The organism is Streptomyces sp. NPDC088554 (genome assembly GCF_044752945.1).
Taxonomy (GTDB): domain Bacteria; phylum Actinomycetota; class Actinomycetes; order Streptomycetales; family Streptomycetaceae; genus Streptomyces.
Window position 1 is genome coordinate 280,130 of the sequence record NZ_JBIVMF010000004.1, and the last position, 85,734, is coordinate 365,863.

73 protein-coding genes and 5 pseudogenes (1 of these 78 running past the window's edge) are annotated in these 85,734 nt (G+C 69.4%); 34 read left to right on the forward strand and 44 right to left on the reverse strand.

The window, feature by feature from the left end; all coding sequences use genetic code 11:
• A protein-coding gene (locus ACIP8W_RS06930) for a hypothetical protein (RefSeq protein ID WP_401947210.1) crosses the window boundary here: on the forward strand, nucleotides 1–585 show its 3' portion. The gene continues 585 nt to the left of window position 1, outside the view; 585 of the gene's 1,170 nt are visible here — the last part of the coding sequence; the start codon falls outside the window, past its left edge; it ends in the stop codon at nucleotides 583–585.
• Between the two features lie 146 nt (nucleotides 586–731).
• Here the strand turns inward: ACIP8W_RS06930 and ychF are convergent, their stop codons facing one another.
• Nucleotides 732–1,820, reverse strand: a complete 1,089-nt coding sequence (gene ychF, locus ACIP8W_RS06935) for a redox-regulated ATPase YchF (protein WP_401947212.1) — start codon at nucleotides 1,818–1,820, stop codon at nucleotides 732–734.
• A gap of 332 nt (nucleotides 1,821–2,152) precedes the next feature.
• On the opposite strand from ychF, the gene ACIP8W_RS06940 reads away from it, so the two are divergent.
• Nucleotides 2,153–2,665: a DUF6542 domain-containing protein gene (locus ACIP8W_RS06940; protein ID WP_401947215.1), complete on the forward strand. Its 513-nt coding sequence runs from the start codon at nucleotides 2,153–2,155 to the stop codon at nucleotides 2,663–2,665.
• A gap of 101 nt (nucleotides 2,666–2,766) precedes the next feature.
• Here the strand turns inward: ACIP8W_RS06940 and ppgK are convergent, their stop codons facing one another.
• Together ppgK and ACIP8W_RS06950 are read right to left on the reverse strand one after the other, a co-directional pair.
• Complete coding sequence (gene ppgK / locus ACIP8W_RS06945; protein ID WP_401947217.1) at nucleotides 2,767–3,504, reverse strand: polyphosphate--glucose phosphotransferase; 738 nt, start codon at nucleotides 3,502–3,504, stop codon at nucleotides 2,767–2,769.
• A gap of 54 nt (nucleotides 3,505–3,558) precedes the next feature.
• The gene (locus tag ACIP8W_RS06950; RefSeq protein WP_402202210.1) at nucleotides 3,559–4,587 is read right to left on the reverse strand and encodes a 4-hydroxy-3-methylbut-2-enyl diphosphate reductase; all 1,029 of its coding nucleotides are present in this window, start codon (nucleotides 4,585–4,587) and stop codon (nucleotides 3,559–3,561) included.
• Nucleotides 4,588–4,690: 103 nt separating this feature from the next.
• Here ACIP8W_RS06950 and xseA point away from each other — a divergent pair, with 103 nt between their 5' ends.
• The 3 genes from xseA (at nucleotide 4,691) to ACIP8W_RS06965 (ending at nucleotide 7,041) form a co-directional block, all read left to right on the forward strand.
• On the forward strand, nucleotides 4,691–5,911 hold the full coding sequence (gene xseA, locus ACIP8W_RS06955) for an exodeoxyribonuclease VII large subunit (protein WP_401947222.1): 1,221 nt from the start codon (nucleotides 4,691–4,693) through the stop codon (nucleotides 5,909–5,911).
• 67 nt (nucleotides 5,912–5,978) lie between these two features.
• Nucleotides 5,979–6,245 (forward strand): exodeoxyribonuclease VII small subunit, encoded by a 267-nt coding sequence (locus ACIP8W_RS06960; protein WP_401947224.1) that lies wholly within the window; start codon nucleotides 5,979–5,981, stop codon nucleotides 6,243–6,245.
• Nucleotides 6,246–6,450: 205 nt separating this feature from the next.
• The gene (locus ACIP8W_RS06965; RefSeq protein ID WP_401947226.1) at nucleotides 6,451–7,041 is read left to right on the forward strand and encodes a malonic semialdehyde reductase; all 591 of its coding nucleotides are present in this window, start codon (nucleotides 6,451–6,453) and stop codon (nucleotides 7,039–7,041) included.
• Between the two features lie 116 nt (nucleotides 7,042–7,157).
• On the opposite strand, the gene ACIP8W_RS06970 is transcribed toward ACIP8W_RS06965, so the two are convergent.
• Entirely contained in the window at nucleotides 7,158–7,706 is a 549-nt protein-coding gene (locus tag ACIP8W_RS06970; RefSeq protein ID WP_401947228.1) for a DUF4245 domain-containing protein, read from the reverse strand.
• Nucleotides 7,707–7,829: 123 nt separating this feature from the next.
• On the opposite strand from ACIP8W_RS06970, the gene glpX reads away from it, so the two are divergent.
• On the forward strand, nucleotides 7,830–8,861 hold the full coding sequence (gene glpX, locus ACIP8W_RS06975) for a class II fructose-bisphosphatase (RefSeq protein WP_401947230.1): 1,032 nt from the start codon (nucleotides 7,830–7,832) through the stop codon (nucleotides 8,859–8,861).
• Nucleotides 8,862–8,977: 116 nt separating this feature from the next.
• Here the strand turns inward: glpX and ACIP8W_RS06980 are convergent, their stop codons facing one another.
• The gene (locus tag ACIP8W_RS06980; protein WP_401947232.1) at nucleotides 8,978–9,352 is read right to left on the reverse strand and encodes a WhiB family transcriptional regulator; all 375 of its coding nucleotides are present in this window, start codon (nucleotides 9,350–9,352) and stop codon (nucleotides 8,978–8,980) included.
• A 264-nt stretch (nucleotides 9,353–9,616) separates the two neighbouring features.
• Nucleotides 9,617–10,300, reverse strand: a complete 684-nt coding sequence (locus ACIP8W_RS06985) for a DUF1707 domain-containing protein (RefSeq protein ID WP_401947235.1) — start codon at nucleotides 10,298–10,300, stop codon at nucleotides 9,617–9,619.
• Between the two features lie 195 nt (nucleotides 10,301–10,495).
• Between ACIP8W_RS06985 and ACIP8W_RS06990 the strand changes: the two genes are divergently transcribed.
• From ACIP8W_RS06990 to ACIP8W_RS07010, 5 genes are all read left to right on the forward strand, one after another.
• The gene (locus tag ACIP8W_RS06990) at nucleotides 10,496–12,169 is read left to right on the forward strand and encodes a fumarate hydratase (RefSeq protein WP_401947236.1); all 1,674 of its coding nucleotides are present in this window, start codon (nucleotides 10,496–10,498) and stop codon (nucleotides 12,167–12,169) included.
• A 289-nt stretch (nucleotides 12,170–12,458) separates the two neighbouring features.
• Nucleotides 12,459–13,856, forward strand: a complete 1,398-nt coding sequence (locus ACIP8W_RS06995) for a class II fumarate hydratase (RefSeq protein WP_401947239.1) — start codon at nucleotides 12,459–12,461, stop codon at nucleotides 13,854–13,856.
• 83 nt (nucleotides 13,857–13,939) lie between these two features.
• Nucleotides 13,940–14,632: a DUF402 domain-containing protein gene (locus tag ACIP8W_RS07000; protein WP_402202214.1), complete on the forward strand. Its 693-nt coding sequence runs from the start codon at nucleotides 13,940–13,942 to the stop codon at nucleotides 14,630–14,632.
• Nucleotides 14,633–15,009: 377 nt separating this feature from the next.
• On the forward strand, nucleotides 15,010–16,920 hold the full coding sequence (locus tag ACIP8W_RS07005; RefSeq protein WP_401947245.1) for a SpoIIE family protein phosphatase: 1,911 nt from the start codon (nucleotides 15,010–15,012) through the stop codon (nucleotides 16,918–16,920).
• A gap of 133 nt (nucleotides 16,921–17,053) precedes the next feature.
• The gene (locus ACIP8W_RS07010) at nucleotides 17,054–18,526 is read left to right on the forward strand and encodes a catalase (RefSeq protein WP_401947247.1); all 1,473 of its coding nucleotides are present in this window, start codon (nucleotides 17,054–17,056) and stop codon (nucleotides 18,524–18,526) included.
• Nucleotides 18,527–18,636: 110 nt separating this feature from the next.
• On the opposite strand, the gene ACIP8W_RS07015 is transcribed toward ACIP8W_RS07010, so the two are convergent.
• Nucleotides 18,637–20,883, reverse strand: a complete 2,247-nt coding sequence (locus tag ACIP8W_RS07015; protein ID WP_402202217.1) for a transglycosylase domain-containing protein — start codon at nucleotides 20,881–20,883, stop codon at nucleotides 18,637–18,639.
• 268 nt (nucleotides 20,884–21,151) lie between these two features.
• On the opposite strand from ACIP8W_RS07015, the gene ACIP8W_RS07020 reads away from it, so the two are divergent.
• The 3 genes from ACIP8W_RS07020 (at nucleotide 21,152) to ACIP8W_RS07030 (ending at nucleotide 22,926) form a co-directional block, all read left to right on the forward strand.
• Nucleotides 21,152–22,102, forward strand: coding sequence for an SPFH domain-containing protein (locus tag ACIP8W_RS07020; protein ID WP_401947252.1), 951 nt, complete (start codon nucleotides 21,152–21,154; stop codon nucleotides 22,100–22,102).
• Complete coding sequence (locus ACIP8W_RS07025; protein ID WP_401947444.1) at nucleotides 22,048–22,311, forward strand: hypothetical protein; 264 nt, start codon at nucleotides 22,048–22,050, stop codon at nucleotides 22,309–22,311. Before ACIP8W_RS07020 ends, ACIP8W_RS07025 begins: the two co-directional genes overlap by 55 nt.
• Before the next feature lie 90 nt (nucleotides 22,312–22,401).
• On the forward strand, nucleotides 22,402–22,926 hold the full coding sequence (locus ACIP8W_RS07030; protein WP_402154540.1) for a PadR family transcriptional regulator: 525 nt from the start codon (nucleotides 22,402–22,404) through the stop codon (nucleotides 22,924–22,926).
• A gap of 181 nt (nucleotides 22,927–23,107) precedes the next feature.
• Here ACIP8W_RS07030 and ACIP8W_RS07035 read toward each other — a convergent pair whose 3' ends face one another.
• The 5 genes from ACIP8W_RS07035 to ACIP8W_RS07055 all read right to left on the reverse strand — a co-directional run bounded on the left by ACIP8W_RS07035 (nucleotide 23,108) and on the right by ACIP8W_RS07055 (nucleotide 29,026).
• Nucleotides 23,108–23,908: a hypothetical protein gene (locus tag ACIP8W_RS07035; protein WP_401947257.1), complete on the reverse strand. Its 801-nt coding sequence runs from the start codon at nucleotides 23,906–23,908 to the stop codon at nucleotides 23,108–23,110.
• Entirely contained in the window at nucleotides 23,905–25,281 is a 1,377-nt protein-coding gene (locus ACIP8W_RS07040) for an AI-2E family transporter (protein ID WP_401947260.1), read from the reverse strand. Before ACIP8W_RS07040 ends, ACIP8W_RS07035 begins: the two co-directional genes overlap by 4 nt.
• Before the next feature lie 160 nt (nucleotides 25,282–25,441).
• Nucleotides 25,442–26,173 carry a transglycosylase SLT domain-containing protein gene (locus ACIP8W_RS07045; protein ID WP_401947263.1) on the reverse strand — a complete coding sequence of 244 codons (732 nt, stop codon included), beginning with the start codon at nucleotides 26,171–26,173 and terminating at the stop codon, nucleotides 25,442–25,444.
• Nucleotides 26,174–26,573: 400 nt separating this feature from the next.
• Nucleotides 26,574–27,908, reverse strand: coding sequence for a PhoH family protein (locus ACIP8W_RS07050; protein ID WP_402202219.1), 1,335 nt, complete (start codon nucleotides 27,906–27,908; stop codon nucleotides 26,574–26,576).
• Nucleotides 27,909–28,264: 356 nt separating this feature from the next.
• On the reverse strand, nucleotides 28,265–29,026 hold the full coding sequence (locus ACIP8W_RS07055) for an isoprenyl transferase (protein ID WP_401947447.1): 762 nt from the start codon (nucleotides 29,024–29,026) through the stop codon (nucleotides 28,265–28,267).
• Nucleotides 29,027–29,174: 148 nt separating this feature from the next.
• On the opposite strand from ACIP8W_RS07055, the gene mgrA reads away from it, so the two are divergent.
• Nucleotides 29,175–30,212 (forward strand): L-glyceraldehyde 3-phosphate reductase, encoded by a 1,038-nt coding sequence (gene mgrA, locus ACIP8W_RS07060; RefSeq protein WP_401947268.1) that lies wholly within the window; start codon nucleotides 29,175–29,177, stop codon nucleotides 30,210–30,212.
• 541 nt (nucleotides 30,213–30,753) lie between these two features.
• Here mgrA and ACIP8W_RS07065 read toward each other — a convergent pair.
• Nucleotides 30,754–31,623, reverse strand: a complete 870-nt coding sequence (locus ACIP8W_RS07065) for a prepilin peptidase (protein ID WP_402202221.1) — start codon at nucleotides 31,621–31,623, stop codon at nucleotides 30,754–30,756.
• A 68-nt stretch (nucleotides 31,624–31,691) separates the two neighbouring features.
• Here ACIP8W_RS07065 and ACIP8W_RS07070 point away from each other — a divergent pair, with 68 nt between their 5' ends.
• Entirely contained in the window at nucleotides 31,692–32,084 is a 393-nt protein-coding gene (locus ACIP8W_RS07070; protein ID WP_401947273.1) for a DUF192 domain-containing protein, read from the forward strand.
• Nucleotides 32,085–32,181: 97 nt separating this feature from the next.
• Here the strand turns inward: ACIP8W_RS07070 and ACIP8W_RS07075 are convergent, their stop codons facing one another.
• The 15 genes from ACIP8W_RS07075 to ACIP8W_RS07145 all read right to left on the reverse strand — a co-directional run bounded on the left by ACIP8W_RS07075 (nucleotide 32,182) and on the right by ACIP8W_RS07145 (nucleotide 44,976).
• Nucleotides 32,182–32,466: a hypothetical protein gene (locus tag ACIP8W_RS07075; protein WP_401947275.1), complete on the reverse strand. Its 285-nt coding sequence runs from the start codon at nucleotides 32,464–32,466 to the stop codon at nucleotides 32,182–32,184.
• A 34-nt stretch (nucleotides 32,467–32,500) separates the two neighbouring features.
• Nucleotides 32,501–33,073 carry an OmpA family protein gene (locus ACIP8W_RS07080; RefSeq protein WP_401947450.1) on the reverse strand — a complete coding sequence of 191 codons (573 nt, stop codon included), beginning with the start codon at nucleotides 33,071–33,073 and terminating at the stop codon, nucleotides 32,501–32,503.
• 101 nt (nucleotides 33,074–33,174) lie between these two features.
• Nucleotides 33,175–33,780 carry a hypothetical protein gene (locus ACIP8W_RS07085; protein WP_402202224.1) on the reverse strand — a complete coding sequence of 202 codons (606 nt, stop codon included), beginning with the start codon at nucleotides 33,778–33,780 and terminating at the stop codon, nucleotides 33,175–33,177.
• A 29-nt stretch (nucleotides 33,781–33,809) separates the two neighbouring features.
• Entirely contained in the window at nucleotides 33,810–34,454 is a 645-nt protein-coding gene (locus tag ACIP8W_RS07090; protein ID WP_402202226.1) for a pilus assembly protein TadG-related protein, read from the reverse strand.
• The gene (locus ACIP8W_RS07095) at nucleotides 34,451–34,684 is read right to left on the reverse strand and encodes a hypothetical protein (protein WP_402202228.1); all 234 of its coding nucleotides are present in this window, start codon (nucleotides 34,682–34,684) and stop codon (nucleotides 34,451–34,453) included. The genes ACIP8W_RS07090 and ACIP8W_RS07095 overlap by 4 nt, the downstream gene beginning before the upstream one ends.
• 251 nt (nucleotides 34,685–34,935) lie before the next feature.
• Nucleotides 34,936–36,036: a response regulator gene (locus tag ACIP8W_RS07100; RefSeq protein WP_402202229.1), complete on the reverse strand. Its 1,101-nt coding sequence runs from the start codon at nucleotides 36,034–36,036 to the stop codon at nucleotides 34,936–34,938.
• Nucleotides 36,037–36,115: 79 nt separating this feature from the next.
• On the reverse strand, nucleotides 36,116–37,480 hold the full coding sequence (locus ACIP8W_RS07105) for a sensor histidine kinase (RefSeq protein ID WP_402147332.1): 1,365 nt from the start codon (nucleotides 37,478–37,480) through the stop codon (nucleotides 36,116–36,118).
• 80 nt (nucleotides 37,481–37,560) lie between these two features.
• Entirely contained in the window at nucleotides 37,561–38,451 is an 891-nt protein-coding gene (locus ACIP8W_RS07110) for a DUF5936 domain-containing protein (protein ID WP_401947287.1), read from the reverse strand.
• A gap of 56 nt (nucleotides 38,452–38,507) precedes the next feature.
• Entirely contained in the window at nucleotides 38,508–39,449 is a 942-nt protein-coding gene (locus ACIP8W_RS07115) for a type II secretion system F family protein (protein WP_401947290.1), read from the reverse strand.
• A gap of 79 nt (nucleotides 39,450–39,528) precedes the next feature.
• Nucleotides 39,529–40,869: a CpaF family protein gene (locus ACIP8W_RS07120; protein WP_401947292.1), complete on the reverse strand. Its 1,341-nt coding sequence runs from the start codon at nucleotides 40,867–40,869 to the stop codon at nucleotides 39,529–39,531.
• Nucleotides 40,870–41,057: 188 nt separating this feature from the next.
• Nucleotides 41,058–41,411: a TadE family protein gene (locus ACIP8W_RS07125; RefSeq protein WP_401947295.1), complete on the reverse strand. Its 354-nt coding sequence runs from the start codon at nucleotides 41,409–41,411 to the stop codon at nucleotides 41,058–41,060.
• A 3-nt stretch (nucleotides 41,412–41,414) separates the two neighbouring features.
• Nucleotides 41,415–41,831: a TadE/TadG family type IV pilus assembly protein gene (locus ACIP8W_RS07130; RefSeq protein ID WP_402202232.1), complete on the reverse strand. Its 417-nt coding sequence runs from the start codon at nucleotides 41,829–41,831 to the stop codon at nucleotides 41,415–41,417.
• 59 nt (nucleotides 41,832–41,890) lie between these two features.
• Nucleotides 41,891–43,138: a CpaE family protein gene (locus ACIP8W_RS07135; RefSeq protein ID WP_402202234.1), complete on the reverse strand. Its 1,248-nt coding sequence runs from the start codon at nucleotides 43,136–43,138 to the stop codon at nucleotides 41,891–41,893.
• A gap of 7 nt (nucleotides 43,139–43,145) precedes the next feature.
• A complete protein-coding gene (cpaB, locus tag ACIP8W_RS07140; RefSeq protein WP_401947302.1) occupies nucleotides 43,146–43,853 on the reverse strand; it encodes a Flp pilus assembly protein CpaB in 708 nt (235 codons plus the stop codon).
• Between the two features lie 217 nt (nucleotides 43,854–44,070).
• Nucleotides 44,071–44,976 carry a hypothetical protein gene (locus tag ACIP8W_RS07145; RefSeq protein WP_401947305.1) on the reverse strand — a complete coding sequence of 302 codons (906 nt, stop codon included), beginning with the start codon at nucleotides 44,974–44,976 and terminating at the stop codon, nucleotides 44,071–44,073.
• A 528-nt stretch (nucleotides 44,977–45,504) separates the two neighbouring features.
• Between ACIP8W_RS07145 and ACIP8W_RS07150 the strand changes: the two genes are divergently transcribed.
• Entirely contained in the window at nucleotides 45,505–45,951 is a 447-nt protein-coding gene (locus tag ACIP8W_RS07150; RefSeq protein ID WP_401947308.1) for a hypothetical protein, read from the forward strand.
• 69 nt (nucleotides 45,952–46,020) lie between these two features.
• On the opposite strand, the pseudogene ACIP8W_RS07155 reads toward ACIP8W_RS07150, so the two are convergent.
• Nucleotides 46,021–46,314 (reverse strand): annotated as a pseudogene (locus ACIP8W_RS07155) (sugar kinase); the annotation flags it as partial.
• 200 nt (nucleotides 46,315–46,514) lie between these two features.
• Here ACIP8W_RS07155 and ACIP8W_RS07160 point away from each other — a divergent pair.
• The 4 genes from ACIP8W_RS07160 to ACIP8W_RS07175 all read left to right on the forward strand — a co-directional run bounded on the left by ACIP8W_RS07160 (nucleotide 46,515) and on the right by ACIP8W_RS07175 (nucleotide 50,893).
• Nucleotides 46,515–47,879 carry an alanine racemase gene (locus ACIP8W_RS07160; RefSeq protein WP_402202237.1) on the forward strand — a complete coding sequence of 455 codons (1,365 nt, stop codon included), beginning with the start codon at nucleotides 46,515–46,517 and terminating at the stop codon, nucleotides 47,877–47,879.
• A 280-nt stretch (nucleotides 47,880–48,159) separates the two neighbouring features.
• Nucleotides 48,160–49,032, forward strand: a complete 873-nt coding sequence (locus tag ACIP8W_RS07165; RefSeq protein ID WP_402202239.1) for a polysaccharide deacetylase family protein — start codon at nucleotides 48,160–48,162, stop codon at nucleotides 49,030–49,032.
• 134 nt (nucleotides 49,033–49,166) lie between these two features.
• On the forward strand, nucleotides 49,167–50,378 hold the full coding sequence (locus ACIP8W_RS07170) for a pyridoxal phosphate-dependent aminotransferase (RefSeq protein WP_401947316.1): 1,212 nt from the start codon (nucleotides 49,167–49,169) through the stop codon (nucleotides 50,376–50,378).
• 104 nt (nucleotides 50,379–50,482) lie between these two features.
• Nucleotides 50,483–50,893, forward strand: a complete 411-nt coding sequence (locus ACIP8W_RS07175; protein WP_401947318.1) for a hypothetical protein — start codon at nucleotides 50,483–50,485, stop codon at nucleotides 50,891–50,893.
• A gap of 49 nt (nucleotides 50,894–50,942) precedes the next feature.
• Here ACIP8W_RS07175 and ACIP8W_RS07180 read toward each other — a convergent pair whose 3' ends face one another.
• On the reverse strand, nucleotides 50,943–51,290 hold the full coding sequence (locus ACIP8W_RS07180; protein WP_402202241.1) for a hypothetical protein: 348 nt from the start codon (nucleotides 51,288–51,290) through the stop codon (nucleotides 50,943–50,945).
• The gene (locus ACIP8W_RS07185; RefSeq protein ID WP_402202242.1) at nucleotides 51,287–51,679 is read right to left on the reverse strand and encodes an ATP-binding protein; all 393 of its coding nucleotides are present in this window, start codon (nucleotides 51,677–51,679) and stop codon (nucleotides 51,287–51,289) included. Before ACIP8W_RS07185 ends, ACIP8W_RS07180 begins: the two co-directional genes overlap by 4 nt.
• 198 nt (nucleotides 51,680–51,877) lie before the next feature.
• Here ACIP8W_RS07185 and ACIP8W_RS07190 point away from each other — a divergent pair, with 198 nt between their 5' ends.
• The 4 genes and pseudogenes from ACIP8W_RS07190 to ACIP8W_RS07205 all read left to right on the forward strand — a co-directional run.
• Nucleotides 51,878–52,753, forward strand: a complete 876-nt coding sequence (locus ACIP8W_RS07190; RefSeq protein ID WP_402147348.1) for a helix-turn-helix domain-containing protein — start codon at nucleotides 51,878–51,880, stop codon at nucleotides 52,751–52,753.
• A complete protein-coding gene (locus ACIP8W_RS07195) occupies nucleotides 52,750–53,001 on the forward strand; it encodes a DUF397 domain-containing protein (protein WP_401947327.1) in 252 nt (83 codons plus the stop codon). Before ACIP8W_RS07190 ends, ACIP8W_RS07195 begins: the two co-directional genes overlap by 4 nt.
• A gap of 153 nt (nucleotides 53,002–53,154) precedes the next feature.
• Nucleotides 53,155–53,684: pseudogene (locus ACIP8W_RS07200) on the forward strand (IS5 family transposase); the annotation flags it as partial.
• Nucleotides 53,680–53,828 (forward strand): annotated as a pseudogene (locus ACIP8W_RS07205) (PepSY domain-containing protein); the annotation flags it as partial. The pseudogenes ACIP8W_RS07200 and ACIP8W_RS07205, both read left to right, overlap by 5 nt.
• A 407-nt stretch (nucleotides 53,829–54,235) precedes the next feature.
• Here ACIP8W_RS07205 and ACIP8W_RS07210 read toward each other — a convergent pair.
• Nucleotides 54,236–55,156, reverse strand: a complete 921-nt coding sequence (locus ACIP8W_RS07210; RefSeq protein ID WP_401947329.1) for a hypothetical protein — start codon at nucleotides 55,154–55,156, stop codon at nucleotides 54,236–54,238.
• Between the two features lie 38 nt (nucleotides 55,157–55,194).
• Nucleotides 55,195–55,767 (reverse strand): annotated as a pseudogene (locus tag ACIP8W_RS07215) (alpha/beta hydrolase); the annotation flags it as partial.
• Between the two features lie 276 nt (nucleotides 55,768–56,043).
• On the opposite strand from ACIP8W_RS07215, the gene ACIP8W_RS07220 reads away from it, so the two are divergent.
• The 4 genes and pseudogenes from ACIP8W_RS07220 (at nucleotide 56,044) to ACIP8W_RS07235 (ending at nucleotide 58,759) form a co-directional block, all read left to right on the forward strand.
• Entirely contained in the window at nucleotides 56,044–56,187 is a 144-nt protein-coding gene (locus ACIP8W_RS07220; protein ID WP_401947334.1) for a hypothetical protein, read from the forward strand.
• Nucleotides 56,188–56,299: 112 nt separating this feature from the next.
• A pseudogene (locus ACIP8W_RS07225) lies at nucleotides 56,300–56,467 on the forward strand (SAM-dependent methyltransferase); the annotation flags it as partial.
• A 91-nt stretch (nucleotides 56,468–56,558) separates the two neighbouring features.
• Nucleotides 56,559–57,047, forward strand: a complete 489-nt coding sequence (locus tag ACIP8W_RS07230) for a GNAT family N-acetyltransferase (protein WP_401947337.1) — start codon at nucleotides 56,559–56,561, stop codon at nucleotides 57,045–57,047.
• A gap of 221 nt (nucleotides 57,048–57,268) precedes the next feature.
• Nucleotides 57,269–58,759 (forward strand): cytochrome, encoded by a 1,491-nt coding sequence (locus ACIP8W_RS07235; RefSeq protein WP_402202272.1) that lies wholly within the window; start codon nucleotides 57,269–57,271, stop codon nucleotides 58,757–58,759.
• 162 nt (nucleotides 58,760–58,921) lie between these two features.
• Here ACIP8W_RS07235 and ACIP8W_RS07240 read toward each other — a convergent pair whose 3' ends face one another.
• Nucleotides 58,922–60,805 (reverse strand): phosphoenolpyruvate carboxykinase (GTP), encoded by a 1,884-nt coding sequence (locus tag ACIP8W_RS07240; RefSeq protein ID WP_402202274.1) that lies wholly within the window; start codon nucleotides 60,803–60,805, stop codon nucleotides 58,922–58,924.
• A 459-nt stretch (nucleotides 60,806–61,264) separates the two neighbouring features.
• Between ACIP8W_RS07240 and ACIP8W_RS07245 the strand changes: the two genes are divergently transcribed.
• A complete protein-coding gene (locus ACIP8W_RS07245; protein WP_401947342.1) occupies nucleotides 61,265–61,999 on the forward strand; it encodes a hemolysin III family protein in 735 nt (244 codons plus the stop codon).
• A gap of 14 nt (nucleotides 62,000–62,013) precedes the next feature.
• On the opposite strand, the gene ACIP8W_RS07250 is transcribed toward ACIP8W_RS07245, so the two are convergent.
• The 8 genes from ACIP8W_RS07250 to ACIP8W_RS07285 form a co-directional block, all read right to left on the reverse strand.
• Nucleotides 62,014–62,349, reverse strand: a complete 336-nt coding sequence (locus tag ACIP8W_RS07250) for a hypothetical protein (RefSeq protein ID WP_402202245.1) — start codon at nucleotides 62,347–62,349, stop codon at nucleotides 62,014–62,016.
• A 208-nt stretch (nucleotides 62,350–62,557) separates the two neighbouring features.
• On the reverse strand, nucleotides 62,558–64,333 hold the full coding sequence (locus tag ACIP8W_RS07255; protein ID WP_401947348.1) for an asparagine synthetase B family protein: 1,776 nt from the start codon (nucleotides 64,331–64,333) through the stop codon (nucleotides 62,558–62,560).
• A 46-nt stretch (nucleotides 64,334–64,379) separates the two neighbouring features.
• Nucleotides 64,380–64,895, reverse strand: a complete 516-nt coding sequence (locus tag ACIP8W_RS07260; protein ID WP_402202247.1) for a hypothetical protein — start codon at nucleotides 64,893–64,895, stop codon at nucleotides 64,380–64,382.
• 2 nt (nucleotides 64,896–64,897) lie between these two features.
• Nucleotides 64,898–65,929 carry a hypothetical protein gene (locus ACIP8W_RS07265; protein ID WP_402202249.1) on the reverse strand — a complete coding sequence of 344 codons (1,032 nt, stop codon included), beginning with the start codon at nucleotides 65,927–65,929 and terminating at the stop codon, nucleotides 64,898–64,900.
• Complete coding sequence (locus ACIP8W_RS07270; protein ID WP_402147370.1) at nucleotides 65,926–66,954, reverse strand: hypothetical protein; 1,029 nt, start codon at nucleotides 66,952–66,954, stop codon at nucleotides 65,926–65,928. Before ACIP8W_RS07270 ends, ACIP8W_RS07265 begins: the two co-directional genes overlap by 4 nt.
• On the reverse strand, nucleotides 66,951–68,048 hold the full coding sequence (locus tag ACIP8W_RS07275; RefSeq protein ID WP_402202251.1) for a hypothetical protein: 1,098 nt from the start codon (nucleotides 68,046–68,048) through the stop codon (nucleotides 66,951–66,953). The genes ACIP8W_RS07270 and ACIP8W_RS07275 overlap by 4 nt, the downstream gene beginning before the upstream one ends.
• Nucleotides 68,045–68,644 carry a cupin domain-containing protein gene (locus ACIP8W_RS07280; RefSeq protein WP_402202253.1) on the reverse strand — a complete coding sequence of 200 codons (600 nt, stop codon included), beginning with the start codon at nucleotides 68,642–68,644 and terminating at the stop codon, nucleotides 68,045–68,047. Before ACIP8W_RS07280 ends, ACIP8W_RS07275 begins: the two co-directional genes overlap by 4 nt.
• A gap of 316 nt (nucleotides 68,645–68,960) precedes the next feature.
• The gene (locus ACIP8W_RS07285) at nucleotides 68,961–69,377 is read right to left on the reverse strand and encodes a MarR family winged helix-turn-helix transcriptional regulator (RefSeq protein ID WP_401947360.1); all 417 of its coding nucleotides are present in this window, start codon (nucleotides 69,375–69,377) and stop codon (nucleotides 68,961–68,963) included.
• A gap of 366 nt (nucleotides 69,378–69,743) precedes the next feature.
• Between ACIP8W_RS07285 and ACIP8W_RS07290 the strand changes: the two genes are divergently transcribed.
• From ACIP8W_RS07290 to ACIP8W_RS07300, 3 genes are all read left to right on the forward strand, one after another.
• On the forward strand, nucleotides 69,744–71,201 hold the full coding sequence (locus ACIP8W_RS07290; RefSeq protein ID WP_402202255.1) for an aldehyde dehydrogenase family protein: 1,458 nt from the start codon (nucleotides 69,744–69,746) through the stop codon (nucleotides 71,199–71,201).
• Between the two features lie 127 nt (nucleotides 71,202–71,328).
• Nucleotides 71,329–72,444: an NAD(P)-dependent alcohol dehydrogenase gene (locus tag ACIP8W_RS07295; RefSeq protein WP_401947365.1), complete on the forward strand. Its 1,116-nt coding sequence runs from the start codon at nucleotides 71,329–71,331 to the stop codon at nucleotides 72,442–72,444.
• A 362-nt stretch (nucleotides 72,445–72,806) separates the two neighbouring features.
• The gene (locus ACIP8W_RS07300) at nucleotides 72,807–73,310 is read left to right on the forward strand and encodes an RICIN domain-containing protein (RefSeq protein WP_401947368.1); all 504 of its coding nucleotides are present in this window, start codon (nucleotides 72,807–72,809) and stop codon (nucleotides 73,308–73,310) included.
• A gap of 177 nt (nucleotides 73,311–73,487) precedes the next feature.
• Here the strand turns inward: ACIP8W_RS07300 and ACIP8W_RS07305 are convergent, their stop codons facing one another.
• Nucleotides 73,488–76,985 carry an FG-GAP-like repeat-containing protein gene (locus ACIP8W_RS07305; RefSeq protein ID WP_402202256.1) on the reverse strand — a complete coding sequence of 1,166 codons (3,498 nt, stop codon included), beginning with the start codon at nucleotides 76,983–76,985 and terminating at the stop codon, nucleotides 73,488–73,490.
• A 587-nt stretch (nucleotides 76,986–77,572) separates the two neighbouring features.
• On the opposite strand from ACIP8W_RS07305, the gene ACIP8W_RS07310 reads away from it, so the two are divergent.
• The gene (locus ACIP8W_RS07310; protein WP_402202258.1) at nucleotides 77,573–84,829 is read left to right on the forward strand and encodes a polymorphic toxin-type HINT domain-containing protein; all 7,257 of its coding nucleotides are present in this window, start codon (nucleotides 77,573–77,575) and stop codon (nucleotides 84,827–84,829) included.
• Nucleotides 84,830–85,407: 578 nt separating this feature from the next.
• On the opposite strand, the gene ACIP8W_RS07315 is transcribed toward ACIP8W_RS07310, so the two are convergent.
• Nucleotides 85,408–85,734: tyrosine-type recombinase/integrase (locus tag ACIP8W_RS07315; RefSeq protein ID WP_402202259.1), on the reverse strand; the 327-nt coding region annotated here is incomplete at its 5' end.

Genomic DNA, 85,734 nt, shown 5'->3' on the forward strand with positions numbered 1-85,734 from the left:
CTCACCCCTGCGGTCGCCGCAGCTCTCAACCCGGCCGCCCTCTCGGACAACGCCCTGCTCAACAGAATCGCCGCGCATCCCGAGGTCGCGGCCTACCTGGCCTGCGACGGCGAGTTCGACCTCGCCCGCACCGACCCGATCGAGCCGATCGTCCTGCCCAACGGCCTCCCGGTGGAGCCTGTCGCCGGCTGCAACGCAGGCGGCACCCACTACCTCTGCGGCCCAGCCGTCCCTGGCGGCCCCTGCCCCGTCCTCTACACCGACTCCGAAGGGCATGCCTCCCTGATCGCCGATTCGCTCGCCGAGGCCCTGACCCTCGCCGTCACCCTCCCGTCCTGGCACGACGCACTGGCTGGTTTCCGACCTCCGACCCTCAGCCCCGACTACCTCGACGACCACCCGGACCACCCCGCCGTCCGCGACCGTCTCCTCGCCGCCCTTCGGCTCCCCCCGGCCACCGAGCAGGAAGTCCTTGACCGTCTCCTCGCCACCGCCGCCCGCACCGTCCCCGACGGCTTCCTCCCGCACGTTCCCGACGAGGAGAACTCCGCCTTCCAGCCGATGCTCGAACCGCTTGCCGACTAAGGCACTCAAGGACGCGTAGGTGACGAAGCGTCAGAAAATCCAGCACTCATCCAGCACGGGAACCAGCAAGGGGCCGACTCCCGAAAGAGCCAACCCCTTGCCACCTGCAGACTTGACGAACCAACTAGCCCGCAGTAACGAAGCGATTACACATTGAAGCGGAACTCCACCACGTCGCCGTCCTGCATGACGTACTCCTTGCCCTCCATGCGGGCCTTGCCCGCCGCGCGGGCGTCGGCCACCGAGCCGGTTTCGACCAGGTCGGCGAAGGAGATGACCTCGGCCTTGATGAAGCCCTTCTGGAAGTCGGTGTGGATCACACCGGCCGCCTCGGGGGCCGTGGCGCCCTGTTTGATGGTCCAGGCGCGGGATTCCTTGGGGCCTGCCGTGAGGTAGGTCTGGAGGCCGAGGGTGCGGAAGCCCACGTGGGCGAGGGTGGCGAGGCCGGGCTGTTCCTGGCCCACCGACTGGAGGAGTTCGAGGGCTTCCTCGTCGTCCAGTTCGGCGAGGTCGGACTCCAGCTTGGCGTTGAGGAAGATCGCTTCGGCGGGGGCGACCAGGGCGCGCTGTTCGTCCTGGAAGGTGTCGTCCGTCAGTTCGTCCTCGTCGACGTTGAAGACGTAGAGGAACGGCTTCGTCGTGAGCAGGTGCATCTCGCGCAGGGGCTCGGCCTTCTCCGTGCCCTGGACGATGCCCGCGGAGAAGAGGGTCTCGCCCGTCTCCAGGATGGCCTGGGCCTCCTCGATCGCCTTGACCTGGCCCAGCACCTCCTTCTTGATGCGGGACTCGCGCTGGAGGCGCGGGAGGACCTTCTCGATCGTCTGGAGGTCGGCGAGGATCAGCTCGGTGTTGATCGTCTCGATGTCGTCCTTGGGCGAGACCTTGCCGTCGACGTGGACGACGTTCTCGTCCTTGAAGGCGCGGATGACCTGGCAGATCGCGTCCGACTCGCGGATGTTCGCCAGGAACTTGTTGCCCAGGCCCTCGCCCTCGGAGGCGCCGCGCACGATGCCCGCGATGTCGACGAAGTCGACGGTCGCCGGGAGGATCTTCTGGGAGCCGAAGATCTCCGCGAGCTGGGTGAGCCGGGGGTCGGGGACGCCGACCACTCCGACGTTGGGCTCGATGGTGGCGAACGGGTAGTTGGCCGCCAGCACGTCGTTCTTGGTCAGGGCGTTGAACAGGGTCGACTTGCCGACATTCGGCAGACCGACGATTCCGATCGTGAGCGACACGTTGGCGACTTCCTGAAGTGAGGACTGGAGGCCCGGGGACCGAGCCGATCCCTCAGTTTACGGGCGGGCCGCCACCGCCCACGCCGGGTGCCCGGATGCCCGGCGGCACGCCCCGGGCGCGCGTCGGGGGCGTCGAACTCAATTCCGGGGTCGGTCGAAGGGCGTGTCCCGTACCCGGTTCGTCACCCTCCGCCGCCTACGTTGGTCCGGTGGAGCAGCACAGGACACACCAGCCCCAGCGGCGCCGACGGCCTCGCGCCCCTCTCCCCGGGCGGAGCGCCCTCCCGGGAGCCCCCCGGGGCCGGCGGGCGACGGCGGGGCGCCGCCGGCCGGTGCCGCCGGTGGTGCGCCATCTGCGGAGGCTGCCCAATCCCCGGTTCACCGGGCTCGGCGCCGGGCTGTTCGCCACCGCGACGATGCTGTTCATCGCCTTTCTGGACCAGCTGCTCTTCGACGGCGCGCCCCTCGTCTACGGGCTGCTGTTTCTGCCGGTCTGCGCGGTGACCGCGCTCTGGGTGCGCACCGCCGATCTGGTAACGGCGCCGATCTCCGCGCCGATCGCCTTCGCGGTCGGTACGGTCCCCATCTCGGGCGGCACCGGTGGCGTCGGCGGTCATGTGATGGCGCTGGTCACCGCGCTGGCCGTGCACGCCGGGTGGCTGTACGGGGGCACGCTGACCGCCGGGCTCATCGCCTCCGTACGGAAAGTACGGCAGATGGGGCGGCGGCAGGCGCTCAGGGACGCCGCCGCCCGGGACGCCGCGGTACGGGCCGGGGCTGTCCGGGGCCCGGCGATGGCGGCCAGGACCGGGGCGACCGCGTCACGGGCCGCCCGGCGCGGGTAGCGGGAGGGGCACCGCCGCGCCCGTACAGCAGCGCCCGCAGCCGGCGCCCGCCCGGACAACAGCTCCCGTGGCCAGCGCCCGCCCGTATCAACAGCTCCTCGTCAGCGGCCCGCGGCGGCCATCGCCGCGCCCACGATCCCCGCGTTGTTCTGAAGCTCGGCGGGAAGGACCTCCGCCCTGATCCCCTCGATCAGCGGGAGGAACTTGTCGGCTTTACGGCTCACCCCGCCGCCGATGATGAACAGCTCCGGCGAGAACAGCATCTCCAGATGCGCCAGATACTTCTGCACCCGGTGCGCCCAGTGCTGCCAGCTCAGCTCCTCGTCGTCCTTGGCCTTCGTCGAGGCGCGCTTCTCCGCCTCGTGGCCGTGCAGCTCCAGATGGCCCAGCTCCGTGTTGGGGATCAGCTTGCCGTCCATGAAGAGGGCGCTGCCGATGCCCGTACCGAACGTCAGCAGGAAGACCGTGCCCTTGCGGCCGCGTCCGGCGCCGAAGGCCATCTCCGCCACGCCCGCCGCGTCCGCGTCGTTGAGAACCGTCGCCCGCAGGCCCAGCCGCTCGCCGAGGACCTGTCCGGCGTCGGTGCCGATCCATGCCTTGTCGACATTGGCGGCGGTACGGATCACGGAACCCGTGACCACCCCCGGGAAGGTGATCCCGACCGGCCCCGACCAGCCGAAGTGCCGGACGACCTCGACCACTCCGTCGGCCACGGCCTCGGGCGTCGCCGGGTGCGGCGTGAGTACTTTGTACCGCGGCTCGACCAGATCGCCGCGCTCCAGGTCCACGGGCGCACCCTTGATGCCCGAGCCACCGATGTCCACTCCGAAGACGTTCATGGACACAACGTTACGGCCAGACGCTGACAGCGACGCCCAAAACGGCCTACGGGGTTACTTCCGCGCCAGTTCCGCCGCCTCCGCGCGCAGGTCGCGGCGGAGCTCCTTGGGCAGCGAGAAGGTGATCGACTCCTCGGCCGCCTTGACGATCTCGACGTCCTCGTAGCCGCGCTGCGAGAGCCACTCCAGCACGCCCTCGACCAGGATCTCCGGGACGGAGGCACCGGAGGTGACCCCGACCGTGGAGACGCCGTCGAGCCATGCCTCGTCGATCTCGTCCGCGCCGTCCACCAGGTAGGAGGCGCCCGCTCCGGCGCCGAGGGCGACCTCGACCAGACGTACCGAGTTGGAGGAGTTCTTGGAGCCGACGACGATCACGAGGTCCGCGTCGGCGCCCATCTGCTTGACCGCGATCTGGCGGTTCTGCGTGGCGTAACAGATGTCGTCGCTCGGCGGCGCGATCAGCTGCGGGAACTTCTCCTTGAGGGCGTCGACCGTCTCCATCGTCTCGTCGACGGAGAGCGTGGTCTGCGAGAGCCAGACGACCTTGGACTCGTCGCGGACCTCGACGTTGGCCACATCGGCGGGGCCGTCGACCAGCGTGATGTGGTCGGGGGCCTCGCCCGAGGTGCCGATGACCTCCTCGTGGCCGTCGTGGCCGATCAGCAGGATGTCGTAGTCCTCATTGGCGAAGCGCACCGCTTCCTTGTGGACCTTGGTGACCAGGGGGCAGGTCGCGTCGATGGTGGCGAGCCTGCGCTCGGCCGCCTCCTGGTGGACGACGGGGGCGACGCCGTGCGCCGAGAACATGACGATGGAGCCCTCGGGGACCTCGGCCGTCCTCTCCACGAAGATGGCGCCCTTGTTCTCCAGGGTCCGGACGACGTACTTGTTGTGGACGATCTCGTGCCGGACGTAGATCGGTGCACCGTACTGCTCCAGGGCCTTCTCCACGGCGATCACGGCACGGTCCACACCCGCGCAGTAACCACGGGGGGCGGCGAGGAGGACGCGTTTGCCGGCGCGGCGCACGGCGTCTCCACTGGGGGTGGCGGCGGGCGACGGGCGGGACGTGTCAGTCATACGCCCCATCGTAAGGCCGCCGGGGAGGGACGGGAGTTCGGGCCGTACGGGAGTTCGGGGCGGAGAAGGAGCTTTGTCAGAGGTGGCCGATACGCTCCCTTCCATGGCTCTTCATACGTCCGCGGACGCCCCGCTGCCCGTCGGTGAGGTGTCGCGCGCCATCGGCGGATGGATCGACCGGCTCGGCGTGATCTGGGTCGAGGGGCAGATCACGCAGCTCTCGCGCAGACCGGGCGCGGGGGTGGTCTTCCTGACGCTGCGCGACCCGTCGCACGACATCTCGGTGAGCGTCACGTGTTATCGGCAGGTCTTCGACGCCATCGCGGACGTGGTCTCGGAGGGCGCGCGGGTCGTGGTGCAGGCGAAGCCGGAGTGGTACGCGCCGCGCGGACAGCTGTCGCTGCGGGCGACGGAGATACGGCCAGTGGGAATCGGCGAGCTGCTGGTGCGGCTGGAGCGGCTGAAGCGGGCGCTGGGCGAGGAGGGTCTGTTCGCCGCCGACCGCAAGCGGCCGCTGCCCTTCCTGCCACAGCTGATCGGGCTGGTGTGCGGGCGCGCGTCGGCCGCCGAGCGCGATGTGCTGGAGAACGCGCGGCGGCGGTGGCCCGCCGTGCGCTTCGAGGTGCGGAACACCGCGGTGCAGGGGGTCAACGCGGTGGCGCAGGTGGTCCAGGCGGTCGAGGAGCTGGACGCGCTGCCGGAGGTCGATGTGATCATCGTGGCGCGCGGCGGCGGCAGCGTGGAGGATCTGCTGCCGTTCTCGGACGAGCAGTTGGTACGGGCGGTCGCCGCGTGCCGTACGCCCGTGGTCTCCGCCATCGGGCACGAGCCGGACTCGCCGCTGCTGGACCTGGTGGCGGATGTCCGGGCCTCGACGCCGACCGACGCGGCCAAGCGGACCGTGCCGGACGTCGGCGAGGAGCTGGACCGCGTCCAGGCCCTGCGGGACCGCGCGCTGCGGACGGTGCGGGGGCTGCTGGACCGGGAGGAGCGCGGGCTGGCGCACGCGCTGGGCAGGCCCGTGATGGAGCGGCCGCACCGGATAGTGGACGAGCGGGCGGCCGAGGTGTCCGCGCTGGCCGACCGGGGCCGCCTGGTACTGCGCCATCGGCTGGACCGCGCCGACTCGGAGCTGTCGCACACCCGGGCCCGGGTGCTGGCGCTGTCGCCCGCCGCGACGCTGGAGCGGGGGTACGCGGTGCTCCAGCGCCCGGACGGCACGGTGGTGCGCGCCCCGGAGGATGTCGTGGCCGCCGAGGAGCTGCGGGCCCGGGTGGCCGGGGGCGAGTTCGTGGTGCGGGTCGCCGGGCCGGACACCCCGTGAGCGGCGCCCCGGGAGCGCCATCAGTCGTCGGACCGCGCGGGTACGCGCTGACCATAGGGTGGATCACATGACAGGGACGGACACCACGGCGCTCGGTTACGAGCAGGCGCGGGACGAGTTGATCGAGGTCGTACGCCGGCTGGAGGCGGGCGGTACGTCGCTGGAGGACTCCCTCGCGCTCTGGGAGCGCGGCGAGGAGCTGGCGAAGGTGTGCCGCCGCTGGCTGGAGGGCGCCCGCGCCCGGCTGGACGCGTCGCTGGCGGGCCCCGCCGCCGAGGAGGACACCGGTGGCACCGGGGTCGGCGCCGAGCGCGACGGCGCGACGGGCCGCTGAGCCCGGCCGGGGCGGCTCGGCGCCTCTCCGACCTCGGACGGAGCGGTCCGGGCCGCTTCCCCGCAAGGCTTGTGAGTCGAGTCACGGGTCCCCACGACGGTTTTTGTTGAAAGTTAATATATCGAGTTGTACGGTGAAACGGATCCTCCGATTCATTTATCGCACCACAGACATACCGCACATATCGCACACCCGGAAGGCCCCCATGTCTCTCGCGCTCGACACCGCCGCCCAGGACCTCCTCTTCCGCGAGGCCCACACCGCGAACACCTTCTCCGACGAGCCGGTGACCGAGGAGCAGGTCCAGGCCATCTACGACCTGGTCAAGTTCGGCCCGACCGCGTTCAACCAGTCGCCGCTCCGCGTCGTCCTGGTGCGCTCCGCCGAGGCCCGCGAGCGTCTCGCCCCGCACCTGGCCGAGGGCAACCGGGCCAAGACCGCCGCCGCGCCGCTCGTCGCGATCCTGGCCGCGGACAACGAGTTCCACGAGGAGCTCCCCCGCCTCTTCCCGGCCTTCCCGCAGGCCAAGGACATGTTCTTCAGCGAGCGCCCGGCCCGCGAGCAGGCCGCCCGACTGAACGCCACGCTCCAGGCCGGCTACTTCATCATCGGCGTCCGCGCCGCCGGGCTCGCCGCGGGCCCGATGACCGGCTTCGACGCCGCCGGTGTCCAGAAGGAGTTCCTGGACGACGACCACACCCCGCTGGCGATCGTCAACATCGGCAAGCCCGGCGCCGACGCCTTCTACCCGCGCGCTCCGCGCCTCGCCTTCGAAGAGGCCGTCACCACCGTCTGACCGGCCCGCCCGGCACCGTACGCGAAGAGAGGCCGCCGCCCTTCCCGGACCCGGGAGGAGCGGCGGCCTCTTCTCATACGTACACGTACACAACAGGGCGGGGACCCGCCCGCCCGTCAGGGCTTCGCCGTCTCCGGCTCCGAGGGCTTCGCGGTCTCCAGCGCGGCCGCCATCTCCGCCAGCCGCTCGTACGAGGCCGTCCCCGTCACCACCGTCGTCGCGTCCCCGTCCACGCGGACCAGGGCGTCGTACTTCGGCCCCTTCCAGCGCTGCCACGCCTCGCCCGCCACCCGCTGCGTCCTGCCGGTGTCCGCGGCCTGCTGGGTGACCTCCGCCACATACTTCTTCGCGGGCGCCGTCGACTGCTCGACCGCGACGTACTGGCCGTCCGGGTCAAGATAGCCGAGGTGCCACGCGTCGGAGCTCTCCCTCTTGTACGAGACGGAAGTGGGCTTCCAGGTCTCCGCCAGCCCGGCCGGTGCCGCCACCGGATACGGCGCCGCACGCCGGGCGGTCACCAGCTCGACCCGGTAGTCGACCACCTTCACCGGGGCCGCCGTGTCGTCATGCGGAATGAACATGTAGATCGCGGCGACGACGAGCCCGATGACCGCCATCGACAGGAACATGTCCCGCACCGTCTGTGTACCTCGCTTGCCTGCCACCGCACCATCGTCGCATCACCCCCTTGCGCTCAAACGTGGGGCCCTCTGCTCAATCTGGCATTGTGCGGATAGAGTCGTGTCCACCCTTGTTTCCGGCCGTCGCCGTACAGAAAGGTGCGCTCGATGACCGAGCATCAACTGCCCGCCCCGCTTGAGGTGTCCCCCGAAGCCCCTGACCGCAACCTCGCCCTGGAGTTGGTACGGGTCACCGAGGCCGCCGCGATAGCGGCCGGCCGGTGGGTCGGCCGGGGCGACAAGAACGGCGCGGACGGCGCCGCCGTGAACGCCATGCGCACCCTCGTCTCCACCGTGTCGATGAATGGTGTCGTCGTCATCGGCGAGGGCGAGAAGGACGAAGCCCCGATGCTCTACAACGGCGAGCGTGTCGGCGACGGCACGGGCGCCGAGGTCGACATCGCCGTCGACCCCATCGACGGCACCACGCTGAACGCGAAGGGCATGCCCAACGCCATCGCCGTTCTGGCCGCCGCCGACCGGCACGCCATGTTCGACCCGTCCGCGGTCTTCTACATGGACAAGCTGGTCACCGGCCCCGAGGCCGCCGACTACGTCGACATCAACGCGTCCGTCGCGGTCAACATCCGCCGGGTCGCCAAGGCGAAGAGCTGCTCCCCCGAGGACGTCACGGTCGTCGTCCTGGACCGCCCCCGCCACGACGGCATCGTCCGGGAGATCCGGGAGACCGGCGCCCGGATCAAGTTCATCTCGGACGGCGATGTCGCCGGTTCGATCATGGCCGCGCGCGAGGGCACCGGTGTCGACCTGCTGCTGGGCATCGGCGGCACCCCCGAGGGCATCATCTCGGCGTGCGCCATAAAGTGCCTCGGCGGAGTCATCCAGGGCAAGTTGTGGCCCAAGGACGACACGGAGCGGCAGCGCGCGATCGACGCCGGACACGATCTGGACCGCGTCCTGTCGACCGACGATCTGGTCAGCGGCGACAACGTGTTCTTCGTCGCCACCGGCATCACCGACGGCGAACTGCTGCGCGGGGTGCGCTACCGCTCGGAGACCGCCACCACCCAGTCCCTGGTGATGCGCTCCAAGTCGGGCACGATCCGGCAGATCGACTCCACGCACCGGCTCTCCAAGCTCCGGGCGTACAGCACGATCGACTTCGACCGGGCCAAGTAGCGACCGACGCGGTACGGGCCGGACGGCGGCCCCGCGCGTACAGGGAGGGGCGCCCCCGATCGTGCGGCGGGGCGCCCCTCCGTATACGCGGACAGGCCGGACGCGGACGGACCGGGTCAGCCGGCGGCGGCGATGCGCTCGTCGGCGGCCGCGGCCTTGCGCAGCTCCACCTCGCGCCGCCTGCGCCGGGCGAGCACGACGCGGCGCTCGGCGGCGGTCAGGCCGCCCCACACCCCGTACGGCTCCGGCTGGATCAGCGCGTGCTCCCGGCACTCGACCATGACCGGACATCGGGCGCAGACCCGCTTCGCGGCCTCCTCCCGCGCCAGCCTCGCGGCTGTCGGCTCCTTCGAGGGGGCGAAGAACAATCCGGCTTCGTCACGACGGCACACCGCCTCCGAATGCCAGGGGCCGGCCTGATCCTCCCGAGCGGGACTCCGCTGGGGCGGCACGGCGGCGACCTGCAGGGGCTGATGCGGCAGTTGCAGCACGGTCTACTCCTGACGACGGCTTCGCGAGCGAGAGACGATGAAGCCTTCCCTACCCGCTGTACGCACTCCTATGCACTGAGTGGTACCCACTTCGGCAGCCCGGAACGCCGCACAGGAATACAGACCCTCGGCCCATCCCGTACTCCCGGCCGGAAATGGCTGGAAACAACCGGCGGAACAGGCCCGGCGAACAAGCCGGGACAAGCCGGGGAACACGAGCCGGGGAACAAAGGGAGCAGCCGGACAGCGGCCGGGCGCGAACCGTCAGGAACCGAGGTGTTTGCGGAGCTTCTCCTGAAGGAGGTCCGAGATGCGCTTGCCGCGCTTCGGTTTGGCCTCCACATTGCCGAACACCGAGTATCCGTTGACCACCACGACCGGCGCGTCCGGCTGCTCGGCCTCCAGGTTGTGAACCTCGAAATTACCCAGGATGCCGCTGCCGTTGCCGCGCAGCGAGATGTTCTCGGGGACCTCGATCTCGACATTGCCGAAAATGGCCGTCGCGTTGATCACCGTGACCCGCTGGCCGAAGAGGGCCTCGGCCAGGTCGATCTCGATATTGCCGAAGAGCGAGAACGCGTTGGTCCTGCTCCCGATGCGCCAACGCCCCTTGCGGGTCGAGCTGCTGAAGATCGCCACCAGGTTCTCCGCCGGGGCGTGCGCGTCCTCCGGGGTGTATCCGTACGCGCCGTGCGGGTCCGCGGCGGCGAACGGCCGCCCGTTCGCACCGGCGGCGGGCAGGTCCCGCACCAGGGGCTCCAGCTCGGCGACGGTCTTCGCGCGGTAGACCGCGTCGATCCGCTCTCCATGCTCCTCGGCGTCCAGGCGGCCCTCCGCCAGGGCCTCCCGGAGGATGTCCGCGGTCCGGTCCCGGTCGGCGTCGGAGGCCCGGATCGCCGGGGGCTCCGCCGGGGCGACCGGCTTCTGGGGTTGCTTTTCGAGGTCCACGACCTCAGGGTAGCGAAACGCGATAGATCGCGACTAGTGGCTGAGCCCGGCGCGCCCGCGCGGATATGTCGTATCGATACGACGATCCGACTGAGCCTTACCTCACAGGGGCCCTGTCAGTGGGGCGCCCTAGTCTGGAGGACGCCGCTGCCAATGGGGGCCGCGTCGCCGTCTGTCGAGTGAGGAATGGCCGAAATGCCAGAGTTTACGTACTCCGATCTGCTCCCCCTGGGAGAGGACACCACGCCGTACCGCCTGGTGACCGCCGAAGGTGTCACGACCTTCGAGGCCGATGGGCGTACGTTCCTCAAGGTCGCCCCGGAGGCGCTGCGCACGCTGGCCGCCGAGGCGATGCACGACATCTCGCACTACCTGCGTCCGGCGCACCTCGCCCAGCTGCGCCGGATCGTGGACGACCCGGAGGCGTCGTCGAACGACAAGTTCGTGGCGCTCGACCTCCTGAAGAACGCGAATATCGCGGCGGCGGGCGTTCTCCCCATGTGCCAGGACACGGGTACGGCCATCGTGATGGGCAAGCGCGGACAGAACGTGCTGTCGGAAGGCGGCGACGAGGAAGCCCTTTCGCACGGAATCTACGACGCGTACACCAAGCTGAATCTGCGCTATTCCCAGATGGCCCCGCTCACCATGTGGGAGGAGAAGAACACCGGCTCGAACCTGCCCGCGCAGATCGAGCTGTACGCGACGGACGGCGGCGCGTACAAGTTCCTTTTCATGGCCAAGGGCGGCGGCTCCGCGAACAAGTCGTTCCTCTACCAGGAGACGAAGGCGGTCCTCAACGAGACCTCCATGATGAAGTTCCTGGAGGAGAAGATCCGCTCGCTGGGCACGGCCGCGTGCCCGCCGTACCACCTGGCGATCGTCGTGGGCGGTACGTCGGCGGAGTTCGCGCTCAAGACCGCGAAGTACGCCTCGGCGCACTACCTGGACGAGCTGCCCGCCGAGGGCTCCCCCACGGGCCACGGCTTCCGTGACAAGGAGCTGGAGCAGAAGGTCTTCGAGCTGACGCAGCGGATCGGGATCGGCGCGCAGTTCGGCGGCAAGTACTTCTGCCACGACGTACGAGTGGTCCGGCTGCCGCGCCACGGCGCCTCGCTGCCGGTCGCCATCGCCGTCTCCTGCTCGGCGGACCGCCAGGCCGTCGCGAAGATCACCGCCGAGGGCGTGTTCCTGGAGCAGCTGGAGAAGGACCCGGCGCGCTTCCTCCCCGACACCACCGACGAGCACCTCGGTACGGAGGCCGCCGCCGACGACGGAGTCGTACGGATCGACCTCAACCGTCCGATGGACGAGGTGCTCGCCGAGCTGACGCGCTTCCCGGTCAAGACCAGGCTCTCGCTCACCGGGCCGCTGGTCGTGGCCCGCGACATCGCGCACGCCAAGATCAAGGAGCGGCTCGACGCGGGCGAGGAGATGCCGCAGTACCTGAAGGACCACCCGGTCTACTACGCGGGCCCGGCGAAGACCCCCGAGGGGTACGCGTCCGGCTCCTTCGGCCCGACGACGGCCGGCCGGATGGACAGCTACGTCGAGCAGTTCCAGGCGGCGGGCGGCTCGAAGGTCATGCTCGCCAAGGGCAACCGCTCGAAGCAGGTCACCGACGCGTGCGGCACCCACGGTGGCTTCTACCTCGGCTCGATCGGCGGCCCGGCGGCCCGGCTCGCCCAGGACTGCATCAAGAAGGTCGAGATCCTGGAGTACGAGGAGCTGGGCATGGAGGCGGTCTGGAAGATCGAGGTGGAGGACTTCCCCGCGTTCATCGTCGTGGACGACAAGGGCAACGACTTCTTCACGGAACCGGCCCCGGCGCCGACGTTCACGACGATTCAGGTACGCGCCGGGGCATAGGCACGAGCGGCGGCCACACCCGACGGACGGAGTCCGGCGCGGCTGCCCGAAGCCTGCGAGGCCCCCAGGGCCGAGCAATGCGAGGGCGGCCATCAGCACCGGTGCCAAGGGCAACGACTTCTTCACGGAACCGGTCCCGGCGCCGACGTTCACCTCGATCCCGGTCCGGGGCCCGGCTGAGTCGCCGACCGGGCAAGGCCTCCGGAACTCGGCTGAGCCTTGGGGGAAAGCGTTCCGGGTGGGAACACAATGGATCACCCGGGCGCTTTCCCTCGCAGGAGGTACGACGATGACGACGGACGACAGCCAGTACCGGATCGAGCACGACTCCATGGGTGAGGTCCGGGTCCCCGCGGACGCGAAATGGCGGGCCCAGACACAGCGTGCCGTGGAGAACTTCCCCATCTCCGGACAGCGGCTGGAGCGCGCGCACATCGAGGCGCTGGCCCGGATCAAGTCCGCCGCCGCCAAGGTCAACGCCGAGCTGGGCGTGATCGACAAGGACATCGCGGGCGCCATCCAGGACGCGGCGGCCGAGGTCGCGGCGGGCCGGTGGGACGAGCACTTCCCGGTGGACGTCTTCCAGACCGGCTCGGGCACCTCCTCCAATATGAACACCAACGAGGTGCTGGCCACGCTGGCCACCGAGCGGCTCGGCCGGGACGTACATCCGAACGACCACGTCAACGCCTCGCAGAGCTCCAACGACGTCTTCCCCTCGTCCATCCACATCGCGGCGACCGCCTCCGTGACCGGCGGGCTGGTCCCCGCGCTGGAGCATCTCGCCGCCGCGCTGGAGCGCAAGGCCGAGGAGTTCGCAGAGGTCGTCAAGTCGGGCCGGACGCATCTGATGGACGCCACGCCCGTCACCCTGGGCCAGGAGTTCGGCGGTTACGCCGCGCAGATCCGGTACGCGGTGGAGCGGCTGGCCGCCTCGCTGCCCCGGCTGGCGGAGCTGCCCCTCGGGGGTACGGCGGTGGGCACCGGGATCAACACCCCGCCCGGCTTCTCGGCCGCCGTCATCGCCGAGGTGGCGCGGGCGACCGGGCTGCCGCTGACGGAGGCGCGCAACCACTTCGAGGCGCAGGGGGCGCGCGACGGGCTCGTGGAGACCTCGGGCCAGCTGCGTACCCTCGCCGTCTCGCTCACCAAGATCGCCAACGATCTGCGCTGGATGGCGTCCGGGCCGCGTACCGGACTGGCCGAGATCAGTCTCCCGGATCTCCAGCCCGGCTCCTCGATCATGCCCGGCAAGGTCAACCCGGTGATCCCGGAGGCCGTGCTGATGGTCGCCGCGCAGGTCACGGGGAACGACACCACGGTCGCGGTGGCCGGCGCCGCCGGGAACTTCGAGCTGAACGTGATGCTCCCGGTGATCGCCAAGAACCTCCTGGAGTCGATCAGGCTGCTCACCACCGCGTCCCGGCTCCTCGCGGACCGTACGGTCGACGGCATCGTCGCCCATGCCGAGCGGGCCCGGCAGTACGCCGAGTCGTCGCCGTCCGTCGTCACCCCGCTGAACAAGTACATCGGGTACGAGGCGGCGGCCAAGGTCGCCAAGAAGTCCCTCGCCGACGGCGCGACGATCCGTGAGACGGTCCTCGCCCTCGGTCATGTGGCGCGCGGGGAGCTGACGTTGGAGCAGCTCGACGAGGCGCTGGATGTGCTGCGTATGACGCGCCCGTAAACACCTGTGGACCCGGCCCCGGAATCCCGGTGCACACTCCGGGCGCCGGTCCTCGCCGTCTCCGTACCACCTAGTATCTCCGCATGACAGCGACGGTGAGGGCGGCGGACGGTACGGCGGCGGCGGGCGGGCACTGGCCGCCCGGGACGCACATCCTGTGGCGGTACCGGGAGAACGCCGGCGACGGGGTGCACATCTGCCGTCCCGTCACGGTCGTGCGGGACACCGACGAGCTGCTCGCCGTCTGGCTGGCGCCGGGGACGATCTGCGTGAAGCCGGTGCTGGCGGACGGCACCCCCGTCAACCACGAGCCGCTGGCGACCCGTTACACCAAGCCGCGCGCCGTGGTGCGCGACCGGTGGCACGGCATGGGGGTGCTCAAGCTGGTACGGCCGGGCGAGCCCTGGTCGGTGTGGCTGTGGTGGGACGAGGACTGGCGCTTCCAGAGCTGGTACGTGAACCTGGAGGAGCCCTACACCCGTTGGTCCGGGGGGATCGACTCGGAGGACCACTTCCTCGACATCGACGTCTACCCGGACCGCAGTTGGCGCTGGCGCGACGAGGACGAGTTCGCGCAGGCCCAGCAGGACGGGCTGATGGACCCGGCGGGGGCACGGCGGGTCGAGGCGGCCGGACGGGCCGCCGTCGAGATGATCAGGGCGTGGGGCACCCCCTTCCGCGACGGCTGGGAGCACTGGCGCCCCGAGTCGCACTGGGAGGTGCCGGAGCTTCCGGACGGCTGGGACCGGGCACCGGTACGGACGTCCACATCATGATCGCGAAGTACGCCCACCGGGGCCATGAGACCCTTGATTGGCCCCCAGGGTGCAAACGTAGGATCGTCCTCCGGAAGACTGCACCGGGACAACGGGTGGGCGTGGCAACGGGACTGACCATTGGTCACACGCCGCGCCACACCGCACGTCACACTGTTGACCGGTACGACCACACATCACATCGACCGTGAGTCACTACGAGGGGGTGGAGCCGTGGGTCATGGCTGCCACCCTGTCGACGCCGCCTGCCGAGCGGTAGTTTCGCCTGGTGAACGGGGAAGAGCGGGACAGGCCGCTCGCGGCACACACCCCGGTGCCGTACACCCGGCCGAAGCGACCGCACCGCAATCCCGGCCCGGACGGACGGAATCCCACGCGTGACGGAGCACCCCCCTTCCCACGAGGGCCGGCAACCCCTGGTTGCCCGGCCGCAGGAACGCACTCGGCCCCGGCAGGAGACGGCCGCCGCCGTGCCACAGCCCGCTGTGCCGGCACCGGCACCGGCACCGGCCGACCTCGCCGGGACGGCACGGCGCGAGGGCGACCGGCTGCGCTTCGTGGGAGCCGCCACCCGCCGTATCGCACGCGGCATAGACCTGGACGAGATCGTGCTCGGGCTGTGCCGGGCGACCGTGCCGACGTTCTCCGACGCCATACTCGTCTACCTCCGCGATCCGCTGCCGGTCGGCGACGAGCGCCCGGTCTCGCCGTTCGTCCTGCGGCTGCGCCGCACGGACCGGCTGCGGCTGACCGACGACGACCCCGAGAACGCGCTGGGCGGCGCCGCCCTGACCCTGCACGCCGCCGAGGGCCTGCAACTGCCGCTCCTCGACCCGCACTCGGACGTGATGCCCGCCGCCGAGCTGTGCGAGGTACACGCGGGCGGGGCGCTCTCCGAGGTCCTGCGCGGCGTACGGCCGGTCTTCGGCGACTCGGCCGCGGCCCGTGCCGCGCTGCCGGAGCTGCTGGGCGCCGACCGCGCCGTACCGACCGGGCACCGCGCGATCCTCGCGCCGCTGCGCGGACGACGGCGGGTGATCGGCGCTGCGGTCTTCCTGCGCCGGCCCGACCGCACGGCCTTCGAGGCGAACGACCTGCTGGTCGCCGCGCAGCTCGCGACGCACACGGCGCTCGGGATCGACAAGGCGGTGCTGTACGGCCGCGAGGCGTACATCGCCGACGAGTTGCAGCGCACGATGCTGCCGGAGAACCTTCCGCAGCCCACCGGCGTCCGGCTCGCCTCGCGCTATCTGCCCGCCGCCGAGACCGCACGCGTCGGCGGCGACTGGTACGACGCGATCCCGCTGCCCGGCAGCCGGGTCGCCCTGGTCGTCGGCGATGTCATGGGCCATTCGATGACCTCCGCGGCGATCATGGGCCAGCTGCGGACGACCGCGCAGACCCTCGCCGGGCTCGATCTGCCGCCGCAGGAGGTGCTGCACCATCTGGACGAGCAGGCGCAGCGGCTCGGTACGGACCGGATGGCGACCTGCCTCTACGCGGTGTACGACCCGGTCGCGCACCGGATCACCATCGCCAACGCCGGTCATCCGCCGCCCATAATGCTGCATCTGGGCGGCCGGGCCGAGGTGCTCCGGGTGCCGCCCGGGGCACCGATCGGGGTCGGCGGGGTGGACTTCGAGGCCGTCGAGCTGGACGCGCCCGCCGGGGCGACCCTGCTGCTCTACACGGACGGGCTCGTCGAGTCGCGGCTGCGGGACGTGTGGACCGGCATCGAGCAGCTGCGGGAGCGCCTCGCGGCGACCGCGCAGCTCACCGGGCCCGACCACCCGCCGCCGCTGGAGGCACTCTGCGACGATGTGCTCGACGTGCTGGGCCCCGGTGACCGGGACGACGACATCGCGCTGCTCGCGGCCCGCTTCGACGGGATCGCGCCGAGCGACGTGGCGTACTGGTTCCTCGAACCGGAGGACGCCGCTCCGGGGCGGGCCAGGCGGCTGGCCAGGCGCGCGCTGGCCCGCTGGGACCTGGAGGAGCTGAGCGACTCGGTCGAGCTGCTGATCAGCGAGGTGGTCACCAACGCCGTACGGTACGCGGAGCGCCCGGTGACGCTGCGGCTGCTCCGTACGGACGTACTGCGCTGCGAGGTCGGGGACGACTCGCCGCAGCTGCCCAGACAGCGGCGGGCCCGGGACACCGACGAGGGCGGCCGCGGGCTGTTCCTGGTCAACCGGCTGGCGCGGCGGTGGGGGGCGACGCGGCTGTCCACCGGCAAGGTGGTCTGGTTCGAGATCACGACCCCGGCCCGGCCCTCGGCGACAGCGTAGGAACGCCGCAGAGCCGGACAAATGTTGCAGGCGGGGTGGTGCGGAGGTTAGCTGGGGCAGGCGGTGCGGCAACGGCCGCCCGCCCCGGCCCGGGTTCCGCGCCCGGGCTCTCTCGCGATGGGAGGACACCCCCGTGGCCGCGTCATCCCCGAAGGCTCCGGACACTCCGTACACGACGAACAACGCAGGCATCCCGGTGGAGAGCGATGAACACTCGCTCACCGTAAGCCCCGACGGCCCCATCCTGCTCCAGGACCACTACCTCATCGAGAAGATGGCCCAGTTCAACCGCGAACGGGTCCCCGAACGGGTGGTCCACGCCAAGGGCTCCGGCGCGTACGGCGTCTTCGAAGTGACGAACGACGTCAGCCAGTTCACCAAGGCGGACCTCTTCCAGCCGGGCCGGCGCACCGACATGCTGGCCCGCTTCTCGACGGTCGCGGGCGAGCTGGGCTCACCCGACACCTGGCGCGACCCGCGCGGCTTCGCGCTCAAGTTCTATACGGAACACGGCAATTACGACATGGTCGGCAATAACACTCCGGTCTTCTTCGTACGTGATCCGATCAAGTTCCAGGACTTCATCCGCTCGCAGAAGCGCCATCCGGCGACCGGGCTGCGCGACAACGACATGCAGTGGGACTTCTGGACGCTCTCCCCGGAGTCCGCGCACCAGGTGACCTGGCTGATGGGCGACCGGGGCATCCCGAAGTCCTTCCGCCATATGAACGGCTACAGCTCGCACACCTACATGTGGGTGAACGGCGGCGGCGAGCGGTTCTGGGTGAAGTACCACTTCAAGACCGATCAGGGCATCGAGTGCCTCACCCAGGCCGAGGCCGACGAGCTGGCCGGGACGGACGGCGACCATCACCGCCGCGATCTGTACGAGTCGATCGCGGCCGGGAACGCGCCGAGCTGGAGCCTGAAGGTCCAGGTGATGCCGTTCGAGGACGCGGCCGGCTACCGGTTCAACCCGTTCGACCTGACCAAGGTGTGGCCGCACGCCGACTACCCGCTGATCGATGTCGGCCGGATGACGCTCGACAAGAACCCGGACGACTACTTCATCCACATCGAGCAGGCCGCCTTCGAGCCCTCGAACCTGGTGCCGGGCATCGGCCCGTCCCCGGACAAGATGCTGCTCGGCCGGCTCTTCTCCTACCCGGACACCCATCGCTACCGGATCGGCCCGAACTACACCCAGCTGCCGCCCAACCGGGCCCGGTCGCAGGTGAATTCGTACGCCAAGGACGGGCCGATGCGGTACGAGGCGTCGAACGCGGCCCGGCCGTACGCGCCGAACTCGTACGGCGGTCCGGCGGCCGACACCGCGCGGTTCGGCGACCCGGCGGGCTGGGCCTCGGCGGGCGAGATGGTGCGCGAGGCGTACCGGCTCCACGCCGAGGACGACGACTGGGGCCAGGCGGGCACCCAGGTCCGGCAGGTGCTGGACGACGCCCAGCGCGACCGGCTGGTGGCGAACGTCAGCGGGCATCTGCAGCAGGGCGTGTCCCGTCCGGTGCTGGACCGGGCGCTCCAGTACTGGCGCAATATCGACAAGAAGACCGGCGACCGGATCGCCACGAAGGTCAACGGCGGTTGACCCAAGGCCGGTGCGACCGGTCGGCGCGTACGGAAACGGCGGGGCCCCGCGGATTCGCGGGCCCCGCCGTTTCCGTACAGAAACCGCGTGGGTCAGGGGAGGCGCATGGGTCAGGGGAGGTTCGGGAAATCGCCGGGGTTGGTGCCGGCACCCCCACCCGGGTCGTCGGTGGGGGTCGTGGTGGGCTCGATGGTGGGCGGGGTGGTCTCGACGCCGGGGTCCTGGGTGACCGGCGGGGACGGGGTCGCGGGCAGGGTCACCGGGGGCGCCTCCGGCGTCCGCGACGGGGTCGGCTCCTGGCTGGGCGACTCGCTCGGCGAGGGCTCCGGGGAGAGCGACGGGGTCGGCGCCTCACTGGTCGGGGCCTGGGTCGGCTCCGTCGGCACCGACGGGGCGACGTCGAGGTCGAACTTCGCGTCGGAGAAGCCGTTCAGCGCGCCGAGCGTGTAGTCCGCCCAGATCCTGGCGGGGAAGCCGCCACCGTTGGCGCGTCCGGCGTTCGCGGTGCCGGTCAGCGAGACCTGGCCGCCGCCGTCCTTGGTCGACTCGCCGAACAGCGCGACGACGGTGGTGAGTTCGGGGGTGTACCCGGCGAACCACGCGGACCGGTTGTTCTCCGAGGTGCCGGTCTTGCCCGCCGCCTGGTAGTCGGGGGTGTTCGCCGCGGAGCCCGAGCCCTCCTCGACGACGCCCCGGAGGACCTGGGTCACGGTGTCGGCGGTCTCGCGGCTGATCACCTGCTTGCCGATCGGGTCGGGGAGCTCGGCCGTACGGTCCTTGTGCTCGGCGGACCTGACGATGGTCGGCGTGATCTTCTTGCCGTGGTTGTCGAGCGTCGCGTAGACGCCCGCCATCTCCCAGGTGGAGGCGTTCATCGTGCCGAGCGTGATCGCGGGCCGCTCGGGGAAGTTCTTGTCCCGCATGCCGAGGGTGAGCGCGGTCCGCTTCACCTCGGCGGGGGTGACGTCCACGACCATCTGTGCGAAGACGGAGTTGATGGACGCGTTCATCGCCTTCTGCACGGTGACGGGACCGTAGTCCTGGTCGTCCTCGTTCTCCGGGGCGAAGGGGGTGTCGCTGCCCTCGACCGGGCGCTTGCTGGTGCCGTCGTACTGCGTGTCGACGCCTATCGGCCGGCCGTCCTGGGTCTCGGAGCCGTTCTCCAGGGCCGAGGCGAACACGAGGGGCTTGAAGGTCGACGCGGGCTGGTAGTCGGAGCGGGTCGCGTTCGATATCCAGTGCTGGGTGGCGCTGACACCGCCGTAGAGGGCGACCACGTGTCCCGTCTTCGGGTCGACGGAGGTGGCGCCCGCCTGGACCGTGGAGTCCGTCTTGTTGCCCTTGCGGTCGAGCTTCTCCTCCAGCTGCTTGTCGACCGCCTCGACGAGCGACTTCTGCTTCTTCTTGTCGATGTTGAGGGTGATCGTCCAGCCGCCCTTGGCGATGTCCGCCCGGTCGACGCCCTCGGCCGCCAGTTCGTCGTTGGCCGCCTCGACGAGATAGCCGGTCTGGCCCTCCATACCGGGGGCCGCCCGGGGTTCGCGCGGCGTCGGGAACGTCATGCCCTCGCGCGCGGAGGCGTCCAGCCACTTCTGGCCGACCATGTTGTCAAGGACGTAGTTCCAGCGCTCGGTGACCAGCTTCTTGCCGGTGGGGGTGGCCGCCGCCCAGTCGTACTGGCTGGGGGCCTGGAGCAGCGCCGCGAGGTACGCGCCCTGCCGTACGTTGAGCTTGACGGCGTCGATGCCGTAGTACGCCTGGGCCGCGGCCTGGATGCCGTACGCGCTGCGGCCGTAGTAGCTGGTGTTGATGTAGCCGGCGAGGATCGCGCTCTTGCTCATCTGCCGGTCCACCTTCAGCGAGATCACCAGCTCCTTGAGCTTGCGGGTGATCGTCTGGTCCTGCGTCAGGTAGTAGTTCTTGACGTACTGCTGGGTGATGGTCGAGCCGCCCTGCTTGCCCCGGCCGGAGAGGGTGTTGAGCACGCCGCGCGCGGTGCCCTTGAGGTCGACGCCGTTGTCCGTGTAGAAGGACTTGTTCTCGGCGGCGACAAAGGCCCGCTGGACGTCCTTGGGTATCTTGTCCAGGCCGACGATCTCGCGGTTGATCTTGCCCGTGCGGGTGAGGATCGTGCCGTCGCTGTATTTGTAGACGTTGCTCTGCATCTGGGCCTGCGCGTTGGCGGTGGGCACCGGGACCATCAGATAGATCACGAAGAGCCCGCCCATGGCGAGCAGACAGAGCGTGAAGAAGGCGCCGAGCAGTTTCTTCAGCGTGAAGAAGCGGCGTATACCGCCTTTTTTCACCGTGCGGCGCGCTTCGCGCTGCCCCGCGTGTCTGGCTTCCGCTCGGCCCATCGCCGTGTCGCTCCACTCTCAGGTCTGGTCTTCAGGACTTGTTCACAGTTCTCACCCACCGGAATCAGCTCAGAAAGCTAACACCGCCCGCTGTGACAAAGGGCAACTGATCCGTTCTTTTGGGACGTGACAATCAGCACGCGCCTCACTGGAACCGACTCACCAGAGCCTCGAAGGGTTGCGGAAGGAGTTAATGTGTAATCACAATGCTAGCGCGAGGCCGGCTCTCACCACCGGGCGGGAGCACACAGCGAAACGGGGTACGGACATGGATTCCAGCAACACCAGCACCAGCGCCCACAGCGCGGACGGCGTTCCGCCGAGGCCCGCGCCCGAGGTCCGGGAGACCGCCGCCCACAGCATCGGCGGCGGGCTCGCCCTGACGCTCGGACTGGCCGGGCTCGCGGGCGGCGTCGGACTGGTCGTCCTCGGCGCCATGGCCCTGGACGGCGACGGGATGAAAGCGGTGCTGATCGTGCTCGGCGTCCTGGTCGGGGCCGCCGCGCTCTTCGCCATGGGCGGGCTGAACATGGTGGCGCCCGGCGAGGCCAAGGTCGTCCAGCTCTTCGGCCGCTACCGGGGCACGATCCGCACCGACGGACTGCGCTGGGTCAACCCGCTCACCTCGCGCCGGGACATCTCGACCCGGATCAGGAACCACGAGACGGCGGTCCTCAAGGTCAACGACGCCTACGGCAACCCGATCGAGCTGGCGGCGGTCGTCGTCTGGAAGGTCGAGGACACCGCGCGCGCCCTGTTCGAGGTGGACGACTTCCTGGAGTTCGTCTCCACCCAGACCGAGGCGGCCGTCCGTCATATCGCCATCGAGTACCCGTACGACGCTCATGACGAGGCCGGGCTCTCGCTGCGCGGCAACGCCGAGGAGATCACCGAGAAGCTCGCCGTCGAGCTGCACGCCCGGGTCGAGGCGGCCGGGGTCCAGATCATCGAGTCGCGCTTCACGCACCTCGCGTACGCCCCCGAGATCGCCTCGGCGATGCTCCAGCGTCAGCAGGCGGGCGCGGTCGTCGCGGCCCGCAGGCAGATCGTGGACGGCGCGGTCGGCATGGTGGAGGCGGCGCTCACCCGGCTCACCGAGGAGGACATCGTCGAGCTGGACGCGGAGCGCAAGGCCGCGATGGTGAGCAATCTGCTGGTCGTGCTCTGCGGGGACCGCGCGGCACAGCCGGTCGTGAACACGGGCACCCTTTACCAGTGAGCGAACGCAAGCAGGTTCTCCTGCGACTGGATCCGGCGGTGTACGACGCCCTGGCCCGCTGGGCGTCCGACGAACTGCGCAGCGCCAACGCGCAGATCGAGTTCCTCCTCCGCCGGGCCCTGGCCGAGGCGGGCCGGCTCCCGGGCAACGCGGCCCCGATCCCCCGCCGGGGCCGCCCTCCGAAGGCGCCACCGCCGGAGGCGGAGTAGCGGGACGGGGCGGCCGGCCGATCCCCCGCGGCCGACCACCCCGGCAAACGACTATACACACAATGAATAGTCGCGGTGTAAAGTCCCCCTATGTCAATCGGGCACACCCTCCTCGGACTCCTGGAGTCCGGACCACGCCACGGCTACGACCTCAAGCGGGCCTTCGACGACCGGTTCGGCCACGACCGGCCCCTCCACTACGGGCAGGTCTACTCGACCATGTCCCGGCTGCTGAAGAACGGACACGTCGTCGTCGACGGCGTCGAGACCGACGGCGGCCCCGAGCGCAAGCGGTACGCGATCACCGAGGCCGGCGTCACCGATGTCGAGCGGTGGCTCGCCCAGCCGGAGAGCCCGCAGCAGTTCCTCCAGTCGGCCCTGTACACCAAGGTCGTCATCGCGCTGCTCACCGGCCGCAGCGCCACCGATCCGCTCGACACCCAGCGCTCCGAACATCTGCGGACCATGCGCGAACTGACCCTCCGCAAGCGCTCGGGCGACCTCGCCGACCAACTGATCTGCGACCACGCGCTGTTCCATCTGGAAGCCGACCTGCGCTGGCTCGAACTGGCCGCCGCCCGGCTGGACCGGCTCGCGGCGGAGGTACGGCGATGACACCGGCCGGATCCCTGCTCGTCGCCGACGACCCGCGCAAGGCGTACGGCCCGACCACCGCGCTCGACGGCGCCGGGTTCTCCAGTACGAGAAGTACGAGAAGTACGAGAAGTACGAGGGGGTGCGCCGGGGCCCCTTCGGCGAGCCGACCGGGTGCGATCCGCCATGTCACTCGAAACGCTCAGGTCTTCAGCGCGGCCATCAGCTCTCTCATGTCGTCGATCAGCTCGGGCCGCAGCTCGCCGGGGTCGACCGGCGCCGTCTCCTCCTGCTCGCCGGTGACCGGATCCAGCGCGTAGCCCGTGGCCGTGGTGACGTCCAGGGTGAGCACCGCCCGGCCGTCGAGGACCCTGAGGCGGATCATGTCGCCGGAGGGCATCTCCACCAGATAGGCCCGGTCGCCCAGGCCGGAGAGCCGTTCGGCGGAGGGCCGCCCGTACGCGTCGGGGGCGAGGTCGGTCACGGTCTCGTCGAACTCCGCGGCCGGGTCGGTCCTCTTGTGCAGGGTGTAGCCGACCTGCACGACGGCGAACGGGGTCGGAGCGGTGTCCTTCTCGGGGTCCCGGGGCCCGTCCGGCATCAGGGTGACGCTGCATACGGCCCGGGCGAGGGACGCTTTCTCGTCGCCGCCCGCCTGTTCCTCCGTCTTCCGGCCGAGTCCGGTGCTGAGCGCGGACAGTTCGGCGTCGAGACAGAGGTTGCGGCTGACCCGGTAGCCGTGCAGATCGGGCCCCGTCATGTCGTACCCGTACAGCCCGCCCGTCCATACGGCGGAGGCGGCCACCGCGCCGCCGAGGGCCCACAGCCACGGCCGGCGGCCCGGCGCCACGGTGGGCAGGCCCTCGCCGATGAGCGTCTCGGATCCGTCGGGAGCGTCCGATACGGGGCCGGCGGGGCCCGCGCCCGGCCGGGGCGCCGGGATGGACGGTGCGGCCGGGCGGCCGGGGCTCTCCTCGCCCGCCAGCTCGGGTTCGGAGATCATCGCGGCCCGTCCCCCGGCTCGCCGGAGGTGGTGGGCGGCTCGTCCGGCTCGGCGGCCGGGGCCTCCGGAGCGACGGGCCGGGGCGGTACGGGAGCGGTGGCGTACGCGGTCGCGCCGTGCGGCGGGGGCGAGTTCCGCAGCTCCTGCTCCTGGCTGTACGCGCGCAGATAACCGACGACCGTATTGGTGACGGCCACCAGCGGCACCGCCACCACCGCGCCCGCGATCCCCGCGACCAGACCGCCCGCCGCGACGGCGAGGACGACGCCGAGCGGATGCACCCGCACGGCGCGGCCCAGGATGAACGGCTGGAGCACATGCCCCTCGATCTGCTGGACGCCGAGGACGACGGCCAGGACCATCAGCGCGGTGAACACATCCTGCGTCACCAGCGCCACGACCACCGCCAGCGCGCCCGAGATGACCGCGCCGACCAGCGGGATGAAGGCCCCGAGGAAGATGAAGACGGCGAGCGGCACGGCGAGCGGCACGCTCAGGAAGTAGAGCCCGAGGCCGATGAACACCGCGTCGATCAGCGCCACCAGCACCGTGCCGCGCACATACGCGGTCAGAGTGGTCCAGGCACGCGGCCCGGCTCCGGCGACGCCCTCACGGGCGGGCGCGGGCACGAACTTGAGCAGCCAGTGCCAGATCTTCGGACCGTCGTACAGAAGGAAGAGCGTGGAGAACATCGCCAGGAGCGTGCCGGTGAGCAGTTCGAGGATCACGGTGAGGCCCTGGAGCCCCGCGGAGGTGATCTTCTCGGTGTTGGAACCGACCGCGTCGCTCAACGTCTTGGCGATGTCGTTGATCTGCGCCTCGGTCACATGGAACGGGCTGTCGAGCAGCCAGCGCTTCAGCTCGTTGATGCCGTCCATGACCCGGTCGGAGACGTCGTCGATGTTCTCCATGACCTGCCACACCACGAACCAGCCGACCAGCCCCATCAGCACGAACCCGGCGACCGCCGTGAGCGCCGTCGCCGGCCCGCGCGGCACCCCCGACCGCCTGAGCCAGGCGACCGTCGGCTGGAGCAGCGCGGTGATCAGCAGCGAGACGACAAAGGCCACGACCACCAGCTGCACGGTGCTGATGACCCGCATCAGCACCCAGAGCAGCGCCCCGAGGACAAGCAGCCGCCAGGCCGCCTCACCCGCGACCCGCATCCCCCAGGGGATCGCGGTGGCCGGATCGGGCTCCCGCTTCGCCGTGGCGGAGGGCGCGTAGGCGGGCAGCGGCGGGACGCTGTCCCGTACCGCGACGGTAATCGGGTCGTCGTCGCTCTCCGCCTCGGCCCTGCGCTGCTCCAGGCGTTCTCCGAGACGGGTCAGTTCCGCTCCCACGGAACTGAGCCAGTCCGGCATTTTCGACATGACATTCCCTCTTTCCCCCGCCTGGCCTCCCACCCGCACTTCCCCGGAGGAGCTCGAATCGACCGTACACGTGGGAAACCCCCCACCGTGGAACGGAGGGGGGCTTGCCAGGGTCGAGCGGGCGGCGGCGCCGGTACGTTCCCGTACCCGCCGCCGGCTGCTAGTACCAGTTGTTGGCTTGCCAGAACGACCACGCGCCACAGGGGCTGTCGTAGCGCTCGTTCATGTAGTTCAGGCCCCACTTGATCTGCGTGGCCGGGTTGGTCTGCCAGTCGGCGCCGACCGAGGACATCTTCGACCCGGGGAGCGCCTGGACCAGGCCGTACGCGCCCGAAGACGGGTTCTGCGCCTGGTAGTTCCAGGTGGACTCGTGGTTCACGATGTTGCTGAAGCACTGGAACTGGTCGGCGGGGATGATCTGCTGGGCCAGCGCCTGGACCTCGGCGACGGTGTACGAAGCCTGCGGAGGGAAGTAGCCGTCTCCGGGAGCGGTCGAGGAACGGATCTCGTCGCGGCTCGCGCGCTCCTCCTCTTCCTTCTTCTTCTGAGCGGCTGCCTCGCGCTCCTCCTCGGCCTTGTCCTCGGCGGCCTGCTTCTTCGCCGTGGCGTCCTTGGCCGCCTGGACACGGGCCGATTCCTCGGCGGACTTCTTCGCGCTCGCGTCGGCGGCGGCGGCCTGCACGTCCGCCTGCTGCGTCAGCGACGCGGTCTGCACCTGGGCCTGCTGGCCCGCGGGGATGTCTGCGAGAAGCGTCATGTCGGCTGCGGTCGCCTCGAAATTGTCGTTCGAGGTCGTCTGGGGGTCGCCGGAGGCAACTCCCACGACAGCGCCGACGGTGGTGACCGCAGTGGCAGATGCCACGGCAAATCCCCGGACCGAGATCCGGCTCACACGGTGTCCTTCCAGCATCGCCCGCCTACGTGACCTCACAGGCGCGATCGTGCCCCTGGCACTGGTCTCCGTACCACTTGGTCACGGGGAGACACGGGCCCGGTGGACCATCCCCTTCCGGGGACGGTCGCGTGGTGCGCGGGCGGCATACGGCGGCAGTTGTTGAGTTGTGTGGTGCCACATCTGTGGAGATGCGTATGTGCCGCATGCGGGGCCTGACGGAAGCAAGACTCTGCCGGAAGGCCACGCCGAGGGCAATTCTTCCTTGCGTGGGAAAGCTCACACCTTGTTTGCCCCGGGAGTTTTGTGGAAATAGCCGCGCGCCACAGCGCCACCCGGCTAGGCTGCTGAACTTTTGCCGGGCGGCGCCCACTGTGGAGTCCCTCCTGATGACGGAAGGTCAGATCTGGCCGTCCTCCAGCATCTCGGTCACGAGCGCGGCGATCTGCGAACGCTCGGAGCGGGTGAGCGTGACATGCGCGAAGAGCGGATGCCCCTTCAGTTTCTCGACGACGGCGACGATCCCGTCGTACCGCCCCACCCGCAAGTTGTCCCGCTGCGCCACGTCATGCGTGAGCACCACCCGGGAGTTCGCCCCGATACGGGACAGAACGGTCAGCAGGACGTTCCGCTCCAGGGACTGGGCCTCGTCCACGATGACGAACGCGTCGTGCAGCGAACGGCCGCGGATATGCGTGAGCGGCAGCACTTCGAGCATGCCGCGCCCGAGCACCTCCTCGATCACATCGCGGCCCGCGACCGCGGAGAGCGTGTCGAAGACCGCCTGCGCCCAGGGGCTCATCTTCTCGGCCTCGGTGCCGGGCAGATAGCCCAGCTCCTGCCCGCCGACCGCGTACAACGGCCGGAAGACCATCACCTTCTGATGCTGCCTGCGCTCCAGGACCGCTTCCAGCCCCGCGCACAGCGCCAGCGCCGACTTGCCGGTGCCCGCCCTGCCGCCCATCGACACGATGCCGATGTCCGGGTCGAGGAGCAGATCGAGGGCGATGCGCTGCTCGGCGCTGCGGCCGTGGATCCCGAAGGCCTCCCGGTCGCCCCGCACGAGCCGGACATTGCCCTCGGGCGTGACCCGGCCGAGCGCCTTGCCGCGCTCGGACTGGAGCACCAGACCGGTGTGTACGGGCAGTTCGCCCGCCTCGGGAACATAGAGGCTCTCCTCCGTATAGAGAAGATCCACCTGATCCGCGGCGAGCGACAGCTCGCTCATCCCCGTCCACCCCGAGGAGCTGGAGGAGTCGGTGATGGCGAGTTCGGCGCGGTACTCCTCGGCGAGCAGACCGACCGATGACGCCTTGATACGCAGCGGCAGGTCCTTGGAGACGACCGTGACGTCGTACCCCTCGGCCTGGAGATTGCGCGCCACCGCGAGGATCCGTGAGTCGTTGTCCCCCAATCGGAAGCCGGCGGGCAGGATGCCGGGATCAGAGTGGTTGAGCTCGACGCGCAGCGTGCCTCCCAGGTCGCCCAGGGGGATGGGGGCGTCGAGACGGCCGAACCGGATACGGAAATCGTCGAGCAGGCGCAGCGCCTGCCTGGCGAAGTAGCCGAGCTCCGGATGGTGCCTCTTGGCCTCCAACTCCGTGATCACCACGATCGGGAGCACTACTTCGTGCTCCTCGAAGCGGGACATGGCGTTCGGATCGGCCAGCAGGACGCTGGTGTCGAGAACATAGGTGCGCCTGTCGGGCATGCGGCGCTTTGTGCTGGTCACCACGGAAGGACGTACCCCCTCGGACGAGGTTCGGGTGCGACGGCGTCGCGGGCGGGTGGGCCGGGCTGCGGCCCCATGCGCGGGCCGAGCTCGGCCCTCCATGTCGCCCGTACGACTGCGCGCACGGTCGTCCTGGTGCAAAGGGCCTCCCGGGCGGACGGCCCCATGCCGTCCGCTGAGATGCAGTGTCCACTGACCTTGCTTTTCGGACACCGACTTGAAGGAGGTATTCCCTCGAACACGTGCCGCCATGCCAGGGCATGCGGCGGACGATGCGTGAACCGGAGGTGACGAAGACACGACGGGGCCGCTCCGGAACCTGCCGGAAGCGGCCCCGCCGTGCGGGACAAGAGGAGTCGTCAGGTTCCGTAACGGCGGTGACGCGCGGCGTAATCGCGCAGCGCCCGCAGAAAGTCGACTTTGCGGAACGCGGGCCAGAAGACCTCGCAGAAGTAGTACTCCGAATGCGCGCTCTGCCAGAGCATGAACCCGGACAGCCGCTGCTCCCCGCTGGTACGGATGACCAGATCCGGATCGGGCTGACCGCGCGTGTAGAGGTGGGAGGAGATCATGTCGACGTCGACGATCGAGGCGAGGTCCTCGAAGGAGGTCCCCTTGCTCGCGTGGTCCATCAGCAGGGAGCTGACCGCGTCCGCGATCTCCTGCCGGCCGCCGTAGCCCACGGCGACGTTGACGAGTATTCCCTTGTTCCCGGCCGTGCCCTGCTCGGCCTCTTTCAGTACGGTCTGGGTACGGGCGGGCAGCAGATCCATCGTGCCGACGTGGTGCACCCGCCAGCGGCCGTCCGCCGCCAGGTCGCGTACCGCGTCCTCGATGATCGCGACGAGCGGGGCGAGCTGCTCCTCCGGACGGTTCAGATTGTCCGTGGAGAGCATCCAGAGTGTGACGACCTCGACATCGGTCTCCGAACACCAGCCGAGCATTTCCTGGATCTTGCTGGCACCGGCCTTGTGCCCCTGTTCGGCGGTGCCGCCGGATGCCCGCGCCCAGCGGCGGTTGCCATCGAGGATGACACCGATGTGCTTGGGCACCTGATCGTGATCGAGACGGCCTCCCACCCGGCGCGCGTAGAGCCGATACACCAGGTCGCGCACGTTCACTGAGTCCACCCTCTCAATTCCGTGGGGACCGGCGCGTCCGCTGACGGGATCCTGGGGCCGGCCCGGGACCCCGAAGGCGTCACATTACTGCGCACTCGGCGCGGTCACCCAACCCGGTCTGTCACAAGTACGTGATAAGGAGGGAAGTGTGACTGATTCCCCCTCTTACCTCGCAGCCGACGACCGCTACGCCTCCATGGAGTACCGGCGCAGCGGGCGCAGCGGCCTGAAACTGCCCGCGATCTCGCTCGGCCTCTGGCACAACTTCGGTGACGACCGCACCCTCGGCTCACAGCGCGCGATCCTGCGCCGCGCCTTCGATCTCGGCGTCACACACTTCGACCTGGCCAACAACTACGGGCCCCCGGCCGGATCCGCCGAGCTGAACTTCGGCAAGATCTTCGCCCAGGATTTCTCGGCATACCGGGACGAACTCATCATTTCGACCAAGGCGGGGTATTTCATGCACCCCGGCCCGTACGGTGAGTGGGGCTCCCGCAAGTACCTGCTGTCCTCCCTGGACGCGTCCCTGAGCCGGATGGGCCTCGACCACGTCGACATCTTCTACTCCCATCGCTTCGACCCGCACACTCCGCTGGAGGAGACGATGGGGGCGCTGGCCTCCGCCGTACAGCGGGGCAAGGCGCTCTACGCCGGCGTGTCCTCGTACAACGCGGAGCAGACCGCGGAGGCGTCGAGGCTGCTGCGGGAGATGGGCGTACCGGCGCTCATCCACCAGCCGTCGTACTCGATGATCAACCGCTGGACGGAGGACGACGGGCTGCTCGACACGCTGGAGACGGCCGGTATGGGCTGCATCTCCTTCGTGCCGCTCGCCCAGGGCCTGCTCACCGACAAGTACCTCAAGGGCATTCCGGAGGGGTCCCGGGCCACCCAGGGCAAGTCCCTCAACCCGGATCTGCTGTCGGACGAGGTCGTACGCCGGCTGACCGGCCTCAACGGGATCGCGGAGCGCCGGGGCCAGTCGCTGGCCCAGCTCGCCCTGACCTGGGTGCTGCGCGACCCCCGGATGACCTCGGCGCTGATCGGCGCGTCCAGTGTGAAACAGCTGGAGGAGAACGTCGCGGCGCTGGCGGGCCCGGAGCTCACCGCCGAGGAACTGACGGAGATCGACAGCTTCGCGGTGGACACCAAGGGCACGAACATCTGGGCCGACCGGACGTAACACCGGGACAGCCCGAGGCGCCCGCACACGGTCCGCCACGCACACGGTCTTCTGCGCACACGGTCTTCTGCGCACACGTCCGCTGCGCGGGAACAAGCGCGGACATGAGCCGGGACATAAAACGGGCCGGTCCGTGGGGGGGATACGGACCGGCCCGAGGGGGGGAGTTCCACCATAACCGTTCGTGAGCGGCGATGGGCGGGACGACGGGCCACAAGGTGTGTCGCGAGGCGCTTCTCCGGGCCCGGAGAGCCTCGCAATGCCCTCGCCACCTGGCTTTTCCCGCTCTCGGACCGTGCTGTGGCGAGTAGTTGCCATTTCATGCCGTAACTGCCTAACCCTCAGGAGCGTCACCCCCGGATGGCGGCGCCTTGACTCCGGCGGTGACGCAGTGTGTACGACCAGGCGCCGAGCCCGTACCCTCAGCGGGCGGGCCTGACCGCCTCGATCAGGAAGCGGGTCGTCGTCGCTGTGAAAGACCCCGCCGCCTCGATACGGCGGTGCAGCGCCACCAGCCGCTCCCGGTACCCGTAGTGGTGTGTCAGGTCGCGGCGAGGGCCCCGAGGAGGAGGCCGAGGAAGGCGCCGATGATCATGAAGGGGCCGAACGGGATCGCCGACTTGCGGTCCGCCCGGCGCAGCAGCATCAGCCCGACCCCGTACACCGCCCCCAACAGGAACCCGGCGAAGGCGCCGAGGAACAGCACCAGCCAGCCGTACCAGCCGAGGACGGCACCGAGCGAGAGGGCGAGTTTGACATCGCCGAAGCCCATGCCGTTCGGGTTGATCAGGAACAGTACGAAGTAGCAGAGGCCCAGTACCACCCCGCCCAGCAGCGCCCCGGGGTACGAACCGGCGCTGCCCGGGAGCAGCGCGGCGGGCCCGAGGAGTACGGCCGCGGCGGTGGCGAGCGGCAGTGTCAGCCGGTCCGGGAGGCGGTGGACCCGGCGGTCGACGAGGGCGAGCAGCACCGCGACCGGTGTGAGCAGCAGCCAGACGACGAGCTCGGGCCGGACTCCGTTGGCGGCGGCGAGCGCCGCGCAGACGAGCGCGGTGAGCGCGGGGACGGCGACGGTGCCCCGGAGGGATGGTGCGGCGGGTTGCGGGAGCGCGGCGGGTGCTGTGTTTTGCGGGGGCGCGGCGGGTGCTGTGGCTTTCGGGGGCGCCGGGGCTCTGCCCGTACCGGCGCAGTCCCGGCAGCCCGGGGTGGACAGCCAGCCCCCGGCGGGTCCGGTGAACGGGTGCCCGGTGGGGCAGTGCCCGCGCCACGGCTCCTCCGGCTCGACGGACAGCCGGTACGCGGCGCGCGGCAGCAGCAGCCCGGTGGCCGCGCCCCAGAGCGCGGCGGCGGCGACAACGATCAGCGTGGCGTACACCTCGCCGAGCCTAGGGCCGACCACGGGCCCGGTCATGGGTCCACGGACCCAACTCGGGCCGCACCGGGCCCAGAACCGGTCGGTGGGCGCTACGGTCTACGGCCATGGGCGCGTGGCGGAACGGCAGCGGACGGTTGACGGTCGGGAGCGGTGGACCGGAGGGCGGGGCGGCGGACGGAGTGGACGGGCCGGGGTCCGTACCGCTGGAGATCGCCGCCTCGTACGGGGCGCGCCGGCGCGGCCTGCTCGGGCGCACCGGGATCGAGGGAGCGCTGCTGATCACGCCGTGCAACAGCGTGCACACCTTCCGGATGCTCTTCCCGATCGATGTCGCCTATCTGGACAAGGAGTTGACGGTCATCGACGTCCACACCCTCAAGCCCGGCCGGCTCCCCCTCCCCCGCCTGCGGGCCCGCCATGTGCTGGAGGCGGAGGCAGGGGCGATGGCCCGATGGGGGCTGCGGCCGGGCGCGCGCGTCGATGTCACCACGGCGTAGCGGCCCCGGGAGCGAGCAGCCCCCGGAGTGAGCGGGCCCGGCGGGGTGCGCGTCACCGGGGTGCGCGTCACCGGCGGGTGCGTCACCGGCGGGTGCGTCACCGCTGCGCGAGCTTCGCCGCCTGCGCGGCGAGCAGCTCCGGGGGCATCGTCGGTGTCGTGGCGCTCTCCAGGTTCACGGTGGAGAAGGTGGCCACGGTGCCGCTCACCCGTACGACGTGGAAGAGCAGCGGGACCGGCGCGCCCTCGTAATCCCCGGTGACCAGATAGGCGAGCGCGTCGTCCCCGGCCTCGACCGCGCTCAGCCGTTTCACCGCCGTACAGGTCGAGGGCCCGTCGCCCCCGATCAGCCCTCTCGCCTTCTCGGGCGCGGCGGAAGGCACAGGTGCCACCACCGCGCCGTCATGAAACAGGTCGTCAGTTCCGAGAACTGCCGCTCTCGCCGCGTGGGAAGGAGACTTCCACCCGGCGGTTCTTCTTGCGGCCTTCCTCCGTGCTGTTGTCCGCGATCGGATAGTCCTCGCCGTACCCACGGATCTCGTACGTGATCCCCGCCGACACCAGCTCCTTGTCCAGCACCCCGTGAACGGCTTCGGCGCGCTGCTTGGAGAGGACATCTCCGTGCACGGCGGAGCCGAGGTTGTCGGTGAAACCGAAGACACGGATCTTTGTGGCGTTCTGCTTCTTGATCTCGTCGGCGATGGCGGCGATACGGGAGTTCGCGGCGGGGGACAGTCTGGCGCTGTCCTTACCGAAGAGGACCTCGGCCTGGAGCGCGAACTTCACGTTCTCGTTGGTGTCCTCGCGACGTTCCTCCCCGCCCTCCGACTCGACCACCGAGATGATGTCCAGCACCTTCGCCGGAGCGAGCGTGGCACCGTCGCGCAGCTTGAGCGCGGGCGAAGCACCGTCCACCAGGGGCGGCGGCGAGGTCGATTCCGTACCGGGCGGTGTACTGGGGCTCTCGTCGGCACGTACCCCCGACGCCATCGTGAACTGCACCCCGGCGAAGAACACGACCGCGACGAGCGCCGTGGTCGCGGGGCGCCTGGATGCCCTGCGCACGGCACGGGGTGTGGTGGCGGCACGCATCAGGAGATCGCAATCGTCGCGGTGGGCATCAGGGGAAGCTGGATGTCGACCTGGGACGTGGATGCCGGAGGAGCGGGGAACTGCGCGAAGACCACGATCTTCTCGCCTGCCTTGACCGCCGTGACCCCTGTGGTGGTCAACGGAAACCCGTCGGTGTCCCGGAGTACGTAATAGCGCTTCTTCTCCGCCTTGTCGACAAGAGTGAAGCCCGCGAATGACCGTCCGGTACGGCGGACTTGCTGCTCTTGGCCGTTCCATTCGACAGGGGCGTACTGCTGCTTTGAACTGCTGTTCGTAAGAGTGCCGGTCACCGTGAGAAATCCGCCCTCGTCACGCTTGGCTGAGTGGACGGCGATCTCAAGTCCGTTTCCATTGGCCATCGTCGCCAAGGTCTGGCTGGTGTCCGGCCCCTTGTCTCCGTCGTTGTCGCCGTCGTCCTTCGGCTTCTCCGTACTGGCAGGAGCCGACGCGGAGCTTCCGCCGTCCTTTTTGGCGTCGTCATTCTCGCTGCCGCTGCCACAGGCTGTCAGGGAGACAGCCAGCGCCGCGGCCGCGAGGGCCGCTGCGGCGGCCCTGCGCGCCTGCGCTCCGTGCCACATGCTCATGTGTGTCATTCCTTTGCGTTCGCTCGCGGTCAGCCCTGTGCCAGCCGGACGGAGAATAGATCGGCCATGTCCGGGAGGAGATCCAGACGCTCCGGATCGATCTGCCAGTTCACACCACCGCATACCAACCCACCCGGCGAGACAGGCTCGGCATCCCCCGGAACGTCTTCGTCCGCCGGTGTCGGTGTCGTCTCAGCCGGGGCAGCATCGAACTTGCACCTGGATTCGACGATCGCCGTGGCATGAGCCTTGGCCCGCTCGTTCTCGGTCCCCGGCAGGATGCTGTCCCCCATCGGTTCCTGAGTGATGACGTGCACCGTAAAGCCCCAGCGGCCGCCCCCGGCCCAGCCGCATCCATCCACATCGGCCTTGTTCTCGTTGGCGAAACGAGCTGCGGCCGCACAGCCATTGGCCGTGCCCATCGGATTGCCGTTGAAGATGTCGTCCAGGTAGTCGGGATCCAGCAGGTGTGTCAGAAGCCCCGCACGGAACAAGTCCCGGGATTCCTGGGCCGCCGCCAGAGCCGCGGCGTCCGCCGCCGACTGAGCGCCATTGCGTGTCGCACCGGCCTGGCCGACCGCGAAGAACGCGAGCGCGAGAAAGAGCAGGCCCGCCACCATCGTGATGTAGATGGGAACGGCCTGCCCTGTCTCACGTGTGCTGGGCGCCGTCAACCGCCGAGGATGTTCCCCACCTGAGTGGTCAGCCCGTTGGCGATGGTCTCCGCCACGCCCGACCCCACCAGTGCCGCGATGATCAGTGCCACCAGCACGATCACTCCCACGTACTCGACGGCGCCCTGCCCCTTGTCGCGGCGGGTCTTCATGGCTGTGACGGCCGTGTTCGCCCAGGTGCCGACGTAGGTCTTGGTGGCGGTGGCGGTCTTCAGCGCGATGTTCGACATGGTGCTCTCCTCCGGTTTCGGCCGGCCGCTGTCCGACCGACTCGTACGAGTCCTTGGTGTCGTCCGCGGTTCCGGCTTCCTCCTGGCCGGTCTCGCTGGCGACATGAGAAACGTACGCCCGGGAGGCGTCCCTCGCCATGGGCCTCAGGACCCAACTCGGGGCCCAAACGGGGGATTGGGCCCCGGGTGGCGGGCCTGCCGGTGAGTCTGCCGGAGACGTTTCCCAGGGGGTGCCGGGGCGGCGTGTGCGGTCAGCCACGGCTGCTCGACCTCCCTCGGGCGGTGCCGGTCCATCGGGCCATGGCCTCGCCGCGGCTGGCCGAGTCGAGTTTGGCGAAGATGCGGTTGATGTGGTTCTTGACGGTCTTCTGGCTGATGAAACAGGCGGCGGCGATCTGCTGATTGGTCATGCCCGACGCGATCAGGTCCATGATCTCCACCTCCCGCCGGCTCAGTTCGGAGTGCGGCCCCTCGGCGTGTCCCGGGGGCCCGGGCGACCCGGTACGTGACCGCCCCTCAGACGAATGTGCCACATCGGATTGCAGAAGCGAAGGGTTCGGGAAGAATTGCTGAGCGTTCAACTCCTCACCAACTCCCCCTACCTGCAGGTTCGTTGATGGAAAGAATGACGGCTGTCCGAATGCTGGAATGTGTGCGGTTGCAGACGGTTGCTCCGAGGTAACAGGGACGTACCCCGGACCCGTGAACGCCGTCCCCAGCCCCTCCGGCAGCGGCCCCCCGCCCCCTGTGGCCCGTACCGTCGCGAGAAGCGCGCTGGACGCGGAGTGGGTGAAGTGGGCGCGGCCCTGTCTGATGTCCCTTACGGCGTGCACCAGTTGGTCCGCGGTGAACTCGCCGTGGACCAGATAGCCGCCCGCTCCCAGCCGCAGCGCCTCGTGGACGATATGGCTCTCGCGGCTGTACGTCATCATCAGCACCGGCGCCAGCCGGGCCAGGTGCGGCAGCGCGGAGATCCCGTCGACACCCGGCATCCTGACGTCCAGCAGGATGACGTCCGGGTGGGTCAGCACGGCCTGTTCGTACGCCTGACGGCCGTCCGCGGCCTCCGCGACGACCTCGATGTCGTCGCGTCCGGAGAGCAGCACGGTCAGCCCCGCCCGTACCACCGGGTTGTCGTCGGCGACCACCACCCGCATCGACGGCGCGGCGGGCATCGCCTGCGGGACGTCGGGTAGGGCGGGGAAGGGCGAAGGGGTTGGTAGAGAGGTTGGCGGGGGCATCGGCGGCCGGCTGTCTTCGGGTGGCGCGGACACCACGGATGGGGAAGGGCGGGGATACGGTTCTTGCGCGCCCCGCTGTCCGGAGCTGCTGGGGATGTCGTTGTCCGGCATGGCGGCGGCCTCCTCTCGCAGAGGTATGGAGGTGTGGCGGTATGGAGGTGTGGCGGTCCGAGGAGCGGCGGGGGCGGAGTCAGTTGAGCATCGGTGTCGATGGGTGGAGCTGTGGCCCGGTAGCGGACCGGCGCTCCGGGGACGAAGGGCGCGGGATCCGCAGCGCCACGGCCGGGAGGTCGAGCCGTACCTCCGTGCCCTTCGCCGCCTTGCCCTTCCCGATACGGATGCGCGCCCCGATGGAAGCGGCCCGCTCGACCATGCCGATCAGGCCGAAGTGTCCGGCCCGGCGCAGGTCGTTCAGGGTCGTGCCCGGCGGCAGGCCGGGGCCGTCGTCGTACACGCTGATACGCAGTACGTCGCCCACGACCCCGGCCGAGACGATCACATAGCCGGGGTGGGCGTGGCGCTGCGCGTTCTCCATGGCCTCGGCGGCGATCGTCAGCACGTGACGGGCCACGGCGTGCGGGATCACGGGGACGGGGGCGGTGCCGAGCTGCCGGAAGGAGGCTCGCACGGCGTGACGGCGGGCGAAGTCGTCGGTACGGGAGCGGAGTTCGGCCAGTACGTCGATCCCGCCGTCCAACCCCGATTCCCTGCGCAGGTCCGAGAGCAGCTCCCGGGACTCGGCGGCGGCGCGCCGGGCCGAACGGGCGACCAGCTCCGCCTGGCTCTTCAGCGTTTCGGGGTCCAGCCGGTCCGCGGAGTGGGCGAGGCCGTCCGCCGCCAGGGCGAGGCCGTGCAGGGTCTTGGCCAGCGAGTCGTGCATCTCGCGGGCGAGCCTGGCGCGTTCCTCCTCGACCGCGCCGCTCACCGCGAGCCGGGCACGGGCCTCGGTCAGCGCCTGGCCGGCGGCGCCGAAGCCCAGCATCAGATTGCGCAGTGTGCTGCCGATCGCGCCCGCGATGACGCACAGCCCCGGCAGGAGCAACGCGCTGAAATCGGCCTCCACCTCGCTGTTCACCACGTAGGCGACGCCGACGATCAGCGACTGGAGTACGGCGAAGACCGAGGCCCCGCGCCGGCCGTAGACCAGTCCGGCCAGCAGGGGGGTGCAGATCGTGACGTACGCGAGGGTCGAGTCCGGGGACGCCGTCACCAGCAGCAGCGAGCCGAAGGCCATGTCACCCGCGAGCACCATGGGGTGCCGGAGCAGCACGGGGCCGAAGCGCTCCCAGTCGCGCAGCAGGACGTACGAGACCATGAAGGTGACCAGTACGGCCGAGCCGACCAGCCAGGTCCCCAGCCCCGGGGCTGTCGCGGCGAGCGCGAAGGGGGCGGCGAGCACGATCATCGCGAGCCGGAAGCCGAAGGTCTGTCTGCACAGGGCCTGGAGGGCGTTGACCTGGATCGGCAGCGAGGGCACGTGGTCCGGCGCGGCCGTGGCCGAACGTGGCACTTCGCTGGTGTTTCCGCCCGTGAGGGTGAAGGTCTTCTGGGCCATCGGGGTCACCTCCCGTTCGGATGCGTGGGTGGAGGGAGCCGGGGAGAGTGGTGGGGCATCTGCGGATGCCCCGGGCGGAGCTACCCCGAGAGGATGCTTCCGAAGTCGACCCCCGAGCCGTAGTAGAAGCTGAGCACGATCAGGATCATGGTCGCCGGGAGCATCACCATGGTGACCACGAGCGTGCTCTTGGGCACCGCCTGGGATGCGCTCCTGCGCGCGTTCTGCGCGTCCGCCCTGCGCATGTCGTTGGCTATCTGGATCAGCGTCTCGACGATCGGCGCGCCCAGCTCCTCGCCTTGCTGGAGCGCCGTGACGAACATCGACACCTGCTCGGACGCGTTGCGTTTGCGCAGCTGCTCGAAGGCTTCTCTGCGGCTGACGCCCATGTCCATCTGGCGCAGGGTGATGCGCAGTTCGTCCGACCAGGGGCCGGTGTACTTGTCCGAGACGCGTTCCAGCGCCTGGCGGAACCCCAGACCGGCGGAGACCACGACCGCCAGGACGTCCAGGAAGTCGGGAAGCGTGCGCTCGATGTCTGTTTTACGGTGGCGGATGGCCGACCTGATGATGACATCGGGCCAGACCAGGCCGTAGGCGAGCGCGACCAGCGCGATGACCGGCTGTCCCCTGGCCAGCATCGAGAGCGCCGCGAGGGCGCCCAGCGCGCCGTACACGGCCCGGCGGGCGGCGAACCGGTCGACGGTCATACCGCCGGGGTTGCCCGCCATGTCGAGCCGACGGCGCAGGGCCTCGACCCGCTTGGGGCCCATCATGCCGAGCACGGTGGGCGCCCAGCGCATGCCGAGCCGGTCGATACCGGACCCGACGGCGGTCGTACGGGTGGCCCCGACCTCCAGCGCGAGGGCCAGGTCTCCGGGGAGCCGGGCGTCCGCGCGGTACATCCGGACGCCGTGGAAGATCCCGTACACACCGAGCCCGACGAGAACCGCGTACAGAAGTCCCCTCATGTGTCTGTCTTCTCCTCCCTCAATGCTTGATTCGTGTCTGATTCGTGTCTGATTCGTCAGACCTGGACCCGGGACAGCCGCCGGATCAGGAGATAGCCGACCGCGTACATGGCGAAGGCGACGACGGTCCCTGTCTGGCCGACCGCCGAGCCCGTCATCCTGTCCAGCGCTCCCGGCGCGGTGGCGTTGATCATCAGCAGGAAGCCGAGGCCGAGCAGCGGGACCGCCAGGGCGGTGACCTTGACCTGGGAGAGCATCGTCGTGACCTCCCGGCGGGTCTCCTTGCGCTCCTCCAGCGTCTCCGTGAGATTGCGCAGCGAGCTGACGACCTGGCCGCCCGCCCGGCTGGAGAGCACCAGGGTGGTGACGAGCACGACCAGTTCGCGCGAGGGGAGCCGGTCCGCGAGTTCCCCGAGGGCGTCGTCCAGGGAGTGCCCGACGGCGAGCTGGTCGGCGACACGGCGCAGCTCCTCACCCGCCGGGTTCTCCAGCTCCTCGGCGGCCATCGCGAGCGCCGTGCGCATGGCGAGACCCGCGTGGATCGCGTTGGCCAGTACGCGGGTCAGCTCGGGCAACTGGCCGATGAACGCCTCGGTACGTTTCACCCGCTGCCAGTTGAGGAACGCGTTGCCGCCCCATATCCCGATCAGCGCCGCCAGGACGCCGAAGAAGGGCGCGAAGATCGCGCCGACGACGAAGTAGAGCGCGAGCAGCCCGAACACCACGTACACGACATATTCGCCCGGCGTCAGGTCCAGCCCCGTCGCCGCGATCTTGCGCTCGACGCGTTTGCCCAGGGACGTTCTGCGCAGCCGCCGGTCGAGCGCCGCGAACCGGCGGCGCCTGCCGGTCGATGCCTCGATCTGGCCCGTCTGGGACATTCGGTCGACGAGCAGCTGCCGCTGGGCCTTCCCCGACGAGTACACATGTACGCCGACGACGGCGAGCACACAGGTGAGCAGTGTGACGCCGACCGTCAGGAGCGGGAGATTATCCATGTCGTACGGGCCTTCTCGGTGGGGACGGGGACTGGGGGTGAGCGCTGGGGGGCGGGGGTCCTCGAAAGTGCGGGTTCGCTCAGGCCGCTGCGCGCCGTACGGCCAACTCCTCCTCCGACAACGCGACCCCGAACGCCGGCGGCACGGGTTCGCTCCTCAAATAGAGCCGTTCGGCGATCCGGCGCGGCAGCGGGTAGTACTCGAACCTTCCGTAGATCCGGCCGTCCGCCGCCATCGGCTGGGCGACATAGCGGCAGACGGAGACGATCCGATACTCCTCGCGGCCACGGGAGTCGACGACGGCGATCTCGGTGACCCGCCGGGAGCCGTCCGCGTGCCGGGTGAGCTGGACGATGACATCGACCGCGCTGTTGATCTGGTCCTTGATCGCCACGAACGGGATCTCGACCTCCGACATCGAGGCCAGGGTCTGGAGCCTCATCAGCGCGTCCTCCGCGCTGTTGGCATGCACGGTGGCGAGCGAGCCGTCGTGACCGGTCGACATCGCCTGGAGCATGTCGAGCGTCTCGCCGCCACGGACCTCGCCGACGATGATGCGGTCGGGGCGCATACGCAGGGAGTTGCGCACGAGATCGCGGATCGTGACCTGGCCCTTGCCCTCGACGTTCGACGGGCGGCTCTCCAGAGTGATCACATGGGACTGCTGGAGTTGAAGCTCGGCGGAGTCCTCGATGGTGACGATCCGCTCGCCGTCCGGGATCAGCCCGGAGAGCGAGTTGAGCAGGGTCGTCTTCCCCGTGCCGGTGGCCCCCGAGACGATCACATTGAACTTGGCGCGCACCAGACCGGCCAGCAGGACCATCATCTGCTCGTCCAACGAACCGAGGCCGATCATCTCCTGGAGGGTGAAGGCCCGGGGGAAACGGCGGATGGTGAGGATCGGCCCGGTGAGGGAGAGCGGCGGAATGATCACGTTCACCCGCTCGCCCGAGGGCAGCCGGGCGTCCACCATCGGATTGGCCTCGTCCACCCGGCGATTGACCGTGGAGACGATGCGCTCGATGGTCTGCATCAGCTGCTCGTTGGAGGTGAAGCGCATCGGCAGCAGCTCCAGCCGCCCGCCGCGCTCGACGAAGACCTGGTCGGCGCCGTTCACCATGATCTCGCTGATGGACGCGTCCTCCAGCAGCGGTTCCAGAATGCCCAGGCCGAGGGCCTCGTCCACGACCCGGCGGATCAGCTGGGTGCGCTCGCCGCTGGAGAGAACCGGGCCTTCGCGGCTGATGATGTGGCTGAGGACCCGTTCGAGGCGGGCCCTTCGCTCGGCCGCCGCGAGGGCGGACATCTCGGCGAGGTCGATCTCCTCCAGGAGCTTGGCGCGGTAGACCCCGACGAGAAGACTCTCCTCGCTGTGCCCGTTCGTCGGCTCGGGGCTGTTGATACGCGCCCGGAGGCTCATGTCCCCTCAACTCCCTGGTCTGTCGGTCCTGCTCGGTGTGCCGGCATCTCGGCGTTCGCTGGCTCGCTGGTTCGCTGGCTCGCTTTGTATCTCTGGCTCGCTTGTTATCTCTCTGCGACTCTCCCGCCTGGCAGTGGAGTTTTGTTACAGGTACACCTCGATGAACCTCAATGAAGCGGTACGCCCGATCAGTCGCGAGGCATCGTGGCGCTCCGCTGCGCGCTGGGCAGCTGGAAGACGGGCAGGATGGACGGGATCGGGATCGTCGCCGTCATCGTGACCGCCTCCCCGCCGCCGCCCGCGATGCTGACGTCCAGCCAGTCGCTCACCGCGGCCCGGCCCGCGGCCCGGCCACTGGTGTCCGACTCGCGGTACGACTCGGCCCTCGCCGCCGCCCTCGCCGCCGTACCGGCCTGTTGTACGGCGTACCCGGCGATCCCGAGCTGGATCACCGCCAGGGCGACGAAGATCAGCAGGGCGACCACCCCGACGAACTCGACGGCCGCCTGGCCACGGTCCTCCCGCCGCGCGCGCCTCGTCATGGGTCAGCCCTCCTTCACGGCGGAGGCGTGGCCGGGGACGTTGATCGGGAGGTTGACGCCGGGGAAGAACAGCGGGAGCTCGACCTCGACGCTCGCCGTCACCAGATCCCCGCTCTCCCCGCAGCTGGCGGTGGCGTTCCAGGCGCCGGGGAGGTTCCGTTCCGCACCCTGCTGGCACGCCCCGCCCCCGCCCTCCGCCACGGCATACGCCCGTACCGCCTCGTCCGCCGCGTTTCCCGCGAGCGAGAACGTGTAGCCGAGCAGCGCGGCCTGCCAGAGCAGGGCCGCCACGGCCAGGGCGATCGGGGCCATGCCGACGAACTCGACGGCGGCCTGGCCACGGTCGCTACGGAAGCGCTCCGTACAGAACCGATCCGTACGAAGCCAGTTCCCCGTTGCTCTTCTTCCTTGGATGTCCATGGCTCAACGTGCCCCCTCAACTCATTCGCCCGCGCCCGCGCCGGTCCCGCCCGATCCCGCTACTTCGATCGTCCCCGCCGGATCCCGATCGATCCGCGGTCCCCCTTGAACTTGCCTTGTTTCTCGCCGGCTTCGGGAGCCTTCACCAGCCCGAGCTCCGCCGCCAGCCCCCACATCGCCTGCTTCACCGTCGACTTGGCGTCCAGGTCCTGCATCCGGCCCGTGTCCACCGCCGCCTGGAGTTCCTTGAAGTTGGCCGGGATGGTCACCCGGGAGACCCGGGTGCTGGTGATCCGTTCGATCAGCGGCGGCTGGATCTCCGTATTGCGCGTATGGCGGTTGACCACGGTCACGGTCTCCTCCGCCTTGCGGATCTGGAGCCGGTCCCAGAGCCGCACCATGCGTTTGGCCGCGCGGACCGACACCACATCCGGCGTCGTCAGGAGCAGGGTGGTGTCGGCCATCTCGATCGCGGCCGCGTTCGCGCTGTTCATCTGGGTGCCGCAGTCGACGACGACGACCTCGCAGCGGTTGCGGAGCGCGCTGACGATCTGTCGTACGGACCGTTCGTTGATCTCCTCGCCCCGCTCGCCCTCCCCCGGCGCCAGCAGCAGCCCGATCCCGCTCGGGTGGACGAAGACCACGTCCTGGAGCACACGCGGCGATATGTCCTGGATGGAGGCGAGATCCACGATCGACCGGCGGAACTGCACATCGAGGTACGAGGCGACGTCCCCGGACTGGAGGTCCAGGTCGACCAGCGCGGTGCTCATGCCCGACGCCTTCGCGGCCAGCGCGAGCTGGACCGCCGTCAGGGTCGTACCGACACCGCCCTTCGCCCCACTGACCGTGACGACCGTGCCACCGGGGCCGGTGAACACGTCGGCGCCGTGGCCGAGGTGGCGGCGCACCCCCACGGACCAGGCGGCGGCCGCCTGGACGCGCTGGGCGAGTTCCTCGTACGAGAGCGGCAGGCCGACCAGGCCGCGGGCGCCGGAGTCCATCGCGGCCGAGAAGAGGCCCGTGCCCGCGTCCGTGGTGACGAGGATGACGCCGACCGCAGGGAACCGCAGGGCCACCTCCCGGATCAGTTCGAGCGCCGGTACCGGGCCGATCCGCTCATGGACGAGGACGACTTCCGGCAGCTCGTCGATCGACTCGGCGGCCAGCCGGGCCAGGGTGTCGATCAGTGAGGTCGAGTCGCCGACCGGCCCGGCCGGCTCCGCGTCGGGGAGCTGGCTGAGCAGGGTGGTGATGGACCGGGCGGCGTCGGCGTCGCCGACGACCGGGAGGATTCGGGTCGTCATTCGTCCCTCACTTGTCCCCTTCGAGGGTATAAGTGCTCTCGCCGGGACGCAGCGTCGTCGGGCTGCCGTCGGCGAGAAGCGCGAGTCGTACATGCTCCGCGAAGGACTCGGCGTAGGCGACGCGCTGGGCGTCCTTCGTCTTCAGTGCGAAGGTGATCGGCACGGCCTGCTTGACTCCGCTGCCGCGGTCGTTGTCGTTGGGCTCCAGGGCGGTGAGCCGGCCGACGTCGATGACCTTGGCGTTGGGGACGATGATCCGGGACTCGGCCCTGGTGCCCTCGTCGTCACCCGCGAAGGTGGCGAAGATATTGACCAGGTCACCGGGGGTGATCTTGCCCGCGACGCCGGTCGCGGCATCGATCATGATGGCGATCTCCTGCTCGTCGGCGGCGAGCGCGGGCCTTTTGACGATCATGTCGTCCTGAAGCAGCGAGCCCTGTTTGAGCTGGGTGACGGCGATCTTTCCGTTGACGACGGACAGATCGGTCACGGCGTTCTTGGAGAGCCAGCGCTTGGGCATCGTGATCTTCTCGAACTGCCCCGGCGAGAGCTGTGTGTACGGCGCCACATCCGTCCTCAGCCGGTACGCGTCGACCTCGGGCCCCACCTTCGAATTCACGTCGCTGATCACCGAGAGAACACCGGCGAAGGCACCGAAGGCGCAGAGAACCGAGAGAAGAAGCAGTATGACGCCGCGGCGTTGCCGTGAATTCATGAGCGGGACAACCTCGTTCGGTGACGGGGGACGCGAGAGCGGGACGGGGGAGGCGGAGCATCGGGACGGGACAGGTGGAGCGTCGGGACGGGGACGAAGAACTAGGGACGGAGGACACGGACAGGTGGAACGTGCGGACGGGGGACGAGGACGCGGGAGCCGAGAGGGACGTGGGAGCCGAGAGCGGGGATTCGGAAGGGGCCCCGCGCTGGGCACATTACGACCCGCGCTGCAAGGGCGTTCCCTGTTCCGGAACACCGCCCGCGCGATGTTGGTTCTCGGACGGCAGCGCCGGGAGTTGTGGTGCGAGTGGTGCCGAACAGAATCCACAGCGGTCACCTATGAGTTCGATTCCGCACCAGGAACAGCTCTCCCTCCTTACAGAAGAGACCAGTTGGTAAAGAACAGAGATATCCGGAAGGAAGGCGGCGAACTCGATCATCTTCGAAGTCCCCCACCACCGGGGCGATTCCGCCGGAAGCACGGTCTCCTCGATCCCCTGCGCCTTCCATTCGGGAGCGAGCGTCGCGGTGACCCAGTCCGACGACGGGGACGACTGCCCCTTGGCGATGAGCAGTTGCGTACCGAAGTCGGGTCCGGCGAGTTCGCCGTCCGTCCCGATCCTGACCAACTGCGGCGAGGGATTGGCCAGTACGCCGAACTGTGAGCCCGGCACCCATGATTTCGCGTGGGACTTGAGACTCACCGGCACCCGGTCGAGCTTGGTCACCGAGTTGAGCAGCGCTCCCGCGTGAATGTAGTGCGAGAGCAGCCGGGCGGCGGAGGCGACGATTCCCGCGCTGAAGTCGCAGACCGACAATTGCCTCAGCTGCCGTACGAGTACGGCGACACCCAGCGGTGGAAGGTCCAGCTTCAGCAGGGCGATCCGGTCGCTCTCCAGCACCGAACGGACCGTGTACAGACGCCGTTCGTGTACGGGCGCGATGGTCGCCGGGTAGAGCGCGACGACATAACCGTGCTGCTCCACGAGGATCTGCATATCGGCGAGCGCCGCGTCCAGCGACTGGGCGTCCGGCGACTGGAGCAGCGCGGCGGTGGGCGTCTGATGGTCCGTTGGTGGCAGCACCAGATCACGGCTGGTGACGGCGATCGCGGTCGGCACGCTGGTTCCCCGTTCGGCTCCGGCGCCGGAGGGCCCGGCGACCGCAGTTCTCTCCTGCTAGGTTTCTCCGCTGCCGCGTTGCTGGCCGGCGTTGGCGCGTTGCTTGTTGACGTTGTTGCGTTGCTTGTTTGCGTTGCTTGTTGCGTTGCCCTGTACTCAGGCCCCGCGCTCCACACTTCGTACTCTCGTGGCTCAGCACTTTATCCACGTCCTCCGACCGAGAGAACACCTATCGGATGCCCGTGATCGGGCATCCCGGCAACAAGCACCGGCAAAATCGGACGAAGCAGTCAGGTGTTGACTGGCGTTCGATGAACATTTCATTCGTTCGGAATTACGAACTCGCCCACCCGCTCTCGTGTGCTCTTGCGCGCTCCCCCCATGCCCCCTCCACTTTGGGCCCCGGTTGGGCCCAGGGGCCCACGCCACTGCTGTGCCCACGTCTGTACGCTCCCATTCCGATTCCACGTGCGAAAAGACGTGGCGGGCCCCGAGGGGGCGCAGCGATCGGTTCGGAGGTGCCGGGCGATGACGCGGTACGACTACCCCGGAGCACCCGCGCGACGGGACGACGGGCGCGGTGCGCCGGTGTTCGCGCTCGTACGCGCCTGGGTGGCGGGCACCGTCGTCCTGCTCTTCACGGAGTACCTCCGGCTCTCGCTGATCCACGGCCATCTGACAGCCGGGGCCGATGGACCGGAGACCTTCCCCGGCCGCCTGATGCTGATCCATCTGCCCAACGCCGCCTGTATCGCCGCCGCGGCCTGGGCCGCGGGCCGCGTCCACCGCGACCCGTTCCGCGACCACGCGCTCCAGCACATGCCGGCGGCCTTCACGGTCCCGGCGGTGGCCCAGGCGCTGACCATGGCGCTCCAGTGGGGTGAACTCACGGCCGAGGGCGTGCTGATGTCGAACGCGGTGCTGGTGGTCGGCTGCGTGGCGGGGTACGCGGCGGACCGGCTCCAGGAGGGCTGAGGGCCGCGTCCGCCGAGGCCGGTGGCCACCGCTGTTCCCGTACGGCCGCCGTCCGTCAACGTCCGTCCGTCAACGTCCGTCCGTCCGGTCCGCCTCCTGGGTCCGGCCGGGGCCGAGTCGCAGCGCGCCCCACTCCGCCGCGTCCAGTGCCGCGAGCCGGTCGGCGTGGGCGCGGTCCGGGGGCGCCCCCAGGTCACCGGGGACGGTCAGCGCGGCGGCGGCCGTGGCGCAGCCGGGCGGCGGCGGACAGGCCGCGCAGGGCGCGGAGAGGACCAGCGGCGAAGGCGTCCCCGCGCCCACCGGGGCGACGACGTCGACGCGCGGCGCGGGCACGGTGGTGACCGTGTCGCCGCCCGCGCCCTGCGCACTCCCATCCGCGTGCGGGGCCGCGCCCGCGTTCATGGTCCTGTTTCCGGTTCCGGTTTCGGTCACTTCGGGCTCTTCGCGTCACCGTTGACCGCTGTCGCCCCGGATGCTAGTGCTGAGCGACATACGCACGACCATTCACCGTGCGCAACGCGCGTACCGCGACGCACTGTTATCCGCTATCCGTGGAGGCCCGCATGGCTGCCGAAAACCGGTTCGCGCCCGCCGACGACCGGTTCGCGCTCTCCGAAGAACGCGTCGACCACCGTTTCAAGGGCCTCCCCCCGGACGCCGAGGGCTTGACGGTCGGCGCGCTCGCCGCCGAGCGCCGTTCCCTGTTCGGCGGCGGTTTCACCACGCCCGTACTCGCGCTCTCCGCCGAGTCGGTCGAGCACAACCTCGCCCTGTTGGAGACCTACTCCGAGCGCCACGGCCTCGCCTTCGCCCCGCACGGCAAGACCTCCATGTCCCCGCAGCTCTTCGCACGCCAGTTGGAGTACGGTGCCTGGGGCATCACCGCCGCCGTCCCCCACCAGGCCCGGGTCTACCGCGCGTTCGGCGTCGGGTCGATCTTCCTGGCCAACGAACTGGTCGACGCGGCAGCCCTGCGCTGGCTCGCCGCCGAACTGGACCGGGACCCCGGCTTCCGCTTCGTCTGTTACGTCGACTCCGTACGCGGCGTCGCACTGATGGACCAGGCGCTACGGGACGCCAACGCCTCCCGCCCCGTGGACGTCGTCGTCGAACTGGGCGCGGGCGAGGGTGCTCGTACCGGCGCCCGTACGGAAGCGGACTGTGCCGCTGTCGCGGACGCGGTGGCCGCCGTACCAACCCTGCGGCTGATCGGCGTGGCGGGGTACGAGGGCGAGGTGCCCGGCGCCGACAGCGACCGCGTCCGCGCCTGGCTGCGGCGCCTGGTCGCGCTCGCGGCCGACTTCGACCGGGCGGGCCGGTTCGCCGGGGAAGCCGGGAGTGGTGGGAGTGGTGGGAGTGCCGGGGACTCCGGGGCCACCGGGACCGACACCGGCCCCCACGAGATCGTGATCAGCGCGGGCGGCAGCGCCTGGTTCGACACGGTGGCGGAGGTCTTCGCGGACATCCCGGCCCTCTCCCGCCCCGTACTGAAACTGCTGCGCTCCGGCGCGTACGTCACCCACGACGACGGCCACTACCGCCGCATCACCCCCTTCAACCGCGTCCCCGAAGAGGGCGCCCTCCAGCCCGCCTTCCGTCTCTGGGCCCAGGTCGTCTCCCGCCCCTCCCCCGACCAGGCGTTCGTCAACGCGGGCAAGCGCGACGCCGCGTACGACCTCCACCTCCCCGAGGCCCAGGTCGTACGGGACGCCCGCACCGGCGAGATCCGCCCGGCGACCGGAATCTCCGTGACCGACCTGTCCGACCAGCACGGCTGGTTGGCCACCGAACCGGGCGCCGCGCTGGAGGTCGGCGACTGGGTCGGCATGGGGCTGTCCCACCCGTGCACCTCGTTCGACAAGTGGCAGCTGATCCCCCTGGTGGAGGCGGACGGCACGGTCACGGACTTCATCCGCACGTTCTTCTGACTTCTGACTTCTGACCTCCGGCTTCCGGCTTCCGGCTTCCGGCTTCCGGCTTCCGATCTTTCCGGCCAGGGTCCGGATGAGAACTTACGACCGACCGCGTCACACAAATTCATGATCAAGCCGCGAGAAGTGGATCCTTCCCCCTCCTTCCTTCGTCTTTCTTCCCGTACGCAGCGGAACGGAGTCGGAAGCGGTGGGGGACATGGCACTCAAAGCGGCAGGCAGGACAGCTGATCATGCGACCTTACGACTACGAGGTGGAGGCGCACGGGGTACGGCGGTGCGCCGCCCCGGCCTCCGGCTGCTGACCGTCGCGCTCGCGCTCGCCGGGGCCGCGCTGCTCACCGGGTGCGGCGAGCAGAAGACGGACGAGACGGCGACGGACGACAAGGGCTCGGGCCCCCGCCCGCACTCCACCCCGCACATCCCCTCCCCGCGCGGCTCCTCCCCCGCCCCCGGCCGGGATCCGGAGCGGGGACAGGACCAACTCCCCGTCCCCTCACTGGTGGGCCAGACCTCGACGCCGGACCCGAAGCTGCCCGCGCCCGTGGTCAACATGGATATCGCGCACGACTCGGAGACCAAGGGCAGGACCGTCAACCTCACCATCGACGACGGCCCCGACCCCGTCTGGACCCCGAAGATCCTCAAGATCCTCCGGGACAACGACGCCAAAGCGGTCTTCTGCATGGTCGGCCCGCAGGCCGAGGCCCACCCCGATCTCGTCCAGCGCGTCGTGGCGGAGGGCCACCGGCTCTGCGACCACAGCGTCGCGCACGACACCGGAATGGACCATCGGTCGCGGGATTACCAGAAGGATCAGATCCTCAGGGCCGCCGCGCAGATCGAGAAGGCGTCCGGCGGCGTCAAGCCCCTCTACTACCGCGCCCCCGGCGGCGCGTTCACCCCGTACAGCCGCCAGATCGCGGCGGCGGCGGGGATGCGGCCGGTCGGCTGGAACGTGGACTCCAAGGACTTCGAGCTCCCGGGTGCCGAGGCCATCCTGCGCACGGTGAAGGGCGAGCTGGCGAACGGGCCCACCGTCCTCTTCCACGACGGCGGCGGCGACCGTTCGCAGACGGCGGCGGCGATGAAGAAGCTGCTGCCGTGGCTGAGCGGGAAGGGGTACGCGTTCAGCTTCCCGGTCCGCTGAACCGCCGGGGATCCACAGACGCGGCCCGCGTGGACATGGGCTCCCGTCGCTCCGTACGAAATCCGCCCTTCGTACGGAGCAACGTGGGGAAAAACACCAGGCGGCCTCCGTTACGCGGCCGTAAGGTGGCCGACATGCAGGTCATCCAGTCAACGAAGCTCGCCAACGTCTGCTACGAGATCCGGGGCCCGGTTCTCGACGAGGCGATGCGGCTGGAAGCGGCGGGCCACCGCATCCTCAAGCTCAACACCGGCAACCCGGCGGCCTTCGGCTTCGAGTGCCCGCCCGAGATCCTTGAGGACATGCTCCGCAACCTCTCCGGGGCGCATGGTTACGGCGATGCCAAGGGCCTGCTGTCCGCCCGCCGCGCGGTCATGCAGCACTACCAGACCAAGGGCATCGACCTGGACGTCGAGGACATCTACCTCGGCAACGGTGTCTCCGAGCTGATCCAGATGTCCATGCAGGCGCTGCTGGACGACGGCGACGAGGTGCTCGTCCCCGCCCCGGACTATCCGCTGTGGACCGCGTCGGTCTCCCTCGCGGGCGGCACCGCCGTGCACTACCGCTGCGACGAGCAGTCCGACTGGATGCCCGACCTCGGTGACATCGAGCGGAAGATCACCGATCGCACCAAGGCGATCGTGATCATCAACCCGAACAACCCCACGGGCGCGGTGTACGACGACGAGATGCTCGCCGCCCTCGCCGAGATCGCCCGCCGCCACCATCTCGTCGTCTGCTCCGACGAGATCTACGACCGGATCCTGTACGACGGCACCACCCACACCCCCACCGCCGCCATCGCGCCCGATCTGCTCACCCTCACCTTCAACGGGCTCTCGAAGAACTACCGGGTAGCCGGATTCCGCTCGGGCTGGCTCGCGGTCTGCGGCCCCAAGGCCCACGCGTCCTCGTACATCGAGGGCCTGACCATCCTGGCCAATATGCGGCTGTGCGCGAACATGCCCTCCCAGCACGCGGTCGCCACCGCGCTGGGCGGCCGCCAGTCGATCGAGGACCTGGTGCTCCCGGGGGGCAGGATCCTGGAGCAGCGTGACATCGCGTACGACCTGCTCACCCAGATCCCCGGCGTGAGCTGCGTGAAGCCCAAGGGAGCGCTGTATCTCTTCCCCCGGCTCGATCCGAAGGTCTTCAAGATCAAGGACGACCGGCAGATGGTGCTGGATCTGCTGCGCGCCGAGAAGATCATGGTTGTCCACGGTACGGGGTTCAACTGGCCGGAGCCCGACCATTTCCGCATCGTGACGCTGCCCTCGGCCCAGGACCTGGACGACGCGGTGACCAGGATCGGGACGTTCCTGGACGGCTACTCCCAGCACTGAGCGCGCCCGGCGCCCGCCCACCGCCGGACCGCTGCCGGACCCCACTCAAGTTTAGACTGATTCCAATGTAGGATGGTCTCCTGACAACGCCAGGAGGCCATCCCATGTACGAGCCGATCCGTACGAAGTCGATCCACTCCATGGCCGAGCCCACCACCGTCCCCGGCACCGACTTCACCCGTCGCAGCCGAGGCGAGGAGCTGAACATCCAGCTCGCGGGCCACCTCTCGGCGCTGCTCGCGGTCACGGACGAGCTGGGCCTGGAGGCCCCCGCCGAGGCGCTCGCCGCCCAGATCACCCGCCTGCGCGGCACGGCGCCGGCCCGGCACGCCGACCCGAGCGGCGGCGACCCCCTCACCCTCCACCGCCGCGCCCTCGCCCTCGCGGGCCGCGCCCTGGTCGTCGCCGCCGCCCGCGCCGACACGGCCGCCGCGATCCTCTCGGCGGAGCGCATGGACGCGCACACCGAGGCGCTGGCCGCCCCCGCCGCACCGCACCTGGTCGGCGCCCACTGACGGCCCCGGTCCGCGTACCCCCCGAGGCCGCGGACCGGGCGCCACTTCCTTACGGCCGCCGGCCCTCCCTGGAGAGCAGCCATTCCAGGTTGGGCAGTACGTCGTCCAGCCCGGCGGCAAGGTCGGACGCGTGCGCGGGACACCCGTACACGTCGACGCCGACACCACTGCCGGAGGGCTGGGCGCCGAGCTTGCGCACGCCCCGGGTGACACCGCAGGTGGCACAGGGATACGTGATCATCGAACCCTCTCCCTCGACCACCAGGGCCTCTTCCGCTTCCAGCGGTACGGTCCCGCCCAGCCCCACGAGCAGCACCTTGAGCCAGCGCGCGTGGACGGGGTCGTCGCGGGTCATGGGCGGCGCGAGCGGATCGAGCCGACCGGACGGGTCGATCACGGACCCACCGCCAGCCTGAAGACCAGACTCTTCCCGCGCATGGTCCGCACCACGGCCCACCCGGGCGCCAGCAGATCGAGCAGCTCCAGCCCCCTGCCGTACTGGTCCCAGACCCCGTGCCGCCGCCGCTCGGGCACCACCTCGCTCCGGTCGCGCACCTCGACCTGGACGGCCCCGTCGTACGGCGCGTGGCAGATCAGATCGAACCAGCCACCCCCGGCACGCAGCACGGCGTTGGTGACGGTCTCGCCCACCAGCAGCTTCACGGTCTCGTGATCCACCCACGGAAACGGCGCGTACGCCCGAGCCGCTATGGCGCGCGCCTCGGACACGGCGACAGCCGTACAGGGGTAGCGCTCGACCGCCAGGACACAACCGCACTGATCCATGACCCACACCTTTCGGGGCGCGCAGGAGTGACTACACACCGCACCCATAAGCGTGCTCGGTGTGCTCGTCCCAGTTTTATTCGCGCGACCATTCGCGCGCAAGCCGATTGCCGAAAGCCACCCCCACGGAGTCATTGGGCCCTCCCGCGAGCGCTACGCTGCTGGCATCGACGTAGCGTCAACCGTGAGGAACTACCGTTGCCTGTAAGCGTCAACACCAATGCGATCTTCGCCATGCGGAAGGTAGGCGGGGAGCTTGCCCGGCTGCGCGAACAGGCCCGCTTGCGGCAGGACGACATAGCGACGCTTCTTGGCTGCTCACGGCACATGGTCAGCAAAATCGAGCGGGGAAAGGTGTTCCCCAACTCGAACCAGCTCGCAAAGATGCTCACGGCGTACAGCGCGAGCATCGAAGAGCGCGCCACCATCGTGGCAGCGATCGACCAGGGCAAGTCGTTCGGTCGCGCATGGTACGAACAGCCCGAGATCCAAGCGGCGTTCACCGGTGACTCGTACCGGTACTTCTACCTTGAGGATGCCGCAGAGAAGATCTCCACCCACACCGGAACCTACGTTCCCGGGCTCTTGCAGACCCGGGGCTACGTCACAGCTCTCGTGGAATTCGCCCAGCAACATGAGGGCGTTGAACGTCGCGAAACTTTCATTGAGGCAAGGCTGAGGCGTCAACAGGTGCTCACCCGGGATCACCCGGCCACTCTTGACGCCCTGTGCCTGGAATCAGCCTTGCGGGCTGCCGTGGGTGGTCCCGAGGTGATGCGCGAGCAACTGGCCTACCTCCTCCAGTGCGTGAAGCAGCACAACATCACCCTACGGATCATCCCGTTCGAGGCTGGCGCCGCGAGTGTCGCGAGCACCCCGTTCACCGTGCTCGACTTCCCCAGTACCGAGCACCGCAGCGTGGCCTTCAATGAGCTTATCCGTGGCGACATGATCACAGATGACACCACCCAAGTCCGCCGGAGCCGACGCAAGTTCAGCGATCTGGCTCGCCACGCCTTGAGTTCAGCGGACTCCATCCGCCGCATTGAAGAGATCGAGAAGGAACTATCGTGAGCGCCGAAAAGGACGAACTGTACGCCGCACCACTCGAAGGCGTTTGGGAGAAGTCCCAGTTCAGCGCCCAGAACGGGGGCGATTGCGTCGCCCTCATGCCCATCAACGGGGGCGTCGCCTTCGGTGACACCAAACGTCGCGACCTGGACGGCGCCCTCCGCTTCACCGACAAGGAAATGCTGGCCCACATACTCGCCGTCAAGGCAGGCCAGTACGACCACCTCATCCCCGAAGGGACCGAACTCTGAGCCGGCAAACAGGCCACCGGAAGCCCTGACGGCAGGGGCGGGACCCGGTCTGCAGAGGGTCCGCCCTGAGAGGCGCGCGGCAGGGCACTGAATCGGTGGTCACCTTGTGGCGGGCGGGATCCGGCAGCTGGGGCCTGTCTGATAATTGATCTTGTGGTGGGTCGTGGTGAGCTGACAGATGCGGCGCGAGGGCGGATAGCGCCCTTGTTGCCCGGTGTGGATGGCCGTGGGCGGCTGTGGCGGGGTCACCCGCAGGTGATCAACGGAGCGCTGTGGCGGTTGCGGACCGGTGCTCCATGGCGTGACCTGCCCGAGCGCTTCGGGCCGTGGTAGACGGTCTATGAGCGGTTCGCCGCTGGGAAGCGGACGGACCTGGGCCCGTCTGCTGGAGCAGGTCCAGGTAGGCGACGACTCCGTCGGGGCTGTGGAGTGGACAGTGTCGGTGGACTCCACGGTCAACCAGGCCCACCAGCACGCGACCGGCGCCCGTGAAAGGGTGCGGCGGCGGGGGACGAACTGGAAGGTCCGGCACCCGCGTCGGCTGGCCAGACGCCGGGGCGGTCCCGGGGCGGGTTGACCACGAAGGTCTACCTCGCCCTGCGGCGGCCGGGGGCCTGACCCTGGCCGTGGTTGTCGCGCCCGGCAACGTCAACGACTCGACCGTCTTCGATACCGTCGAAGACGGGGACGGTCACCTCCGTCAGCCTTGAGGACAACGACGGCAACGGCGTCATGTGGCAGGTCGATGTGGTCGGTTCGACTGGAAGAAGACGACCTTCGACGTGGACGCCAAGAACAACACCATCCTCCGCGAGGAGAGCGACTAGTAGTGCTTGGTCAGGAAATTCTGTTCAGATATGAGGCGAGGCGTTCGAGGATCTCGTCCGGTCTTGGTCCAGATGTAGGCCTGGAGTCGGTGTTCCAGGCTGCGATCCTGGTCCGCACCCTAACGGTCGGCCGGTCATGGCTCAGACCCCGACGCGCATAGGGACGCCCGGGACCGGAGAGGAGTTCAGGATCAGACGTGTCATCAGCGGGAGCGGTGACGTCCCATCCGTACTTCCCCTGGAACGCAGCCGCCGGACTTCCTGACCCGGGCGCCTTGTCAAGAAACAGTGGCTGAGGCCACGCGAGCCGACTGCCGAAGCCGAGCGCCCTCCAGACGTGCTGCTCACACGCGGTCCGAGCCAGGATCTCGCCCGGACCTCACGTCAGCGGCGTGTGGGGCCGGCTGTCATACGTCGGCGGACACCGGACCGTTGACGGGCATCGTCACCGCGATACGCACCGCGCCGGTGGTCGAGGCTGCGACCTGCACGATCGTGCTCTCTTCCGGGTGGCGGGCAACGGCAGCGGCGATGCCCTCCCCCGTCGGCACGTGGCGCACAATCCATCCCGCGCTCTGGAAGTACGCCTGCACGCGAGCCAGGGCCCGTACCGTCTCATCCTCCGGCAGCGGCTCGCTCGACCAAGTGTGATGGACCGAGGTCCCGGACTCGTCCTGGACCGTGCTGAGGCCTTCCCCGGGCTGCGTGGGCGCCGGCCGAACCCGCAGGACGTCGTAAATCCGGCTGGAGTGGCCGAAGACGCGATGCCGAGCGGAATCGTCGGCCTGCGGGTCCTTCAGTGCGGCGGAGTCGGCAGCGGTCGACGCCGATGTTTTCTCCGGCGGAAGGAAGCAGGGCGATGTCACCTTGAGAGAAGCGAGGCCCTCACCCTTGGCGCGATCCACAACGCCGGTCACGGCGTCCATCCAGAAGTCGTCGGACTCCGTACGCATGTAGACCGTGGGAAAGGAACCGGACCAGTCAACCTCGCCCGACGTGTTGTACTTGTAACCCTGCTTCAGCCAGGCGTCCCGTGCCTGTCGCACGAGGTTCTGGGCCTTGGCCCCCGGAACACCGGTCAGTTTGTAGGTGACGGTGACCGCCACTCGATCGTCAGAGCCGTGGTCGTCCCTGGCGACGCAGGGGCCGACGGGAGCGGGGCCCATGCGCTCCAGTGTTGGCTCGGGAGACATGCCGTCCACCGCCTGGTGGATGATTTCCTCTGCCCGGTCGATCGCCTGCTGCTCATCCATCGTGACCTGCTTCGGTGCTTCTCCGCCGGTTTCCTGTCCGTCCTGCGCCCCGCACCCGGTCACCATGGTCGTCATGGCCAGCAGTGCGGCAGCCGAGATTATCCTGCGTAGATTCACGGCTGTCCTCCGGTAACGATCCTTGCCAGGCTACCGAGAGGCTTTTCGTCCCAGTACTGGGAATGCGCGGGCATCATCTCGCCGCCCAAGCCCGGAAACTTCCCAGCGGGGACGTCGAAGACCACGCCGCCGAAGTCGTCAGAGACCGGGTCGGTTCCGTGGACGATCGAGTGGTCGTCGAAAAACTCCATATATGCCTTCGGATTGAGAGGTGCCAGGGGACCTGCCGGGGGCGGGGCGAGGTTGATGAGATCGTTCTTGGCCGTAGCCGCGAAGACATGGTCCGACGGAATGTTCAGGTCCTTCGCGTGATCCACTCCCACACCCGGGCTGCCCACCATGATCGCGTTGTCCACCGGCAGGTCTATGTGCATTCTCATTGTCTGGCCTGCTACCAGGGACCCGTAGCTGTGACCCAGAAGTGTCTGGTTCACATCGCGATGGTTGGCTTCCTCGATGCCCTGCAAGAAGTTACCCAGCGGCTCCTCGGCCTTGTCTGCCCACTTGGTCTCCGTCGCATCGGTCAGGATGGCCTGCGGGGCGTCGTAACCTAGCCACACGATCGATGCCGTCGAGTGGACGGGAGCCCACCCCTTCGCCGGCCGTGGCCCATGCCTTCTTGCTGGACTTCAGGCCGCCTGTTACAGCGCTGGGACCGGGGCCGGGCTCGACCGGAACCTGGTTGAGCCGCATCGCTACAGGCTGCCGATCAGTCACATCGACTTTGATCTGTTCCCACTCGTCCCACGCCATGAGTAGCCCCGTCATCCCTGCTGATCACTCCGGCCAAGGACACTACATCGCACCAGCAACACGCAACCCACACCATACGGGGCACCCCACGATTGTCAGGGCGCGATTGTGCAGAGCAGAGCGGCGACGACCTGGACGGCGCCCTCCGCTTCACCGACAAGGAAATGCTGGCCCACATACTCGCCGTCAAGGCAGGCCAGTACGACCACCTCATCCCCGAAGGGACCGAACTCTGAGCCGGCAAACAGGCCACCGGAAGCCCTGACGGGATGGGCCGGTAACGCCGATGACGGGCGGGGCCGCCCCCTTGCCGGTGAAATCGTCGCGGCTCCGGGCCGGGCGTCAAGGGTGCTCCTGTTGGCCTCGTACGAAGCCTGGGCAGACCGGATGGGCGTTCCGTTTCGGGAAACCACCGAGCGCGCGCGAGAACGGGTCAACGAGATCATTCGGGCGGAGGGCGCGTTTCGTGTCACTTGTCTGGGCGGCTTGCTCGTCTGTCAAAGACCCCGGCTGTAGGGCATTGGCGTGCAAAATCGAGATCGGAGTCGTTTGGCCCCGGGTGTGAACCCGCTGGCGGACCCACCGACTTTGCACGCATCCTGGTCGGATGCTGATCAGAGAAGCCACCGTCCACGACTGGCCCGCCGTCTGGCCCTTCTTCCAGAAGATCGTCGCGGCGGGCGATACCTTCACCTATCCGGTCGACCTCGGCGAGGAGCAGGCCCGCGACTGGTGGGTGTTGCCCGCCCCGAACCGTACGGTCGTCGCCGTGGATGACGCCGGGGCAGTCATGGGCACGGCGAAGATGAACACCAACCACCTGGGCAACGGCTCGCATATCGCGGGCGCCAGTTACATGGTCGACCCCGCGTACTCGGGGCGGGGTGTGGGCCGGGCGTTGTGTTCGTACAGTGTGGAGTGGGCTCGTGCGGCGGGCTTTCGGGCGATGCAGTTCAACGCCGTCGTGGAGACGAACGTACACGCGGTGAAGCTCTACCGGTCGCTCGGCTTCGAGGTGCTGGGCACCGTGCCCGAAGGCTTCCGGCACCCGACCCAGGGGTATGTCGGGCTGCACATCATGCATCTCGCCCTCTGAGCGGTGGCCGGGAGGCTTCAGCCCGGGACGATGGGATGGGTGAGCGCCGCCAAGTGCCCCTGGGGGTGGCGTACTTCCGTACGTACGACGCCGTCTCCGCGCGGTGGTGAGCCACTCGACCCATACCACTTACCGCCCAATGAAATCCCGGCCCCTACGATTCCCCCACACTTACCCCGCCGTACTTCCCTAAGCACACACGGTGAGGTTGGGTGGCTCCCATGGAATACCGCCCGCTGGAAGCGCTCCCCATAGCCCCCCTGCTCACTCCCGAGTTCGATGTCGATCCCACGGGGGTCTACGACAAGCTGCGCGACCAGTACGGGCCGGTGGCACCGGTCGATTTCATGGGGGTGCCGGTGTGGCTGGTGCTCGGTTATACGGAAGTGCTGGATGTGCTGCGGGACCGCGAGGTCTGGCGGCGGGACATCCGGCACTGGCGGGCCAGGAGGGAGCGGCGGCTGCCTCCCGGGTGGCCGATGCTGCCCGCGTACGAGATGCGGCACACCATGTTCCTCGACGGGGACGAGCACGATACGGCGCGCCGCGTCCTGCACGCCGCCCTCGCGCCGTTCCGGGACACGCGGTCCATGCGGGCCCAGGACCTGCGTTCGACAGTGATCCAGTTCGCGGACGAGCTGATCGGGGTGCTGGCGGCGGACAGCGGAAGGGCCGGGAACGCGGATCTGAGCGCGCAGTACATCCGGCCGCTGCTGCTGATGTTCATGAACCAGCTGTACGGCCTGCCCCAGCAGCTCGGTGACGACATCGTGCTGGACATGTGGCGGATGCTGGACGGCGGCCAGGGCGCGGGAGAGGCGAACGGGCGGGTGCTGGCGGCGATGACCGAACTCGCCGCGTACAAACGGAAGAACCCGGGGCCGGACCTTCCGACGTCCCTGTTCGAGAGCCATCCCACCATGTCCGACGAGGAGATGAGCTGGGAGCTGCTGATGAACGCCGTCTACATCACGGATGTGACCGGCAATCTGATCGCCAACACCGTGCTGGAGCTGCTGCGCGGCAATACGGGCGCGCGGACGAGCCTGTCGGCCGGGCTGATCGGCGAGACCGTCAACCGTGCCGCGCTGGCCAGTCCCCCGGTGGCGAATCTGACCTACCGGTTCCCGGCCTGCGACGTCGAGCTGGGCGAGTTCCTCATACGGACCGGGGACATGGTCATGGCATCGCCCTGGGCCGCCCACGGCGACCCGCTGTTCAGCACCGGGGTGGCCTCCTCGACCACCATCAGCACGCGCGCCCATCTGGCGTGGGGGGCCGGACACCACCAATGTCCCAGCGCCTCGCGGGAGTTGGGGACGATGCTGGTGGTCGCGGCGGTGGAGCGGCTGTTCCACCATTTCGCGCGGGTGAGCATCACCATGCCGTTCGAGGAGCTGCCCTGGCGTTCGGGCGCCGTGGTGCGGGGGCTGCGGTTCCTGCCCGTACGGTACGAGCTGTCCGAGAACAGCTCGGCGCTCCTGCGGCACGGCGCACCGCCCGGCGGGCTGCACGCCGTCTTCCGGGGCGCGGCCGCGGCCACCGCGCCCTCCGACGAGCCCCCCGCCGTACCCCCCGCCGATGACGACGCGCCGCCCACCCGTACCCAGCGCCTGGTGACGGCCATCCAGCGCCTGATGGCGCGCTGGGACCGCTCGAACCGGGAGGAGGACACCCCCAAGGATCGCGCGGACCTCCCGGACCGCGCCTGAGAGGCAGCGCCCTGCAGAGCCCTGCAGAGCCGTATCCCGGGAGCCACATCACCGCAGCCGCGCCACCGCAGCCGCGCCCCGGAGCCGTGCGAGGCTCCGGGAACACGGCGGCCGCGGGACAGCGGGGGCCGGTGGGGCAGAGTGGGCGGGTGGGGCAGTGGGTCAGCCCAGGCGGCGGACCAGTGCGTGGTACTCGTCCCACAGTTCCTTCGGCGCGTGGTCGCCGAAGGTGTTGAGGTGCCCGGGGACGAGCGCGGCCTCCTCGCGCCAGACCTCCTTGTCGACCGAGAGCAGGAAGTCCAGCTCGGGCTCGGACAGTTCCAGGCCGTCCGTGTCCAGGGCCTCCTTGGTCGGGAGGATGCCGATGGGCGTCTCGACGCCGTCCGCCTTGCCGTCGAGGCGCTCCACGATCCACTTCAGGACGCGGCTGTTCTCGCCGAAGCCGGGCCAGACGAAGGACCCGTTCTCGTCCTTGCGGAACCAGTTCACGTAGTAGATCTTCGGCAGCTTCGCCGGGTCCTTGCCCGCGCCGACCTTGACCCAGTGGCCCATGTAGTCGCCCATGTTGTAGCCGCAGAACGGCAGCATGGCGAACGGGTCGCGGCGCAGCTCACCGACCTTGCCCTCGGCGGCGGCGGTCTTCTCGGAGGCGACGTTCGCGCCCAGGAAGACACCGTGCTGCCAGTCGAAGGACTCCGTGACCAGCGGTACGGCGGAGGCGCGCCGGCCGCCGAAGAGGATCGCGGAGATCGGCACGCCCTTGGGGTCCTCCCACTCGGGCGCGATGATCGGGCACTGTCCGGCCGGGACGGTGAAGCGGGCGTTGGGGTGGGCGGCGGGGGTGCCGGACTCGGGGGTCCAGTCGTTGCCCTTCCAGTCGGTGAGGTGTGCGGGCGGCTCCTCGGTCATGCCCTCCCACCAGATGTCGCCGTCGTCGGTGAGCGCCACGTTGGTGAAGACGGAGTTGCCCCACATGGTCTTCATGGCGTTGGCGTTGGTGTGCTCCCCGGTGCCGGGCGCGACACCGAAGAAGCCCGCCTCGGGGTTGATCGCGTAGAGCCGGCCGTCCTCGCCGAAGCGCATCCAGGCGATGTCGTCGCCGATGGTCTCCACGGTCCAGCCGGGGACGGTCGGTTCCAGCATGGCGAGGTTCGTCTTGCCGCAGGCGGACGGGAAGGCCGCGGCGACGTACTTCGACTCCCCCCGCGGCGGCGTCAGTTTGAGGATCAGCATGTGCTCGGCGAGCCAGCCCTCGTCGCGCGCCATCACGGACGCGATGCGCAGCGCGTAACACTTCTTGCCCAGCAGCGCGTTGCCGCCGTACCCGGAGCCGTACGACCAGATCTCGCGGGACTCGGGGAAGTGCGAGATGTACTTGGTGGTGTTGCAGGGCCACGGCACGTCGGCCTCACCGGCGGCGAGCGGCGCGCCGAGGGTGTGGACGGCCTTGACGAAGAAGCCGTCGGTGCCGAGTTCGTCGAGGACGGGCCGGCCCATGCGGGTCATGGTGCGCATGGAGACGGCGACGTACGCGGAGTCGGTGATCTCGACGCCGATCGCGGAGAGCGGCGAACCCAGCGGTCCCATGCAGAACGGGACGACGTACATGGTCCGGCCGCGCATCGAGCCCCGGAAGACACCGGTGCCCTCCCCGGTTCCCGCGGCGTCGCCCGCGCCCGCTCCCTCGCCCGTGAAGATGGCGCGCATCTCCGCCGGGGCCTTCCAGTGGTTGGTCGGGCCCGCGTCCTCCTCCTTCTCGGAGCAGATGAACGTACGGTCCTCGACGCGCGCCACATCGGACGGGTCGGAGGCCGCGTAGTACGAATTGGGCCGCTTGACCGGGTCGAGCTTCTTGAACGTGCCCTTGGCGACGAGCTCCCCGCACAGGCGCTCGTACTCGCTCTCGGACCCGTCGCACCAGACCACCCTGTCCGGCTGGGTGAGGGCCGCGATCTCATCGACCCAGGAGATCAGCTCCCGGTGCCGGGTGGGGATGGTGCCGGGGGACGGGTCGGCTGCCCGGTCGGTGCCGGAGGGCGAGGGGATCTGGGAGGTCGAAGAGGTCTGGGGGGCGGCCCCGGAGAGCGCTGCTTCGCGCGCCACGTTTGCTCCTTGATGAGGGTTTGAGTGGTATGCCCCTTGGGGGCTGCGACCCGGATGCTTCCTTCGCCACGCATCGCCGCTCATCCGGTGCCGCCCGCACTCATTTGATCATCCGACTAGTCCACCCATATGTCCAGGGGGCATCACACGTGAGCATCGCCACTGGGTGTGGCGCCCTGCACACGGAGGCGCATGGTTGCGCGATCACCCGTCGGTACGTACGGACGCGCCCCGGCGCACCCGGCCGCGCGCCGGGGCCCGGCATGCGGGATCCAGTGCCGTCCGCGCGGTCCGGCACGCCGGATCCAGTGCGGCCCATGGGGGCCCGGCATGCCGAGCGTCACCTCTTCGAACCTGTCGTACCGACGCGTAACCTACGGACCCGTAGGTAGCATGAGCCCTATGACTCCTGCCGCGTCGTCCCCTGCCGCGTCCGATCCGATCGCGCCCGATCCCGCGTCCGATCCCGCGTCCGATCCCGCCGTGACCGATCCGGCCGCGGACCTCAAGCCGAAGATGCGCGGCTGGCTGCACGCGGGGATGTTTCCCGCCGTACTCGTCGCGGGACTGGCCCTGATCGCCCTGACGGACTCCACCCGCGCCCGGATCGCCTGCGGCATCTACGTACTGACTGCATGTCTTCTCTTCGGCGTCAGCGCCGTCTACCACCGCGGCAACTGGGGGCCGCGCGGCGAAGCCGTACTGCGCCGGCTCGACCACGCCAACATCTTCCTGATCATCGCGGGCACCTACACCCCGCTGACCATGCTGCTCCTGCCCGCCTCGACGGGCCGGACCCTGTTGTGGGCGGTATGGGCGGCGGCGGCGGCCGGGATCGCGTTCCGGGTCTTCTGGGTCGGCGCGCCCCGCTGGCTCTACACCCCCTGCTACATCGCGATGGGCTGGGCGGCCGTCTTCTTCCTCCCCGACTTCCTGCGCGCGGGCGGGATCGCCGTACTCGTGCTGGTGATCGTCGGCGGGGTGCTCTACAGCGCGGGCGGGGTGATCTACGGCCTCAAGCGGCCCAACCCGTCGCCCCGGTGGTTCGGCTTCCACGAGGTGTTCCACTCCTTCACGCTGGCCGCGTTCGTGGTGCACTTCGTCGGCATCTGGCTGGTGGCGTACCGGCACCCCTGAACCGGCACCAGCACCTAACCGCACGACCCCCCACGGCCGCGGCCGTGGGGGGTCGTGCGGTTACCGGGCCGTCCGCTCGTCGTACGGCCTCGCACCTTGTACGCCTCACCCACCTCGTACGGCTTACGCGTCTCGCGCGCCCCGCACCGGGCGCGGCCGCAGCTTCCGCGCCACTCCGCCGAGCGCGGCTTCGGCCGGGTCCGCGGCCGCGACGCACGGGCCACCCGCCAGGCCCCGACCCCCACCACCAGGACGACCACACCCGCCACCACCGGCTCGCCGCCCAGCAGAAACGCCGCGACACACAGCGCGGCGACGGCGGAGACCAGTGCATGGACGAACAACCCCATCCCGTCCTCCCCTTCAACACCCCCACTCCGGCGCCTTTACGGAGTGTTTGCTTGCCCTTTACGCATCGTTACATATCGCCCGCCCAAAACAAGAGGGCGTCGGCAAGAGGCTTCGGACCGGACGCATACGCGCCGCGATCGTCCTCGGCCGGGCTTACATGTCATGCGTGGCTTACACGTCATGCGTGGCTTACACGTCGTATGTGGCTTACACGTCGTACGCGCGCAGCCACAGTTCCAGTGTGAGCACGAGCCAGAGCTTGCCCCCCTGTCCGGGCAGCAGCGCTCCCTCGCCCTTCATCCACGCGCGTACGGTGTCCTGCCGGAACAGACCGCGCGCGCGTGCCTCCCTGCCCAGCAGCAGATCGCCCGCCAGCCCCTTCAGCGGTCCGCCGAGCCACTGCTGCACGGGGACGCTCATCCCGCTCCTGGGCCGGTCCACGACGGTGCCGGGCAGCAGATCCCGTACGGCTTCCTTGAGCACCCACTTCTCCACGGCGCCGTTGAGTTTCCAGCGCGGCGGGGTCGCGAAGGCGTGGTCCACGACCCGGCGGTCGAACAGCGGGGCGCGGCCCTGGACGGCCCGGGAGGCGGTGAGCCGCTCGACCTTGGTGAGGATGTGATGGGCGCCCTTGGTCCGCAGATTGCAGTGCAGCAGCTGGTTGAGCAGATGACCCATCCGGCCGTCGCGCTCCCCGGGCCGCAGATACGGGGTGATGAAACGCTCCGGCGCGGGCAGGGTGCGCAGCGCCTCCAGCACGTCGGGGTGCAGGAGGTCGGGCAGATCGGTGAAGCACTTGCGGTACGAACGGAGATAGGCGGTCTCCCTGGCGTCCCGCTTGCGCCCACCCAGCTCCCGCAGGTCGTCGCGGTGCATCTCCTGGACCAGCATCGACAGGTTCTTCGGCCCGCCGAACACCGGGTCGCCGCCCTCCCCGTTGAGCACGACCCGCAGCCCGTCGCCCGCGACCGCCTCCGCGAGCATCAGGTTCGGCACGGTCAGCGGGTCACCCACCGGGCTGTCGAGCAGTCCGGCCGCCTCCGCGAGACATGCCGCCACGGCGTCGCCGGAGACGGTGAGCACCCGGTGGCGGGTGTGGCAGTGTGCGGCGACCAGCCCCGAATAGCCCAGTCCGCCCGGGAGTTCGTCGCCGAAGCTGATGGAGTACGTGTGCACGGGGTGGGTGTGCAGTTTGGCGGCCAGCGCGGTGACGAGCGAGCTGTCGACCCCGCCGGACAGCAGGACGCCCACGGCCTCCGCCTCCGGGAGCCGCATCGCCGTCGCCTCCTCCAGCAGCTCGCGCAGGCGCAGGGCGTAGGTCTCGGGCGGTGCGCCGGCGTCCTCGATCAGCTCCCGGGGCTCCCAGTAGTGCTCCTCGGTGACGGCGCCACCGCCCGCGAGCCGCAGGACCCGCCCCGGCAGCACCTCGCGCACACCGCGCAGCAGCGTCTCCTCCCCCGGAAGGTAGGCGAACGTCAAGAAGCTTCGTACGGCGGATAGTTCGAGTCCCGCGTCGAGCGCGGGCCAGCGGCGCAGCGCCCGTAGCGAGGTCGACGCGGCCCAACTGTCGTCGGCACGGGCGTAGAAGAGCGTACGGGCGCCCATGTGGTCGCGTATCAGGATGAGTTCGTCATCCTCCTCCTGGACGGCGAGCGCGAACATGCCCTCCGCCGCACGGATCCCGGCCGCCCCGAGCCGTACCCAGCAGCGCAGCAGCAGCTCCCCGTCCGGGCAGCCACCCGGGACATACGCGCCGTCGCGGGCGAGCGCGGCAAGCAGTTCGGGCCTGTTGTGCAGGGTGACCTCGCCGACCGCCGTACGGCCGTACGCGCTGAACGGGCCGGTGGCGTAACCGGGTTCGTCCAGAACCAGCGCCACACTGCCGGTGGGCCCGGTGTCCGTCCGTACCGCCGCGCCCATCGACGCCAGGTGGTAGCGCGCCCGCTCGGGGGTCGCCGCCAGGCAGGCACAGAAACGTGCCATGGTCCGCCTCTTTCTCGTGCGCTTCTTCGCCGGTTGGGGTGTCCGTCTATCCGAAGTCGCCGTCGCTCCAGCCGCCGTCCCCGGAACCCCAGTCGTCACCACCGCCACCGTCCCCACCGCTGTCGCCCGCGTCTCCGCCCGCCGACGAGGGTTTCCGGGCGGCCTGTTGCCGGCGCAGCTCCTCCTCTTCCTCGGCGGTGAGACGGGCGGGCGGGAGCTGGGCGGCGGTGAGCGCGACGGTCGCCATGCCGAGACCGCCCAGCACCGCGCCCGTCCGCCCGCCGAACGACGTCCGGTTGACGAGGACCGTCCCGCCCCGGCCCCAGACCGTGCGGCCGTAGCCGATGTCGCGGCCGTACGTCACCGAGCCGTCCGCCGCCAGGCGCTTGATGATCCGCCCGCCGAGGAGTTCGTCGGTCCCGGCGCCGCCCCGGTTGTCGTGCCAGCGCACCAGCCGCCCGTCGCGGTGCCGCCACTCCTCGCGCCCGTCCGCGTATCCGCGGTGGACGCTGCCGTCGGCGAGCAGCTCATCTCTGTACGACGTCTCGCGTGGCCGGTTCATCGTCACTTGTCCTTGTCTCGTCCGGCCGGTTGCCCCGGCCAGGTCATGAAGCCCGCCGTACGCAGATCGCGCAGCCCCGTCCACACGGAGTGGACGGGCGTCCGCGGCCCGCGCGCCAGCCGCAGGACCGTACGGAGCAGCCGGGCCGGGGACACGGATTCCACCTCGGCGGTGCGCCCTTCGGCGAGCCAGTCCAGCTCCCGGGGGGCGAGCCCGGCGGGCAGCGCGGTACGGACCGGCCCGGGACCCGCCTCACCGGCCCCGTCCCGCCGCGTGAACAGGTGCAGCGCCCTCGCGTGCCGGGGCGCCAGGCCCATCGACACGACCCGTACACCCGGGAACGCGGCGCGCACCCGGGCGGTGAGCGCGATGCCGGGGACGCTCGCGTCGTGCAGGACATGCACGGTGGCGCCGTCCACCCGGCCGAGCCCGGCGGTCAGCCGGGGGTCGAGCGGCAGGTCGGCGGCGGCGAACACCGGGCAGGCGGCCTCCAGATGCACATCGTTGGCGAGGAGCATCCGGGCCACGGACCGGCTCTGGCAGACGAGCAGCCGGGGCAGCCCGTAGTCGTAGAGATCGGGTTCGGAGTCGGAGTCGGAGTCGGGGTCGGGGAAGTGACCGGGGACGGAGTCCGTCGGTGTCGGCGGCGGTGCCGATGCCGGTGCGACCAGCAGCCCCGGTACCTCCCCGTGCCGGTCCCCGTACCTCCGCAGCGCCCGCGCGAAGCGCTCGTACCGTACGGGAGCGGCGGGTGCCAGGGCGATCCGGCGCGGGAGCTGGTGCAGCGGGCGCAGGACGCGGCAGGTCTCGTAGTACAGCTGGAGTTCGGTGAACCGGATCCGGCCGGGCGCGCCCGCGCGGGTGACGGCGGTCGCCAGGGCGCGGTCGAGGGTCAGGTCGAGGATCCGGTCCAGCAGCCGACCGCCGGGGGTGCCGGTCGGGGTGCCGGTCGGTGTGCTGATTGGTGTGCCGGTCGGTGTGCCGGTCGGTGTGCTGATTGGCGTGCCGGTGGGCGTGCTGATTGGTGTGCTCATCGTGCCGCCTCTTCGCCGGGCCAGCTGAGGAATCCGAGGGCCTCGGCCCCGCGCCGGTCGGTGTCGACGGCGGCGGTGGCCCGTTCCACCACCCGGACCACGGCGGCGAGCAGCTTCACGGGCGGCACCCCGGCCAGGGCGCCGGTCCACCCCTTGGCCAGCCAGGCCAGTTCGGCGGCGGTCAGGGCACCGGTCGCGCGCAGGTCGTACAGAGTGGCCGGTTCCGGCCGCGGGCCGCGCAGGGACGCTGTGCCCTTCCCGGACATCACGGAGCGCGGCGGCAGTCCCGCGTCGATCACTCTCCGGCCGGGCAGCGTCTCCCGTATCCGCTCCGTCAGCAGGCAGCCGGCCGGGTCCGCGTCGTGCAGGACGATCACGGGGACCGCCTCCGGGACCGCCCGTACCTCCGTGACCAGCACGATCTCGTACTTCTGCGGGATCTTGTTGATCTCCAGGAACACCAGGACCGAGCTGTCCTGGCAGAACAGCGCGGCCTTCGTCCCGGCGAGCAGGGCGGCGTCATGGTGGGCGGTGCGGTCCACGACGCCGGGCGGGAGCGCACCGTACAGTTCGCGCCATCTCGCCAGCACCGTCGAGCGGAAGTAGCCGATCGGCAGCTTCTCCTCGCGCCTCGTGCCCACCAGCTTCGCGATCAGCTGGACGACGACCCCGATGAGGAGCACAGCGCCGAAGACCGCGAAGACCAGCCCGTCCCCGCCCTCGTGCGCTCCGACGGCCAGCAGCGCGCCGCTGATCGGCAGCCCGATCAGCGAGCAGCCGATGGCGCCGTCGCGGCCTCGCCCGGCGGTCCTGTTCCTACGGGTGGCGGCGAAGCAGAGCTGTTCGACGGTGATCTTCAGCCGGCCGCCGTCGGTCAGTTTCTCGGTGAGGCGGCGGATTCCGACATCGCTGATGCCCAGGTCGTTGGTCTTCGGGTCGAGGGCGAATCGGCGCTCGCATGTGGAGCAGGTCAGGTCGGGGCGCTCGCGGCGGAGCAGCCTCTTGTCGCAGTGCGGACAGATCATCGCGGTCCCTCCGGGAGTGTGGTGGCCCCGTCCGGCCAGCTCAGGAAGGCGAGACCATCGGCGGCGCGCAGGTCGCCGCCGGCCGCCGTCGCCATCGTCGCCGTCCGAATGGCGCGTTCGACGATTTTGGTGACCCCGGCGAGCAGCAGCGCGGGCGGCACCCCGATGAGGCTGCTGGTCCAGCCCTTGCGCCGCCAGGCCGGTTCGTCCTTGGTGAGGGTCCCGGTCCCGCGCGGCGCGCGCAGGTCGGCCCGCGCGGGCGCGGCCCGGCACACCGGCACCGCGCCCCGCCTGTTCATCACGGCGCGCGGCGGCAGCCCGGCGTCCACGACCTCGCGGCCGGGCAGTTCGGCGCGGGTCCGGCTCGCGAGCAGACAGCCCGCCGTGTCCGCGTCGTGCGGTACGACGACGGGCACAGCGGGCACACCGGGCACCGCGTCCGACAGATCCCGTACCCGCGCGGCGAGTACGACACCGAGCCGCCCCGGGATCCCGTTGGCGGCCAGGAAGACCAGGGTGTGCCGGTCCGGGCAGAGCAACACGGCCCGGGGAAAGGCGGGTTGGCCGAAGTCCTGGATCCCGGTCCGCGCGTCGGCCACGACGCCGTCCGGGGAGGACCCGTAGCCCTCGGGCCAGTTGTCCATCAGCAGCGGGCCCCGGAAGCAGCTGATCGGGTTCGGCTCGGGGAAGGGGCCGGATTCCATCAGGGTGGTGATGGTGATGACGACGGTGAAGGCGCGGATCAGTCCGCCGGTGATGGTCAAGAAGAGCGTCGTGCGGCCTGTCGACAGCCCGAGGCCCAGCAGTCCGACGCCGAGCACCGGATACGCCGGCGCCGGCCCGGAGACCTCCCAGGTTTTCTTCCTGGTGCGGGTGCGCATCGTGGACCGCGTCGCCGAGAACCGGAGCCGGCTGACGGTCGTCTTCATCCGGCCGTCGTCGGTGAGTTTCGCGACGGTGTGCCGTACCTTCGCGTCGCTCAGCCGCGGTGTGTCGCGCCGGGGGTCGAGGGCGAACGTCCGGCGGCATGCGGGGCGGGTACGACCGGGCAGCTCCTTGTACCGCGGCCTCTCCGCACAGTGCGGGCAGATCACCTGAGCCCCTCCAGCGCGGCGGCCCGACGCAGTCCGGCCGCGAGGCGTTCCCGTACGGTGACGGCGCCGATGCCCCGTACGCGCTGGAGCCGCTCGATGTCACGGAGCGCGGCGGCGAGCGCGGTGAAGTCGGCGTCGGCGCTCGCGGCGAAGCGCCGCTCGACCTCCTCGGCGGTGATCGCGTAGTCCTCGTGGTCGATCCCGTAACCGGTGTTGGCGGCGAGGATGTTCGGCGGACGGGACCCGCGATTGGCGAAGGAGTGCGGCATCATCTCGGGGATCCGTATCAACTCCCCTGGTAAGAGCGCGACTTCGGCAGCCCGTCCACGCGTCGCGTCGTACAGGCCGCAGCCCGCGCGCCCGAGGCCGAGGACGAAGCGCTCGCCGCCGTGGGCGTGCGGGGTGAACGTGCTGCGCGGGCCGACGACGCCGAGTTCGAAGGTGGCGTTGGAGGGCCGCTCGGGGCAGGTCTTCGCGTCCCCGACGAAGTAGTGGGCGAACTGCCCCTCGTCGATGAACCGGAGGAACTCCTCGCTCGGCCCCAGCTCCCGGGAGCCGTCCCGGTCCGTGAAGAACACGCGCCCCCCGGACCCCATCCGGAACACCTCGACCCCGTACGGTAATTCGGCCGCGGGCGGCTGCCTCGTGGACCGTTCTCTCGCGGACCGTTCTCTCGCGGACCGCTCTGCCGTGGACCGCTCTGCCGTGGACCGCTCTGTCATGAACCTTCGCCTCGTGGACCGTTCTGCCGTAGAGCGTTCCCCACCACGTGTTTCATCGGACATCGATGCCCCTCATCGTGCTGCCGAATACGATCGCATCGTATGGCTGAATCCTGGAACACCCGGAGCGGATGCGATGAATCACGTACGGCACCGGGGCGAAGCGGCGGATGTTCGGAGCAGGACCGTCTCAGCGCGGGGGCTCGTCGGCGAGGGCGGCCCGGCAGCGGTTCAGATAGCCCGCGAAGTCGCCGCGCTGACGTGCGGTCAGCCGGGAGAGCATGCGTTCCTCCAGGTCGCCGATGGGCTCGTCGAGAGCGGCGAGCAGCGCCTCGCCGGTGTCGGTGAGGCCGAGGAGCAGGGCCCTGCGGTTGCCGGGGTCGCGGCGGCGGGTGATCAGGCCGCGCTGTTCGAGCACGGCGACCAGGTCGGCCATGGACTGGGCGGTGACGAAGGAGTTGCGCGCCAGCTGGGCGGAGCTGAGACCGGCACGGCGGCGCAGCACGGTCAGGGCGGTGTACTGGAGGGCGGTGATGCCGTGCGGCTTGACCACTTCGTCCATGCGGGAGCGCACGGCGAGTTCGACCTGCTTGATGATGTAGAGCATGGAGGGACCGACATCCGGCCCCTCCGCCCCCGCTCCCCGCTCCGATCCCACTCCCGATCCCACTCCCGCCCCCGGAGTCTCGCGTTCTGCTCCGGGCCGGTCCTCACACACGTACGGCCTCATGTCGGCCACCTCCGGTCCCGTCGACTGCGCCCCGCGCGCACGCCACCCGACACATACTTGCATTGATCAGGTTTCCTGATGGCGGCGCGCCTCTTCCCAATCGGCGAAGAGCACGCAATCATCAGGAAACCTGTTGGTCGCAGTGGCGCGACCGGCACGCGACGAATGGGGCGGTCCATGTCTGTTTCCGCAGCACCGCAAAACGGATCGGCCGGAGACGACCCGGTCGGTCCCCATGGTGGTGTGGGCAGGCCCGAACCGGAGCCCCGGGCGCTGTTCATCGGCGGCGAGTGGCGCGGGGCGGCCTCCGGGGCAACCCGCGAGGTGATCGATCCGTCCACCGGCCAGGTGGTCACGACGGTCGCCGAGGCGGACGTCGAGGATCTCGACGCCGCCGTCGCCGCGGCCCGCCGGGCGTTCGACGAGGGGCCCTGGGCCTCGATGCCGGGCCGCGAGCGCGCCCGTATCCTGCACCGCGTCGCGGACCTCATCCGCCGCCGCGAGGACGACCTCGTGGCGACCGAGAGCGTCGATGTGGGCAAGCCGGTCTCGCTGTGCCGGGCCGTGGACGTGGCGACCGTCGCCGAGCAGTACGAGTACTGCTCGGCGCTGGCGCAGGGCGTGGACGGGGCGACACGGCGGCTCCCGTTCCCCTCGCACGCGTACACGGTGCGCGAGCCGCTCGGAGTGGTCGGGGCCATCACCCCGTTCAACTTCCCGCTGATCCTGAGCAGTTCGAAGATCGCGGCGGCGCTCGCCGCCGGAAACACCGTCGTCCACAAGCCCGCCGAGGAAACCCCGCTCAGCGCGCTGCTGATGGCGGAGATCCTGGCCGAGGCCGGGGTCCCCGACGGGGTGCTCAATGTGGTGACCGGCGCGGGCACCGTGATCGGCGAGGCGCTGCTGCGCCACCCCGGCGTGGACAAGGTCGCCTTCACCGGCTCCACCGCGGTGGGCCGGCACGCGGCCTCCGTCGCCGGTCGGATGCTCAAGCCGGTCACGATGGAGTTGGGCGGCAACGCGGCGAACATCGTCTTCGAGGACGCCGATCTGGAGAGCGCGATCGGCGCGGTGATCAAGGGCTTCGTCTTCAACACCGGCCAGTTCTGCATGGGCGGGCCACGTCTTCTCGTACACCGCTCGCTGTACGACACGGCGCTCGGCATCCTCGAAGGCGCCGTGGCCGGGGTGCCGGTCGGCGACCCCTTCGACCCGGCGACGGTCGTCGGCCCGATGACGGGGGAACGGCACCTCGCGAAGGTCGAGGAGTACGTACGGATCGCCCGCGAGGAGGGCGGCCGGGTGATCACCGGCGGCGCCCGCGTCCACGAGGAGACCGGCGGTTTCTACTACGCGCCCACGGTGATCGCCGACCTGACCAACGACGCGCGCGCCGTACAGGAGGAGATCTTCGGCCCGGTGCTGACCGTGCAGCCCTTCGACACGGAGGACGAGGCGGTGGCCCTGGCGAACAGCACACCGTACGGCCTGGCCTCCGGCCTCCAGACCCAGAACCTCACCCGGGCGCACCGGGTGGCGGGGCGGCTGAAGGCGGGAATCGTCTGGGTCAACGACTGGGCGATGCTCGACCCGGCGATCCCGTTCGGCGGCGTGAAACAGTCGGGGTACGGGCGGGAGTACGGGCCGGAGGCGCTGGAGGCGTACACGAAGGTCAAGTCGGTAGTGATCAAGCTGACCTGACCGACCGGCTGGCCTGACCGACCCGACCTCGGCCAACCGACCGACCGACCGCACCAAACACCCCCCACACACACCGCCAACAACGCCCCCACCACTCCCAACCCCCAACCGCACCAGGAGTAGCAGCATGCCCACACCAGTAACCACCACCATCGCGGCAGTGGTCGAGTCCGCCGGCGCGGGTTTCTCCTTCGCCGAGGTCGGCCTGGCGGAGCCCCGCCCCGATGAGGTGATCGTCCGGATGGTCGCGGCGGGCATCTGCCACACCGACCTGGGCGTCGCCTCGGGCGCCCTCCCCTTCCCGCTGCCCGGGGTGCTGGGCCACGAGGGTGCCGGGGTCGTGGAAGCGGTGGGCGCGGCGGTCACCCGGGTCGTCCCCGGCGACCACGTCCTGCTCTCCTTCACCTCCTGCGGCGGCTGTACGGCGTGCCGGGGCGGCCACCCCGCGTACTGCGGCCAGTGGCTCCCCCTGAACCTCCTGGGCGGCACCCGTGCCGATGGCAGTCACACCCTGACCAGGGGCGATACGAACATCGGCGGCCACTTCTTCGGGCAGTCGTCGTTCGCCCACCATGCCCTGGTCGACGAGCGCAGCGTGGTGAAGGTCCCCACCGACGCGCCGCTCGACCTGCTGGCCCCGCTGGGCTGCGGTGTCATGACCGGTACGGGCGCCGTCTGGAACGTACTCTCACCGAGCCCCGGCGACACCCTCGTCATCACGGGGGCGGGCGCGGTGGGCCTCTCCGCCGTCATGGCGGCCCGCCTCACCCCCGCGACCCGGGTCATCGTGGTGGACCGCGTACCGGCGCGCCTGGACCTCGCCAGGGAACTCGGCGCCACCCACACCATCGACACGCGCTCGGCCGACCTGGTCGAGGCCGTCGCCGAGATCACCGCGGGCGGGGGCGCGAACGGCGTCATCGAGACCACGGGCCATGTCGGCGTCCTCAAGTCCGCCCTGACCACGCTCGCCGCCCGGGGCACCGCCGTCATCGTGGGCGCCCCGGCCTTCGGCGTCGAGGTGCCGGTCGACGTCAACTTCATGATGCCGGGCCGCCGCGTCGTCGGCCTCACCCTCGGCGACGCCGAGACCCAGACGCTCCTCCCGGTCCTGGTCGAGCTGGTCCGCTCGGGCCGCCTCCCGGTGGACCGCCTGGTCAAGCACTACCCGTTCGAGAAGATCGGCGAGGCGGTGGCGGACACCCTCTCCGGCGACACCATCAAACCGATCCTCCGCTTCTGACGAAATCGCGACAGCCGCTCCGCACAGGAGAAATACCGCACGCGATATCGAGCGACCGCATTCCCATAAAGACTCGCCGAATCGCACAATGGTTGAGCTGTTTTGAGTCACTTACTGAAAGTCCGAAAAACAAAATTCAGGTCGTCCTCGGAGACCTCGAATATTGATCAAAATTCCACCGGCGTACTGACAGGAATGTCGCACAGCCACTATCTTGTGGTGCGAGCCGGCGGGAATGATTCCCCGTCCGGGTCACGCAGGTATGAAAATGCGTGACCCGGCGGAGTCATCCGCCGCACCGCCTGCCCCTGCGGGCGGGCACATTCCAAGCAGCCCCCGTCATTTCTCCGGAGGAAAACTGCATGAAGCAAACACGTATCGGTCGCGCGGGCATCGTCGCCACCCTGATCGCCATCCTGTTCACCGTCGCGCAGGCACCGGCCTCCGCCGCGCCGTCCGGCTGGCACCGGCTGGAGAGCTTCAAGACCGGCCAGGCCGTGGGGCTCAAGATCGGGCAGAGCTGGACCAAAAAGTTCAGCGTCCCCGGCAGTGAATACCAGTTCCTCAAGAAGACCGGCGGCTACTACGAGGTCGTCCAGAACGACAAAGTCTGGATCTGTCTCGACAGCAACCACGCCGGCAAGGTTTACGGCCACAGCTGCAACGGCGGCGACTTCCAGCGCTGGCGCGTCGAGGAACTCGGCACGAAGTGGACCGATTTCTACCAGCGCAGCACGCCCGTGTACCGCCTCATCAACAAGGCCACCGGCCGGTGTCTCGACGCCAACTACGACGGGGATCTCTACACCCTCGGCTGCAACGGCGGAACGTACCAGATGTGGATGCACCTCGCCCCATGGCGTTGAGCCGAACCAGTTGAGCCGAACCAGTTGAGCCGTACCGGTTGAACAGAACCAGTTGAGCCGTACCGACCCGAATTCGCCATCGAAAGCCCGGCGATACCCCGCGCACAGATAAAAAAACCCCTGGCCGGGCCACCCCTCCCGAGGGAGCGAGGCGGCCCGGCCAGGGGCCGACGGCGATCAGCCGATGGTCTGGCGCGTCTTCCAGTAACCGGCAGGCGCGATGATCTCGGCACCGCTGCCCGAGAGGGCGGTCCTGCTGCCGGGGTGGAGACGTACAGAACCGTTGCCGAGAACGGTCCACAGATCCGGGACCCCGTCCCCCGTGACGTCTGGGGTGCCCATGAGGTGCGGTATCGATGTGCTGGACCAGCCGGAGGCTCCGTACTCGGCGTCGGCTCCGCCCGCCGAATTCGCGGCCGCCGCAAGCGAGTTGAAGTCGACGCCGCCGGACGCCGCCTTGACTCCGGTACGGAGCAGCAGGCGCCCGCTCCCGTCCGAGCGGTAGACCAGGTCGACAACCCCGTCGCCCGTGACATCCAGGACGGTGACGATGTCCCGGGCGGACCAGGCGGAGGCGGAGAGCCGGACCGCCTGCTGGACGGTGGCGCCGTTGTAGCCGGCGAGGACCCAGAGCGCGTCCCCGGTGGTGACGAAGAAGTCGGCCCGCCCGTCCCCGTTGGCATCGCCCGAGGAGACGACCTGCGTGAAGGTGCTGGGGCTGGGCGCCCCGGCGGGGAGCAGGATCTCGCGGCGCTTGCCGATGTTCACGGCGCCGTACCCGTCACCGGGGTAGACCCACAGCTTGCCCTCGACCCGGACGACAAGATCCTGGAGGCCGTCGCCTCCGTATATATCGCCGTTGTGGGTGATCAGCGCGTTCTTGAAGTGCCCGGAGGGCGCGGCGACATAGAACGGAAGGCTGTCGCCGTTGGGATCCTTGGCCGGGTTGTCCCGGTAGGCGCCGGGCATGGAGTAGCCCAGTTTCCCGCTGGGCTTGCTGAGATCACTGGTGGCCTGCGAGGGATAGAGCGCGAGGTTGCCGGCCTCGGTGACGGTGAAGAGATCGGGCAGCCGGTCGCCGGTGAAGTCGCCGGGGGCGTCCGCCTGATCGCGCGGGGTGACGTAGAAGAAGTGCTTCGTCGGTACGGAGACGTTGTCGGCTCCGTCGACGGTCCGTACGTACAGCACGTTCGGACCCGCGGCGGGCGGCCTGGCGTTGGTGATGGTCCCGTTGACGCTGGTCGCGGTACCTGCCGTACGGGACAGGGAGAACGGGTAACTGGCGGAGTTGAAGCCGTACTCGTAGCGCACGACGTCCTTGTTCAGGGCCCGGACGGTGAAGGAGCCGGGGGTGCCGAACTTCTTGGTGCTCCAGAGCGCATCCTCGGGCTGGTTGCCGAAGCCGTCGTTGTTCTTGTCGGCGTCGGGGAAGTCGACGGAGGAGACCTCGGGCGGCTGGGGCGCGCTGGTGTCGAGGATGAAGCGGCAGGGCGTCTTCTTCGGCGCGTAGCCCGACGACGCGCCCGCGTCGTCGAAGGCCCGTACCCGCCAGGAGTACACCGTGTTGTTGGTCAGCTTGCTGGTGGAGAAGGAGGTGGTGGTGACACGGGCGGCGGCGGTGTCCTTGCCCACGGAGCGCTTGCCGGTGGCCTTGAGCAGGTCGCCTGTGGCGGCCCACTTACCGGTCGCCCACAGGTCGAAGTCCAGGTAGTCGAGGTTGCTGTCCTTGTCGGTCGCCGCAGCGGTGAAGGTGATGTCCCCCGCGCCCATGCGGGCGTAGGGCTCGGTGGTGGTGCACTTGGCCTCGGGGTTGAGGAAGAGACCGGTGGGGGTGGTGGGGCGCCGGTTGTAGTCGAGTGCGAGTTTGGGGGCGCTCTCGCCGTTGGCGGAGAACTTCTTCCAGGCGTACTGCGCATCCTCGTTCACCGCGCGCATACCGAAGGTGACGCTGCCCAGGCCCTTGTCCGCGGCCTGCTGGGCGGCCTTCTTCACGTCGAACTTCTCGCGATCCTTGGGGCAGCTCGTTTTCCAGCCGTGCGCGAAGCTCTTGGTGGTGATCCTGTTGCCGTTGTGGAGCTTGGGGGCGTTCTTCCAGTTCGTCTTCGAGTCGATCCGGTCGGTGAGATGCACGGTCATGGCCCGGTCGCTGCACGACCACGCGTAGGTCGCCATGACCTGGAGCGTGGCACGGGTGATGACCGTGCCCTTCAGGTCCTTGTCGTACTCCATGTTGAAGAAGGACCGTGAGGTTCCCCAGGTGTCCGACTCGAAACCGACCCTCGCCTCATGGGTGCCACCCTTGTTGAAGCCCTTGCCGTTGTAGAAGGTGGCCTTCGGGTAGCGGTTGTAGACGGTGGTCCAGTTCTCCATGTCCTTCTTGACCGAGGGGTCGATGAAGACCGGGAAGACCGTGGAGGGGTCGGACAGGAGTTCCGCGTCCGGGGTGATGATCCAGTCGGCGCCGGAGAGATCGGCGTCCACCAGCGCGCCGTGGGAGTCGGGCGAGGGACCGTTGAGACCCGGCAGGGACAGCGTCGCAGCCGTCCCGGTCTTCGACGGCTCGGGGACGGGATCCGACGGGACGGGGGGCAGCGGTGACTCCGGGACGACGGGGGCGGGTTCGTCGCTCGCGGCCGGGAGTTCCTCGGCGTACTCGTCGGTCTGCTCGTCGGTCTCGGTCTCGTCCGTCCCGTCCTCGGGGCTCGCCGAGTCCGAGGGGCTCTCTTCGGGCGTCCCGGTCTCGGCGGGCAGCGTCTCCGGGGCGGTGGGCTGCGCGCTGGCGCCCACCTGCCCGTCCGTGACGGCCGGCGCGCCGGCGTTGTCCCACATCAGGGGGGACGGTGACATCGCGACCTCGTCGCCGTAACCGTTCTCGGCAGTGACGATCTTGGATGCCGGGTCGAGCCGGAAGGTGAGGGTGGGCGAGGTCAGGCCGTACGCGATCCGGGTGACGCGGGGGTCGGCGGCGGCGGTCCGGTTCTTCACCACGAGCAGCTGGGCGAACCCGTCGTCGTCCGCGGTGAGCACCAGATCCGCGCCGGGGATGATCTCGGGGTACAGCGCCCGGTTGGTGTCGATGATCGGCTCGGGGATCGGGCCGGGCCAGGTGAGCTGGATGTCATGCCCGTCGGAGTGGAGGGTGACCAGCGGGCTCGCGGTGTCATCGGCGGCGGCGCCCTTCAGGAAGGAGACCCGCCGCTCCGAGGCGCGTGACGCGCGCTCCTCGCGGGAGCCGTCCCCCTTGCCCGGCTTCGGTTGCGCCGCCGATCCCGCGGAGAACACCATGCCCGTGTTGGTGGCCCGGGGCTCCCAGCCCCTGTCCGTACGGTGCAGGGACGGGTCGATGGGCTTCCACGAGCCGTTGACCTTGGCGCGGATGGGGACGGCGTGGATCTCGCGGCGCATCCCCCCGTCCGGCTTCGCCCAGGTGGTGGATTCGGGGGTACGGAGCGAGGTCACCTCCACCCGCTTGCCGGTCTTGGCCGCCCGGGTGACGGCGTCGGCCTCCGTCGTCACCGTGGTCACGGGGCCGGCCGACCGCACCGGCGGCTCGGGGCCCGGATCCGGATCGTCGAGCCGCAGACCCGCGTAGGTCAGACCGGTCGCGGCGATCCCGGCCGCGCAGAGCATGGCGATGGCGCGCTGGCCCGGTGGACGGTACCGGCGTTGTGACATGAGTGAACCCTCCCCCTCGGCTCCGGCGCCCGGCTGATCCACCGGCCCGGAGATACGAATCCCGCCACGCGGACCGACCGCGACGGGCCTGGGCACACGGAGCGAGCCAGCAGATCATCACCCATGAACGGGCGGGCGTCACCCTCCGATTTTTCCGGCGGACTCGGATACGGAGCGGCATCAACCGAGCCGCCCGCACGGCCGCCGGACCCCGCTGTGGCCGCACACTCTTTCATGAAACAACTTTAAAGCGTACAAAACGACCCATCGAACTGCCCCTTTCATTCACTTAAATGACTGAACATCAATCAAGGGCGATAGTGAATCTTCACCCCACTTGGTCACATCCATCACTTGTTCGCCAATTTCTCAACCTTGATGGGTAATTAAGTTTTACGTGAAGTGATGATCATCACTTGATCAGCATTTTCCCTGGTGTTTACTCATATCTCCCCACAGAATCAGCGCGTTCTTGTATGACTTTCCGTGCGGCCCACCCCGGTGCCCTGCCACAGGTCCGGGGGGATCCTGGCGTGCCTCGTCTGTCCGCAATCCGCCATCGTCGGCGTCGAGTTCGCCACACCGTCGTGCCTGCCGTGGGCCTCGCCCTGCTGGTGACGCTGCTGCCCGCGCAGGCATTCGCCCTGCCGCCCGATCCCAAGTCGGTGGCCCGCACCGAGCTGGTCCTGGAGAAGCTCGACCAGGACGAACCGGTGAAGGGCAGCGCTGCCGACAAGAGCCTCGACAGCCTGCAGCCCGAGATACCCGAGGACCTCGAAAAGGCTCCGCCGGGTACGGTCACCGTCCCGCCCGCCGACACCGGCACGGTCACCTTCGGCGGTGGCACACCAGCAGCAGCGGCGCCCGCACTCGCCCGTACCGGCACCACCGCCACACAGGTGGCGGACACCCCGGTCGGAGACCTGCCGGTCAGCCTGGGACAGGCTCCGGGGGAGGCCGCGCCGACCGGCACCTGGCAGGTCACCGTGGCCGGCCGGGCGGAGACCGAACAACGGGGCATCGACGGTGCGATGGTCACCGTGCGGGCCCCGGCCGCCGGATCCGCACCGGTGTCGGTGCGGTTCGACTACAAGAAGTTCAAGAATCTGTACGGCGCGGACTGGGCCTCCCGGCTGCGCTTCGTGCAGTTCCCCGCGTGCTACCTGACCACTCCGGACCTTGAGGAGTGCCAGGAGTACGAGGAGCTGGAAACGGAGAACGACACCGCGACCGGGTCTGTCATCGCGACGGTGGATCCGGCCACGGACGGTACGGCGACCCCGTCGTCCGCCGCATCGTCGACTCCGTCCACACCGAAGGGCGACAGCCCCGCCGTACAGCGTGCGAGTTTCGGCGTCCGGACCGCGGCTGCCGCCGGTGGTGGTACGGCGGTGCTCGCCGTCGCCGACTCCGGCGCCGGGAAGGGCGGTTCGTTCACGGCGACCCCGCTGGCCTCCAGCGGATCATGGGCGGCCGGTGGCTCCTCCGGCTCCTTCTCCTGGTCGTATCCGCTGACCGTTCCGCCGACTCCGGCCGGCCCCTCCCCCAATATCTCCTTCGACTACAACTCGCAGGAGGTGGACGGCAAGACGGCCGTCTCCTCACCACAGGCATCGTGGATCGGCGAGGGGTGGAACTACGAGCCCGGCCACATCGAGCGCCGCTACCGCTCCTGCAAGGACGATACGAAGAACCTCAAGGCGGGCACGCCCAACAACACCGCCAAGAAAAACCGGACGTCCGACCTGTGCTGGGTCTCGTACAACGCGGTGATGTCCCTCAACGGCCGCACCAGCGAACTGGTCCGGGTGGGGCAGTCCGACATCTACCGCCCGCAGAACGACGACGGCACCCGTGTCGAGCTGAAGACCGGCGCCACCAACGGCGACAACGACGGTGAGTACTGGGTCGTCACGACCCCGGACGGTACGACGTACACGTACGGCCTCAACACCGTCGGCGGCGGACACGCCGCCACCAACTCAGTCTCCACCGTCCCCGTGTACGGCAACCACCCCGACGAGCCCTGCTACTCCACCACCTTCGCCGACTCGCGCTGCGGCAGTGGCAAGCAGCAGGCATGGCAGTGGGGCATGGACAAGGTCGTCGATGTCCACGGCAACGCGATGGTCGTCAACTGGAAGCAGGAGACCAACCACTACGCGGTCAACAAGAAGCTCAAGTCGCCGGAGAGCTACGACCGGGCCGCCCACCCCGTCTCCATCGAGTACGGGATGCGCGTCTCCGATCTGACCAAGCCTTCCGCCACCGTCGAGTTCGGGGTCGAGCAGCGCTGCCTCCAGGAGGGCAGCGCCTGCGACGCGGCGAACTTCGCCAAGACCGGCGACCCCGGCGCCTACCGCCCCTGGTGGGACACGCCCGGCAACCTCAACTGCAAGTCCACCTCCAAGATGTGCCCGGCCTTCCCCTCCTTCTGGACGCAGCTGCGCCTGAACACGGTCACCACGAAGGCCGCCAGGCCCGGTGTGAGCGGACTGGGCAAGGTCGATACGTACACCCTCCACCAGTCCTTCCCCGGCGACTGGTACGACAGCACGCCCGGCCTGTGGCTCAACTCCCTGACGCGTACCGGCTTCGCGCCGGGCGACACCAAGGGAACCCTCCAGTCCGCGAACGGTGTCAGCTTCGGTCACTACACAGTGGGCTCCTCGTCCCCGTTGCGGGCGCGGCTCAGGGACCGTCAGCTGCCCAACCTCGTGACCGGCGGGCAGAACGACCGGCGGCCCGGGTTCACCCGTCCGCGTATCGGGGTCGTGGCCACCGAGAACGGCGGCGACATCGAGGTGGAGTACACCGGTGGCTGCGCCACGGAGCCCGCCACCGACAAGGGCAAGGACAACACGACCTGCTACCCGGTTCGTTGGTCCCCCGACGGCGATGTGAAGGTCCCCGCCAAGGCATGGTTCAACAAGTACGTCGTCGCCTCGGTCACCGAGATCGACAAGGTCACCACCCACGGCAAGCCCGTGGTCAGCACGTACAAGTACACCGGCCCGGCCTGGGACAGGACGGACAGTGAGTTCACCCGTCCGGCGTTGCGCACGCACAGCGTGTGGCGCGGCTTCCGGGAGGTCTCCGTGACCAAGGGCAGCAAGTCCAGCTCGCAGCAGGGGGACCTGCCCTCGCAGTCCCGCACCGTCACCCGTTACTTCCAGGGTACGGGCGGCGCGGTGAAGGACTCGAAGAACGCGGTGCAGCTGGTCGCGGACGACGCTCCGCAGTTCGCGGGGATGGCCGCCGAAACCCTGGTGTACGAGCACTCCCAGGGCGATGTGCTCAAACGGACCCTGACCTTCCCGAAGTCCCGGCAGACCGCGTCGCGCACCCGGGAGGCCGAGGACGGCACCGACCTCGATCCCCTGCTGGCCCAGCGCACCTGGGTCTCGCGTACCGACGCGATACAGCGGCTGCGCGACAGCTGGCGGGCGGTCAGGACCGAGACCGAGGTGGAGGACACCTACGGGCTGCCGGTCCAGCTGGAGATGTCGGTCGTCAGGCCCAGCGGTACCGGCGAGGCCGTCAGCGACCAGGTCTGCCTGCGGACGTCGTACGTCCACAACACCGCCGACTGGATCATCGGCAAGGCCAAGGAGGCCCGCTCCACCGCCACCCCCTGCGCCACCTTCGACTCCGCCAACACCCGTACACAACTACTGAGTTCGACACGCACCTCCTATGACGGCCAGCCCTGGGGCGCCGCCCCCGTGAAGGGCCTGGAGACGTCAGCGGCGGAGATCAACGGCGAGGGCACCGGACACACCGTCGAGACCACCTCGTCCTACGACAGTCTGGGCCGGGTCAGGAAGGTCACCGCGCCACTGACCGGCACGTCCGAGACCGTCTACACGCCCGCCGACGGTGGCCCCGTCACCTCCATCAAGACCATCAACCCCAAGGGCCACACCTCCACCACGGATTACGACCCGGGCCGGGCCCTGGCCCTGACCGTCACCGACACCAACGGCCGGGTCGCCCGTACCGAGTACGACGCGCTGGGCCGGCTGGTCAGGGGCTGGTCCCCGGCCCGCTCGTCGGGCGGGAAGACACCGGACACCGAGATCTCGTACCAGGCCGCCATCGCGACGCCCAAGGAGACCCGGACCGCCGCCGTCACCGTCAAATCTCTTGAGGACGACGGCACTTACTCCCGCCAGATCACGATCTACGACGGTCTGGCACGGGAGGTGCAGACCCAGAGCGAGGCCCATGGCGCGGGCCGGATCATCGCCGACACCAAGTACGACGACCATGGTCTGGTGTGGGAGCGGACCAGCGGCTATCTCGCCAAGGGAGACCCGGAGACCAAGCCGTTCGCCCGCACCTCGGAATCGCTGGTCCCCAGCAAGACCAAGCTGCGGTACGACGGCCTCGAACGGCTGTACCGTTCGTCGCTCTACCACGGCGCCGATTTCCAGTACGCGACGTACAGCACCTACGGCGACGACTTCGTCTTCACCGACCCGCCGGGCGCGACCACTCCGTCCACCACGACATCCACCGACGCACTGGGCCGGGTCAGCCAGATCCAGCACTACACCAGCGCCAACAAGGCGACGACCTTCCGCACCACGAAATACGCCTATGACGCGCGCGGCAACCGCACCGCCGTCACCGACCCCGCGGGCAACACCTGGACGTACGACTACGACGTCCGGGGCCGGCTGACCAGCTCCACCGACCCGGACACCGGCACGTCCACCTTCGCGTACGACGCCGCCGACCGCCGGATCAGGAGCACCGACACGGTCGGCAAGGAGATCCACACCGAGTACGACGAGCTGGACCGGGTCACCGCCGTCCGCGAGGGCGCGGCCAACGCGGCGAAGACCAAGGAGTTCACGTACGACAGCCTGCCCGGCGCGGTGGGCCTGCCGGTCGCCTCGATCCGGCGCACCGGAAAAGACGAATACATCAACCGGGTCACCGGCTACGACACCGACTACCGGCCCACCGGCCGCGACACCGTCATCCCGGCCAACGCGATGACCGCGGGCCTCTCCGGGACGTACAGCTACTCCTACGCCTACACCCCCACCGGAAAGCCCCTGTCGATCACCCTGCCCGCGAAGGGGGGCCTGGCGGCGGAGAAGGTGGTCGTACGGTACGACGACGAGGGTCTGCCCGAGTCCACGTCCGGCATCGACTGGTACACCTCCGACGTCACGTACTCCCCGTACGGGGAACCCCTGCGCACGGTCACCGGATCACAGCCGAGCCGGCTGTGGACCACCAACTTCATCAACCAGCACACCGGAACGCTCCAGCGCACGGTCACCGACCGGGAGACCGCGGGGCCCCACCGGATCGCCGACAGCTACTACTCGTACGACACCTCGGGCACCATCACCTCCAACGCCCGCAAGCTGACCAGCGCCACCGGCTCCGTCTGGGACAATCAGTGCTACACCTATGACGCGTTGGGCGAACTGGTCAACGCCTGGACGTCGAAGATCACCCCGAACTCCGCCGGAACCGGCTGCCGTTCCGCCGGGGGCACCAACTGGGGCTACCGGTCCAGCGGCGCGGTCTCCAGCGGCCCGGTGGCCGAGGCCGCCACCACCGCCACCGACACCACCAGCCCGTCCACGGCGCTGACCGACTCCCTCGCGGCCGCCGCCCCCGACGCCTCGACCCTCTCCACCGACCCGACCGCCTACCGTCAGTCCTTCACCTTCGACTGGCTCGGCAACCGCGCCACACTCACCGAGCACGACACCGCGGACGCCACCAAGAACACCCGTTTCGTCTACCGGTACGGCCGTCAGGTCGCCGGCCAGGGACTCACCCAGCCGCACACCCTCTCCTCGGTCACCTCCACCCCGGCGGGGAAGGGCAGCCTCTACACCTACGACCCGGCCGGCAACACCACCCTCCGCGACCTGCCCGCCGCGACCCAGAACCTGACCTGGAACGCGGAGAACAGGCTCGACACGATCACCGACGACGGCGACACCACCCGCTACGTCTACGACGCCGAGGGCAACCGCCTCCTGGAGAACTCCCCCACCGGATCCACCCTCTACCTCGGCGAAACCGAACTCACCACCGACACCACCGGCAAGATCACCCGCGCCTCCCGCGCCTACGCCCACGCGGGCGCCCCCACCGTGGTCCGCACCACCACCAACGGCGCCACCACCGGCCACCAGCTCAACGCCCTGATCACCGACCACCTGGGCACCGCCAACACCACGGTCGGCCTCACCACCGGCCAGACCGTCACCCGCCGCGCCTTCACACCGTACGGAGAACTCCGCGGCGTCAAACCGACGAACTGGCCCAACAAACGCGGCTACCTCGGCAGCGGCATCGACGACGAGGCCACCGGCCTCACCCACCTCGGAGCCCGCGAGTACGACCCGGCAGCAGGCCGCTTCATCAGCGCCGACCCGATCATGAACATCGGCGACCCGCTCCAGATGAACGGCTACGCCTACAGCAACAACAGCCCCATCAGTACGAGCGACCCGACGGGGCTGTGCCCGGCCGAAATCTGCGGCGAGAAGGAAGCCAACCCCGGAAGCGCCTCGGGCCAGGCAGCCGCAGCCAAAGCCGCCAAGAGAGGGACCTCCACCTACACCGGCGCACCGGTTGTCAGCTACACCACCACCAAATCCGTCACCGTCTCCAAGCCCGCCCCCTGCGACTGGTGGTGCAAGGCCAAGGGCTGGGTGAACAAGAACAAGGTCACCATCCTCACGGTCGTCACCGAGGTCGTCGTCGGCGGAGCATGTGGCGCCGTAGCGGTTGGCGCCGGAGCGGTCACCGGAGGTGTCGGAGCCGTAGTCGTCGGGGCGAGCTGCGGAGCCATCGCCGGCGCGGCAGGCGCAGCGGTCGGCAACGCCATGAACCCCAAAGCGGACCACAGTCTGGGAGCCTTCGCCTCCGCTATGGGCAAGGGAGCCCTGATAGGCGCCGCCGGAGGGGCCATCGGCGGAGGACTGGGCCACGCCGCCGCCAAGGGAGCCAAAGCCGTCGGCAGCAAACTCCTCAGCAGAGGCGGCGGCAGCGCATCGAGATCGGCGAAGAGCGCCCCCGCAGCCAAGTCCTGCACGGGCAACAGCTTCCTCCCGACAACAAAGGTCCTGCTGGCCGACGGCACACACAAGAGGATCGCCGACGTAAAAATCGGCGACAAGGTCCTCGCGACCGACCCCACGACCGGCAGAACAACCGCCAGGACAGTCACCGCCGAAATCATCGGCACGGGCTCCAAAAACCTCGTCAGGGTCACCCTCGACCTCGACGGAAAGAACGGCACCAAGACCGCCTCGGTCACCGCAACCGACAAACACCCCTTCTGGGTCCCCGCACTCGGCAAGTGGACCGACGCAACCAACCTCCACCCCGGCCAACTACTCCGCACCAGCACCGGCACCCACATCCAGATCACCGCAGTCAAACGCTGGACCCAGCACGCCACAGTCCACAACCTCACCGTCGCAGACATCCACACGTACTATGTAATGGCGGGGGCTACGCCGGTACTCGTTCACAATGCAACGCCAGGTCAGAAGTGCGATCTGACACTGGGGGCTGGTCCGAATGCCCGAGAGGGAGTTGGTCTGGAGAACGGCGACATCGAAGCAGATGGCGTTCGAGATCTGATCAATGAATCAGGAAATGCGCACGGCTGCCACACTTGTGATGCCACGACCCCTGGCACCAAGGAGGGGGATTGGATTCCAGATCACCAGCCGCCGTCTAGCCTCGTCGCTCCCGGATCTCCGCAGACGGCGTATCCTCACTGTCTGCCCTGTGCTAGGCGGCAGGGTGGGGTCGTATCACAACTTTCACAAGGAAAGAGCAAGAAGGAATGGTAGCTAATAGCCCTGTGGTTGCATTCCTGGCGAAAATCGAGCACGGGTGCCTGATCTTGCGGGATGCGGGAAGTGACGATGACGTCAGCGACTGGGATCCGGAGTCGAGCAGCTGGTATCGAGAGGGTAGTTCGCTCGTCTTCGGCGTTCAGGCCAGTGTTGACGGTCCTGTCGAATGCGAGGTGTGGAAGTCGGCTCCGCCTGTGGTGCTTCCTGCGAACCTCTTGGAGGTGTCACTCCCATGCCCGTCTGGGTGGCTCGTATTGCACGACCCGAACGAATATGCCCGAATGCAGTTCACGGGATTCCGTGGCTCTGTGATCTGTTCGGTAATGGTGGATGATCCGCAATTTCCGTCAAAGGTTCAGATCTTGCTGAGGGAAGAAGGCAAGTAGCTTCTCGACGCTTGCAGGAACGGGCGAGGTTCCATTCGGGGGTCTCGCCCGTTTCTCGCGGCGTGAGGGAGCTGTTCCCCTGGGGGTATGACCTTTCCGCACGGTTCCGAACTGCAAAGTTGAAGCCCCGTCAGCTGCGTCCTGGCGGGGCTTCTGCACGGGTGACGGCAGTAGTTGACGGCAACGTCAGCGGACGATGGCTCCACACAGTGGCGGGTCGTTGCCGTCGTCGCGGGTCGGCTCGTGGCCGGCAGGACCGTCGAGCGCAGTGCTGAGGGTGTCGATGGCGTTGCGCTGGAGGCGGAGTCGGACGTGGGCGTAGACGGTGGCGGTGACGCCGATGTGGGCGTGGCCGAGGAGTTCCTTGATGACGACGAGTTCGACGCCCTGTTCCAGGAGGAGGGTGGCGGTCGAGTGTCGGAGGTCGTGGGTGCGCCGTGAGGCGCAGTGGTTCGAGTGGAGGTGAGAGACCTTCACCGCTGATCCCGTCGCAGCGGGACGGTGGAGCTGGGG

Coding starts and splice junctions, on each gene's coding strand:
- ACIP8W_RS07120 (WP_401947292.1), bottom strand. CDS start 40,869: ATGAGCCTCCGGGCGCGTATCAACAGCCCCGAGCCGACGAACGGGCAC.
- ACIP8W_RS06995 (WP_401947239.1), top strand. CDS start 12,459: ATGACGACGGACGACAGCCAGTACCGGATCGAGCACGACTCCATGGGT.
- ACIP8W_RS07265 (WP_402202249.1), bottom strand. CDS start 65,929: ATGAGCACACCAATCAGCACGCCCACCGGCACGCCAATCAGCACACCG.
- ACIP8W_RS07035 (WP_401947257.1), bottom strand. CDS start 23,908: ATGATCTCCGAACCCGAGCTGGCGGGCGAGGAGAGCCCCGGCCGCCCG.
- ACIP8W_RS07130 (WP_402202232.1), bottom strand. CDS start 41,831: ATGGACATCCAAGGAAGAAGAGCAACGGGGAACTGGCTTCGTACGGAT.
- ACIP8W_RS07160 (WP_402202237.1), top strand. CDS start 46,515: ATGGCTGCCGAAAACCGGTTCGCGCCCGCCGACGACCGGTTCGCGCTC.
- ACIP8W_RS07000 (WP_402202214.1), top strand. CDS start 13,940: ATGACAGCGACGGTGAGGGCGGCGGACGGTACGGCGGCGGCGGGCGGG.
- ACIP8W_RS07135 (WP_402202234.1), bottom strand. CDS start 43,138: ATGACGACCCGAATCCTCCCGGTCGTCGGCGACGCCGACGCCGCCCGG.
- ACIP8W_RS07080 (WP_401947450.1), bottom strand. CDS start 33,073: ATGGCGTCGGGGGTACGTGCCGACGAGAGCCCCAGTACACCGCCCGGT.
- ACIP8W_RS07185 (WP_402202242.1), bottom strand. CDS start 51,679: ATGGATCAGTGCGGTTGTGTCCTGGCGGTCGAGCGCTACCCCTGTACG.
- ACIP8W_RS07115 (WP_401947290.1), bottom strand. CDS start 39,449: ATGGATAATCTCCCGCTCCTGACGGTCGGCGTCACACTGCTCACCTGT.
- ACIP8W_RS07095 (WP_402202228.1), bottom strand. CDS start 34,684: ATGTCGAACATCGCGCTGAAGACCGCCACCGCCACCAAGACCTACGTC.
- ACIP8W_RS07235 (WP_402202272.1), top strand. CDS start 57,269: ATGGAATACCGCCCGCTGGAAGCGCTCCCCATAGCCCCCCTGCTCACT.
- ACIP8W_RS06990 (WP_401947236.1), top strand. CDS start 10,496: ATGCCAGAGTTTACGTACTCCGATCTGCTCCCCCTGGGAGAGGACACC.
- ACIP8W_RS07250 (WP_402202245.1), bottom strand. CDS start 62,349: ATGGGGTTGTTCGTCCATGCACTGGTCTCCGCCGTCGCCGCGCTGTGT.
- ACIP8W_RS07285 (WP_401947360.1), bottom strand. CDS start 69,377: ATGCTCTACATCATCAAGCAGGTCGAACTCGCCGTGCGCTCCCGCATG.
- glpX (WP_401947230.1), top strand. CDS start 7,830: ATGACCGAGCATCAACTGCCCGCCCCGCTTGAGGTGTCCCCCGAAGCC.
- ACIP8W_RS07210 (WP_401947329.1), bottom strand. CDS start 55,156: ATGACGACCATGGTGACCGGGTGCGGGGCGCAGGACGGACAGGAAACC.
- ppgK (WP_401947217.1), bottom strand. CDS start 3,504: ATGAACGTCTTCGGAGTGGACATCGGTGGCTCGGGCATCAAGGGTGCG.
- ACIP8W_RS07270 (WP_402147370.1), bottom strand. CDS start 66,954: ATGATCTGTCCGCACTGCGACAAGAGGCTGCTCCGCCGCGAGCGCCCC.
- xseA (WP_401947222.1), top strand. CDS start 4,691: ATGGCTCTTCATACGTCCGCGGACGCCCCGCTGCCCGTCGGTGAGGTG.
- ACIP8W_RS07305 (WP_402202256.1), bottom strand. CDS start 76,985: ATGTCACAACGCCGGTACCGTCCACCGGGCCAGCGCGCCATCGCCATG.
- ACIP8W_RS07295 (WP_401947365.1), top strand. CDS start 71,329: ATGCCCACACCAGTAACCACCACCATCGCGGCAGTGGTCGAGTCCGCC.
- ACIP8W_RS07105 (WP_402147332.1), bottom strand. CDS start 37,480: ATGGCCCAGAAGACCTTCACCCTCACGGGCGGAAACACCAGCGAAGTG.
- ACIP8W_RS07230 (WP_401947337.1), top strand. CDS start 56,559: ATGCTGATCAGAGAAGCCACCGTCCACGACTGGCCCGCCGTCTGGCCC.
- ACIP8W_RS07110 (WP_401947287.1), bottom strand. CDS start 38,451: ATGAGGGGACTTCTGTACGCGGTTCTCGTCGGGCTCGGTGTGTACGGG.
- ACIP8W_RS07300 (WP_401947368.1), top strand. CDS start 72,807: ATGAAGCAAACACGTATCGGTCGCGCGGGCATCGTCGCCACCCTGATC.
- ACIP8W_RS07065 (WP_402202221.1), bottom strand. CDS start 31,623: ATGACCGGGCCCGTGGTCGGCCCTAGGCTCGGCGAGGTGTACGCCACG.
- ACIP8W_RS07150 (WP_401947308.1), top strand. CDS start 45,505: ATGACGCGGTACGACTACCCCGGAGCACCCGCGCGACGGGACGACGGG.
- ACIP8W_RS07170 (WP_401947316.1), top strand. CDS start 49,167: ATGCAGGTCATCCAGTCAACGAAGCTCGCCAACGTCTGCTACGAGATC.
- ACIP8W_RS06965 (WP_401947226.1), top strand. CDS start 6,451: ATGTCTCTCGCGCTCGACACCGCCGCCCAGGACCTCCTCTTCCGCGAG.
- ACIP8W_RS07020 (WP_401947252.1), top strand. CDS start 21,152: ATGGATTCCAGCAACACCAGCACCAGCGCCCACAGCGCGGACGGCGTT.
- ACIP8W_RS06960 (WP_401947224.1), top strand. CDS start 5,979: ATGACAGGGACGGACACCACGGCGCTCGGTTACGAGCAGGCGCGGGAC.
- ACIP8W_RS07260 (WP_402202247.1), bottom strand. CDS start 64,895: ATGAACCGGCCACGCGAGACGTCGTACAGAGATGAGCTGCTCGCCGAC.
- ACIP8W_RS07100 (WP_402202229.1), bottom strand. CDS start 36,036: ATGCCGGACAACGACATCCCCAGCAGCTCCGGACAGCGGGGCGCGCAA.
- ACIP8W_RS07245 (WP_401947342.1), top strand. CDS start 61,265: ATGACTCCTGCCGCGTCGTCCCCTGCCGCGTCCGATCCGATCGCGCCC.
- ACIP8W_RS07255 (WP_401947348.1), bottom strand. CDS start 64,333: ATGGCACGTTTCTGTGCCTGCCTGGCGGCGACCCCCGAGCGGGCGCGC.
- ACIP8W_RS06950 (WP_402202210.1), bottom strand. CDS start 4,587: ATGACTGACACGTCCCGCCCGTCGCCCGCCGCCACCCCCAGTGGAGAC.
- ACIP8W_RS07125 (WP_401947295.1), bottom strand. CDS start 41,411: ATGACGAGGCGCGCGCGGCGGGAGGACCGTGGCCAGGCGGCCGTCGAG.
- ACIP8W_RS07280 (WP_402202253.1), bottom strand. CDS start 68,644: ATGGGGTCCGGGGGGCGCGTGTTCTTCACGGACCGGGACGGCTCCCGG.
- ACIP8W_RS07085 (WP_402202224.1), bottom strand. CDS start 33,780: ATGAGCATGTGGCACGGAGCGCAGGCGCGCAGGGCCGCCGCAGCGGCC.
- ACIP8W_RS07015 (WP_402202217.1), bottom strand. CDS start 20,883: ATGGGCCGAGCGGAAGCCAGACACGCGGGGCAGCGCGAAGCGCGCCGC.
- cpaB (WP_401947302.1), bottom strand. CDS start 43,853: ATGAATTCACGGCAACGCCGCGGCGTCATACTGCTTCTTCTCTCGGTT.
- ACIP8W_RS07175 (WP_401947318.1), top strand. CDS start 50,483: ATGTACGAGCCGATCCGTACGAAGTCGATCCACTCCATGGCCGAGCCC.
- ACIP8W_RS07070 (WP_401947273.1), top strand. CDS start 31,692: ATGGGCGCGTGGCGGAACGGCAGCGGACGGTTGACGGTCGGGAGCGGT.
- ACIP8W_RS07030 (WP_402154540.1), top strand. CDS start 22,402: ATGTCAATCGGGCACACCCTCCTCGGACTCCTGGAGTCCGGACCACGC.
- ACIP8W_RS07040 (WP_401947260.1), bottom strand. CDS start 25,281: ATGTCGAAAATGCCGGACTGGCTCAGTTCCGTGGGAGCGGAACTGACC.